Genomic DNA, 115,343 nt, shown 5'->3' with positions numbered 1-115,343 from the left:
CTTGCCTCCGCCCCCGGCATCGACGCGCTGGTGGCGCGGGGGGAGACTCTGCCGGATTTCGATTGCTGCCTGTCCCTGATGAGCCTCCCCTACCGTTGCAGCACCGGGGCGGACAGGATCCCCCGGGACATTCCCTATCTGCGGACCGATCCGGAGCGGGCGGTCTTCTGGCGTGAACTGGTCTATGGGCAGGCACGGCCGGGCGACCTCCGCGTCGGCATCCAGTGGCGTGCCGACGGTGGCAACCGGTCGATCCCGCTGGAGTGTTTCGAGGCCCTGTCGCAGGTTCCCGGGGCGCGGCTCTTCAGCCTGCAGCAAGCGACCGGGCTGGACGAGTTGGAGCGGCTGGGCGAGCGGTTCGGGATCATCGACCTGCCGGGCCGGCGGGCCGGGGCGGAGGGGTTCCTCGACACCGCCGCGCTTGCGGAGTGCATGGATCTCGTGGTTGCGTGCGATTCCGTGGTCGGGCATGTTGCCGGGGCTCTGGGCAAGCCGGTGTTCCTGGCGCTGCCCTGGCTGGGCGACTGGCGCTGGATGAACCATCCCGACCGCACGCCCTGGTATCCGGCGCACCGGCTGTTCCGCATGGCGCGCCGCAACGACTGGCACGGGGTCATGGCGCGGGTGGCAGAAGCCGTTGCGGAAAAGGTTCATCGTGCCCGATCTTGACCATGCCATCGCGCTCTATCAGGCCGGCCGCCCGGCGGAGGCCGCCGTCGCGTGCCTTGCCCTTCTGGAGGCGGGATCGCGCGACGCCGACATCCTCAACCTGCTGGGAGCGGCGCTCATCCCGACCGGCAACGGCGACGCGGCAGTGAGAGCGCTGGAGGAGGCGGTGCGGATCGCCCCCACCCATGTTGCGGCTCGGAGCAATCTGGCCCACCTGCAGCAGCAGCGGCGCGACTGGGCGGCGGCGGAAAGGCATCTCGGCGTGCTCGCCTTGCTGGACCCGGCCTTCCGGCCCGTCCAGGACCGGCTCGGCGCCTTGCGGCAGGAGCAGGGCGATCTGGACGGGGCGGTCCATGCCCTGACGCGGGCGGTCCGGATCGACCCACGCTCCGGGCTGGCATGGTTCAACCTCGCCTCCGTGCGCATGCTGGCCGGCCTGTTTGCAGACGCCGTCGCCGGGTTTCGCCACGCCATCGCCGAGGATCCCGCCGGTGCCCTCGCCCATGTCCAGCTCGGCGAGATGCTGTTGCGGCTGGGGGAGGTCGAGGCGGCGTCCGAGGTCTTCCGGCGGGGGCTGAGGCTCGATCCGGCCGCTTCGAACGCGGGGTACGGGCTGGCCCGTTGCGGACGCTACCGCGCCATGATGGCCGTCACAGGCACGCCGGCCGGCGGAGTGGCGATCCGCGGACCCTTCGAGAGCGCCACGGGGTACGGCTATTTCTGTCAGCGCCTCATCCGGACGTTGCGCGAAAGGCAGCGGGTGCCGTTGGAGGCCATCGGGATCAACGGTACGGAATCCTGGCCGGGCGGCGCGCTCGACCGGCCTGTTCCGGCGCGGGCGGTGGTGAACTGCCTCATCCCGCTGGCGGTGGAGCGGGTGCCGGGCCGGGCCACCGTGACCTTTTCGATGTTCGAGGGAACCCGCATACCGCCGGCTTGGCGGCGGATGAGCGAGTTCAGCGATCTGATAATCGTGCCGACCGAATCCTCGCGCCTCGCCTGGGCGGAGCGGGGCTTTTCCGAGGACCGTCTGCGCATCTGTCCGCTCGGCGTCGATCCGGTGGAGCCGGGAGGCGTGCCGGTCCTGGCCGCTCCCGGCGGACGGCTGGTGTCGAGCTACCGGCATCGCTTCCTCAACGTCTCGGACTTCAACCCGCGCAAGAACATCGACGGGCTGCTGCGGGTCTGGTTGCGCGCCACCGCATCCACCGACGATGCCGTGCTGATCCTGAAGCTCGGCCGCACTCTCGGCCCGGCCTTGCGGGCGGATCTCGGCGCGCTGGTGCAAGGGGCGGAGCGGGCGGTGGGCCGGCGGCTGGCGGAGGCCGCGCCGGTGGTGCTGGTCGACCGGCTGCTCACCGACGAGGAGATGACGGGGCTCCACCGCGCCGCAACCCATTATTGGAGCCTGTCGCATGGCGAGGGGTGGGACCTGCCCATGACCAAGGCCGGGGCCTTGGGGCTTGGGTTGATCGCGCCCGCCCACTCCGCCTATCTCGCCTATCTCGACGAAGGGAACGCACGGCTGATCCCCTCGTCCGTCGGCCCCGCCCGCGTGCCGGAGCGGGAGGGGTTCCACCCGCCCTTCCATGGGCTGGACTGGTGGGTGCCGGACGAGGAGGCCGCCGCCGCCATCCTGGTGGGCATCATCCGGGGCGGCGATCGCCTGCCGTCCGCCCGCGACCGTCTGGCCGGGCGCTTCACCTGGGAGCGCTCGGCCGATCGGCTGCTGGCCATCCTCGACGAGGCGGGGCTGCGCTGATGGGAACGGAGGAGGCCTTCGCCGCCGCGCTGGCCGAGCATGAGGGCGGCCGGTTCGCGGCGGCGGAGGCCGGCTACCGCGCCGTGCTGGCGCGGGAGCCCGGCCATCCGCAGGCCAACAACAACCTGGCCGTCCTGCTGCGCCGGGCGCGGCGCTGGGAGGAGGCCGCATTCTGCCTCCGCACAGCCGTGGCGGGCTGGCCGGAAGACGCGGGCGTGCGGTGCAATCTCGCCTGCACGCTCGGCGACCAGGGGCACGTCGCCGAGGCGATGGCCGCCATCCGCGTCGCGCTCGCGCTCAACCCGGAGGCTCCCGGGTCCTGGTTCAATGCCGGAAATCTCCTAAAATCGGCGCAGAACCGTGAAAGCGCCAAGGCAGCCTACCGGCGGGCGATCCGCCTGAACCCGGACATGGGCGAGGCGCTGAGCAACCTCGGCGACACTCAACGGGAAGACGGTGCGCTGACGCAGGCGGTGGACAGCTATCTGGCGGCGATCCGGGCACGGCCGGATCTGCCGCAGCCCTTCGTCAATCTGGGGGAGGCGCTGAAGGACCAGGGGCGCATCACCGAGGCGATCGGGATTCTCCAGAAAGGGCTGGAGCATCACCCGGATATGGCGCTGATGCGTTCTAACCTGCTGTTCGCCCTCCATTACTCCGCCTGGGTTCCGCCCGAAGTCATCGCCCGCGCGCATACGCACTGGAACGAGCGTCACGCGCGGCCGCTTTACGATGGCGCGAAGCGCTTCGCCAATGACCGCGATCCAGACCGGCGGTTGCGGGTCGGCTATGTGTCTCCGGATTTCTGCCACCATGCCTGCGCCAGTTTCATCGAGCCGCTGCTGCGCGAGCATGATCGTGGTGCGGTGGAGGTCCTCTGCTACGCCACCGCGCGGCGGCGGGACGACATGACCTTGCGGATGGAGACCCTCGCCGCCGGCTGGCGCTCGCTGGCCGATCTCGACGACGCGGCGGCGGCGGCGCTGGTGGAGCAGGACCGCGTGGACGTCCTGGTCGATCTGGCGGGCCACACGGCGGGCGGGCGGCCCCTGCTGTTCGCGCGGCGGCCGGCGCCGGTGCAGGTCACATGGCTCGGCTATCCGGACACGACCGGCATGCCGGTGGTCGACTGCCGGCTGACCGACGCCATCGCCGACCCGCCGGGCGAAACCGACGGCTGGCACGCCGAGCGACTGGTCCGGCTGCCGCGCTGCTTTCTCGCCTTCCAGCCGCCGGCCGGCGCCGGACCGGTCGGGGAACCGCCGGCGCTCGCCAACGGCTTCGTCACCTTCGGCTCCTTCAACGGCCGGGCCAAGGTCACTCCTGAGGTGGTGCGGGTCTGGTCCGCCCTGCTGACGCGGGTGCCGTCGGCCCGGTTGCTGCTGAAGAGCGTGGGCTTCGAGGACGCCGGGGTGCGGAGCGCTATCCGTCACGACTTCGCCCGCCGGGGCGTGCGGCCCGAGCGGATCGAGCTTCTGACGCCGACGGAGTCCGTGGCCGATCATCTGCGGGCCTATGACCGGCTGGACGTGGCGCTCGACCCTTTTCCCTACAACGGCACGACCACGACATGCGAGGCCCTGTGGATGGGAGTTCCGGTCGTCACGCTCGCCGGCCGCCATCATGTGGCGCGGGTGGGCGCCAGTCTGCTCGCCGGTTGCGGACTGGAAGAGCTGATTTGCCGGGATGAGGCCGGCTATGTCGAAGCTGCGGCGGCGTTGGCCGCTGACCTCGCAAGGCTCTCCCGGCTGCGGCGCGGCATGCGGGCTCGGCTGGAGGGCTCGGCGCTCCTCGATCACCGTGGCTTCGCGTGGTCGGTGGAGGAGGCTTACCGGGCCATGTGGCACGGTTGGACGTCGCGCACTCGCCCTTGATCCCGATGGCGCTCGATGGTGCGCCATCGAAGGCCAGCTCCTCGATCACCGGCGCAAATCCTTGCCGAGACATGCACCGGAGCGGCCGGCTTTTCTTGATGTGGACAGTATAGAGCCACATTTCGGGGTTGTGTGCTGTGAGCCGGGTCGCTTCCTGTATTGCTCGCTTTCCCTCTAACCGGACGATGTAGATCGGCCCTGTTGGCCAGCTTGGTGCAGACGTTACTCCCTCCTTGCTCCCATGTCCGCGCCTGCCCGCTTGAAAAAAAATATAGACTATACAATTCTTCAATCAAGAGGTCGCAATCTGATGGGAAGTTTTATTGTGTTCCGATCCATTGAATCCATTCTTTAATATTTGTTAATATGCATTAATGAATCGTTAATATAGTTTATTGTCACAAATCGACCGACTTTAAGCCTGGACTCCTTTGGGCGCCGCCTCTTAGGGTTGCTACGGTCCGTCCTTTGGGAAAAATTAAACGACTCCGGACTACGCCAAAGGACGGATCTTTTCGCGCGATGCATGTCTTGAAGTCGTGATCGTCAAGCTTCCTGCCGGGAAGCTTTCAAGTGGGGACTGTTATGCCTGCCGGTTCTACTCTGACCCTGAGCGCTGGTTCGGACTATATTTTCTCCAAAACGGAGTCCTGGTCCGGGATCAAGGGGTTCGGCACGCGTGGCGCGGTGTTGAATTCCCTGGGATACACCATTGCGGTCACCAACCTCGATCACATCACCGGTGGCAAAAACTCTCCCGGCAGCGTCATCAAGGACGTCATCATACTGGCGGGCGCGGGCGGCAACACCATCACCGTCTCGGGTTTGGAGACGCTGATCGGCAGTGGCGGCAACGACCGTGTCACCGGCACATCGACCGGCACGACCATGGCGGTGGAGTCGATCGAGACCTTCATCGGCGCCAGCAGCGGCACCAACCTGATCGTCCTGACGAGCAACGCCGGCAACACGATGTCGGTGGCCTATCTGAAATCGCTCGTCGGCAGCGCCGGCAAGGACGTCATCAATTTCGGCGCCGGCGGCCAGGTGGGAACCACCACCGTCGTGACGGCGGTCGAGACGCTGATCGGCACGTCAGGCGTGGATGCCATAGCGACCGTCTCTGGCGGCAACAACACCGTCTACGTCAAAGGCATCGAGGTCTTTCTCGGCAACGGCTCCAAGGCCGGGGATACCGTCCTGCTCGGCTCCACGGGCAGCACCATCGGCGCCAGCTTCATCGAGACGCTGATCGGCAGCAGCGCCACCGATGTCTTCACGATGGGCTATAAGACCGGCTCGATCGACTTGAGGTCGGGCGGCGGTACTGTCTCCGTGTCGATGATCGACACCATCGTCGGTGGAACCAGTTCCCGCAACACCGCCATCCTGATGGATGTCGGCACCACCGTCACGGTCGCGAGCCTCAACACGCTGATCGGCAGTGGCGGCAAGGACGTCGTCACCATGACGTTCCGGGATGGAACGCCGATCGTTGGCGATGGCCCCATCGCCTGGAACACCGTCGGCAACACCATGCAGGTGGAGGCGCTCGAGACGGTGATCGGCACCGCCGGCGAAGACGCGCTGATGGTGCTCGGGAATACAGGCGCCACGATGAGCGTCAGGGCGATCGAGACGATCATCGGGAAAACAGGCTCTGAAACGGTGCTGCTGGGCGCCGGCGGCAACACGGTCAAGGTCGCAGCGCTGGAAACGCTGGTCGGCAGCGCCGGTGTCGACGTCGTGACCGCGACCGGCGTTGCCGCCGTGAACGGCATGACCATGTCGGTGTCGGCGGTCGAAACGCTGATCGGCGGCTCCGGCAACGACGTGGTGTGGTTCGAGGAAGCCTCGGGCACCGTCTATGTGTCCGGGATCGATACCGTCTTCGTGGGCGGTCAAGCCATCGAGATCGGCAACACCGAGCGGGTTCTGGTGTTCCCGGTCGCGGTGACCGCGCCATCGGCCCCCACTCTCAGCCCCGGTTCGGACAGCGGCACGCCGGGCGATTTCAAGACGAACACGACGCTGCCGACCCTGACCGGGACGGCAGCGGCGGGCAGCGTCGTCAATCTCTATGGCAACGGCACCGCGCTGGGCAGCGGAACCGCCGACGGATCCGGCCAGTGGACGATCACGGCGACCACGGCGCTCGCCGACGGCACCTGGACGATGACGGCGAAAACCGTCTCCTCCGGCATGGAGAGCGAGGCGTCGGGCGGGCTGCTGCTGACCATCGACGCGACGGCGCCGACCGCGCCGACCCTGTCCTACACGCCGGGGTCGGACAGCGGCCGCTCGTCCTCTGACGGCATCACCAACATCACGGCGCCGACCGTGACGGGCACGGCGGAGGCCGGAAGCACGGTCACCCTCTATCTCGACGGTGCGAGCGTCGGAACGACGACCGCCAACGGCGTCGGCGCCTGGTCGATCTCCACGTCGGCGGTTTCCGAGGGCGGCCACACCCTGACCGCCCGCGCGGTGGACACCGCCGGCAACACGAGCGCGGCCTCTGCCGGCCTCACGCTCACGGTGGACACCGCGGTGGCGGCCCCCACCGGTGTGGCGCTGGCGACGGCGAGCGATACCGGGACGCTCGGCGACAACCTGACCAACGTCAACACCCCGGTCATCGTCGGCACGGCGGAGGCGAACTCCGTCGTAAGCCTGTACAAGGACTCCAGCAATCTTCTCGGCAGCGCGACCGCCGACGGGAGCGGCGTCTGGCAGCTGACGCTGGGCGCGCTGGGCGAAGGCGCACACACCCTCACCGCGCGCGCGGTCGATCTGGCGGGCAACAGCAGCACCGCCTCGAGCCCGTTCACCATCACCATCGACACCACGCCGCCGGTCGCCCCCTCCGCCCCGTCGCTGACGGCGGCGTCGGACAGCGGCAGTTCCTCCTCCGACCGGCTGACGAACGTCAAGACGCCGACCTTCACCGGCACGGCCGAGGCGAACAGCGTCATCGATCTTCTGGTTTCCGGCAGCGTGGTGGGAACGGGCACCGCCGACGGTACCGGCGCCTGGACCGTGACGGCCGGCACCGTCTTCGCGGATGGCGACTGGTCCTTCGCCACCCGCTCGCGCGATGCGGCAGGCAACACGCGGGACGGCGTGGGGACTCTGAACGTCACCATCGACAGCACGGCGGACGCGCCGGGCGGCCTGAGGCTGACCGCCGCCACCGACAGCGGCCGCAGCACGTCGGACGGCCTCACCAATCTCACCGCGCCCACCGTCACCGGCACCGCGGCGGCCGGCAGCAGCGTGACGCTCTACGACGGCGCCCTGGCGCTCGGCACGGTGACGGCCAACGGCCAGGGCAATTGGGAAATCGCGACCAGCGGCCTTGCCGCCGGTGCGCACACGCTGACGGCCCAGGCCGTCGACGCCGCAGGCAACACCAGCCTGTCCTCCGCAGCCTTCACGGTCACGGTAGACACGAGCGCCGCCGCTCCAACCGGCTTGGCTCTGGCGCTTGCGTCGGATACCGGCGTCACCGGCGACGCGAGGACGAACCTCGCGACGCCCTCGGTCACGGGCTCGGCCGAGGCCTCCAGCATCATCCTTCTCTATGAAGGCTCGACCCTGCTTGGCCAGGCCACGGCGGGGGCCGACGGCAACTGGACGGTCGCGTCCTCCGCGCTGACCGGCGACATCCATACCCTGACCGCCCGCGCCGTCGATCTGGCCGGCAACACCTCCGTCGCGAGCGGCGGCGTCACCGTCACCGTCGACCTGACGGCACCGAACGCGCCGGGTGCGCTCGCGCTGAATTCGGACAGCGGCACGCCGGGCGACAACCGGACCCAGGTGACGGCCCCGGTGATCGCGGGCACGGCCGAGGCCGGCAGCACCGTGCGGCTGTATGAGGGCGGCACCCTGCTCGGAACGGGCACGGCAGACCTTTCCGGCGCCTGGACGGTCATCTCCTCCAGCCTGGGGGAGGGGGCGCACACGCTGACCACGCGGGCGGTGGACACCGCCGGCAACACCGGCGCCGCCTCCGCCGCCTTCACCATCACGATCGACCAGACCTCCGCCACCCCTGGCGGTTTGGCGCTGAGCGGCGCCACGAACAGCGGCAGCCTGAGCGACGCCCTGACCAACGCGTCCGCCCCGACGATCACCGGCACGGCCGAGGCCGGCGCCACGATCACGCTGTATGGCGGCGGTTCGACCGCCAGCGCGACGGCCGACGGCTCCGGCAACTGGTCTGCCACGATCGCCGGCCTTACCGAGGGCGCCCACACCCTGACCGCCGATGCCGTGGACGTGGCCGGCAACACCAGCCAATTGTCCGCCGGCCTGGTCATCAGCATCGACCGCACCGGACCGGGATTGTCGGCGCCGACGGCGGATACGGCCGGGCCTTCGGGCCAGTTCACCCCGATCCTTTCGGGTACCGCCGAGGCCAACAGCGTCGTGACGCTGTATGACGGCTCCTCCCTCGGGGCGGCGGTGCTCGGGATCGCGACCGTCGGCGGTGACGGCCTGTGGACGATCACCACGCCGGAACTCGGCGGCGGAACCTATACGATGACCGCGCGCGCGCTGGACGCGGCCGGTAACGAAACCATCACATCCACATCGCTGTCCGTGACCGGCCGTATCGGTACGCCTGGCGGCCTGCAACTCGTCTCCGATTCCGGCGTGGCCAACGACCGGATCACCAACGTGGTGTCGCCGACCCTGACGGGAACCGCGCTCGCGGGCGCGACGGTCTCCCTCTACAGCGGCCTGACGCTGATGGGCACCGGCACGGCCGATGCCGGTACCGGTCTCTGGACCATCGCGTCGACCGGCACGCTGACGACCGACGGCACCCACACGCTCCAGGCCAGGATCGACGCCTATGGGACGGTCCTCACCTCCTCGGGGCTGACGGTCACCATCGACACGACGGCACCCGGTCAGCCGGGGGCGCTGGCGCTGCAAGCCGGATCGGACAGCGGTTCGGTCGGCAATGACCGCATCACCAATCTCGAGGCGGTCACCATCACCGGTACCGCCGAGGCGCGAAGCGTCGTCACGCTGTATCGCGACAACGGGGGCACGGCGCTCGGCACCGTGACCGTCTCCGACGGCGGGATATGGTCGCTCAGCACCGGTTCGCTGGCGGCCGGCGACCATACCCTCACCGCTCAGGCGGTCGACATCGCCGGCAACACCAGCGCCGCGTCCAGCGGCCTGACCGTCACCATCGACCGTACGGCCTCTGCCCCGACCGGCCTCGCCCTGGCGACCGGATCCGACACCGGCCTGACCGGCGACGCGATCACCAGCACCCTGGCTCCGACCATCACGGGGACGGCGGAGGCCGGCGGTGTCGTCTCGCTGTACAACGGTTCCAACATCGTCGGTTCGGCCACCGTGGCCGGCGACGGCACCTGGTCGGTGACCAGCTCCGCGCTCGGCAGCGGCACGCACAGCCTGACCGCGCGCCTCGTCGACATCGTCGGCAACACCAGCGACCCCTCCGCGGCCTTCGCGGTCACCATCGACGCCGCCGCGCCCGACGCTCCGGGCGGGCTTTCGATCGACCCGGCCGACGACAGCGGCGCCCGCGACAACGTCACCAACATCGGCACGCAGACCGTCACCGGAACGGCGGAAGCCGGCGCCACCGTCATCCTGTATGACGGCGCCACCGCGCTCGGCACGCAGGTGGCGACGGGCGGAGTCTGGACGATCGGGACAGGCACGCTCGGCGCAGGCGAGCACACGCTGACGGCGCGGGCCATCGACGCGGCCGGCAACACCGGGGCCGCCTCGGCGGCGCTGACCGTCACCATCGACCTGTCCACCCCGGCTCCGAGCGGCCTGGCACTGACCGCGGCGTCGGATACCGGCTACAGCAGCACGGACCGCATCACCAATTCCACGACCCTGTCGCTGACCGGCTCGGCCGAGGCGAACAGCACCGTCACCCTCTATGACGGCATGTCCGGCAGCCTGACGCCGCTGGCGACCCTGGTCGCTGATGGCGGCGGCGCCTGGTCCTACACCGGAACAGCCTTTGCCGAGGGCACGCACACCCTCACCGCCACCGCAGTCGATCCCAGTGGCAACACCTCCAGCGGTGCCGGCACCCTGGTGGTGACGGTCGACCTGACCGTCGACGCGCCCGGCGCGCCGGTCCTGGCCCTTGCGTCGGACACCGGAGTGACGGGCGACGGGCTGACCCGCCTGCTCGCGCCCACCTTCACCGGCACGGTGGAGGCCGGCGCCGTGGTGTCCCTCTACGACGGCGCCAATTTCGTCGGAATGGGCACGGCCAACGGCTCGGGCGTCTACTCCATCGAGACGCCGTTGAGCAACGGCGCACACACGGTGACGGCGCGCGTCGTCGACGCCGCCGGCAACGCCACGGCAGCCGCCTCGGCCCCGCTCATCATCACCATCGACGCCATTGCACCCGACGCGCCCTCCGCGCCGTTGCTGGATTCGGCATCCGACAGCAGCACGCAGGGCGATTTCATCACCTCCGACGCCACCCCGACCGTGACCGGCACGGCCGAGGCGCTCAGCATCGTCCATCTCTACAGCGGCGGCGCCAGCGTCGGCATGGCCACCGCCGACGGGACCGGCGCCTGGACGATCACCGCCGGCAGCCTGTCCGACGGGGCGAACACGCTGACCGTCCGGGCCGTGGATGCCGCGGGCAACACCAGCAGTGCATCGGGCCAGTTGCTGCTGACCATCGACACCACGCCGCCGACCCCCGGCGGTCTGGCATTGACGGCGGCGACGGACAGCGGCCGCGTCGGCAACGACGCCGTCACGTCGGTGACGGCACCGGTCATCACCGGCACAGCCCAGGCCGGCAGCATCATCACGCTCTATTACCCTGACGGAACCACCGTGCTGGGCGGTGCGACGGCGGACAGCCTCGGCCAATGGTCGGTCGCCAGCCCGACGCTGGGCGAGGGCCTGTACACGCTGTCGGCCCATGCGGTGGATCCGGCCGGCAACACGGCGCTCGTGTCGGCGGCCCTCATTGTCAACATCGACCTCACCGTGCTGCCGTCGTCGGCGCCGAGCCTGACCGCCGGCTCCGACACCGGCCTGACCGGCGATCTGCTGACCAGGGACACCACGCCCACGGTGAGCGGAAGCGCCGAGGCGCTCAGCGTCATCACGCTCTACGACGGTGCCACCCTCGTCGGCACCGGAACCGCCGACGGTTCGGGGAACTGGACGGTGACCACGGGGACGCTGATCAATGGCGACCACACGCTGGTTGCCCGCGTCACCGACCTGGCGGGCAACAACACCGCCGCGGCGTCCGGCCCGTTGATCGTCACCATCGACACCGAAAACGTCACGATGTCGAACCTGGCCCTCGCGGCCGGGGACGACACCGGCGAGTCCGCCAGCGACGGGCTGACCAAGCTCGCCACGCCGACGATCGTCGGCACGGCGGAGAGCTTCAGCGTCGTCACCCTGTATGAAGGCAACGTCAGCGTCGGCTCGGCGACGGCCGACGCGAACGGCGCCTTCTCGCTCACCACGAACGCCTTGTCCGAGGGCAGCCACTCCCTGACGGCGCTCAGCGTCGACCGGGCCGGCAACACGTCCACGGTGTCGAGCAACCTCGTCCTGTCGGTCGATCTGTCCACCCCGCAGCCCAGCCTGCTCATGGCCGTTGCGTCCGACAGCGGCGTCTCGAACAGCGATCGCATCACCAACATCTCCATCCTGCCGCTGAGCGGCACGGCCGAGGCGAACAGCACGATCGTCCTGTATGACGGCCCGACCGCGTTCGGCACCGTCCAGGCCGACAGCCTGGGCAACTGGTCGCTGCTGTCCCCCTCGCTGTCGGCGGGCAGCCACAGCCTGACCGCCCAGGCGACCGACCTCGCCGGGAACAGCTCGACCTCCACGGCTCTCGTCGTCACGATCGACACCGCCGCGGCCATGCCCTCGCTGGATCTGTCGGCCGCGAGCGACACCGGGGTCACCGGCGACCGCCTGACGAACGATTCCACGCCCGACATCACGGGCACGACGGAGGCCGGCGGGTTCGTCTCGCTCTATGAAGGCAGCACGCTGCGCGGGACGACGACCGCCGACGGCACGGGCCTCTGGACCATCACCAGCGGCCAGATGGGCAACGGCACGCACACGCTGACCGCACGCGGCATGGACGCGGCCGGCAACACCAGCGACCTGTCCTCGGCCGTGGTGATCACCATCGACACGGTCGTGCCGAATGCGCCGACCGGCGTGACGCTGGCGCCCAGTTCCGACAGCGGTGCGTCGAACACGGACCGCCTCACCAACATCGCCACTCCGACCCTGTCCGGCTCGGCCGAGGCCAACAGCACGGTCACGCTCTACAGCGGCGCCACGGCGGTCGGCACGGCGACCGCGGGCGGCAACGGGGGCTGGACCGTCACCACCGCGTCGCTGGCCGACGGCGTGAACACGCTGACGGTAACGGCGGCCGATGCCGCCGGCAACACCAGCGCCGCAAGTTCGCCGCTGACCGTCACCATCGACACCACCGCGGCCGCGCCCGGCACGCCGGTCCTCGATGCCGCCTACGACAGCGGAAGCTCCAGCGCGGACGGCGTCACCAATATCGTCAACCCGACGATCAGCGGCACCGGCGAGGCGGGCAGCGTCGTCACCCTGTACGACGGTGGCGTGAGCTACGGCTCGGCCACGGTGAACGGACTGGGCGTCTGGTCGATCGCCACCGGGACTCTCGTCCCGGGCACGCGGACCCTCACCGCCAGCGCGGTCGACCGCGCCGGCAACAGTTCGGTGGCCTCCGCCGGGCTGGTCATCACGATCGACACCTCGGCGGCCGCACCCGGCACTCCGACGCTCGCCGTCGACAGCGGGATCTCCAACACCGACCGGCTGATCAACACCGGTTCGCCGACCCTCACCGGCACCGCCGAGGCGAACGGCCTCGTCCGGCTCTATGACGGCTCCAGCCTCATCGGATCCGGGACGGCCGACGGGTCGGGCGCCTGGACCATCGCCGCCAGTGGGCTGGGCGCGGGTGCGCACACGCTGTCGGCCCGAATGGTCGATGCCGCCGGCAACACCAGCGACCCGTCCACGACACTGACGATCACGGTGGACACCACGGCGCCCGGCGCGCCGGGAACCCCGGTGCTCAGCGTCGGCTCGAACAGTGGATCGACGGCGGACCTCGTCACCTCGGCCTTCACGCCGACCATCACCGGCTCGGCCGAGGCGAACAGCATCGTCATGCTGTATGACGGCCTGACGGCTCTCGGCACCGTGACGGCCAACGGCAGCGGCGCCTGGTCGATCGCCACGCCGTCGCTGGCCGACGGCCTGCACACGCTGTCCGCGGTCGCGCTCGATCCGGCCGGCAACACCAGCGCCGCCTCCGCGGCGCTGACGGTCACGATCGACACCACGGCGGCGGCCCCGACGGCTCTTGCCCTGGCCGCCGCCTCCGACACCGGTCTCGCGGGCGACAACCTGACCTCCGCCACCACCCCGACCATCACCGGCCGGGCGGAGGCGGGGAGCGTCGTCACCCTGCTGGAAGGATCGACGCCGCTTGGCACCGCCACCGCCGACAGCAAGGGCGCCTGGTCGATCACCACCACCGCTCTGGCAGGTGGCACCGGAACGGCGCATTCGCTGTTCGCCACCATCGTCGACGTGGCGGGAAACACCAGCACCGCGTCCGTTGCACTGAACTTCACCATCGATACCGTACCGGATGCGGTTTCGATCGAGCTTGCCCAGCTTTCGGACACCGGATCGTCCAACAGCGACCGGATCACCTCCGACACCATGCCGACGCTCAGCGGCATCGTGGGGACGGACAATGCCGGCACGCTCGGCCCGGGCCGGACCGTCATCATCACGAGCGCGTTCGACGGGGGAAGCGCCCAAGCCATCGGAACGGTGGTCGCGAACGCCACCACCGGCGCCTGGAGCTTCACGCCGTCGGGTTCCCTCGCCGCCGGTGTCTATAATTTCGGGGTTTCCTCCTTCGACAACGCCGGCAACCCCGGCGTCAACGGCGTCACGGTCACCATCGATCTCACTGCCGACAAGCCCGGCGGGCTCGCTCTCGCCACCGGATCGGACAGCGGCCGGGACACGACCGACAACAAGACGAACGTCACGACCCCGACCATCGCCGGCACCGCCGAAGCGGGCAGCATCGTCACGCTCTATGACAATGGCGCCTCGGTCGGGACGGTCACGGCAAGCGGGCTCGGCACCTGGTCCTTCACCACGCCGACGCGGGCCGACGGCACCCACACCTTCACGGCCAGGGCCGTGGACGTCACCAACAACACCAGCGATCTCTCCGATGAACTGATCGTCACCATCAGCACGCAGGCCGCCGCGCCGGGCGGGCTGGACCTGACGACGGATTCCGGCAGCAGTGCGACCGACGACCGGACCAACGTCGCATCGCCGACGATCCGCGGCACGGCCGAAGCCTCCAACATCGTCATGCTGTATGACGGCGGGGCGATGGTCGGCATGTCGACGGCGGGTGTCGACGGCAACTGGACGGTCCAGGCCATCGGCCTCGGAGACGGCACGCACACCCTGACGGCGACGACCGTCGATCAGTTCGGCACCACCAGCGTCGCCTCGGCCGCCCTGCTCGTCACCATCGACACCGCCGCGCCCCAGCCTTCGTCGCTCGTCCTGACGGCAGGCTCGAACAGCGGCTCGACCGCCGACCTGGTGACCAACAGCGCGACGCCGGTGCTGAGCGGGACGGCGGAGCCGGGCAGCGTGGTGACGCTGTACGACGGTGCGACCCTCCTGAACACGACGACCTCGGACGGCGCCGGCGCCTGGACGATGAGTTCGACGTCGCTCAGCGCTGGCACGCACAGCCTGACCGTCATTTCCCAGGATGTGGCAGGCAACACCGGCGCGGCCTCGGCCCCGCTCGTCATCACCATCGATCTTGCCTCGACCACGCCCTCCGGGCTGGGCTTGGGCACCGGATCCGACAGCGGCGCGGCGACGAACGACCGAATCACGAACGTCGCCACGCCCACCGTTCTGGGCATGGCGGAGGCGAACAGCGTCGTCACGCTGCACGACGACGTCAGCGGCCAGGATGTCGGCACGGCCACGGCCGACGGATCCGGCATCTGGTCCATCGCCGTCGCCTCGACACTCGCCGACGGCACGCATTCGCTGACGGCGACCGCCGTCGATGTCGCGGGCAACACCAGCGCCGCCGGTGTGATCGTCGTCACGATCGATACGACGGCGGCCGTTCCGACCACGCCGGTGCTGACGGCGGGTTCCGACCTCGGAAGCTCGAACAGCGACCGGCTGACCGCCGACAGCACGCCGACGGTGAGCGGAAGCGCCGAGGCCAACAGCATCATCACATTGTATGATGGCGGCGTCTTCGTCGGGCTTGGAACCGCCGGCAGTGACGGCCAATGGTCGGTTACGGCCGGCGCGCTGACGGAGGGCGAGCACACGCTCACCGTGAGGGCGACGGACGTGGCCGGGAACACCAGCGACGCCTCGGGCGGGCTGGTCGTGACCATCGACGTGACCACGGCCGTCCGCTCGATCATGCAGGCGAGCGGAAGCGCCGAGGCCAACAGCGTCGTTACCCTCTACGAGGGTGTGAATCTCGCCGGCGAGGGCATCACCCTCTTCGGAACGGTTACGGCCGATGGCAACGGCCACTGGACCCTGACGGCAAGCGACCTGGGCGTGGCCGACCGCACGTTGACGGCGGTGGCGCCCGGTGCCAACAGCGGCACCGCCAGCCCGTCCGCTTCGCCGCTTGTCACCATCGACCTCGTCACGCCCGTCCGCTCGATGCTGCTGACCCAGGCATCCGATACCGGCGCCGAGCGCAACGACCTGCTCACCACCGACACCACGCCGACGCTGATCGGCATGGTCGAGGCGGACAGCGTGGTGACGCTGTACGACGGCAACAGCGTGGTGGGCACGACGACGGCCGACGGCTCCGGCGCCTGGACGATCACGTCGGCGACGCTGGGTTCCGGCCTGCGTCAGCTCTCGGTCACAGCGGTCGACAAGGCGGGGAACACGGCGACCTCCGCCTCGGGGCTGGCGGTGACGATCGACACCACCGCACCGTCGGCGCCCGGCCTTCCGGTCCTGAGTTCCGACAGCAACAGCGGCTATCTCAACAACCTCGTGACGAATGTCCGGCAACCGGTGCTGACCGGCAACGCCGAGGCGAACGCGCATATCCTGCTGTTCGCCAACGGCACGCTGGTTGGAGAGACCGATGCGGATGCGTCCGGGAACTGGTCCGGAAGCACCTCGACGCTGACTGTCGGCTCCCAGGCCATGACCGTCATGGCGGTGGACGCGGCGGGCAACACCTCGTCCGCGAGCAGCGCGCTGACGCTGACCATCACACCGGAAAGCACCGCTCCGACAAGTATGGACCTGGCTCCGGCGTCCGACAGCGGCGTCTCCGCGGACCGGCTGACCAACGACCGGACCCCGACCATCATTGGATCGGCGGTGGCGAACAGCGTGGTGACGCTGTACGACTACATCACCGTCGTCGGGACCGGCACAGCGGACGGCAGCGGCCTCTGGTCGATCACCGCCGGAAGCCTGACCGGGTCGAGCTACACCTTCACCGCAACGGCGCTTGATCCCGACGGGGTCGAATCGCCGCTGTCGGCACCCTTCGTCTTCAGCATCGACACCACGGCGCCTACGGCACCGACCGGCCTCGACCTGGCCGACGACAGCGACACCCTGACGAACGACGCCACGCCGCCGATCACCGGCACCGCGGAGGCCGGCAGCACGGTGCTGCTGTATGACGGCAGCACCCTTGTCGGCTCGGCCACGGCCGGCGGCGGGGGCGTGTGGACGGTAAGCCCGTCCTCGGCACTGTCCGACGCGGCGCACAGCCTTACCGTCAGGGCGGTCGACGCGGCCGGCAACACATCGGCGGCATCCAGCGTGCTGGTCGTGACCGTCGACACCGTCGCGGCGGCTCCCGGTGCCCTCGACCTGACGACCGACAGCGGCGCCAGCAGCACCGACAACCTGACCAACGTCGCCACCCCGACCATCGTCGGCACGGCGGAGGCCGGGAACAGGGTCGTGCTGTACGATGGCGACACCGCCTTGGGGACGGCTGTCGCCGGCGGCGGCGGGCTCTGGACGGTCGCGGCGGCGTCCTTGTCCGACGCGATGCGCACGCTCACCGCCAAGGCTTTCGATGATGCGGGAAACACCTCGGCGGCCTCCGGCGGGCTGATCGTCACCATAGACACGGCGGCGGCGGCTCCGACCGGCCTTCACCTGGCCGATGACCCCGACACGCTGACCAACGACCCCACGCCGGCGATTGCCGGCACCGCGGAGGCGGGCAGCACCATCGTCCTGTACGAGGGCGCCCTCGCTCTCGGTACGGTCACGGCCGACTCGTCGACCGGCGCCTGGAGCCTCTCGCCGGCCTCGCTGGGCGAGGGGGCGCATACGCTGACCGCGACGGCCGTCGATCTCGCCGGCAACAGCTCTTCCGCATCCAGCGCGCTCATCGTGACCGTCGATACGGTGGCGCCTACGCTCCTGGCGGCGCTCTCCGTCAACAGCGCCGTGCTGACCCTGACCTTCGCCGAGGCGGTGAGCCTCGCGGCCGCCCCCCATCAGACCACGGGCATGAGCGTCCTGGTCGACGGCACAGCCCGAGCCATCCTCGCCGCCGCCGGCACGGGCAGCAACACGGTGACGCTGACGCTCGAATCCGCCGTGTCGCACGGACAGACCGTGACCTTCAGCTACGATCCCGCGCTGACCGGCAGCGCCCTGTCCGACGAGGCGGGCAACGAAATGGCCAGCCTCGTCGGGCAGGCGATCGTCAATGCCACCCCGTCGCCCCCGCCGCCGCCGCCCCCGCCGCCCCCGGCACCGACGACGGTGGTTGACGGCGTGCCGCTGACGACGACGACCGGCACCGACACCATGGGCCGAACCACGGAATCCGTGGTGATCGCATCGGTCACGGAGAACCGGACCGAGACGGACACCAAGACCAGCCTGGCGGATGTGCCGCTGGCTGGAACCGCGGCCGATCCGGTGCTGCAGGCCAGCCTGCCCGTCGGCGTGGGCATGACCTCCACCGGCGTGACCTCCGGCATGACGCTGGGCGAGTTGAGCGCCGCCTTCTCCAGCCAGCTCGGCACGCTGGGCATCGACGCGCCGTCGAGTTCGACCGTGCCCAACGCCGGCCTCACCCAGTTGCTGCCGTCCACCACCACGGTGACGCTGCGCAGCGTCACGCCCACGGTGGCTTCGGGTGTGTCGCCGACCGCGCCGATCACCATCACCGGCACGGCCCCGGCTGGCCAGGCCTCGGCCGTGCTGTTGGACGCGCGCAGTCTTCCGGCGGGCATGGTGGTGAACCTTCAGAACGTGGACTATGCCGTCATCACCGGCGCGGTCACGGTGGGCGGCGGCGCCGGCTCCAACGTGGCGATCGGCGACAGCGCCAACCAGACCATCATCCTGGGCGTCGACGACGACACGCTGCGCGGCGGAGGTGGAGACGATACGATCGGCAGCCGGGAAGGCCGCGACCTGCTGTACGGCGACGCCGGCAACGACCTCGTGTTCGGCGGGCTGGGGTATGACCGGCTCCAGGGTGGCACGGGCAACGACACGCTGCGTGGCGATGAGGGCGTCGACGCCGTCCGCATCGAGGCCAACTTCGCCGACGTGGTCCTTGCCCGCGGGGCCTATGCCGAGCTGACCATGACCAGCGGCGTACTCGGTATCGACAGCCTGCAGGGGGTGGAGCTGCTGCGCTTCGACGACCGGGTGGAACTGGTCGACGCGCCGGATGCCCCGATCACGAAATTCGGCATGGGGTTGTTCAGCGAAGTCTCCTACCTCGCCGCCAACCCCGACGTGGCGCAGGCCGTCGCCCGGGGAGATTTCGCCAGCGGCCTGCAACACTACCAGACCCACGGCTTCGCCGAGCCGCGGCTGGGGGTCGTGTCCCTGGACGAGCGGTTTTATCTCGCCCAGAACCCGGACGTGGCCGCAGCGGTGGCGCGTGGCGAGTTGGCCAGCGGGCTGCAGCACTACATGGCCTTCGGCGCCAAGGAGGGCCGCGACCCGAACGCGCTGTTCGACGAGGCCTGGTATCTCGAGCGCAACCCCGACGTCGCGGCGGCCTTGCAGGCCGGTGTCTTCGACAACGGCTACGAGCACTACGAGATCTACGGCTGGAAGGAGGGCCGCACGCCGTCCGCCTGGATGGACACCTCCGCTTATCTGAGGGACAACCCGGACGTTGCGATCGCCGGAATCGATCCGCTGTCGCACTTCCTGGATTTCGGCTACCGCGAAGGCCGCACCATCAGGGCGGTCGACACCGGCCTCTGGTTGAGCTGACGCCGGCCAGGACAGGAAAGGGGAAGGGGCCGGCCCGGCGACGGGCCGGCTTCCGGCCACCGTACCGGCCAAATCCGTCCAGCAAGCCGGCCTCCCCCTCCGGAGTTCGCGCCCGAGCGTTTCCCGGCGCGCAGGGACGCCACCTGCCCGCAGCCGTCACCCGGCTGTCGGCAGGGACGGCTGCACATAATCAAGATCCAGGGTCAGGGTGCCGAGATGCACCAGCGGCATCGTCTGCCGTGTCAGATCCGACATGATCCTCAGGTCGAAAGCGAGCCGGCCATCGGTGCCGGACGGCAGGTTGGTGGCGAACCACAGGGATATGGCGCCCGCCCAGGCCTCGATCATGGCGTCCAGCGTGCCCTCGCCGGTGCCGGAGATCGTGACCGACAACGGTGCCTGCATGAACACCGGCAGATCGACAGTGGCGAAGCTGGTCTTGGCATAGCTGTAGACGGTCCGGACCTGGATGGACAGGGTCGGCAGGGTGACGCCGGTCAGCAGGGCGGTGAACAGATTGGCGAGCTGACCGCTCAGCGTCCGGCTGACCGGGCCGGTGCTGCTGCCGATGGCCGCGATGTCGATCGCCTGGGCCCAGTCGACGCTCGGCAGCACCGGGTTGGCGAAGGTCACGTCCGGCGTGGTGTACACGAAGCTGGACGCCGAGGGCCGCCCGGCCACCAGCTCCTCGTTGCGGGTCAGATAGACGCTGGTCTGGGCGTCCTGGCGCTGGAGGATGTTCATGCCGGGCAGTTCGATCGTCCGGTCGGCGATGGACTGGCCGTCGCTGGCCGGCAGGTAGTCGTTGCCGGTGCCGAGCCGGCGGTAGACGTAGCTGTAGGTGTCCGCAGCCGTGCCGTCGACCCGGACCGCCTCATAGCTGTCCGGTGCGACCAGGATCGCCGGCACGCCGATGCCGTCCGGCGGCGCTCCGATGATGCTGACCAGCAGGGCATCCCGCGTCTGCCCGTAATCGACCGACGATTCCGCCACCGTGAAGGAATAGCTGAGCGACGGGTCGCCGACACCGGTCGCCGGCGCGGAGCTGGCGACGCGGAACGAGCCTCCTCCTCCCGATGCCTCGACGATGCCGCCGACCATCTGCAACATGCTGTCGAGCGCCGTCGCGGCGTTGTCGATCTGCAGCTTGCCCTCCGCATCGGCGGCATCGATCGACGCGTCGATGCCAGCCAGCCAGCTGTCGAGGTCGGCCTGGACCGAGGGGAACACCGTCACGAACTGGGCCAGGGCGTTGAAGGCGTCCAGGAACGAGGCGAAGGCCATCATCGGTGAGGCGATGTTGAACTCAACCGTGGCGTGGACGCGGTCCTGGGGATAGTGGTAGGGCAACGAATAGGTGGCTTCCAGCGTCCAGACCAGGATTTCGGACAGCTCGTCGGCATCGGCCTGCGGGGTGCCCGTCGCCGTCTGTGCCGGCAGGTCGGGGGTGGTGGGGAAGCTGCGCAGGACCATCGGGACCGGGAACCGGCCGAGATCGACGGTCAGCGGGCCGGAAGGCTGGGAGATGACGAAGCTCAGCCAGCTCGACGCCTCGTAATTCTCGATGCCCGACAGGCTGCCGATCTGGTGTTCGATGCTGCTGCCGTAATAGCGCAGGTTCAGCTCGATCTCGGAGACGACGGCCCCGCTGTCGTCGTGGAGGATGCCCGGTGCCGACACCATGACGGTCAGCGGCTGGGCCGCCGCTGTTTCCAGCGACAGCTTCGGCGCCGACAGCGACAGGGTCGAGGCCAGCGGCGTCGAGACGCCGGAGGTCACCGTCATCGTCAGCGGCGGCTGGATCGGCCAGCCCAGGGTGTCGGTCACTGCGTCGTCGACGGTGACCGTGGTCGTTCCGGCTTCGGCATCCCCGTTCAGGGTCAGTGTCACGCTCTGCCCATCGGAGGCGATGACCGCCCCGACGACCACCAGCCCGCCCGACAGCGTGTAGGAGCCGGGCGCTCCGGCCTTGTCGGCGGCCATGGCGGTGCTGAACCAGACCGTGACCGAGCGGGCCGATTCCTCGGCGACGGTGGCGGCGGTCATCTGGGGATTGACCGCCGTCGCGCCGTAGAGGCGGGGCGGAACCTCGTCCCCGGTGACGGCGCCGGAGACAGCGGCGGTGAAGCCGAGCGCGGCCTTGACCGTATAGGCGTTGGAGAGCTGGGCGAGCAGTTCCTGATAGAAGGCTTCACGCACGTTCGCGGGGTCGGCGCCGGCCTGATCGGCATAGACCGGCTCCATCAGCTCGCTGGTGATGGCGGCCAGATCGTCCTTGTAGTCCAGCAGTGTCTCCAGCCGGTCGCCGGGGGAGAGCTTGTCGAGGATCTGGATGGCGGGCAGGAATTTCGGGGTCAGCACCGCATCCACCGCCGCGAACAGCTGGCCGGTCCAGCTGTCCATGTCGACGTTGGTGAAGTCGGTGGGAACACCGGTCTGCGACAGGCCCTGGCCGGTGGAATAGCGGTGGATCGGGACGCCCGCCCGGCTCTCCAGCCGGTTCGACACCGGCCTGGGAGCGAAGATCGCCGGATCGTCCGGCGGCGACGACAGGGCATAGGAGATCGCCTGTCCCGCCGTCTCGCCCACACGCACCGCCCAGACGCTGTTGTCGGCGGTGCTCACCGACGCGGTCCGGTCGGCGCCGGTGGCCACGCGGATCAGGAAGCTGCCCGGCTGGGACAGCGCCTCTTCCATCGCGGCGGCAAAGGCCGACAGGGCGAGGCTGCTGCTGGTGTCGCCCTTGGTCAGGGGCGGGACGATGGTGGAGGCGCTGCGGATGCCCGCCACGCTCTGGAGGTCGCCCCAGACGCTGCCGCCGGTGCGGGTGACGGTGAAGGTCAGCTGCAGCTTGACGATCTGCGCCTGGGTGACGCTGGACGCCGTGACCGGCAGGGCGATTTCCCGGGCGGGCGGCGGCGCTGCGACGCTGGTCCCGAAGGCTGCGCGGTCGGTGACAAAGGCCAGGATGCTGGTGGTGCCGCCGGTGCCTCCAGTGCCATTGAACAGCCAGGTCTTCAGCGCCGTCACCTCGTCCGCGGACAGCGGCGTGACCAGCGGGCTGCCGTCCTCATCCACCAGCAGCGACATCGACACCCCGAGGCTGATGCCGTTGGGGTCATTCAACTGGCTGCGCAGGCTGCTGTAGGTCCGCTGGGCCTGGGCGGCGCTGGACTGCACGCCCGATCCCCGCGCCTCCACCGCATCGGGATAGGAGAAGCCGGCCCAGCCGGACACCCCGTCCCCGGCGGCGGTGGTCAGGCCGTTGACGGTCAGCGTCGCGACGTCGCCATCGGCGAAGGCCGAGGCAAGGGTCAGCAGCACCGACAGGCCGCCGGGCTGAAGCACCGCGGACGTCAGCTCCAGGCTGACCGAACCGTCGGCGACCGTCAGGCTGTAGTTGGCGGCGCTGGCCGCACTGGCGGGGTCCAGGGTTTGGGTGAAGGTGGCCAGCACCGTCGTCGCCGTCTGCGGCACCGCCATCAGCAGGCCGTCGTAGCTGGCCTGCGCGAAGGACAGCGTCAGGGTGATCCGGGCGCCGCCGTCTTCGGCGCTTTCCACCAGCCAGTTCGACGACAGGGTCGGCCATTGGCCGAGGCCGAGCAGGGCGTCGGTGTAGCCGACGATGACCGGCGGCTGGTTGAACGGTCCCGGGCTGCCGGCGGATGCCTCCGACAGGGTGGTGTCGATCTGGTTGCCGTAGAGATCCTGCCAGGAGAAGGTGACCTGGAGGATGCCGCCGACGCCGTCATAGGGGCTGTCGCCGCTGCCGGTGCAGGCGTAGGAGGAATAGGGGATGTTCTGCCGGAACTCCCAATCCGGCTCTCCGGCGGTCGCCACCTCCGGTGCCGCGACCTTGCCGAAGGCGGCGGTGGTCATGCTGCCGTCCTCCTCTCCGCCGGTGTCGTCGTCCGGCGAGGTCGGGCCGAAGGGCAGGCTGACGGGGCTTTCCGTGAAATCGGCGTTGCCGTAGATCCGGCAGCCGAGCAGGGAGACGTCGTTCAGCAGATAGGCCGTCGCCCAGGCGGTGTCGGTCCCGTTGGCCGGGGTGGCCGCTTCTTCGGGCGGCACCTCGCGCAGGGCCAGCAGGGCGGCGGTGCCGACATCCACGGTGCCGGTCACCGTGACCGGACCTTCGGGCAGGACCACCGTCCGGCCGGTCCACAGGCCCGCCACCGAACGGTTGTGGCTGGCGAGCGCCACCACATCCATGCCGTACCACCCGGCGATGCCCTCCAGGCTGCCGCTGTGCGTCGAGCTTCCGGCCGTCAGCGACAGGGTCGGCAGCCGGATCGCCAGCGGGAAGGCGGCCGGATCGGGCAGGGTGCCGCCGTTGGCCGCCTGGAGGGCGGCGACGCTGGTGCCGAACCGCGTGGCGATGCTGGCCAGCGACTGGGGGGTGCCCGGCGGCGGCTGGTAGAGCCCCTCGCTCACCGTCAGCACCGTGCCCGCGGTCAGCGCCAGCCCGGCGTTGGTCTCCGCCAGGTCGCCGAGATTGGCGAAATAGCCGTAGGCCAGTTCCGCCAGTGTGTCGGCGGCGGTGGCGGTCACGGTGAGCGGCGGGTCGGTCTGGGGATCGGCCTTGGCGTTGACCGAGGCGCTGCCGATGTCGAAGCCGCCGCCGGTCACCACGGCGTTCATGTAATCGGTCAGCCGGTTCTGCTGCGCCGCTTGCACCGGGGCAGCATAGAGCACCATCGCCGTCAGCGACGCCTCGCCCTTGTCGTTGAAGGCGTCGTCGGGCAGGCCGCGGGCGTCGGTCTGGTCGTAATAATAGAGATAGAAGCCGCCCGACCGCGTGATGCTCGCCTCCCACAGCAGGCGCAGGAAATCGAGCTTGGTGTTCAAGAGCCCGAGCCCGGTGGTGGCGGTCGCGGTCAGGGCGCGCGCCGTCATGCTTGCCGGCGGGTTGGTCTGGGTCGACAGGTTGGCCTGGGAAATCCCCATGGTCACCGCCGCGTCCGCATCGCTCTGCAACCCGCCGCCCATGACGAACGCCACCCGCAGGCTGGCGATGGCGCCATTGTCGCTCTGCAACTGGTCGAGCAGGCGTTCCAGGATGACGATGCCCTCGTCGTCGGCGCCGATCACCTCGTAGGTGGTGGCGGAGGCGGGGCTGCCCTCGATGGCCGGCACCTTGCGCACCGTGAAGGCGATGGCCGAGGCCCAGCCATAGGCGCCCACCGGCCCGTCCACCGTCGATCCCGACGCCTCGTCGTAGCGGCTGAGGATGATCGCGAAGCGGGGGTCGATCCGACGGGTCGACGGGTCGGGCAGGGCGGTCAGGCTGTCGGGCAGCGTCCACAGCCGCAGCGTCTGATTGCCGTCGCCCGGGGTGCCGTTCGGCAGGTCGACCAGATCGGCGCTGAGCCATGCCGTCATGCTGGACAGCGGGTAGGTGGCGGCGGTGCTCTGCGCCACCGCTCCGGTGCCCAGCGCCAGCAGCGGGATGTCGAGCGGGGCGGTGAGGCAGGCGGCGATGCTGGTGATCCGGTCGGCATCGGCGGAACCGGCGGCCACCGTGATCGACAGGGTGTCGACCATGGTGCCGGCGGCATCGGCGAAATGCAGCCAGGCCGGTCCGGCGGCGCGGGTCAGCTCGACCGTGAAGGGCGTCGCGGTGATCGCGGCCGGCAGCGGAATCTGCTGGCCGGTCAGGGCGAACAGGCCGGCGAAGGGCGGCAGGGTGAGGGTGCCGGCGATGTCGCGCACCCACATGCCGGCGGTGTTCGGCGTGATGCCGTCGGTCGGCAGCCGCAGCCCCTGCAGGTAGTAGCGCGAGGCCATGCCGGACAGATTGGCGATGGCCTGCGACCGCTGCGCCTCGTCGATCAGGGCGGCGACCTGATATTGGGGCAGGTGCGGCAGGTCGAGCGTCCCGATGTCGGTGCCCGAGGTGTCGATGACGGCGAACAGGCCGGCAATGGTCTGGTTGGCGGGCAAGGTGCCCAGCGCCGCCGCCGTCGTGCCGTAGCGGGCGGCGATGTCGGTCAGCGTGTCGCCGTCGGCGGTGGCGATGGCCACGACCGGCAGTGCCAGCACCGCCACGGTCGCCAGCAGGTCCGGCTGTGTCAGCACTCCGCTTTTGGTCAGCAGGTCGTCCAGGCTGACGCCCAGGCTGTGGGCGACGTCGCCCAGCCCCTGGCGCGGCTCGACCGTGACCGGCGCCTTGTCGGGATAGGCGACCTGGGCGCCCGTCCGCAGGATCTGGCTGCCGGCATTGGCCAGCGCGAGGGCGGCCGGGGTCAAGCCGCCGGCGGCGAACGGCTCGCGCTGCGCGATGGTGGTGAAGCTGTCCCCCGACAGGGCCGAGGCGGTGATCAGCGGCACCAGCAGCGCCGCGCCGGAGGCCGGCAGCCCCGGCTGGTCCAGCACATCGGCCTCGCTCAGCAGATCGGCGAGCAGGGCATCGAAGGCGTCGGCGACGTCGTAGAGCGTGTCGCCTGCGGCGACGGTGCAGGAGGCCGGCTCGTGACCGGGCCAGGAGATGACGGCCCCGGCGGTGAGGATGCCGGCCGCCGCCGCGTTGGCGGTGGCGAGGCTGCTGCCGGTCACGCCGTCGGCGGCATAGTCCAGGGCCAGATCGTTGAAGCTGGGCGACGGGACGGGGGCCGTCAGGATGGTGCCGATGCCGAGCGTCTTTCCGGCGGCCAGCGCGTGGGAGGGGTTGGCCGTGAACAGGTCGGCGACGCTGACCGCCGCATCCCCGAACAGCTGGCCGGTGGTATTCACGGACTCGACCAGCGCCTGGGGCGTGGTGGCGGCGTCGATGGGGTGGGTGAAGTCGCGCAGACCGTCGCGCATCGCCTGGATCATCTGGCGGGCGATCAGCAGCATGTAGTCGCTGCGGATCCACTCGGCCATGGAGGTGCTGTCGTCGGCGCCGCTGTTGCGGGCCGCCATCGCGGCCGTGTCACCGCTTTCCTCGCTCTGGACGGCCAGCGCGTTGAAATAGGCGCGCAGCTCCGCCAGCCCCGCCGAGGAGATCGCGTTGTAGTCGCCGAAGGCGTAGGAGACGCCGGCATAGTCGGCGCCATAGGCGGGCACCGTCATCGTCACCGCGCCCGGCATCGGGAAATAGGTCGCGGTGGCGGATCCGTCCTCGTCCGGCGGCAGCGCCACCGTCATGACGAACTGGCCGTCGAAGAACGGGTCGATGGCGTCGATGGGAATCGGGGTCGGGTTGTCGTCGGTGCTGACCAGGGTGGTGTCGAGCAGCGCGTCGAGGTCGGCCTCGGCGATCACCAGGGCATCGACCTGATCGCTGGTCAGCGGCGCCGGCTGGATTGCGGCGATCACCCAGCGCGCCACCGCCTTGGCGAGCGCCTCGAACGAGGTGTCGCCCGTATCCGTGCTGGTGGTGGTGCCGTCGGATGGGGCGACGCTGTCGATGAACAGCATGGCGACCCAGCAGGGCGTCTGCGTGGAATCGTCCGGCCATTCGCTCCTGGCCCCGGTCAGCCCCATGGCGGTGTAGCCGGACAGCGGGGCCTTGCGGTCGGCCGGCTGCAGGTTGGTCCAGGCCGGGCCGCTTTCCGCGGTCGCCAGCAGCATCCTTTCCGCCGATTGGGCCGCCGGCCGGGTCGCCTTCCGGAGTGCGGAGGTGCGCAGCGCCGCCGGTCGGCTCAGCAGCGACGCCTGTGCCGTCGATGTGGCGGCCACCTGCCAGGGCGGCGTGCCGGTATTGGCGACGGTGAAGGATTCCTTCACCCGCATCGAGAAGCTGAAATGCAGGGTGATCTTGAACAGGCCGAGATTGATGCGCACGCTGGCCTTGACCTTAACCGAGGCCAGGACGGTGAAGGTCATCGACACGAAGCTCTCGTAGGAGAGCTGGACCATCACCGCGATCTCGACCGAGACCGAGGCCTTGATGATGCCGAAATCGACGCTGCCGTCGAGCTTGCCGAGGATGCCAAGCGTGCCGGACAGCTTGAAATAATAGGCCCCCTGCAACTGCCCGGCGGGAAGCGTCGAGCCGGCGCCGTCATAGGGGTTCCAGGTCGCCAACACGCCTTCGAGGATGCCGAACACCGTCAGGCTGAAGGAGGCGCTGAGGATGCCGTACTCCACCGACTTGCCGAGGCCGAGCTGGAGGCCGAAGCCGAAGACCAGGACCGGATTGAAGGTGCCGTTGGTCGCCACGGGTACCAGCGAGGTGGTTGCGCTGGACAGCTTGCCGAAATAGAAGCCGCCGGACCCCAGCATCGGGATCCCCGGCGGGATGATGGCCTCGACGGTGAAGGAGCGGCTGAAGTCGTTGTTCCAGGGGAAGCCGACATCGATCTGGAAATCGCCGTTGGTGTAGACCGAGATGGCGAATTCCGGCAGCGTGATGGTGTAGGCGCCGACATCGATGCGGCGCATGATCGTCGGCAGGGCGATCTGGGCGGAATAGACCCCGACCGTGTCGCTGATCTGGCGGTAGATGATCTGGAAATCCAGCCCCTTGAACACCTTGGCCATCGAGCCGTTGAGCGCCAGCCGCAGGGCGTAGAAGTTGGGGTCGTTGAAGACGGTCTGGAGCGTCAGGAAATAGCCGGTGCCGGTGTCCCCGGCCCCGTCCTTATCGTCCAGCTTCAGCACGCCGAAATCGAGCCCGACCATCCAGTCGGACGCGGCGTCGAACACCAGGGGCGGCAGGGTGCCGGGGCTGGGGTCCGGCAGGGTCGTCATCAGCGCGATGGCGTCCTGCACCGTGGTGGCGTCGGTCAGCCCCTTGACCGTCACCCGCTGTCCCAGCGCCATCATGCGCAGGTCGAGATATTTGTTGCCCTGGCCCGGCGGGGCCGGCGCCGCCCCCGGCTCGCTGGCGTCCCAGGGGCCGAGCGTGCCGGTGTCCCCTTGCGCCCCGTCACCGATGTTCCAGGTGAACAGCCCCTTGAGCGAGACATTGACGCCGCGGTCCTCGCCCTTCGACAGGTAGGAGGCGGAGATGCTGTCGATGCGGGCGAACCCGAGGTCGAGCGGTCCGATGGACAGGTCGAAACTGACGCGGTTGCGGCTGCTGTCCTTGGGGTTGAAGACATAGACCAGCGACACGCCGCTCAGGCTGATCTGGTTCACCACGTCCCACGGCGCTTCCAGGGTGAAGGACGAGCCGGTCAGCCATTCGATCATGGTCGCAATCAGCGACCCGACGGTCACATTGTCGGTGAAACCCAGCTTGGAGGTGTATTCCCCGGTCTTGGCGTCGTAGGAGACCATCCCCGACAGCATGCCCCAGGTGATGCCGAACGAGGTGGCGCCGGGCTGGTAATCGTACCAGACGGTCAGCGCGATGCCGTTCCACAGCCAGTCCAGATCGATGCGGCCATAGGATTCCAGTTTCCCGCCGGTTTCCTCCGGTACGCGGCTTCCGCAGTTGAACCGCCCGGCGACCTTGATGTCGGGGATGAAGGGCACGCTCCACGGTCCGTCGGTGCCGCCCTCGAACGACCACGCCCCGGTGCCGGTGTCGAAGGACAGCGCCAGCCCGGCGATGCCGTAGGGATCGGTGCTGCCGGTATCCCAGCCCAGGTAATAATCGAGCAGCGCCGTCAGCGACACCGAGGTGCCGTCGGTCTGCTGGCCCACGAAGGTCCAGGCGCCGGGGAGCTCGAAGGTGGCGCTGAGGCTCAACGAGAATTCCGCCGCCGTCTCCGGCAGGATGACGGTGGTGCCGCGCAGCGTCACCACATAGCGCCCGTCGCCGCCGCTGGTGTCCACCCCCAGCGTCTCCAGCTCGAACAGCGTGATGTCGCCGATCGTCACCGGTGCCTGGAGCAGGGCGTCGGCGGTCACGCCGAAGAAGCCGGTGGTTGGGTAGACGTAGAAATTGAATCCGGTGACGGCGGCATCCACGTCCAGCACGGCGCCGAGCAGCTTGACCAGATCGGCGATCATGATCTCGCCGTCGGTCAGCGCGCCGGATACCTGGAACTCCGGATATTGGGTGCTGATGGTCACCGTGCCGGCGCCGATGGTGAAGTCGCCGGTCGCGTTGATCGTCCAGCTCCGGTTCGCCAGATCGCCGGGTGCGGTGATGGTGTAGACGACGGTGGGGGTGAGCGCGATGGCCGGATCCTTCAACAGAATCCACGGCGAGTCCGTCGAGAAGGTGAATGTCAGATAATCGATGGCGACATCGGTCTGGTTGTAGACGAGCTGGGCTTCCCGCAGACCGAAACCGGACAGGGCGTTGAGCGGGGACGGCAGGCTCTGCACGAGGTTGAGGCCGCCGGCCATCTGGAAGAAGCTGCCGATCGAGGGGTAGGGCGCCTCGAACACGCCGGTGACGACCCAGCGGTTCTCCTCGACCGGATAGCGGATCTCCATCGCGAGCGTGGCGCCGCCCACCACCGTGCCGACCAGGCCGCCCTGCACCGGCGTCAGCGCTTCCGTCACCGTCAGGTCGAAGCCGGGGTCGGCGAACTGGATCCACGGCGCGCCGTCGATCGACCAGACCTGTGTGGCCCGGCAACTCAGCCTGGACAGGATGGGCCCTTTGTTGGGGGCGGTGAACATAAGACCCAGCGAGAAGGGGGTGCCGAAGGCCAGGGTGGAGGCGTCGGCGACGGACACCTCCGTCACCTCGCCGTCATCGTCCTTGGTCTCGGTGATGTCCTCCAGCGCAACCGTCACCAGGAAGGTCGATCCCACGACGGGCCGCCAGAAATCGGCGAATTCCGAGCCTGCCATGGCGGCTAGCAGATCCAAGCTCCCGTCGGACCATGCGGCGGTCAGGCTGTCGTGGATGCCGGCCAGCGTCGTCGTCGAATCCGCTTGGGCGGACAGGCGGTGCGGTGACATCGCCAGCAAGGCGGCGGCGTTCTGCTCTTGCTGAACCGCGGTCTGGGAATTGTAGGCGATCAGCCCCAGCGTCAGTTTGTCGTGAATATCCTGGGAATAATATGCAAGGAGGTCCTGAAAATATGCACGGAGATCGCTGTCGTTTATCGTGAGTTCCATCATGAATTCAATAATCGAATTGATGCTGTCTCCAAATTTTTGAATTGGAGGATAGGTCAAGTATTTATTGTAACCGAGGCGGATCAGGGCGGCCGTATCGTTGCAGATCTTTGGTATTCCTGCCGGTTCATCCACCGGTGGAGCACTCGGGTAATTGTTGCCGTTCTTTCCCTGCTTCGGCATCTGGAAATAGGGGGTGCCGAGGGAAATGACCAGACTCGATGTGCCCTGTCCTTCGAAGAGCGGCGGCAGGGGGGATGTGAACAGACAATTATAGACGTCCTGCGGGACGCTGCCGATGACGACCATCAGGACATTGCCGTTGGCCAGATTGGCTATCCGTTGAGAAAGGTCCGCACTCGTGAACTCTCCCTTGAGTATGTCTACGCGCTGTGGTGCTTGGTTTTCTGTTTTATATTCAGTGATCTGGGCGCAGAATGCATCGAAATTGTTCTTGTTCTTTTGGGTTTTCCCATAATCTGTTGCGATTGTTTCGCTGAAAACCGTTGTTGAATCAGGAGCGTCCGATTTGTACAGATTCACATAGCTGTATTTTTCGTCATCGAATTTGTTCAACAGGGGAATGACGATCGGCGGTCCCTGGAAATTGAGAGTTTTCTGATAGCAGCCGGCGATGATGGCGATGTTCAGCAACATTTCCGATGCATCGAACTGGTGCAGCCCATAGGCGGGCCAGATCGAGGCGCCCCGATCCGTGCTGGCGGTCAGCAGGCTCCGGGCATAGCCGGTGCTGGTGGCCAGGGTTGGATTCCAGTCCTGCCCGCAATACCAGTCCCAAACCGCCGGGGGCACGGTGGTGACCGCGGCCGCGTCGAACTTGTAGGGCAGGAGGTTGATCGTGTTCGACAGATCGCCGATCCGGACCGTGGCGCGCCCGTCGTCGGGATGGAATTCGATCTGGCTGGGAACGAAGCTCCCGTTTTCCAGCCTCCAGGCGAAGGGCTGCATGCGCAGGAACGCCGTGACATTGGTGGTTTGGGCGTAATTCGCCGTCAGGTCGTCAGCCCCTCCGGTCACTCCGAATGCGACACGCTCGTTCAGCTTGTCGCCCGGCGCGCTCGCTTTGATGAACTGGATGTCCTGGCAGCTTCCATAGGCGATCGTGGCATCATCGATGACGCGCGGATCGAGGCCTGTCAGCAGCAGCCCGAGCTTGCGGGCGGTGTCGTTGATCCCGCCTTGCTCATTGGCCGCCAGCGCCCAGACGATCCGCACCTGGCCGGTGTAATGGTACAGGTCGATCAGGCGCTTCAGCAGATGGATGGTCGTGGCCTGATGCCCCATGTTGGGGGTGTTGTCCACATAGACCCGGATCTGCGGCTGGGTGTTGAGGAAGGTGCCGAAGGCCGCGGCGCCTTCGGTGGCCTGCTGCTCGCTTTCGGGGGCGCCCAGCATCAGTTGGGCGAGAAGTTCGGTGAAGGACATGGCGTTTCTCCCCGGTCCGCGGCAGGTCAGGAATTGTCGGGCTCGTTGTTGTAGAGGGCGTACCAGCCCAGTCCCGACGGCTTGCCCCCGGATTCGGGGTTTCCGAACAGGTAGAAGAGGGTGGAGCCGCTCGGCGGGATCTTGAGCAGCCCGAGAAAGCGCAGGGCGATGTCGGTCAGCATCAGCAGGAACGACGACTGGTCCGGGTCATAGGCCAGCCAGATCTGGTTGACCGACAGCTTCAGCACATTCTGCAGGCTGATCAGCTTGGCTCCGCCGCCGGTGCCCGGCAGCTGGATGCCGACCATGGCGTTGTAGGAGTCCGTCCCGCTGCCGTCGGTGGACCATGCGGTCAGCAGTTGGGAGGTCAGCTTGGCCTTGCCGGCCAGCGCGCCCGGCGTTCCCATGTCCAGCCGGTAGCTCAGCCCGTACCAATCCGCGCCGCCGACACCCCTGAACACCGCATCGGGGATGATGGTCAGCCAGTTCGACGCTTCCGGCGCGGCGTCGGCGCTGCCGGAGGTCAGCCCGTTCAGGGTCAGGGCGAAGTTGGTGTAGAGGCATCCCGGCCGGGGTGTGCTGGTCACGATGTCGAAGGTGATCTGGTCGGTGACGAAGCGGAAATCGGTCATGGTCGGCGTCGCCGCCGGCGAGGTCAGCTGCAGGCCCAGATTCGCGTAGTGCAGCCCCTGGCGCAGACTGTCCTGGCCGTCCGGGCTGCCGAAGGAGAACACGTCGAAGGGCACGCCCTCCGCCGTCCGCACCAGCTTGAAATCGAGGTAGCCGCTGAAGCTGAACAGGCTTTCGAGGATGCCGGTCTGTGTTCCGTCATCGACCGTGCTCATCTGCGCGGAGTCGATCTCGACCTTGTTGAAGACGTTGTTGTCGAAATAATAGGTGGTGGTGTGGAGCGCCCCCATGCTGTAGATGGGCGTGCCGTTGTTGTTGACGTAGGTTCCCTTCAGGATGACGGCGTTGGCATCGTTGCCGCCATCCGCGCCCATCCGTTCGACCGGCATGCCGAACAGGGAATTGAGCGTCACCTGGGCATAGCTCTGGAACAGCTTGACCGCTGTGTTCTCGAACAGGACCCGCAGCGTCAGCACCCGGAAATCGTAATCCGCCCCCTCGGCGACCGGCACCGGGGTGACGGTCTGCCCTGCCGCGGGCGCGATATAGTCCGGATCCTGGTAATAGATCAGCCCGAACATCGAGCTGGACGACGACAGGGCGATGCTGGTGGCCGCGGGGTCGTTCGCGACCGGGCTGACCTCGATGCCCAGATGGTGCGCCATGAACGCGCCGGGGTCGGTGATCCCCGCCGCCAGACCGGCAAGGTCGGACGGCAGGCCGCAATCCATCGCCAGGATCAGGATGCCGGTCCAGTCGGGATTGCGCGCGATCGCATTGAAGGTGCCGAAATATTCCGTGTCGGCCTGTTCGCTGGCGGCCTGGAAATAGGAGCGCAGCCAGGTCGACAGCACCGGCAGTTCGGCCGGATCCGGCGGGCCGGGCGGCAGCGAGCCGTCGGCCGGGTCGAGATCGCTCGGTGCGGCGAAATCGGTGGCCATCGTCCATTTGTCCTGTGAGGACACCAGGCTCGCCGATTTGGTCGCATCGGAGGAGGGATCGTAGAGCGCGCCCTTGCAGCCCTTGACGATGATCACGTTGCTGTAGTCGTTATAGGAATTGTAGCCGACATTGGCGGTCAGCAGCCAATCGCCGATGGTCATGCCGTTCAGGAACCGCGGGCCGGAGGCTTCGGGATCCGTGCTGCCCAGCCGGGTGGCGTTGGCGATCACCAGGAACAGATCCCCGGTGGAGAAGGCCTGCTGCAGGTCGGTCCCGGGCTGTTGGAAGGCCAGCGTGCCGTTGCTTGCCGCCGCCAGATTGCTGCCGAGAAGGATTTCCTCCCAGCTGCCATCCGCCGCCAGCGTCACCAGCTGCCCGGACGGGGTGGTGACCACATCCTGCCCGGTCCCGGCCGCCAGTGCGGCTATCCTGCCGCCGCGGGACAGGGAAGCCGATTTGAAGAAGGACGGTTTGACGGCGGTGGCCTTCAGGCCGGTGCCGCCGCCGGCATCGCCGATCACCGACCGCCGCGTCGCGGCCAGCACCTGGCTTTCGAAGCTGGCGATCTGGCTGGCGTCGAAGCCGACGATACCGTCGCCGGCCTTGGCCAGGGCGTAGGGGGCGAGCGGAAACGGGCTGGTAGCGGCGGGAAGCGCCACCGCCGGATCCATGGCGCCGAACAGGCTGGGGTAGGAGGCGTAGATCACCGGATCGCGGCCCAGCAGCGGCGAACCCTTGGGCTGGGCGACATAGGGCACCAGCCCGTCGCCCAGCACCGCAACCACCGTCGCCCAGGAGGTGACGAAGCCGCTTTCCAGCAGCGGCGCCGACGGGTCGGTCGGTGCCGACACCGGCGAGGCGGCCGGGAACGGGAAGCGGGGTGCCAGGGCCGCCTTTCCGGTTTCGAACCACAGCCGGTCGCCGGCCTGGCTGTCGCTGCGTATCTGGAAATCGATGTATTCGGTTCCCAGCAACCCGCCGATCATGCCCAGCGTCCGGCTGTCCGGCGGGGCGTCGGGAACCGCGAGTTCATAGGCACCGGCCGGCGCCGCCTGGAAGCTGGTGGGGCCGACACGGTCCGGCTGGCATCCCGGATTGAACACCAGATAGGCGGTGTCGGGATTTTCGTCGACCTGCCCCGGAACGGGATAGAGCCAGACCGGCAGGCCGGTGGTGGTGGCGAAGCCCGACGCCAGGGCCACCGGGACCGAGGGCTGATTCAGGATCTCGCCGGAAAAGGCCACCGTGGTGCGTGCCGGAAGAAAGGCGTTCGTGGGATCGCTGGGATCGATGGCGATGTGGAAGCCGATCATGTCGCCCGAACTGGGCAGATTGCCGACGGCCAACGGCAGCCACAGGGCGGTCACCGCCAAAACATCGGTGTCGCTGGAAGGAAAGGCGTATTGGAAGCCCCAGTTCCAGGCATCGTACAGCGATTGGCGCTGGATGAAGCTGTCGAACCGCAAGGTGCCGCGCAGTGTTCCGTCGCAGGGCAGGAGTGCGTTCGGACTCCGGGTGCTGTTCGGCTGGGCGGACCCCTGGAACGCGGCGTTGGCATTGGTCAGGGACAGCGTCGTCCCGTCCAGGCTCACCGTCATGCCGCCGGTCAGGGTCAGGGACAGCGACGGCACGATCCGGGCGGCAAGCGGCCCCCCCACATCCCCCGCCGGGCTGAGACTCATGATGGCGCAGGTCGATGGGCTGATGGTGGTCGGGTCGGTCAGCCAGAGGAAGCCGCGGGAATCCTGGGACTGGGCGAGGGCGGCGGTGATCGCCGCCACGAAGCTCTCGGCGGTGGCGGCTGTGATGTTCGGATCGCCGGCGGAATAGACGAAGCTTCCCTGAAGTGCCGCGGATGTCAGCGCATCCTGCAGGCCGATGTCGTCGGGGAAGGTGGTGCAGCCGGCCGGCAGCACGTAATAGAAGAAGCCGGCTCCCGGTTGGGCGGCGTAGAGCCGGGCGGTATAGAGCTTGGTGAAGAAATCCATGGGCGCCCTCCGGTCGTGGCGGGGTCGAGGAAACGCCGGCGGGCCGCCTCCCGGGGAGGAGGAGGCCTGCCGGACCGATCCCGTGTACGGTAGTACCTGCGTCCGCCGGAGAACCGGACAGGATCAGATCTGGAAGGTCACGGTCGCCGCCATGCTGGTCAGCAGGCTCGCCGCGGGAGTGGAGGCATTCCAGCCGGAGGGGAACAGGGCTGCGGTGTAGGTGGCGCCACGGCCGAGGCTGATGCCGTTGATGAAGGCGATGCCGCTGGACGAGGTCGAGGTGATGGCGGCGGCGCCGGCCGTCGGCGCGGAGGTGTAGGACGCCAGCGTACCGTTCCACAGACCGACCCAGGCGCCGTTGGTGCTGGGCATGTCGCCCATCGGCAGGGCGTAGCTGAGGTTGAGGTTGTTGGTGCCGTTGGAGTAGTAGGTCAGTGATCCCGGGGCATAGGTGACGGGGCCGGAACCGGGGGGCAGGAACGCGGTCGAGCAGGCGTTGCCGTAGGTCTGAGCCGGCGTCGTCAACTGCTTGCCGACCGCGAAGCAGACGACATAGCCGTTGGTGTTCAGCGAGGTGACGGGGAAGGTGGTCGAGCCGGCCTGGGTGTTCCCGCTGACGGGCGTCGTGTTCTGGGCGGTCTGATTGTAGGGGATGACGCCCTGGTTGTCCTGCCAGATTGCCAGGTAGTTGCCATAGGTCTGCGGCATATTGCCCGACAGGGTGTTGTAATCGACCTGAAGGAGGGTATCGTTCAAAAGAGTCAGGACCAGAGTGTTCTGGGCGCTCGAAATAATCGTTGCCATGTGGCCATCCTCAATTGTGGCGCAGGATTTCCCTGCTGGTTTCCGGCAGGGAAATCCTGCCTGGGACTGCGCCCGTACTATTCGGGTGGGCGCAGATTGCTGTGTGTCGTTACGGTGTGTTGGCGCGGCTGGCGGCCTGGAAGACCAGCATTGCCGCGGCCAGGGTGGTGTCGGGTGCCGGAGTGCCGCCGGCGCTCCAGGCTTCGGCGCAGCCCGGCGCGGCTTGGCCGGCTGGTGCCGGGACCGCCGGTCCGGTGAAATAGACCAGCGTGTAGATCTCTCCCGCCCCCAGCGACAGGCCGTTCATGGCGACCGTGCCGAGATTGGCGTCGGAGGCCACATCGGCGCAGGCCAGCGGCTTGAAGGGGTTGTAGGGCGACATCTGTCCCGGCCAGATGCCGATCCAGTTCCCATAGCTGGAGGGCAGGTATCCCGGCAGCGTCGCATAGCGCACGGCAACCGCCTCCGCGGTCAGGCTGGCGAGCGACATGGTCACGGAATTTCCCGCCGGAGCCGGGGCGGCACTGGAATCGTTATCGGAACCGGTGTCGGGCGGGATCGGAACCGATGCCGCGATGGTGGACGTGTTCGGCCCGGTGCCGTATCCGATCACATAGTCGAGATTGGCCAGCGTGAAGCCGCTGAGCACCACCGAACCGGAATCCGTGTCCTGGGGGATCGTGATTCGCGACAGCGGCGGCGCCTGCCACGGGATCATGCGCCCTTGCCAGATTGCCAGGAAATTGCCGTAGGTCTTTGGCCGATTGGCCGGCAGGGACCGGTATCCGACGGTCGCCGTTTCGCTGGTTACGTTGAGAATCGATAATTTGATGACGGAACTCTCGGGTGTGACGGTCGTCCCGCCGCTGACACTGGCGTGGGCGACGCAGCCATAAACCGCAAATAATAGAATAGCGAGAAATGGTTTTGCCATTATTATCGCCCTTGGCTTATATGCGGAATATATAGCCACACAGACTTACAAAAAACAAGTAAATCTTATTGTTTTCAATAAATACAAGTGCATGTTATATGCCTTGTCTCTAAAGATAATTATTTTAAATTGATTTCCATTGTATGGGTATTTTTTAAATTCAGCGTTTTTTTTCGTTCAGATTCGAATCTGTGTTGCTTAGGATTTCGCCATAGCCGTCGCAGCATCCGGGGGTATTGGGGATGGCGGCGGCCCCGTTGTCGCTGTGGTTTCCGGCAGGCCGGCGCCTGCCGACGGGACAGGTCGCCGTCCATTGTGTGGGCGGAGTTCAGAAATACCGCTTGGGCCCGAATCGCTTCGGCCGGCCGGGAGGAGGCGGCCGGCCGATCCTGAGGGAGGAGCGCAGGGTCAGGTGCCCTGGCGGTCCAGCAACCGGTTCACCGCGTCGCGGTCGGGCAGCGAGGGGATGGCGCCGGGGGAGGTGGTGGTCAGGGCGCCGGCCGCGTTGGCGAAGCGGCAGATGGTGCGCAGGCGGTCGGGGGTGAAGGCGGTGCCGGTATCCTCCAGAATGCCGCTCAGCAGCGCCGCGACGAAGGAGTCGCCCGCGCCGGTGGTGTCGACTGTCGCCACCGCGATGCCCGGCACATGGCCGTTGGCCTCGTGTGTCAGGAAACTGCAGCCGTTGCGGCCGTGCGTCACCACCAGCAACCGCAGGCCGTCGTGCCACAGCGACCGGCCGCCCTCGGCCGGTTCCGCCGTGCCGGTCAGGAACTCCAACTCCTCGTCGCTGAGCTTGACGATGCCGGCGGCGGCGATGCCCTGGCGGATCATGTGGGCGGCTGTGTCGCGGTCCGGCCAGAGCGACAGGCGCAGGTTGGCGTCGAAGGAAACCAGCAGTCCATGGTTGCGGGCCGTCTCCACCGCCAGCAGGCTCGCATCCCGCGCCGCCGGGTCGATCAGCCCGATCGAGCCGGAATGCAGCAGCCGGGCCGCCGCGACGGCCTCCAGATCAAGGTCGGCGGAGGAAAAGCCGGCCATCGGCTCGCCATAGAACAGGAACTCACGCTCTCCCGCCTCGTCGAGCGAGACGAAGGCGACGGGCGTCCTGGCGTCGGACGCGAGGCGCAGGCGGCCGACATCGACGCCGGCGTCGGCCAGCGACCGGGCCAGGAACCGGCCGAACCCATCCGCCGCCGTCCGGCCGAGGAAGGCACTGTTCACACCCAGCCGGGCCAGCCCGACCGCGACATTGGCCGGCGCCCCGCCCGGCGCCGGCTCGAAGGCGCCGATGACACCGGGGCGCAGGCCGGGGCCGGCGGGCATGAAGTCGATCAGGACCTCGCCCATGCAGATCGCATCGGGTCGGGCAGGGCGCGGGGTATCGGGCACGCCGTCGCCTTGCGGCAAAGCGGTCATGGCTGGCTGTCCTTTGCGATGTGTTCCGTCAACGGAGGCGTCGGCCGTCACGGCGTTCCGCCGGCATAGCGAGCGAGGACCGTCCGGGTGCCGTCCGCCCACAGGGAGCGCAGCGCCGCGGCGAAGGCGTCGCGGAACGGTTGCGCCCGCCCGACGTCACCATAGATTTCCTCCATGTCGAGCCAGGCCGCCGGTTCGCTGCGGGCTTGGCGGGCGACTGCGGTCAGGCGGTCCCAGTTGGGATCGTTGGGCTCGATCGCCTCGCCACCCTCGGTCTCGCCGTAGCAGTAGCGGCACCACAGGGCCGATTCCAGCGCCAGCCCTTCGATGCCGGCACCGGCCTTCAGCCGGTCGGCGATGGACGGCACGATGAATTTCGGCTGGCGGTTGGAACCGTCGAGGCAGAGGCGGCGGATGGTGTCCTTGATCTTGGGATTGGCGAAGCGCCGCTCGATGATGCCGAAATAGGAGTCCAGGTCGGTGCCGGGCACCGGCGGAACGGTGGGGATGATCTCCTCCCGCTCGATTTTTTGCAGGAAGGAGCGGATCAGCGGCGTTTCCATCGCCTCATGGGCGAAGGTGATGCCAAGCAGCCCGGCCGGGTAGGCGATCACCGCATGGCCGCCGTTCAGGATGCGGATCTTCATCGTCTCGAAGGGCGTGACGTCGGGGACGAACTGCACGCCGACCGCCTCCAGCGCCGGGCGGCCGGATGAGAAGCGGTCCTCCAGCACCCATTGGGTGAAGTCCTCGCAGAACACCGGCCAGGCGTCGTCGATCCCGAAATCATGGGCCAGGCTGCCGCGCTCCTGCTCGCCGGTGGCCGGCGTGATGCGGTCGACCATGCCGTTGGGGAAAGCCACGGCCTCGGCGATCCAGGCGGCAAGCTCCGCATCGACGGCCCGGGCGATGCCGAGCACGGCGTTGCGGGTGACGACGCCGTTGTGAGGGATGTTGTCGCAGGACATGACGGTGAAGGGCGCCGTGCCGGCGCTACGGCGGCGGGCCAGCCCGGCGACGATCAGGCCGAAGACGGTGGTGGGCTTGCCGGGAGCCGCGATGTCGGCGCGGATGGCGGGATGGCCGGCATCGAAGGCGCCGGAGGCGTCGATGTAGTATCCCCCCTCCGTCACCGTCAGCGAGACGATGCGGATCGCCGGATCGGCGAGCCGGGCGACAATGGCGTCGGCATCTCCGACCGGCAGCATTCCGACCATCGCGCCGGTGACGCGGGCGAGGCTCTGCGCGCCCGATTGCTCGACGACGGTGGTCAGCCAGTCCTGCCCTTCCAGGGCGTCGCGCATCCGCTGGTCCGACGGCATCACGCCGGCGCCGAGGATCGCCCAGTCATGGTCGCGGCCCTGGCCGAACAGGCTGTCGAGATAGACCGCCTGATGGGCGCGGTGGAAGTTGCCGATGCCGAAATGCAGGATGCCGGCGGACAGCGCGGAACGGTCGTAGGCAGGCACCGTGGCGCGGGCGGCGATGGCCGGAAGGGTGGCGGCGGAGAGGGGGATGGTCATGGCGGTGTTCCTGCGAGTGTCGGGAGAACCTCCCTCTCCCCCCCGGGGAGAAGGGCGGGGTGAGGGGGATGCATGGCGTGGATCGGTTGGAGAGCGTGAGGTGCGCGATTTTTGTGAATCCTCGCTTTGCCACCCCCTCACCCTAACCCTCTCCCCGGGGGGGGGAGAGGGGATGGAACCCGGCACGTCAGCTCATCCAGTTGCCGCCGTCGACATTGTAGGTCTGGGCGACGATGTAGTCGGCCTCGGCGCTGGCGAGGAAGATCGCCATGCCGGTCAGATCCTCCGCCCGGCCCATGCGGCCGAAGGGCACCGCCTCGCCGACCATCCGCTTCTTCTCGCCCGGCTTCAGCCCTTCATGCCTGGCGAAGAGGGCGTCGACGCCGTCCCAATGCTCGCCGTCCACCACGCCGGGGGCGATGGCGTTGACGTTGATGCGGTGCTTGATCAGGTCCAGACCCGCCGACTGGGTCAGGCTGATGACCGCCGCCTTGGTCGCGCAATAGACGCCGACCAGCGGTTCGCCGCGGCGGCCGGCCTGGGAGGCCATGTTGATGATCTTGCCGCCGCGCCCCTGCGCGATCATCCGCCGTGCCACGGACTGCAGCGTGAACAGCGTGCCGGCGACGTTGATCGAGAACAGCCGGTCGTAGCTGTCGCGGGTGATCTCGACGATGGGCGCCAGATCGAAGAGGGCGGCGTTGTTGACCAGGATGTCGATGCCGCCGGCCCGCTCCACCACCCGGGCGACCGCGGCGTCGATGGAGGATTGGTCGGTGACGTCCAGTTCCACCGCATAGGCGCCGGGGCCGATCTCCGCCGCCGCCTGTTCGGCCGCCGCCAAGTTGATGTCGGCGATGGCGACGGTTGCGCCCTCGGCGGCATAGGCGGCGGCGAAGGCGCGGCCGATGCCGCGGGCGGAACCGGTGATCATGGCCGATTTGCCGTCGAGACGTTTCATGGGAGTCTCCTGGGGGTTCGGGCCGTTCATGCCACTTTCACGCCGTGAACCGGTGACGCCTGGGCATTCCCCTGGGCATCGAAGCGATGCAGCTTTTCGGTCTGCGGCGTCAGCCAGACGCGGTCGCCGTGGCGGACCGGGAATTCGCCGCCGGCCCGCGCGACCATCGTTCCGATGCCGTCGACCTGCACATAGACGAAGGTGTCGGAGCCCAGATGTTCCGATACGGTGACGGTGCCGGACCAGCGGCCGGACTCCGTGGACAGGAGGAGATGTTCGGGACGGATGCCGACGCAGTCGGCGCCGTCGCCGCGGGCGGCCTCGCCCTCGATGAAGTTCATGCGGGGGGAGCCGATGAAGCCGGCGACGAAGCGGTTGCGCGGCCGGCTGTAGAGGTCGATGGGCGAGCCCACCTGTTCGATCCGGCCGGCGTTCAGCACCACGATCTTGTCGGCCATGGTCATGGCCTCCACCTGATCGTGGGTCACATAGATCATGGTGGTGCCGAGGCTGGCGTGCAGCTCGGAGATTTCCAGGCGCATGTTGACGCGCAGCGCCGCGTCCAGGTTCGACAGCGGCTCGTCGAACAGGAAGGCGGTCGGCTCGCGCACGATGGCGCGGCCGATGGCGACGCGCTGGCGCTGGCCGCCCGACAGCTGGCCGGGGCGGCGGTCGAGATAGTTGGTGAGGTTCAGCACGTTGGCCGCCGCCTCGACCTTGCGGTCGATGGCGGCCTTGTCCAGCCGGGCCATCTTCAGCGGGAAGGCGATGTTGTTGCGCACGGTCATGTGCGGGTAGAGGGCGTAGGACTGGAACACCATCGCCAGCCCGCGCTGGGCGGGCGGCAGGGCGGTGGCGTCCTTGCCGTCGATGCGGATGGTGCCGGACGATACGTCCTCCAGCCCGGCGATCAGGCGCAGGAGCGTGGACTTGCCGCAGCCCGACGGGCCGACGAACACCACGAACTCGCCGTTGCCGATGGTCAGGTCGAGCGGCGGGATGACGGAGACGTCGCCGAAGCTCTTGGTGACGCGGTCGAGCGTGATCTGTCCCATGGAAGGTCCTCCTACTTCACGGCGCCGAAGGTCAGGCCGCGCACCAGCTGCTTCTGGCTGAACCAGCCGAGAACCAGGATCGGCGCGACCGCCATGGTCGAGGCGGCCGACAGTTTGGCGTAGAACAGCCCCTCCGGGCTGGAGTAGCTGGCGATGAAGGCGGTCAGCGGCGCCGACTGCGAGGCGGACAGGTTCAGCGTCCAGAAGGCCTCGTTCCACGCCAGGATGACGTTGAGCAGCAGGGTGGAGGCGATGCCGGGCACCGCCATCGGCAGCAGCACATAGATGAGTTCCTGCCGGAGGCCGGCGCCGTCCATCCTTGCGGCCTCCAGGATCTCGCCCGGGATTTCACGGAAATAGGTGAACAGCATCCAGACGATGATCGGCAGGTTGATCAGCGTCAGCACGATCACCAGACCGATCCGGGTGTCGAGCAGCCCGAAATCGCGGAACAGCAGGTAGATCGGAATCAGCACGCCGACCGGCGGCAGCATCTTGGTCGACAGCATCCACATCAGCACGTCGCGCGTCCGCTTGCCCGGCACGAAGGCCATCGACCAGGCGGCGGGAACGGCGATCAGCAGACCGATCAGCGTGGACCCCACCGAGATGACGACCGAGTTCCAGAAATGCAGGAAATAGTCGGAGCGCGACTGCACCTCGGCATAATTCTCCAGCGTCCAGTCGAAGGCGAGGAAGGAGGGCGACGAGGCCACGGCCTCCGCCTCGGTCTTGAAGCTGGTCAGGGCGGTCCACAGGATGGGGAAGAAGATCACGATCCCGATGGACCAGGCGAGCAGGGTCAGGCCCAGCTTGCGGCGGTTGGTTGCGGCGCGCGCCATGGCTCAGATGTCCAGATTGCGGCCGATCATCCTCATCAGGAAGACGGCGACGAGGTTGGCGAGGACGACGGCGACGATGCCGCCAGCGGAGCCGCCGCCGACATCGAACTGCAGCAGCGACTGGGCATAGACGAGGTAGGTGATGTTGGTGGTGGCGGTGCCCGGCCCGCCGTTCGTCGTCACCAGGATCTCGGCGAAGACCGACAGCAGGAAGATGGTCTGGATCAGCGTCACCACCGTCATCGCACGGGCGAGATGGGGCATGATGATGTGGATGAAACGGTCGACCGCGCCGGCGCCATCCATCTCGGCCGCCTCCAGCCGCTCGCGGTCCAGCGACTGCAGGGCGGTCAGCAGGATCAGCGTCGCGAAGGGCAGCCACTGCCACGTCACGATCAGGATGATCGAGGACAGCGGCGCTTCCGCCAGGAAGTCGAAGGGTTGCAGCCCGAGCCCTTTGGCGATGGCGGCGAACAGGCCGCTCACCGGGTTCATCAGCATGTTCTTCCACACCAGCGCCGACACGGTGGGCATGACGAAGAAGGGGGCGATGACCAGCAGGCGGACGATCCCCCGCCCCCAGAAGGGCTGGTCGAGCAGCAGCGCCAGCCCGATCCCGCCGGAGATGGTCAGCACCAGCACCCCGCCGACCAGCGCCAGCGTGTTGCCGAGCGCGGCGAAGAAGGCGGGATCGGTCAGGAAATACTGGTAGTTGAGCGTTCCGATCCACTCCTCCGTCCCCGGCATCAGCAGGTTGAAGCGCAGGAAGGAGAAATAGAGCGTCATCGCGAGCGGGATCAGCATCCAGCCGAGCAGCAGGACGACGGCCGGAGCCATCGTCAGGCGCGCGGCTGTACGCGAATGGGCGGTGGCCATGGCTCGACCCTTGGGTAGCGGCGTTGCGGGGCGCGGTCAGGCGTGACCGGCGATAGGCGGGACCGGCGAAACGGCCCGGCCGGCTACATCACGTAATCGGCCGGGCCGGCACCGGCTACTTGATGTAGCCGGCCTTGGTCATTTCGCGGGTGGCGATCGACTGCGCGCTCTGCAGGGCCTGGTCGGCCGTCATCTGGCCGGCCAGCGCCGCGGAGAAGGTTTGGCCGACGGCGGTGCCGATGCCCTGGAACTCGGGGATCGCGACGAACTGCACCCCGGTGTAGGGGACCGGCTGCACCGTCGGGTGCTGCGGGTCGGCCGCCTGGATCGACTTCAGGGTCAGGTCGGCGAAGGGCGCCGCCTTGCGGTACTCGGCATTGGCGTAGAGCGAGCTGCGGGTGCCGGGCGGGACGTTGGCCCAGCCCTCTTCCTTGGCGACGAGGTCGAGATAGTCCTTGGAGGTCGCCCAGGAGATGAAGGCCTGCGCCGCGTCGCCCTTCTTGCTGCTGGCCGGGATCGCCAGATTCCAGGCCCACAGCCAGTTGGACCGCTTGCCGAGACCGGTGTCGGGGGCCAGCGCATAGCCGACCTTGTCGGCGACCTTGCTCTGGGCCGGGTTGGAGACGAAGGACGCGGCGACGGTGGCGTCGATCCACATGGCGCATTTGCCGGTCTGGAACAGCGCCAGATTCTCGTTGAAGCCGTTGGAGGAGGCGCCCGGCGGGCCGGCGTCCTTCATCAGGCCGAGATATGTGGTCAGCGTCTTCTTCCACGCATCGGTGTTGAACTGCGGCTTCCACTGCATGTCGAACCAGCTGGCGCCGAAGGAGTTCGCCATGGCGCTGAGGAAGGCCATGTTCTCGCCCCAGCCGGCCTTGCCGCGCAGGCAGATGCCGTAGACTTCGTTCTTCTTGTCGGTCAGCTTGCGCGCGGCGTCGGAGACGAAGGCCCAGGTCGGCGCCTCCGGCATGTTGAGGCCGGCCTTCTCGAACAGATCCTTGCGGTACATGATCATCGAGCTTTCGCCGTAGAAGGGCGCGGCAAAGAGCGTGCCGTCGATGGTCAGGCCGCTGCGGATGGAGGGCAGCAGGTCGTCCACGTCATAGTTGGAGCCCAGCTTGTCGAGCGGCATCAGCCACTTCTGCTTGCTCCAGATCGGCACTTCGTAGGTGCCGATGGTGAGGATGTCGTACTGGCCGCCCTTGGTGGCGATGTCGGTGGTGATGCGCTGGCGCAGGACGTTCTCTTCCAGCGTCACCCAGTTCAGCGTGATGTCCGGATGGGCCTTGGTGAAATGCTCCGCCAGCTTCTGCATGCGGATCATGTCGCCGTTGTTCACCGTGGCGATGGAGATCGTTTCCGCCTGCACCGAGGTGCCGAGGAGGGCGGCGACCGCCGCACCGATCAGGGATAGCGCGCGTTTCATGGTATTTCCTCCCGATTGTCCTGCCCGGCCGCGCCTGTGACACGCGTCTGCGCGACAGGGTTGGCCGCCCCGCCGGTTCGCGGGTGGCGTCTCCCAGGTCCGAAGCCGATATCCGAAGCCTGTGACCGCAGTCGCGCACGGCATTGGTTTGTATGGCTCACGAACACTATGGCGCAGTTCGGGGGAGGGTTCAATATATAAATCACATTGATTTTGATATTGCTCTGCACCCTGATCGCGACAGCCATGGCGGCCTCCTGCCGTTTGGTTCCGGGAAGGGCACACCGGCCGCGAAAGCTCAGGACGTATCCCGCTCCCAGGCTCCGCGCACCCATTCGATCGGATAGCAGCCTTGCCCGGCCGGGGCGGCACTTGCTAGGCTGTCATGCCGGTCCGAAAGCCGCTCTCCTCCTATACCCCGCTCTCCCGCAGCCATTAAATAAATCACTTTGATTTTGTTACTATGGCTTGCTATACGGATTGTTGATCGAATTCGTGAGCGGGGGCGGCGAGAGCATGCGGGGCGGCGACACCACCGGGCTGCGTGCCTACAACGAGCGGCTGGTCATGCATGCGCTGTTGCAGACCGGCATGCTGTCCAAGGCGGAAATCGCGCGCGAAACCGGGCTCAGCGGCCAGGCGGCCTCGGTGATCGTCAACCGCCTGCTCGAAGACGGGCTCCTGGTCAAGCTGGACAAGGTGCGTGGCCAGGTCGGGCAGCCCTCCACCCCCATCGCCCCCAATCCGGACGGGGCCTATTCGCTGGGCGTGAAGATCGGCCGGCGGAGCGTCGAGGCGATCCTGATCAATCTGCTGGGGGAGGAGCTGGGGGCGAGCCGCGTGCGCTATGACGCACCCCTGCCGGAGCCGACGATCGCGACGGCGATTTCCCAGGCGGCCGGTCTGCTCCGCCATCTGTCACCGGCGGCACGGTCGCGCGTCGTCGGTCTCGGCGTCGCCATGCCGGACGAGATCCATGCCTGGTCGGCGGAGCTGGGGCTGGCGGCCGGTGCGCTGGACGGCTGGCGCGACGCCGACATCGCCGGTGCGTTCGCCCGGGAAACCGGGTTGCCGGTGACTCTCTACAACGATGCGGCGGCCGCCTGCGCGGCGGAGATGATCGCCGGCCATGCCATCACCCGGCGCAGCGCACTCTACATCTATCTCGGCACCTTCATCGGCGGCGGCGTGGTGATCGACGGACGCCTGTATCGCGGCGAACAGGGCAATGCCGGCGCCATCGGTTCGATGCCGACCGGCCCGGCCGGCCCGGGGGCGCCGCCGGGACAGCTGATCCACAGCGTGTCCATCTTCCTGCTGGAGCGCGAACTTGCGGCCGGCGGGATCGATCCGGCGGCGGCGCTCGCCGACGGCAGCGGGGAGACGGCGAATGCCATCTTCGACGCATGGACCGGTACGGCGGTCACCGACCTGTCGCGCGCCGTCGTCTCGGCGCTCAGCGTGATCGACTTCCAGGAGGTGGTGGTGGACGGTTTCCTGCCGCCGGCCTGGCGCGACCGCTTCACGCAGCGTCTGGCCATGGCGGTGGAGCATTACAACTGCTCGGGCCTGAAGACGGCCACCATCACCGCAGGGTCGATCGGGCCGATGGCCCGCGTCCTGGGGGCGGCGATGCTGCCGCTGAAAGGGCGCTTCTCGCCCGACACCGACCTGCTGGTCCGGTCGGGCATGGCACGGGATCTCATGTGATGCCGACGGCCCTCGATCCCAACGGGCTTCGATCCCGACCCGTCAGGATCGGGGGCTTCGGGGCATGGACCGCCGCTGCGTGACCGTAGGCAGGTTCTGGCGCTACAGCCCGATGAAGGGCTGCATCAGCCGGCCCATCAGCCCGGTGAAGCGCAGAGGGGCGTCGGTGGCGATCAGACAGACGCAATCGCGGTGGCTGTCGGCGATCGGCTGGTGGCGGGTATCGCCGTCGACCTCGGCGAGATCACCCGGGCCATAGCGGCCCAACTCGTCGGCGAAATGGCCGCTCAGCACCAATGTCAGTTCCACCCCGCCATGACCGTGGTGGGGCAGGGCGGTTCCCGGCGCGATGCGCAGCAATTGCGCCGCGCCGCCCGACGCGGTGCGCGGCAGCAGTTCAACCCGGCGCACGCCGGGAGCCAACCGCTGCCACGCAAGCCCGTCCAGCGACGGCACATAGAAGCGCAGCGGGGCCGGCAGCGCCGGGTCGCCTGTGGCCTGCGCCGCCGGGTGGGCAGGTTCGGCGGCGGTGTCCTCGCGGTCCAGGCGTGCCAATGTGCCGGCCAGTGTCAGGCCGTCGAGCGGGGCGGGCGGCAGGTCATCCAGCAGGACGCCTCCGACCGCCTCCACCTCGGCGAGCGCGGCACGGCAATCCGGGCAGTGGGCGAGGTGGAGCGCCACCGCCAGCGACAGCCCCTCGCCCAGGCTGCCGGAACCGTAGGCCACCAGCAGCGCGTCGCTCGGATGGTGGTTCGGCAGGGCGGCGTGACGGGCCGTGCGGCTGGCATCGTTCCGGCCGGCGTCGTTGGTGCGGGCGTTGCGGGTCGTCATCGGTCGTCGTCTCCCAGCGCCTTGCGGATCTTGGCCATGGCCAGACGCAGGCGCGATTTCACTGTGCCCAGCGGCACCTCCAGCCGTTCGGCGATGGCCGGATGAGCGAGGTCGGCGAAGAAGGACAGCCGGACCACCTCCGCCTGCTCCGGCGTCAGTGTCGCCAGCGCGCCGCGCAGGCGGCGGGCGCGGCGGTCGCCGTCCAGCAGGTCGTCGGCGCGCGGGCGGCCGTCCTCATGCTCCAGCAACTCGTCGTCCGACACCTCCGGGTGCCGTTCGCGGCGCAGCGCGTCGATGCGCAGGTTGCGGGCGATGGTGAACACCCAGCTTGCCGGCTCCGCCCGCGCCGGGTCGTAGAGCGACGCCTTGCGCCACACCGTCAGCATGGTGTCCTGCGCCAGATCCTCGGCCTTCTGCGCCGGCATGCCGAGCTTCAGCATGTAGGCCTTCACCCGTGGAGCGAAATGGGCGAACAGCCGGGCGAAGGCCGCCCGGTCGCGGGCCGCCGCCACCGCGGCCAGATCGGCTGCCATCTCGGCCGCCGGATCAGCAGCGAGCGTGTTCACGACCCTACCAGCCGGAGGCTGAGAGTCCCCCGGATCAGGACCGGCGGTCGGCGACAGCATGGAGGCAAGCGGGGCGATCATGGTCGCATTACGGCGAGGCCGGCGCTTCGGATCACTCCCCGCGGTGCTTTTCGCTCTCACCTTACCCGGGGGTTGCTCCGCGGCGCCGGCAAAATCGCAAAAGCGTGACCCTGACGTGATCCGATGGTGGTACTGCACCGTATTCCGATGCACAACCTGGACACTCGACCCAGGCAAGACAACCCAAGACCCGGATAGGGCCGCCCATGCCGCTTCCCGAAGGTTCAGCCACCGTCCACCAGCTCCGTTCGCCGGCCGGCGCGGCGCCGCTCGACATCGCCGTCATCGGCTCGGGCATTGCCGGACTGTCGGCGGCGTGGCTGCTGTCGAAGGCTCACCGCGTCACCCTGTACGAGAAGGAGGACCGGCCGGGCGGCCACGCCAACACCGTGGATATCAACACGGTTGACGCCGCCACCGTGGACTCCGGCGGCGCCGGGCCGGTCGATACCGGCTTCATCGTCTACAACGCGCCCTGCTACCCCAACCTCGTGGCGCTGTTCGACCATCTCGGCGTGGCGACCCGGCCGACAGACATGAGCTTCGCCGCCTCGCTCGACGGCGGGCGGGTGGAGTATGCCGGCAGCTCGCTCGGCACCCTGTTCGCGCAGAAGCGCAACCTGCTGCGCCCGCGCTTCTGGCGGATGCTGGCCGACCTGCTGCGCTTCTACCGCGAGGCGCCGGGGCTCCTGGCCGACCCGGACGCGGCGACGCTGACCCTGGGTGCCTTCCTGGAGCGTGGGGGCTATTCCGACGCCTTCGTGCGCGACCATCTGCTGCCGATGGCCGCCGCCATCTGGTCGACCCCGGCGGAGGCGATGCGCGACCATCCCGCCGCCGCCTTCGTCCGCTTCTGCGAGAACCACGGGCTGCTGAAGATAACCGGCCGCCCAGTCTGGCGCACAGTGGAGGGCGGCAGCCGCGCCTATGTCCGCCGCATCCTGGCGGACATGCCCGATGTCCTGCGCCTGAACTGTGCGGTGGAGGCGGTGACGCGGGAGGGCTTTCACGCTGACGGGATTGGGGGCGGGATTGGCGGCGGGACCGGCCAGCCGTCCGGCCGCATCCTGGTGCGCGACCGCCGCGGCGGCGTGCGTGCCCATGACCATGTGGTGTTCGCCACCCATGCCGATCAGGCGCTGGCCCTGCTGGAGGAACCGACGCCGTTGGAAAGCCGGCTGCTCGGCTCCATCGGTTACGAGCGCAACCTCGCCATCCTGCACAGCGACGCCGGCCTGATGCCGAGGCGGCGGGCGGTGTGGTCGAGCTGGAACTACCTGTCGCAGCGGGGCGATGCGGGCGCCGACGCGGTCTGCGTCACCTATTGGATGAACCGGCTGCAGGGTTTCCTGCCGCCCGAGCGCGACCTGTTCGTCACCCTGAACCCGATCCGCCCGCCGCGCGAGGGCACCATCCTGCGCAGCATCCTCTACGATCACCCGGTCTTCGGGATGGAGGCGCTGGCGGCGCAGAAGCGGCTGTGGAGCCTGCAAGGCTGCCGGAACAGCTGGTTTGCCGGTTCCTACTTCGGCGCCGGTTTCCACGAGGACGGGCTGCAATCGGGGCTGGCGGTGGCCGAGGCGCTGGGCGGGGTGCGGCGGCCCTGGACGGTCCCCGACGAATCCGGCCGCATCCATCTGGACCCGGCGCAGCCGAGCGCCGCGCGCGAGGCGGCGTGATGGACGGGGCGAATTTCGCGTCCGGCCTCTATCTCGGCACGGTGATGCACCACCGCGTCCGGCCGGTGCGCCACCGGCTGTCCTACCGGGTGTTCAGCCTGCTGGTCGATCTGGACGAACTCCCCCGGCTGGACCGCGAATTGCGGTTGTTCGCCCATGACCGCTTCGGGCTGATCGGCTTCCGCGACCGCGATTTCGGGCCGCTGGGGGAGGGTGCCGCGCCGTCGCTGAAAGGGTGGGCCGAAGGCCAGCTCGCCCGCGCCGGCATCGCCGGGGGCGGGGCAGTGCGGCTGCTGTGCTTTCCGCGGGTGTTGGGCTTCGCCTTCAACCCGCTCTGCGTCTGGTTCTGCCACCGGCCGGACGGCGGCCTGGCCGCCACCATCCATGAGGTGAGCAACACCTTCGGCCAGCGCCACGCCTATCTGATCCCGGCCGGGCCGGGGCCGGACGGGCTGGTGCGCCAGCGCTGCGACAAGCGGTTCTACGTCTCGCCCTTCATGGACATGGAGACCGCCTATCACTTCCGCATCCGCCCGCCCGCCTGCCTGCCCGGCGAGCCGCTGGCGCTCGCCATCCGCCAGACCGACGCGGCGGGGCCGCTGCTGCACGCGGCGCTGACCGCCCGGCGGGTCGAGCTGACCGATGGCGCCATCCTGCAGGCCTGGGCCCGTCACCCGCTGATGACCGCCAAGGTGGTCGCCGGCATCCATTGGGAGGCACTGGGCCTGTGGCGCAAGGGCATGACCGTCCGCCCGCGTCCGCCGGCCCCGGCTGAGCCGGTGACCATCGTCGGCGCCACCCCGATCCACAACTGACCCATCAAGAGCCAGGGGATTCTCCGCAATGACCGACCTCGCTGCGACCGCCTTCCGTCCACGCCCATGGTGGCTGCGGCTGATGACCGGCCGCGACCTGTGGACCGGCGCCCTGCTCGGGCTCGCCACCCGGCTGCGCCATGGCGAATTGAGCCTGCGCCTGCCCGACGGCCGCCTGCTGCGCTTCGGTGATCCGGCCGGGGGCGATCCGTCGGGGGGCGATCCGGCCGGGGGACTGCGCGCCGACCTGGCGCTGACCGATCCGGCGGCGGCCCGGCGCCTGCTGCTGGGCGGCGACATCGGACTGGCCGAGGCCTATGGCGACGGGCTGTGGCACAGCACCGACCTGCCGGCGCTGATCGAGCTGGCGATCCGCAACGAGGCCGAACTGCGGGGCGGGCTTGACGGCAGCGCGCTGGCGGCGGCCGCCAACCGGCTGTTCCATCGCAGCCGCGCCAACTCGCGCGGCGGCAGCCGGCGCAACATCGCCTTCCATTACGATCTGGGCAACGACTTCTACCGGCTGTGGCTCGACCCCGGCATGACCTATTCCTCGGCGCTCTACGAGCATGCCGACCAGAGCCTGGAGGATGCGCAGGAGGCCAAGATCCGCCGCGCCGCCGACCTGCTGGAGGTCCAGCCGGGCGACCGCGTGCTGGAGATCGGCTGCGGCTGGGGCGGCATGGCGGAACATCTGGCGGGCCGGCACGGCGCCTCGGTCGTCGGGCTGACCCTGTCGTCGGAACAGCTCGCATTCGCCCGCGGCCGGGTCGCCGCCGCCGGGCTGGCCGGCGCGGTGGATCTGCGGTTGCAGGACTACCGCGATGCCGGCGGCACCTTCGACCGCATCGTCTCCATCGAGATGATCGAGGCGGTGGGGGAGGCGCATTGGCCGCGCTACTTCGCCACGCTGCGCGACCGGCTGGCCCCCGGCGGGGCCGCGGTGGTACAGGCGATCACCATCGAGGACGCGCGCTTCCCCAGCTACCGCCGCAACTGCGACTTCATCCAGCGCCACATCTTCCCCGGCGGACTGCTGCCCTGCCCGTCGGCGCTGCGCGCGCAGGCGGAGCGGGCCGGGCTGGTGGTGGAGCATGCCGAGATGTTCGGCCCATCCTACGCCCGCACCTGCGCCGAATGGCGGCGGCGCTTCCTGGCGGCCGGGCCGAAGGTGGCGGCACAGGGCTTCGACGAACGGTTCCAGCGGCTGTGGGACTATTACCTCGCCTATTGCGAGGCGGGATTCCGCGCCGGGACCATCGATGTCGGGCTGTGGCGCTTCCGCCGGCCCTGAGCCGAGACGCAGAGCGGAGAAACACAGCCATGCCACGCGCCCGCCCCCTGATCGCCGCCACCGCCCTGGTGGCCGCCCTGGCCACCGCCCTGCTGAACGGATGCTCCGCCATGAAGGTCGAGGACTTCGCCGGCACGACGCCGGAATTGAGGATCGAACGCTATTTCGCCGGCCGCACCCATGCCTGGGGCGTGTTCGAGGACCGGTTCGGCACGCTGCGGCGCAGCTTCACCGTCACCATCGATGGCACATGGGACGAGCGGGAGCTGACGCTGGACGAGCATTTCCTCTATTCCGACGGCGAGACCGACCGGCGGGTCTGGCACATCGTGAAGAGCGGCGACGGCCGGTACGAGGGGCGGGCCGACGACGTGTACGGCACCGCGGTCGGCCGGTCGGCCGGCAACGCGCTGAACTGGAATTACGAACTTTCGATGAAGGTCGGCGACGACCGCTGGCGCGTGCGCTTCGACGACTGGATGTGGCTGCAACCGGGCGAAGCGCTGGTCAACCGCGCCAACGTCTATCGCTGGGGTGTGTGGATCGGCACGGTCAGCCTGTTCTTCCTGCCGGAAGGCAGATTGGCAGCCATACCCCAGGCCGCTACGCCCCCGGCCATTCCGGCGGTGCCGCCCCCAGCCGCCGCTGAATGAGGCGCAGCGGCGCTCCCAGCAGGGGCAGGCGTAGATAGATCTGCTCGCCGGAATCCCAATGGTCGATGTGCTCGCTCACCCGGCCGTCCGCCGCCTGCCGCACCTCGCTGGTGCCGATCACGTCGAGCCGGCCGATGGCGGGCAGCGTCGCCTCGAACCGCCAGCGCAGGATCGCCAGATCGGGGGCATACAGCCGGTGGGTGACGGTGAAACGCAGGTCGCGGCAGCCGTCCAGCGTGTGCGCCAGGACAGCGCGCACCGCGTCGCGCCCGTGGGCGTCGTTGAAGGGATCGCGAAAGCGAACCTCGGCCACCGTCAGCTCCGGCAGCCGGTCGAGCGTGGCGGGGCTCAGCGTCTCGAAGAAGGCCGCCCAGGCGTCGAGGCCACGGCTGCGGGCATCATCCGGCGTCATGTTCCGGTCACCTTTCGCACCAGGGGGAAATAGAGCCGGTAGGGCAGCAGCCGCGCCATCCTGACCTTGCGGGTGAAGCTCTTGGGGAAGCTGATCTCGAAGCGGTCGCCGTCCAACCCGGCCGCCAGCGCCTCCGCCGCGTCCTCCACCGGCATCAGGCCGGGCATCGGGAACGGGTTGCGCGCGGTCAGCGGCGTATCGACGAAGCCGGGGCAGACCAGCTGCAACCGGATGCCGGCGCGGTCGCAATCGGGCTTCAGCGATTCGCACAGGTTGATCAGCGCCGCCTTGGACGGGCCGTAGGCCGCCGCCGTCGGCAGCCCGCGATAGCCGGCGACCGAGGCCACCACCGCGACCTGCCCGCCGCCGCGTGCGCTGAGCCGCGGCAGCAGCGCCTCCAGCCCATGGACCACGCCCATGTAGTTGACCTCCATCAGCCGGCGTGCGGTGTCGGCTGAAAAATCCTCCAGCGACATCGGGGTATGGGTTCCGGCGTTCAGCACCGCGCGGCCGATGGGGCCGACCCGGTCCTCGATGGTGGCGACGGTCTCGGCGGTGGCGGCGCGGTCGGTCACGTCCAGCGGGAAGGGGACGATGCGGTCCGGTGCCGACAGCGCCACCGCCGTCAGGTCCGCGGCCGAGCGGGCGGACAGCGCCACCGTTGCCCCATTCCCGGTTCCGGTCCCGGCCCCTGCAAGCCGCAGCGCCAGCGCGCGGCCGAGGCCGCTGCTGCCGCCGGTGATCCAGGTGACGGGTAGGCGCTCTCGGCTGGCCATGATGCAACTCCGCGATGGTCAGGTCGATACGCGCGGACCGGCCGGCTGGATCACCCGGGGTCGTCAGCGCCGGTCCGGGCCGGCGGCGGCGGTTCCGCCTTCGACCGGGTGCTCGACCGACAGGACGGTGAGGGTTTTCGCCTCGCCCTGGCGGGTGTACCAGGTGATGGACTGTCCCTCCGCGACGCCGATGAGTGCGGCGCCGACGGGGGTCAGCACCGAGACCCGCCCGGCCTCGAGGTCGGCATCCTGCGGGTAGACGAGGGCGACGGTCCGCTCCTGCCCGGTTGCCTCATCCCGGTAGGCCACGCGCGCGCCCATGGTAACGACCATCGGAGGGATCTCGTCGGATTCCACCACGACGGCACGCTCCAACTCCGCCGTAAGGTAATCATAGACGTCCGGAACCAGTGCTGTGGCGGCCTCGGCCAGGCCGGAGAGGCGATCATGGTCGGTTGCGGTCAGGACGATCGGTGGGAACTGGTCTGCGGGACGCATCGGGGGCTTCCTTCCTTGCTGTCGGGCGTACGCGCCGCCGCCGCGATGCGCCTCCCGGTGGGTGCGTCGGCGGCTGTGGCGATTGTGTACGCGGAGCCCAGCGGCCGCGGGGATGCGGGCTGGAGCGCATGTCGTGATGAGTTCGGAAAATGGATTGGCCCCGGACGGTCCGGGAGCCTTGCCTCAGGCGACCAGATCCGGGGCGGGCGTGCCTGCGTGAACGCGGCCTGCACGCAGACGGTTGCGGATATGGCGGAAGGACGAAGTCATGATCCTTCAAACCATGGCGAGGTCGGAGGGGGAATTCAAGGGAAAGCGTGAGAAGCCGGGCCGATCATGCGCTAGCAGGCCGCGGGCAGGTCCGGTCCAACGACCTGTATGTTCCGGCAAGCCGCTGAAGTACTCTGTCCGCCGGCCGGCGCCCTGCCGGCGGGGCGGGCAGCGGAAGGCGCATCGGGCATGGCGGGCTCAATCAAACTCGACACCGGGACCGACCTGATCTGCGGCTATTTCCTGACCGCCGACGCGCCGCCGGTGCGCGTGTCCTTCGAGGAGATCGGGGCGGCGCGGCATCGTACCGGCGGGGTGCTGTGGCTGCATTTCAACCTCGCATCGGCGCGGGCGCGGGACTGGCTGGAAAAGGAAAGCGGGCTGGACGAGTTCGCGCGCGAGATCCTTCTCGACGCCAACGACGACCGGGCACGGCTGGAGCCGTTCGACGATGGCTTCGTCGCCGTGCTGAGCGACATGCAGTACGACTTCAACTTCGAACCGTCGGACATCGGCGCGCTGCGCCTGTTCATGGACGCCGGCCGGATCGTCAGCTGCCGGCGGCATCCGCTGAAGGCCATCGACCGGCTGCGCAAGGCGTTAGGCGACCATGGCCGCTACAGCAGCACCGCCGAGTTCATGGCGGATCTGATCGATTTTCTGGCCGACACACTGGGCGAGGTGGTCGCGCGGGCGGAAACCGACCTGGACAAGGTGGAGGACACCGTCCTGGCCGAGCGCTACCAGCTGGCCCGGCAGCGGCTGGGCCAGCTGCGCCAGTTGATCGTCAGGTTGCGGCGCCATGTGTCGCCGCAGCGGGCGGCGCTGGCGCGGCTCGCCTCCAACAAGGTGTCCTGGATCGGCGAGGACGACCGTGCCCGCCTGGGCCATGCGATCGAAAAATTCGCCGGTGTGCTCTACGACATCGAGGCATTGCAGGACCGCGCCAAGGTCCTGCAGGACGAGCTGCTGGCCAGGGTCGCGGACCAGCAGAACCATAGCCTGCATGTGCTGGCAGTCGTGACGGTCATCTTCACCCCGATGACGCTGATCTCGGGGATCTTCGGCATGAATGTGGCGGGATTGCCGGGCGTCGCCGGGGACCATGCATCGGACCATGCCTTCTGGTGGGTCATGCTGCTGATCCTGCTGTCCGGCGTCGCGATGCTGATCTTCCTGCGCCCCCGCCGGTGAAGCCCGGCGGGCCGGGCAAGGATGGTCTGCCCGGCGGGCCGGGCAGGGGGATCAATCCGCCTGGATTTGCGTGACGAAGCGGTCGACCTGCCCCTGGAGCGCCTGGACGGTCTGTTCGAGGTCGTGGATGCCCTCCCTCAGGCGGATCGCCGCCTGGCCGTTGCCATGGGCGGCGGTGGCGACATCCTGCACCCCGCCCCGCAGCCGCTCGGTTCCGTTGGCCGCCTGCTGGACCGCGCGGCCGATCTCCGCGGTGGCGGAATTCTGCTGTTCGACGGCGGCGGCGATGGAGGCGCTGATCGAGCTCAACCGGCCGATCACCGTCACGATCTCCCCGATGTGGGAGGCCGCCATGCCGGTGGAACTCTGGATTCCACCGATCAGCGTCGAGATTTCCTCCGTCGCCTTCGCGGTCTGCCCGGCCAGGTTCTTCACCTCGGTCGCGACCACCGCGAAGCCCTTGCCGGCCTCACCGGCGCGCGCCGCCTCGATGGTGGCGTTGAGCGCCAACAGGTTGGTCTGGCCGGCGATGCTGGAAATCAGGGTGACGACGTTGCCGATCTTGTCCGCCCGTCCGACCAGCTCGTCCATCAGCCCCACGGTGCCGCCGACCTGTCGACTGGCGTCTTCGGATTCGGTCTGGGCGCCCTGGGCCTGGGACGAGATTTCCCGGATCGACGCCTCCAGCTCCTCGACGGCCGCGGCCACCGTCTGGACATTGGCGCTGACCTCGTTGGCCGCCTCCGCCACCGTGCCGCTCATCGTCGCGTTGTCGCCGGCGCTCATGGCGATGTCGGTCACCGTCCCGCTCATGGTGCTGACCGTTCCGCTCACGCCGGCCAGCAGCCGGCCGACATCCTGGTCGAAGCGGCCGGCGATCGCTTCGAGCATCGCCCGACGCTGGCGCTCGGCCTCGGCCTGGATGCGGACCTGCTCCTCCTCCAGCCGGCGCTTTTCCAGCGCGTTGGCCCGGAACACCGCCAGCGTCGCCGCCATGTGGCCGACCTCGTCCTCGCGCCGGATTTCCGGCACCGTGATGTCGGTCTGGCCGTCCGCCAGCGCCCGCATCACATCGGTCATGCGGGAAATCGGCCGGGTCGCGCTGCGCACGATGATCAGCAATGTGCCGCAGACGGCCAGCAGAGCCGCCAGGGCTCCCGCCGCGATCGACAGGGCGCTGGTCACGGTCTGCTGCTCGATCCGCTGGGTGCTCAGGCGCAACTCGATCTCGCCGATCGTCGTGGCCTTGCCGTTCTCGTTGTGCCGGATCGGATGGGTCCGCCTCACCACGCTGCCGGCCCCTTCGCCGGAACCGCTCCCATCAATGGTGCCGTCCGTTGCAAATGCCTTTCCGCCGGTGTCGCGGATCGCACTGCCGACATAGTCGGGGTCGGCGGCAAGGGCGGCCAGCAGCGCCGTAGCGGCCGACGTGTCCATGTTCCACAGGGCTTCGCCGGCACCGCCGGCCAGAGCGGTCGCAGTCATCCGGGCGCGCTCCTCGAGTGCGGTGCGCGCGGCGGTCGTGGTCGTCCACATGGTTGCGGCGGCGGCGCACAGGGCGATGGCGAACAGCAATGCCGCGATCGGAACGATCACATGCGCGGTCAGGCTGCGACGATAGCTGCGTAGCATTCCATTCTCCAAGGCGTTGGCAATGCCGGTTTGGCGGCGGACGAACGGTTCGGAACGGCCGGGCGCGATCGGGACTCCCCGTTCAGCTCCCCAGGGCCTGCGACAGGATCGCCTTGGCGTCGATCTTCGCCAGCCCTTCGGCGAACAGGCGCGCCAGCGCCTTTCCATCCTCTCCCTTGTGGAAGGCGATGTGCAGCGTCTTGTCCTCCAGCGGCTTGGCGTTGAACCGCAGCCCGGAGGCCAGCCCCGTCAGGTCCGGGTTGGTGCGCAGGAGGTCGTTCATGACCGCAAGGTCGATCACCGCCAGATCGATGCGTCCTGCCGCTAGCTTCTTCAGGTTGGTCGCGTCGCTGTTCGCCTTGTCGGCGCGCAGGCGGCCGTCCGCGATGCGGGCATCGAGCTCCGCGGTGTTGACGTAGCCGTCGACGATTCCGATCCGCTTCGTCGCGAGATCGTCGAGGCTGTTCCACGTCACCGGCGCCTGGCTCCGTTCGGCGAAGCCCAGCGGACTGGTGCCGAGCGGGACCGAGAGGATGAAGTCGTTCTCGACCTCGGCACCCGCATATTCCGGGAAATAGCCCTGAACATCGCCGCCCTCCTTTGCGAGCGCCACGGTCCGGTTCCACGGATAGAAGCCCACCCGCAGCTCGTAGCCGACCGCCGCGAAAGCGGCCCGCACCACGGCCACGGCAGCGCCCTTGTCTTTCAGCGCGTCGCCGCTGAAGGGGGGCCAATCGAGCGAGGTCAGACGCACGACCTTGTCCTGTGCAAAACTTGGCGAGGGCACCGTCCCGGCAAGAAGCATACAGAGGAGAACAGCGGCGATCCGCGCAGCGGTACGGACGATCATCCTGGAGCTCCATTTGGGATTGTGGAGAGCGCGAGAGTCAAAAACTGTGATGATCATGTAACAAATAGTACACAAGAACTCCCTTTGCTTATGATTACTCGCGATTTGCGGCGGTGCAAAAGGTAATTTTGACTAAAAACATGTTAACCAATACTTGGATGCGTCCGGCGCGATGCGCGGGCCGGTTGGAGGGCTGGCCGTGCAGTGGCGGCTTGAGGTGAAGCCGAATGCGCGCTTTCATGCAGCCCCCCGACCCGCCCCCTCCCTTACGACCGGCCCTGCCCATGAACAGCACCGCGTTGCGTTATTTCCTGGAAGTCGCCCGGACCGGCTCCATCGCCGAGGCGTCCGCGCGCCTCAACGTCGCGTCGTCGGCCATCAGCCGGCAGATCGCGCATCTCGAGGCCGACCTCGGAGTCGAGCTGTTCGAGCGACGGCCGCGCGGCATGGTGCCCAGCCCGGCGGGGGAACTGCTGGCCCGCCATGCCCGGCGCGTCTTCCTGGAAGAGGAGGCCATCGTCAACGAGCTGAAACGGCTGCGCGGACTGGCGACCGGTGTCGTGCGGATCGCGGCGACGGAGGGGTTCGGGCTCAGCCTGATCCCGTCGGCGATCCATGATTTCCGCCGGGACCATCCAGGCATCCGGGTCGAACTGCACGTCGATGCGCCGGCCGAGGTGACGCGCATGGTCCGCGACGGCGACGTCGACATTGGCGCGACCTTCTCCTTCGCGCCGCAAGCCGGCGTGCGGGCGATCGGCGAGGGGCGGGCGCCGGTGCTGGCGGTGCTGGCGAAGGACCATCCGCTCGCCGGCCGTGTCGTGCTGTCGCTCGCCGAGCTTGCGGCCGAGCCGATGGCGCTGCCCAAAAAAGACACCACCGCGCGGCAGGTGTTCGACATCGCCTGCGGGCTGGCGGGGGTCTCGGTGCAGCCGGTGCTGGTGTCGAACTACATCGCCGCGCTGTGGGCCTTCGCCGCGGAAGGCGGCGGCATCACCATCGCCAGCTCCTTTTCCGTCCATTCCCGCAGCGTCGGCACCCAGGTGGCGCTGGTTCCCATCGATGCGCCGACGCTCGACCAGCGCCGCTACCAGATCCTGACCATGCTCGGCCGCCGCCTGCCGGATGCGGTTGATGCGTTCGCCAGCCATCTTCTCGGCGTCGTCCAGGGGCTTCAGCCTGCCGGCGGGCAAGGCAACCTGATCTGATGCCCTCCAAGCCCGGGGAGATCCGGGGTAGACGGCCCTGGAGTGCGATCATACAAAGTGGAGTCGGGTCGTTAGCGATAAGGTGTCTCGATGGGTTCACAGGCCGCTCCCCCTCAATCCGGCGATCCGGACGACGGGGCCGGTGCATGGACGTGGGGCGAGGACGGCGGCCGGGGCGGGCCGCTCGGCGCGCTGTTCGCCGGCAATGCCGCCCCCATCCTGCTGATCGATCCCGGTGCCGATGGCGCGATCGTCGACGCCAACCCCAAGGCCGCCGCCTTCTATGGCTACAGCCGGGAGCGGATGCGCAGCCTGCATGTCTGGGACATCAACGTTCTCGGCCACGCGGTCCTGCCGGCGATGCATGCCATCGCCTCGTGGGAGGGCGGCCATTTTCCCCAGCGTTTCCGTCATCGTCTGGCCGACGGTTCGGTGCGTGACGTGCAGGTCTATGCCGGACCGGTCGTGGTCGCCGGGCGCCGGCTCCTGCTTTGCATCATCCACGACATCACCGCGGTGATCGAGGCGGAGCATTTCAACCGCCTGCTGCTGGAGAGTGTCCAGGTCGGCGTCTGCGGCATCGACCGCGACGGCAACTTCACCTTCTTGAACCCGGTCGCCACGCGGACCTTCGGTTTCCAGCACGACAGCGAACTGATCCGCGGCCATATCGGCGCCTACCTGACGGGGGCAGGGGCGGAGGTGGAGGACTGGCGGACCCATCCGGTCGGCCGCGTCGCCGATGGCGGAGAGGGGGTCGAGGCCCTGGACTGTACCCTGCACCGCCATGACGGGTCGCCCTTCCCGGCACGGCTCACGGCCAGCCCGATCCACAACGATCAGGGCTTCGTGGGGGTGGTCGTCAGCTTCACCGACCGCAGCGGCGAGACCGAGCGGGACGCCCAGCTGAGCGACCTGACCAATGCCCTGCCGGGCGCGGTCTTCCAGGCGGAGCTGCTTCCCGACGGCCGCGTGCGCCCGACCTATTTCAGTGCAGCCGCGGCGGCGCTGTTCGGACTGCCGGCCGCGTCGACACCCACCGACTGGCCGTCGCTGTCGCCGATCATGAGCCGCAGGCGGTGGGCCGGGCTGCGGCGCGCGCTGCGCCGGGCCGGGCGGGACGGGACGGCGTGGGAACAGGAAGGGACGGTGGGGCTGGCGGAAAAGCGCTGGCTGCTGGGGCGTGCCCTTCCCCGCAGCCGTCCCGACGGCACCGTGACCTTCAACGGCGTCCTGCTCGACATCACCGAGCGCCGGCGGCTGGAGGCGGAGCTGGAGCAGGCGGCCCAGATCGATCCGCTGACAGGGCTGTGGAACCGCCGCCGTTTCCAGCAGGCGCTCGACGAGGCTGCAGCAGCCTTGCGCCGCAACGGGCGCCCCTATTCCCTGATGCTGATCGATATCGATCACTTCAAGCGCTACAACGACACGCACGGTCATCAGGCCGGCGACGAAGCCCTGCGCCGGGTCGCCGCGACGCTGGCCGGCCATTCCCGGCGCCTGGACGGGCTGGCCCGCTGGGGTGGCGAGGAGTTCGCCCTGCTGCTGCCGGAAGCCGAGCTGGACGCCGCCGCCGTGCTGGCCGAAAGGCTGCGCCGCGCGGTGGCCGCCCTGGCCGGCTCCGGGCTGCCGGCCACCATCAGCATCGGCATCGGGCAGGCCGGCATCGCCGAGGACGCCGATTCGCTGTTCCGGCGGGTCGATGCCGCGCTCTATCGCGCCAAGGCGGCCGGCCGGAACCGCGTCGAGCGGGCATAGAGCCGCACTGCCGGGAACCAGACGCCAGGAGCAGGATCGCATGCCCCGTTTCGCCGCCAACCTGACCATGATGTTCACGGAATGGCCGTTCCTCGACCGCTTCGACGCCGCTGCCGATGCCGGCTTCCGGGCCGTCGAGTATCTGTTCCCCTACGACCATGCGCCCGATGCCGTGGCTGCCCGGCTGCAGCGCAACGGCCTGACGCAGGCGCTGTTCAACATGCCGCCGGGCGACTGGGCGGCGGGGGAACGCGGACTGGCGGCGCTTCCCGGCCGCTTCGCCGAGCTGACGGCCGGCGTCGCGACCGCGCTGCGCTATGCCGAGGCCACCGGCTGCCGCCGGCTGCACCTGATGGCCGGGCTCGCCGACCCGGCCGATCCGGCGGCCCGTTCCCGCTACCGCGACGCCGTGCTCCACGCTGCCGATGCGCTGGGGGGACGCGGCATCGACCTGATGCTGGAGCCGATCAACGGCCGCGACATGCCCGGCTATTTCCTGAATGACTTCGCCGCCGCCGAACGCTGGATCGCCGGGATCGGCAGGCCCAATGTAAGGTTGCAGTTCGATCTCTACCACCGCCAGATCCTGCATGGCGATGTCTCCATGGCGCTGCGCCGGCTGATCCCGCTCACCGGCCATGTCCAAATCGCGTCGGTGCCCGCACGCGACGAGCCGGACGACGGAGAACTGAACTGGCCCTTCCTGTTCGCCGAGCTGGACCGGCTCGGCTATGACGGTTTCGTCGGCTGCGAATACCGTCCCCGCGGCGGCACCCTCGACGGGCTCGGCTGGTTCGCCGCCCATCGCGATCGGCAGGAACCCGCCGGATAAATCGGCCGGCGGCACCTCTGCACCGTCCCCATCCGCGGCGGATTGCCGCTACCATGTCGTGGATGCAGGACGGCGTCAGACGCACCGGTGGGAAAGGCCGCTTCATGGAATCCATCGCCGATTTTCCGGATACGGATTTTCCGGGCACCGACCTTCCGGGTCTCCTCCGCCTGACCGAGGCCGGGTCCGGCAACCACAGGCTGGACAGCGACGGGGAGACCCGGCTGCTGCGGGTGATGCGGCCGGGTCAGGCCTTTCCCATCCTGGTGCGGATGGCGGAGCCGGACGGCAGGACCGAAGCGGCTCTCGACCGGCTGCAACGGGAACATGCCCTGTCCCGCCGTCTGGATCCGGTGTGGGCGGCCAAGCCGCTCGACCTGCTGCGCCATGGCGAGATGCCGGTGCTGACCATGGCCGATCCGGGAGGGCAACCGCTGTCGACCCTGGCGGTATCGACGATGCCCTTCCGCGGGCGGCTGGCGCTGGCGGTCCGCCTGGCCGGGGCGTTGGCGCAGCTGCACCGGCGGGGGCTGCTGCATGGCGATCTCCGGCCGTTCAATTTGCTGGTCGGCGAGGACGGAGCGGTGCGGCTGACCGGTTTCGGGCGCTCCCGCCTGCTGTCCGGGGGCCTGCTGTCCGGTGGGCTGTCGTCCGGGGGCCTGCCGCTGCTGGCCGCTCCCCCGGCGGACCGGCCGGCGCTGCTCGCCTACATGGCTCCGGAGCAGTCGGGGCGGATGAACCGCCCGGTCGACCGGCGCAGCGACCTCTATTCCCTCGGCGTCACCCTCTACGAGCTGTTCACTGGGGAGCTGCCCTTCGCTGCGCGCGACGCGACGGAATGGATCCATGCCCATCTCGCCCGTGCGCCGATTCCGCCCGCCTTCCACGCTCCCGACCTGCCGCAGGCCGTCGCCGGCATCCTGCTGCGGCTGTTGGCCAAGACGGCGGAGGACCGTTACCAAAGTGCCGACGGCCTCGTCCGCGACCTGACCCACGCCTTGCAACTTTGGGAGGTCCAGGGGCGCATCCCGCCCTTTCCCGCCGGCCGGCGTGACCTGCCGGAAGGGCTCGCTTCCCCGCCGGCGCTCTATGGCCGTGACGGACCGGTGGCGGTTCTCCAGGCCGCCTTCGACCGCGTCGCCGGCCATGGCCGCATGGGAATCGTCCTGGTCGCCGGCGGGTCGGGCGAGGGCAAGTCGGCTGTCGTCGGCGCATTGGAGGAACAGGTGCCACCGCCGCGCGGCCTGTTTGCCGCCGGAAAGTTCGACCAGGGCAAGCGCGACCTTCCCTATGCCAGCCTGGCCGAGGCGTTCCATGGGCTGGTCAGCCGCCTGCTGGCGCTACCGGCTCCGCACCGCGAGCGCTGGCGGCGCGCGCTCCGCGAGGCGGTCGGCGGGAACGGTGCGGCGCTGACCGCGCTGATCCCCAACCTCGCCCTGCTGATCGGGGAGCAGGCGCCGGTGGCGCCGCTGCCGCCGCAGGAGGCGCAGAACCGCTTCGACCTGCTGGTCCACCGGGTCGTCAAGGTCTTCGCCCGTCCCGATCATCCGCTGGTCCTGTTCCTCGACGATCTGCAATGGCTGGATCGCGCCACGCTGGATCTGCTGGACCGGCTGGTGGCCGGCGGCGGCATCGGCAACCTGCTGCTGGTCGGCGCCTACCGCAGCGACGAGGTCGGGGCAGGGCATCCGCTGGCGGCGCTGCTGCAGCGGATGCGGGGCGCCGGGCCGGAGATCGACCGCGAGGAGATCGCGCTGTCCCCGCTGTCGCTCGACGACGTGCGGCGGATGACCGCCGACAGTCTCGACCGCCGGCCCGACGAGGTGGCGGCGCTCGCCGCCCTGCTGCATGAGCGGACCGGCGGCAACCCCTTCTTCACGGTGCAGTTGCTGACCGCGCTGGAACGCTCGGGCCACCTGTGGTTCGACCGCGCCGCCCGGCGCTGGGACTGGAACATGGCGGCGGTGGAGGCGGCACGGTCGGGCGGCGGCATCGCCACGCTGATGACCGAACGGCTGGCCCGCTTCCCGGCCGAGGCGCGCGACCTGCTGGCCCGGTTCGCCGCGCTCGGCGTCCGCGTCCGCCTGTCCACCTTGGCGCTCGCCGGCGGCCTGCCGGAGCCGGAGGCCGAGCGCATCCTCGAGCCGGTGGTGGCCGAAGGGCTGCTGCTGCGGACGGAGGACGGCTACCGCTTCCTTCACGACCGGGTCCAGGAGGGGGCCTACGCCCTGGAGCCGGCGGAGGCGCGCGGCGCGCTGCACCTCGACATCGCCCGCGCCCTGCATCGCGGCTTCGCCGCCGATCTCTCCGGCGAGCGGCTGTTCGAACTGGTGGGCCAGTACGACCGCTGCATCCCCCTGATCCCGGAGGAGCCGGAGCGGGCGCAGGTGGCGACACTCTATCTCGCCGCCGGCCACCGCGCCAAGGAGGCGAGCGCCCATGGCTCGGCGCTCGCCTATGCGCTCGGCGGCCTGCGCCTGCTCGAGGGCGGCCGGTGGGAGCGGCGGCACCGGCTGGCCTTCGCGCTGGAGCATCTCCAGGCGGAATGCGAGTTCCTGAGCGGCGACCTGCAACAGGCCGAACGGCGGCTTCTCCAGCTCATCGGGCGGGCGGAGTGCCCAGTCGACCGCGCCGCCATCACGGCGCTGCTGGTCACCGTCTACACCGCCATCGACCGCAGCGACCGTGCCATCGACTCCTGTCTGGCCTATCTGCGCGGCGTCGGCATCGATTGGCCGGCCCACCCGCCGGCCGCGCTGGCCCACGGCGAATACGCGCAGTTGCGCGCGGCCATCGGCGACCGGCCCATCGCGTCGCTGTCCGCCCTTCCCGCCATCGGCGATCCCGACGGCCGGGCGACGCTCGACGTGCTGGCCGCGGCCTTGCCGCCGGCCTTCTTCAGCGACCGCAACCTGGTCTGTCTGATCCTGTGCCGGATGGCGAACCTGTCGCTCCGGAACGGGCGCAGCGACGCCTCCGCCCTCGGCTTCGCCTATCTCGGCATGATGGCCGGCCCCTGTTTCGGCGATTACGCCGCCGGCTACGAGTTCGGCCGGCTCGGCTACGATCTGGCCGAGCGGCAGGGCCGGACGCGCTACCGGGCGCGGGTGCTGATGACCTTCGCCTACCATGTCGTGCCGTGGACCCGCGACATCCGCAGCGAGCGGCCCCTGCTGCTGCGGGCCTTCGAGGAGGCGCGGGAGGCCGGCGACGTCACCTATGGCGGCTTCACCAGCGTCACGCTGGTCACCAGCATGCTGGCGTCGGGCGACCCGCTGGCGACCGTCCAACGCACGGCGGAAACGCGGCTGGCCTATGTCCGGCAGGTGAAGTTCGGCCTGTGCACCGACATCCTGACCACCCAGCTGCAATTCGTCCGTGCGCTGCGCGGGCGGACCGACGCGCTTCACTCCTTCGACGGGCAGGGCTTCGACGATGCCGCCTTCGAGGCGCGTCTGCTCGCCAACCCCAGCCTTGACATCGCCACCTGCTGGCACTGGATCCGCACGCTTCAACTCCGCTGCATCGCCGGCGACATGGCCGGGGCGGTCGAGGCGGCCGAACGGGCCGAGGGGCTGCTGTGGACCACGTCGGGCCATTGGGAGATGGCGGAATTCCACCTGCATGCGGCACTCGCGCGGGCGGGGGTGATGGACGGTGCCGCTCCGGAGGAGCGCGCCCGCCACGCCGCGGCGCTGGCCCGGCACCGTGACCAGTTGCGCGACTGGGCAGGTCACAGCCCCGACAGCTTCGACGCCCGTTCCGCCCTGGCCGGGGCGGAGGTCGCGCGGGTCGAGGGGCGGACGGAGGACGCGATGCGCGGCTATGACCGCGCGGTGCGGGCGGCGCAGCGCAGCGCCCTGCCGCATGTCGAGGCGCTGGCCAACGAATGCGCCGCCGGCTTCTACCGCGGATTCGGCATGCCGACGCTGGAGCTGGCCTCCATCGGGGCTGCGGCGGACTGCTACGGCCGCTGGGGCGCGTCGGCCAAGGTCCGGCAGCTCGCCGGGCGTTATCCGGCCCTCGCCCTCGATGCGGAGGAGGTGGCGGTGCCGGCACCGCCGCGCGGCTTCGGCGGGGTCGATCCGGCATCGCTGCTGGAAACCCTGCGGACCATGTCCGACCAGGCGAGCGTCGAGCAGCTGACAGGCACCCTGCTGACCCTGGTGCTGGAGCATGCCGGGGCCAGCCGCGGCCTGCTGATCCTCGCCCGCGGCGAGCGGCTGCGGGTCGAGGCGGAGGCGACGACGGGGCTCTACGGCGTGTCCGTCCGCCTCGTGCAGGAGGATGCCGACCGCACCGCGCTGCCCCATGCCATCCTCCACGGCGCCATCCGCGACCAGGGGGCGGTGATCGTCGACGACACCCGCGCCGCCGGGCCGTTTTCCGCCGATCCCTATTTCCGCGATACCGAGGCGCGGTCCATCCTGTGCCTGCCGCTGGTCCGCCGCCGCCGCGTCGTCGGGCTGCTGCATCTGGAAAACGCGCTGGCGACCCACGCCTTCACCCCGGATCTGGTCAATGTGCTGACCCTGCTCGGCGCGCAGGCGGCGGCATCGCTGGAGACCGCGACGCTGGAGGAGAAGGAGGCACTGCTGAAGGAGGTCCATCACCGGGTCAAGAACAACCTGCAGCTGGTGACCAGCCTGCTCAACCTCCAGGCCCACCGGATCGAGGACAAGGCGGTGGCCGCCCTGTTCGCCGATAGCCGCGACCGCGTCCGGTCGATGGCGCTGGTGCACGAGAATCTCTACCGGCTCGGCAACTTCGCCCGCGTGCCGATGCGCGAGCATTTGGCATCGGTCTGCGCCCACCTGCTGCGCGCCTATTCCCGGCAGGCCGGGGCGGTCCGGCTGGAAACCGACCTGGACGACCTGTCGCTCGACCTCGACCGTGCGGTGCCCTGCGGCCTGATCGTCAACGAACTGGTCTCCAACGCGCTGAAGCACGCCTTTCCCGGCGGCCGGGGCGGGGTTCTGCGGGTCGCGCTGACCGCGGACGGACGGGACTGCCGCCTATCCGTTCGTGACGACGGCGTGGGCTTGCCCGGCGATTACGATCCCGATAGGATGGACACCGTGGGGTTTCAGCTCGTTACGGACTTGACCAGCCAACTGCACGGTGCCTTCAGCTACAGTTCCAAGTCGGGTGCAGAGTTCATCGTCACCTTTCCTGTGAAGGGACGAAATCGGGGAATTGAATGATCGCGGCACGGATTCTGATCGTCGAAGACGACCGCATCGTCGCACGCGATATTCAGCATCAACTTGCCCGGATGGGTCATGTCGTCGTCGGGATGTCCGCCAGCGGCGAGGATGCGATCCGGCTCGCCGGCTGCCATCGGCCCGATCTCGTGCTGATGGACATCCGGCTGGAAGGGGAGATGGACGGGATCGAGGCCGCCCGCCGGATCCGCGACGTCCACCGCATCCCCATCGTCTTCCTCACCGCCTACGCCAATGACGAGGTCGTGCAGCGTGCCAGCCTGACGGAGCCCTTCGGCTATCTGCTGAAGCCGTTCGAGGAGCCGCAGATGCGCACCGTCATCCAGATGGCGCTGTACAAGCATGCCAGCGACGCGAAGCTGCGGATGAGCGAGCGGCGCTATGCCGCCACGCTCGCCAGCATCCGCGACGGCGTCATCCTGTGCGACGGCCAGGGCCGGGTCGATTTCATGAACCGGGTGGCGGAGACGATGACCGGCTGGACCGCGGCGGATGCGGCCGGGCAGCCGCTGGCCTCCGTCTTCGTCGCCGTCGACGAGGAAACGCAGGAGCCGCTGGAGGATTTCTCCACCCTCGTCCTGCGCAGCCCGGACTTCGCCCCGCCGGAACGGCTGTCCCGGCTGCTGCCCCGCGGCGCGGTCGGGGACGATTCCACCACGAAGCCGGGCGTCGTTGCGACCGGCGCCGCGGCTCCCGGTATCGTGATCGAGGAGCGCTGCTCCGCCATCATCGACGACCGCGGCGAAGTGGTCGGCTCCATCCTGGTGTTCAGCGACCTGACCCAGCGCCGGCAGATCGCCGAGGCGCTGCGCAAGGCCCAGGCCGACCTCGCCCATATCGGGCGCCTGACCATGATGGGGGAGCTGGCCGCGGCGGTCGCGCACGAGGTCAACCAGCCGCTGATGGCCATTGTCACCAACGCCGGCACCTGCCTCCAGCACCTGTCGCAACCGCAGCCGGACCTTGCCCGGACCCGGATCGTGGTGGAGCGGATCGTGCGCGACGCCCAGCGGGCCGGCGACGTGGTCCGCAGCATCCATGCGCTGGCCCGCCGCACCCCGGCCGATCCGGGCTGGGTCGACCTGAGCGCACTGATCGCCGACACGCTGGCGCTGGTGCGGGCGGAACTGCGCCGCGCCCGCGTCCAGGTGGAGACCGACCTGCCGCAGGGGCCGCCCTGGGTCCATGGCGACAGGGTTCAGTTGCAGCAGCTCGTGCTGAATCTCGTGATGAACGCCATCGAGGCGATGACCGCGCCGGCGGTGACGGAGCGGCGGTTGCGGATCGCCACCAACTGCGGGGATGGCCGCATCCGGGTCCGGGTCGAGGATACCGGGGTCGGCATCGCCGAAACGGATGTCGACGCCATCTTCCGGGCGCTCTACACCACCAAGCCGGACGGGCTGGGCATGGGCCTGTCGATCAGCCGCTCCATCGTGGAACTGCATGGCGGCTGGCTGACCGCGGCTCCCGGACCCTCGGGCGGGAGCGTGTTCGAATTCGTGCTGCCGGTGTCGCCCGGAGGGGAGTGATGAGGAGCAAGCCGCAAGCCGCCGCCCCCGCCGCCCCCACCGTCATCGTCATCGATGACGACGAGGCGGTCCGCGAAGCGCTGGAAGACCTGCTGGATTCGGTGGGGTTGACGGTCAGGAGCTTCCCGTCGGTGCGGCAGTATGCCGAGCTGTGCCCGGCGGTCGATGTCGGCTGCATGGTGCTGGACGTGCGGCTACCGGGTCGCAGCGGCCTGGATTTCCAGGCGGAGCTGGCCCGGTCCGGCGACAGCCTGCCGGTGATCTTCATCAGCGGCCATGCCGACGTGCCGATGTGTGCCCGTGCGATGAAGGCGGGGGCGTTCGAGTTCCTGACCAAGCCGGTCCATCACCAGGAACTGCTGGACGCCATCCACGCCGCCATCGCCCGGCACCGCGAGCGCCGCGACCGGGAACGCGGCCTCGTCACCCAGCGCACCCGCTTCGGTACGCTGACGCCGCGGGAGCGCGAGATCACGCTGATGGTGGTGTCCGGCCTGCGCAACAAGCAGATCGCCGACGACCTTGGCCTCAGCGAGGCGACGGTGAAGCTGCATCGCGGCCAGGCCATGCGCAAGATGGCGGCACGGTCGGTGGTGGAACTGGTGCGCATCGTCGACGGCCTGGTGCCGCAAGCGGTGCCGCAGTCCGACCGCCGGGCGTGATGCCGGCGGCCGGCGGTGCCTGCCCGGCTTCCGCTTGCCCATACCGGCCCCGACCTGTTCCCGGCCCCGGTTTCGATGACGGCACATCCCTGCATGTTTCACATCTCATCGCATGGCGGCATCTCCTCCTGATTCCCGCACTGAATCCGTGGAACCTCAGAGCCGTTTTTATAATATATTAGTGGTATTGTATATTATTGATGACAAAATTAGGTGTGAAACTATATTGACCTCCACATATCCCATGGGCTTAATCGGGCGCCTTATCACATGTGCGCCGGAGAGCAGAATGGTTGGACGGGATCGGCAGGTCGGAGGCGGTATCCGGCGGCGGGTGGTGGTAGCAGCGGCGGCGGCGATGACGGCGGCGGCGGCTCTCGGCGTGCTTCCCGTTTCGGCCGGGAACGCCGTGGCGCAGGAAGCCCGCCAGGGCGGCACCCTCAGCATCATCCTCCAGCCGGAGCCGGTGACGCTCACCCCGTCCACCAACATGGCGCAGCCGACCCAGGTGGTCGCCGGCAACATCTTCGACGGTCTGGTCTCCTACGACTTCGACCTGAAGCCGAAGCCCGCCCTGGCCGACCGCTGGGAGGTCGCGCCCGACGGGCTGACCATCACCTTCCACCTGCGCAGCGGTGTGAAATGGCATGACGGCAAGCCCTTCTCGGCCGCCGACGTGAAATGGTCGCTGGAGAACATCTGGAAGACCATCCACCCGCGCAACAAGTCGCTTTTCGAGAACGTCACCCAGGTCGATACCCCGGACGATGCGACCGTCATCCTGCGCCTGTCGAAGCCGTCGCTGCCGATCCTGTCGGTGCTGAACGGCGTCGGCGCCCCGATCCTGCCCAAGCATCTCTACGAGGGCACGGACATCCTCAACAATCCCTACAACAACAAGCCGGTCGGCACCGGCCCCTTCATCTTCAAGGAGTGGAAGCGCGGCGAGTATGTCGAGCTGGCCCGCAATCCCGATTACTGGGAGGCCGGCAAGCCCCATCTCGACCGGCTGCTGTTCCGCATCATCCCCGACGCCGCCGCCCGCGCAGCCGCCATCGAGAAGGGCGAGATCCAGTATGCCCCCTACAACCCGGTGCCCTTCCGCGACGCCGAGCGTCTGGCCAAGCTGCCGCGTCTGAAGGTCGACACCCGCGGCTACGAATGGCTGTCGCCGCTGCTCTATCTCGATTTCAACGTCGAGAACCAGTATCTGAAGGATGTCCGGGTGCGCCGGGCCATCGCCCACGCCATCGACCGTGCCGCGCTGGCGAAGATCGTCTGGTTCGGCTACGCCAAGCCGGCGATCAGCCCGGTGCCGTCGTCGCTCGTCACCTTCCACAACACCAAGCTGCCGCAATACGGCTTCGACGTGAAGAAGGCCGAGGCGCTGCTGGACGAGGCCGGCTTCAAGCGCGACGCCAACGGCGTGCGCTTCACCCTGACCCATGATTTCCTGCCCTACGGCGACGATTACCGCCGCACCGGCGAGTTCCTGAAGCAGGCGCTGAAGCGTGTCGGCATCGAGGTCACCATCCGCTCGCAGGACAGCGCCGCCTTCATCAAGCGGGTCTATGTCGACCGCGATTTCGACTTCGCGATCTCCTACAACAACGCCTTCCCCGATCCGCAGATCGGCGTGGTGCGCGCCTTCTGGTCGGGCTGGCTCGGCACCGGCACGCCCTGGACCAACGGCTCGGGTTATCGCAACGCCAGGGCCGACGCGCTGATCCAGGACGCCGGCATCGAAGGCGATCCGGCCAGGCGCGTGGCCCAGTTCAACGAGTTCCAGGACATCGTGCTCGGCGACGTGCCCTCGCTGCCGCTGCTGGAACTGAACTTCTTCTCGGTCTATTCGGCCGACCTCCAGGGCATCGTCGAACAGGGCGATCAGGTCTATTCGTCGTTGAAGAACGCCCGCTTCGTCCAAACCCCGAAGGGGAACTGAGGCGTCGTGCTGACCTATCTCAGGCGCAGTGCCGCCCAGGTGGCCTTCGTGCTCCTGGGCATCGCGCTGATCAACTTCTTCCTGCTGCATCTGGCGCCCGGCGACGCGGCCCAGGTGCTGGCCGGGGAATCGGGAGCGGCGACGCCTGAATACATGGAGGCGCTGCGCCGCCAGTTCGGGCTGGACCAGCCGCTGTACGTCCAGTTCCTGCGCTATCTCGGCAATCTGGTGACCTTCGACCTCGGCTATTCCTTCCGCCAGTCGCTGCCGGTGTCGGAGCTGATCCTGCAACGGCTGCCGGCGACGCTGCTGCTGATGGGAACCTCCATCGGCTTCGCGCTGGTCGCCGGCTGTTCGCTGGGCTTTCTCGCCGCCCGGCGGGCGGGGAAGCTGACCGACACGGTGATCTCCGTCGTGGCGCTGCTGTTCTACGCCACGCCGGTCTTCTGGGTCGGCATCATGCTGATCGTCGTCTTTTCGGTCATGCTGGACTGGCTGCCGGTCGGCGGCATGACCAGCGTCGAGGCCAACCTGAGCGGTCTCGCCCTGGTCGGCGACGTGGCGCTGCATCTCATCCTGCCGGCGGTGACGCTGGGGCTGTTCTATCTCGCCATCTATGCCCGGCTGATGCGGGTGGCGATGCTGGAGGTCTATGGCCAGGATTTCGTCCGCACCGCGCGGGCCAAGGGGGTGCGGCCCCGCCGCATCGCCTGGCGCCATGTGCTGCGCAACGCCCTGCTGCCGATCGTCACCACGCTCGGCGTGCAGCTCGGCTCGATCCTCGGCGGGGCGGTGCTGGTCGAAACCGTCTTCTCCTGGCCGGGGCTCGGCCGGCTGGCCTTCGCGGCGCTGTTCCAGCGCGACCTCAACCTGCTGCTCGGCATCCTGTTCTGCTCGTCGGTGGTCGTGGTTCTCGTCAACATCGCGGTCGATCTGGTCTATACGCTGCTCGACCCGCGCATCGAACTCGACTGACCGATGACCTCTCCCGACACCGTTTCCCTTCCCGCCCCGCGGCGGGAGTTCCGTGACAGCGGCATCGGCCGCCTGCTGCGCCGCCCGTCGGCGCTGCTGGGCCTGATCCTGCTGGCCGGTATCCTCGGCATGGCCGGCTTCGCCGACCTCCTCTTCCCCGGCGACCCGCTGGACATGGCGGGTAGCCCGCTGCTGCGGCCGGGCGACGAGGCGGAGTTCCTGCTGGGCACCGACATGATGGGCCGGGATCTCGCCTCCGGCATCTTCCACGGCGCCCGCGTCTCGCTGCTGATCGGCGGGGTGGCGGCGCTGGTCTCGCTGGTGATCGGCATCGGCATCGGCGCGCTGTCCGGCTATTACGGCGGCAGGATCGACCGGGCGCTGATGCGGCTGACCGAGCTGTTCCAGACCATCCCGCCCTTCCTGTTCACGCTGGCCCTGGTCGCCATCCTGCAACCCTCCGTCGCCACCATCACCGCGGCGATCGGCATCACCTCCTGGTCGGGGCTGGCCCGGCTGGTGCGGGCGGAGGTGCTGCGCCTGCGCAACAGCGAACTGGCGCAGGCCTCGATCATCCTCGGCGCGTCGGATGCCCGGATCATCTTCCTGCACATCCTGCCCAATGCGCTGGCGCCGGTGATCGTCTCCGCCTCCATCCTGGTGGCGACCGCGATCCTCACCGAATCCTCGCTGTCCTTCCTCGGCCTCGGCGACCCCAACGTCGTCAGCTGGGGCGGCATGGTGGGCGCCGGCCGCGAGGTGGTGCGCACCGATCCGCATGTCGCGGCGCTCCCCGGCGTCGCCATCGTCATCGCCGTGCTGGCGCTGAACCTGCTGGGCGACGGCCTGAACGACGTGCTGAACAGCAAGGGGGAGCGGCGATGAGCGCGGCCGTGCCGGTGGAGGCCGTCCTCGCGGTCGACGGGCTGTCGATCGCCTTCCAGACCCGCCGCGGCCCGCTGCCGGCGGTGCGCGACCTGTCCTTTGCCGTCAAGCGCGGCGAGATGCTGGCCATCGTCGGCGAGAGCGGCTGCGGCAAGTCGCTGACCGCGCTGGCGCTGCTCGGCCTCGTGCCGCCCCCCGGCCGGGTGACCGGCGGGACGGTGCGGCTGGAGGGGCGCGACCTGCTGACGCTCGGCGAGGAGGAACTGCGCCTGGTGCGCGGCGCCCGCATCTCGATGATCTTCCAGGAGCCGATGACCGCACTCAACCCGGTGCTGACCGTGGGCGAGCAGATCATGGAGGCGATCCTCGAACATGAGCCGGTCAGCCGCAAGGCGGCGCGCGACCGGACGCTGGCGCTGCTGGAGCGGGTGCGCATCCCCGATCCGGTCCGCCGCTTCGCCGAATATCCGCACCGCCTGTCGGGCGGCATGCGCCAGCGGGTGATGATCGCCATGGCGCTGGCCGGCGCGCCCGCCGTGCTTGTCGCCGACGAGCCGACCACCGCGCTCGACGTCACCATCCAGGCGCAGATTCTCAACCTGATCGACGAGCTGCGGCGCGAACAGGGCACCGCCGTCGTCTTCATCACCCATGACCTCGGCGTGGTGTCCCGCTATGTCGACCGGGTGCTGGTGATGTATGCCGGCCGCAAGGTGGAGGAGCGCGACACTCGCGACCTCTTTGCCGATCCTGCCCACCCCTACACGCAGGGCCTGATCGCAGCGCAGCCGCGAGGGCTTGTCGCGGCGCAGCCGCATGCCGGTCCTATCGGAGTGGCGCGCGAGCGTCTGACCGAGATCCCCGGCACCGTGCCGGCGCTGGCGGCGATGCCGCCGGGCTGTGCCTTCGCCCCGCGCTGCCCGCTGGCCGACGACCGCTGCACCCGCGAGGTTCCGCCGCCGCGCCGGGCCGGCAGCGGCCTCGTCGCCTGCCATCATGCCGGAGAGAGCCATGCGATCTGACGCCGCCGCCCTCCCGTCCGCTCCGCCGGCCCCGCCGGTGCTATCGGTCCGCGGGCTTTCGGTGGAGTACCGGACGCCGCGCGGCGTGGTCCATGCGCTGGACGACGTGTCCTTCGACCTCGCCCAGGCAGAGACGCTGGGCATCGTCGGTGAGTCCGGCTGCGGGAAATCGACCCTGGCGCGGGCGGTCGTCCGGCTGACCGAGCCCAGCGCCGGGTCGATCCTGCTGGCGGGAGAGGACATCACCGGCGCCTCGCGGCGGCATCTGCGCGGGGTGCGGCGCGAGTTGCAGATGGTGCTCCAGGATCCGGCAGCCTCGCTCGATCCGCGCTGGACGGTCGGCGAGCTGCTGGCCGAGCCGCTGGTGATCCACCGGATCGGCAGCCGGGCCGAGCGGCGCGAGCGGGTCGCCGACCTGCTGCGCAAGGTCGGGCTGCCGCCCGAGGCGGCCGGCCGCCGGCCGCACGAGTTCTCCGGCGGCCAGCGCCAGCGCATCGGCATCGCCCGCGCGCTGGCGCTGGACCCGAAGCTGGTGGTGCTGGACGAGCCGGTCTCGGCGCTCGACGTCTCGGTCCAGGCCCAGATCCTGAACTTGCTGACCGACCTGCAGCGGACGCTGGGGGTCAGCTTCCTGTTCATCGGTCATGACCTGTCGGTGGTGGAGTACATCTCCGACCGGGTTGCGGTGATGTATCTAGGCCGGATCGTCGAGATGGGCGACCGCGACAGCCTGTGGCGCCGTCCCGCCCATCCCTACACCCGTGCCCTGCTCGACGCCGCGCCGCGGATCGACGCGCCAGGGACCGCGTCGTCGCCCGCAGGGCCGGGGCTGGCCGGTGATACGCCCAGCCCCTACGACCTGCCCACCGGCTGCCGGTTCCACACCCGCTGCCCCATCGCCACCGATCTCTGCCGGCATGAGGCACCAGCGCTGCGGGAACTGGCGCCGTGCCATCTCGTCGCCTGCCATTTCGCCGATGACGGGACGGAGCCGTCCAGCTCCGCCCGGTTCGGGGCCGGCATCTGAACTGGCGAGTACCGACCGTGCTGCCCCGTTCGCGCCGGACGGCCGCCGTCACAGCAGCCTGTCGAGCGTGATGGGGAAGTCCCGTACCCGCCGGCCGGTGGCGTTGTGGATGGCGTTGGCGACGGCGGCGCCCGTTCCGGTGATGCCGATCTCGCCGATGCCGCGGGCTCCCATCGGTGTATGCGGGTCGGGAATGTCGGTCCAGATCACGTCGATGTCCGGCACGTCCAGATGCACGGGCAGATGATAGTCGGCGAGGGTCCGGTTCATGATCCGTCCCTTGCGCGCGTCGAACTGGGTTTCTTCCATCAGCGCCAGTCCCAACCCCATGATGATGCCGCCGCGGAACTGGCTCGCCGCCATCTTCGGGTTGACGATGCGGCCACAGTCGAAGGATCCCAGGAAGCGGTTGACCCGCGTCTCGCTGGTGACGGCGTTGACGCGCACCTCGCAGAACATCGCGCCGTGCGAATGCATGGACCAGTGCATCGTCTCCAGCGGCATCGGTGCGCTGCCCTCCGCCACCAGCTCCGTGCGCCCGGACCGCGCCAGGATCGAGGCGTAGCTCTCGAAGCGTCCGGGCTCGTCCAGCTTGCGCAGGCCGGCGTCGGTGCCTTCGACCTCGTCGGCGCCGAGACCGGCGAGGGGAGAATCGTTGCCGGCGAGCTTCAGCAATTCGCCGACCAGCTCCCGGTGCGCCATCATCACCGACAGGCCGGCCGAGGCCGTCTGCTGGGAGCCGCCGGCGAGGATGACGCCGGGCAGCGAGCTGTCGCCGTAGCGGACCGTTACCGCCTCCAGCGACAGGCCGAGCCGGTCGGCGGCGATCTGCGCCTGGGCGGTCGCCGTGCCCATGCCCATCTCGTGCGCGGCGACGTCGATGCGCACATGGCCGGCGGCGTCCAGCGTGATGCGCGCGGCGCCGCCCGGCATCCGGTGATAGGGATAGGTCGCGGTGGCGCAGCCCATGCCGATCAGCCATTCGCCCTCCCGCCGCGACCGCGGCACCGGGCTGCGCCGGTCCCAGCCGAAGCGCTCGGCCCCGGCCCGGTAGGCCGCCACGATGTTGCGCGACGAGAAGGGGCGTCCCGAAATCGGATCCTTGTCCGGCTCGTTGCGGATCCGCAGCTCGATGGGATCGACGCCGAGCCGTTCGGCCAGCTCGTCCATCGCGCATTCCAGCGCAACGGTGCCGACCGCCTCGCCGGGCGCGCGCATGAAGGTGTTGGCGACCATGTCGAGATGATAGGTCTGCACCTCCAGCGCGATGGCTTCGGCCGCATAGGCGCTCTGGGTCGGCAGGATGAAAGGTTCCGGCATCGGGCTGTGGCGGGTCTTCGGCGTCACGCCGCGATGGATGATCGCCGTCAGCCGCCCGTCGGCATCGGCACCCAGCGCCACCCGCTGCTCGGTCGGGCTGCGGCCGCCGACGATGCGGTAGACGCCCTCCCGCGACAGGACGATGCGCACTGGCCGGCCGGACAGCCGCGCCGCCGCCGCGAGGATCTGGTGCTGCCACAGCCCCTTGCCGCCGAAGCCGCCGCCGACGAAGGGCGAGCTGACATGGATCTGGGCCTCCTCCAGGCCGAAGATCTGCGCCATCGACCAGGCGGTGTGCGCGACCGCCTGGGTGGCGTCATGGATGAACAGCTCGTCGCTGCGCCAGACCAGGGTCGCCGCATGCGGCTCCAGGGCATTGTGGTTGTGGCCCGGCGTGCGGTAGACCGCCTCGACCTTGTGGACGGCGGCGGCGAAGGCCGCGTCGGCGTCGCCGACCTTGACGCTCAGCGGCTCGCCCATGAAGGTCCCGACCTCGCATCCGTCGGACGAGGACAGGGTGGTCGCCGCCGGCTCCTCCTCGTAGGTGACCGTGATCAGCGAGCGGGCATGGTCGGCCTGCTCCTGCGTCCCGGCGAGCACCAGGGCGACCGGCTCGCCGTTCCAGCGCACCCGGTCGTCCTGCATCACCGGTGAGTCGTCGCCCGCCGCCGCCTTGTCCCCGCTCAGGAAGCGGGGCGGCGGGTTGAGACGCGGAGCGTTCCGGTGGGTCATCACCAGCACCACACCGGGTGCCGCCTCGGCCGCGGCGGTGTCGATCGCGGCGATGCGCCCCTTGGCGATGGTGCTGTGGGCGAGCGCCGCATAGACCATGCCGTCCAGCGCGATCTCCGCTGCGAAGGGCGCCGCGCCCCGCACCTTCAGCGGACCGTCGACGCGGCTGACCGGCTTGCCGATCTGGCCGTGCTGACGCCGGACCAGCGGGTCGGGCCGCCCGCCCGGCAGGAGGCTGCCGGGAACCAGCTCGACCGCCTTCTTGACCGCCGCCTGTGCGATGCCCCGGAGGGCGTCCTTGCCCTTGTCGGCGATGCTCATATCCTGTCCCCCGTCAACTTCTCTCCCGCCAGCTCGTTTCCCGCCAGTTCGGTGAGCATGGCGGCGATCAACCGCTGCGCCAGCTCGACCTTGAAGCCGTTGTCCCGCAGCGGTTCGGCCGCGGCGAGTTCGGCGGCTGCCGCCTCCCGGAAGGCGGCTGCCGTCGCCGGCCGGCCGCGCAACGCCTGCTCCGCGGTGAGGGCACGCCAGGGCTTGTGCGCGACGCCGCCGAGCGCCAGCCGCACATCCGTCACCGTCCCGTTCTCGACCGCCAGCACCGCCGCGACCGAGACCAGGGTGAAGGCGTAGCTCGACCGGTCGCGGACCTTCCGGTAGACCGAACGCGCGGCGAGCGGAAGCGCCCGCAGTTCCACCGCGGTGATCAGGTCGCCCGGTTGCAGCACCGTGTCCCGCTCGGGCTCGGTGCCGGGGAGCCGGTGCAGGTCGGCGAAGAGCAGGCGACGCTCTCCCCCGGCATTGCGCAGATGGACGGTCGCGTCGAGGGCGGCCAGCGCCACGCACATGTCCGAGGGATGGGTCGCGACGCAGGCCGGCGAGGCGCCGAGGATCGCATGCATGCGGTTGATGCCGTCGATTGCGTCGCAGCCCTGGCCCGGCTCCCGCTTGTTGCAGCGCGATCCGCCATGGTCGTAGAAATAGACGCAGCGCGTGCGTTGCAGGAGGTTGCCCGCCACCGTCGCCATGTTGCGGATCTGTGGCGAGGCGCCGGCGACGATGGCGCGCGACAGCATCGGATAGCGGCGGCGGACCAGCCCATGCTCGGCCAGGGCGGTGTTCCGCACGGCGCCGCCGATCAGCAGCCCGCCGCCGTCGGTCTCCGTGATCTCGTTCGACAGGCCGGTGACGTCCACCAGCGCTGTGGGGCGTTCGATCGTCTCGCGCATCAGGTCGACGAGGTTGGTGCCGCCGCCCAGATATTTGACGTCCGGATATGTGTCTCCGAGCGTGGCGAACCGGACCGCGTCGTCCGCGTCGGCCGCCCGGGCATAGCGGAAGGGGATCATTCGGCGGCCTCCGCACGAAGTGTTTCGGCGTAGGTTTCGGCGATTGCGTCAATGATGCCGTTGTGCGCGCCGCAGCGGCACAGGTTGCCGCTCATCCGCTCGCGCAGTTCGTCCCGACTGCACGGGATCGCAGCCGCCGCGAGGTCGGCGGTGACGTGGCTGGGCACCCCGCGCCGCAACTCCCCGATCATGCCGACGGCCGAGCAGATCTGGCCGGGTGTGCAATAACCGCACTGGAAGCCGTCATGCTCGATGAAGGCCCGTTGCAGAGGGTGCAGCGCGCCGCCCGTGCCCAGCCCTTCAGTCCCGAGCCCTTCGATGGTGGTGACCGACCGGCCCTCGTACTGCACCGCCAGCGCGAGGCAGGAGAGGATGCGCTCGCCGTCCACCAGCACCGTGCAGGCCCCGCAGGCCCCCTGGTCGCAGCCCTTCTTGGTGCCGGACAGCTGCAACCGTTCCCGGAGCAGGTCGAGCAGGGAAACGCGCGGATCGTCCGGCGGATCCACGTCGGTTCCATTCACAACGATACCCATCGGTTCCTCCTGGCCGGGCGCCACATGACGCGGGTCGACCTGCATAACAGGCGAACATGGATTTCGTGTCGGGGGCTGGATCCGGAATGCGGCCCGCTGTTCCTGCAGTTCGACCTGTCCCACGATGGCAGGCGGCCGGTGACGCCCGGCTCCTCTCCGGCTTTCGCCGAGGTCGCCGCCCTGGTCGCCAAGCCATGACCGGATGCTGGCTTCGGTCGCGCCGCCCGGCGTTCGAGGATCCGGAAAGGTCCGGCCACGAGGCGGATCTTTCCGGAAACGGCATCAGTCCACCGTGTCGGTGGCGGGCAGGTGATGCTCGTGCCAGACGGCGTTCAGGATGCCGCAGGCGCAGGCGAAGCCGACGCCGAGGACCCAGGTGAAATACCACATGTCGGGTGTTCTCCTCTGTAAAGGGTGGCTCAATAAAGGCTGGAGGGGTTGCGCTGGATGTCCGCCGGCCCGACCCGTCCGCGCAGGATGCGGAAGATGATGCTGGTGTAGACCAGGATCATCGGCAGGAAGATCAGCGTCGACACCAGCATCACCAGCAGCGTGCGGTGGCTGGACGACGCGTCCCATACCGTCAGGCTGACCGACGGGTCGAGGCTGGACGGCATCAGCATGGGGAACATGCTGACTCCGGCCGTGGCGACGATCCCGGCGATGCCGGTGGCGCTGGACACGAAGGCGGAGCCGGGCCGCTCCAGCCGCGTCGCCAGCCAGGCACCGGCCGGGCCGAGCACCCCCAGGACCGGCGCCGCGACCATCCAGGGATGGGCGGCATAGTTGGCGAGCCAGCCGCCCGGCCGCAGTTCGACCTGCTTGAACAGCGGGTTCGACGGTCCGTCGGTCACCACCTGTCCGACCAGGGCGTAGCCCGGAAGCCCCAGCGCCACCCACAGGCCGGCTGCCAGGAACAGGGCGATGGTGGCCGGAGCGCCGACGCCGATGAAGCCGGCCGCGCGCTCGCGCACCCGGCCCTCCGTCTTCAGCGCCAGATAGACGGCGCCATGGGTCGTCAGCATGGCGAGCGACACCAGCCCGGCCAGCAGGCCGAACGGGTTGAGCAGTTCCAGCAGCCCGCCGCCCTCGTAGAGGACGCGCAGGTCGCCGTCGATGCGGAAGGGAACGCCTTGCAGCAAATTGCCGAAGGCGACGCCGAACACCAGCGACGGCACGACCCCGCCCGCCACCAGCGCGGCGTCCCAGAAGCCGCGCCAGCGGGTGTCGGCGAATTTGTTGCGGAACTCGAACCCCACCGGGCGCAGGATCAGCGTGGCCAGCACCAGGAACAGCGCGATGTAGAAGCCGGAGAAGGCGGCGGCATAGATGGCCGGCCAGGCGGCGAAGATGGCCCCGGCGCCCAGGATCAACCAGACCTGGTTGCCGTCCCATACCGGCCCGATGCTGTTGATGGCGACCCGCCGCTCAAGGTCGGTGCGGGCGACCAGCGGCAGCAGGGCGGCGACTCCGAGGTCGAATCCGTCCATCACGGCGAAGCCGATCAGCAGGACGCCCAGGAACAGCCACCAGATCAGGCGGAGATGCTCGTAGTCGATCAGGGTTTCCATGGTCGGTTCCTCACGCGGCGGGGATGGGCTGTGCGGTGGCGGAGGATGGGGGACGCAGGGCGTCCGCCGGGCCGATACGGATGTATTTGCGCATCAGGATCACGTCGACCACCAGCAGCGACGAGTAGAACAGGACGAAGCCGGCCAGGGTGAACAGCACCTGCCCAGCCGACAGGGCGGAGGAGGCGAGGAAGGTCGGCAGAACCCCGTCGATGGCCCAGGGCTGCCGGCCATATTCGGCGACGACCCAGCCGAATTCCGCCGCCAGCCAGGGCAGGGGAAGCGACCACAGGCAAATCTTCAGGAACAGCGGATGGTCAAAGTCGCGGCGGCAGGAGCGCCAGAAGGCGACCGCGAACAGGCCGATGAAGAAGAAGCCCAGCGCCACCATCACGCGGAAGCTCCAGAACAGCGGGGGAACGGCCGGGATCACGTCCTGGGCCGCCCGCGCGATGGTGGCGTCGTCCGCCGTCCGCGGATCGGCCACATAGCGCTTCAGCAACAGGGCGTGTCCCAGATCGCCGGACCTTGCGGCCAGCGTGGCGCGGGCCTCGATGTCGCCGCGGTTGGCGCGCAGCCGCTCCAGCGCGTCATAGGCGACCAGCCCGTTGCGGATGCGGGCTTCCGCCCGCCTGACCAGATCGTCAATGCCGGGCAGTACGGTGTTGGCGGAGCGGGTGGCGATCAGCCCCAGCGCCCAGGGGACCGTCACCGCGGCGTGGTTCTCCCGCTTTTCCTGGTCGGGGATGGCGAACAGGGTGAAGCCGGCCGGGGCCGGTTCGGTCTCCCACATCGCCTCGATGGCGGCCAGCTTGACCTTCTGGTGCTCGCTGACCGTATAGCCGCTCTCGTCGCCCAGAACGGCGACCGACAAGGCGGCAGCCAGACCGAAAGCGGAGGCGACGATCATCGAACGGGTCGCGAAGGCCCGGTGCCGCCCGCGCAGCAGATACCAGGCGCTGACCGACAGCACGAAGACCGAGCCGGTGACATAGCCGGCGCTGACGGTGTGCACGAACTTGGCCTGGGCCACCGGGTTGAACAGCAGCTCCCAGAAGGAGGCCAGTTCCATCCGCATGGTGTCGGGGTTGAACACCGCGCCGACCGGATTCTGCATCCAGCCGTTGGCGATCAGGATCCATAGCGCCGACAGGTTGGAGCCGATGGCGACCAGCCAGGTCACCGTCAGGTGGCCGAGTTTCGACAGCCGGTTCCATCCGAAGAAGAACAGGCCGACGAAGCTCGATTCGAGGAAGAAGGCCATCAGCCCTTCGATCGCCAGCGGGGCGCCGAAGATGTCGCCGACATAATGGCTGTAATAGGCCCAGTTGGTGCCGAACTGGAATTCCATGGTGATGCCGGTGGCCACCCCCATGGCGAAGTTGATGCCGAACAGCTTGCCCCAGAACCGGGTCATGTCGCGCCAGATGGTGCGACCGGTCATCACATAGACGCTTTCCATGATGGCCAGCAGGAAGGACAGCCCCAGCGTCAGGGGCACGAACAGGAAATGGTAGAGCGCCGTCATGCCGAATTGCAGGCGTGACAGGCTCATCGGATCGAGATCGAACATAATGCGTCTTGAATCCTCAACGCGGCGGGGCCGAGGCGGTCAGGCGGCTGTCCATGGCGGACGCGTCGATGACCGGGCGGTGCGCACCGTCGAACAGGAACACCCGCATCGTCACCACCACGCACAGCTTGATCAACAAGGTGGCGGTGATGGCGCGGGCGAGCGGGGATGAAAGGGTCCATGACCGGGCCGGTGCACGGCGCGGCCCGACGGGCAATGGTGACGCCTTGCCCTGGTCTTGCGTGCTCATGTCGGGTCCTTTCGGACAAAAGGGGAGCGTTCGGCCGGCAAAGCCGGCACGTCGCGCAGGAACGGCGGTCATCTCAGAGCGGCAGGGGCGTCGGCGGGCCGCGCGGCCAGGCGCTGCCGGCGGGCCGGCCCGCCGGCAGGGTGGCCGGGGCGGCCGGTGTTTCGCAACGGACGGCGCGGGCACCCGGAACAGGAAGCTCCACGGGTGCCGGCATGTCGGTGCCGCCATGCAGGATCGGCAGGCAGAACAGGCAGAAGGCACCCGCGTGTTCGCCGTCATGTCCGTCGTCGGAGCGCCCGTCACCAGGCAGTCCGGCTGCGACGGGTTCGCCGGTCCGGCGGTCGATGACGACGAGGCCGGCGGCGGTACAGATGACGATGCGGTCGTCGAGCAGGCCTTCCGCGAACAGCGGGGTCCGGGCGGCGGGCGGCGGCAGCAGGGCGGCGGTCAGCGCTTGTCCGGTCAGCAGGGCCAGACAGCACAGCGCGCCGATGCGCAGGCGCAGGAAGTCCGGAAGGGCGGTCAATACCGCCCCCGACCGCACGCTGGCCGATAAGCCGGCCGACAAGCCGGCCGATAGTCCAGCCGGCCTCCGCCCATGCGGTGCGTATGGCCGGCGCGCGCGTCGGCGGCGCCCGGCAGGCTTGGGGGCAGGCAGAGGAACGGGGTGGATGCGCGAGGCATGGCGGACGGGCGTCGATGGAACGGGAGAAATGCGAGCGGGAAAGAAGCGGCCACGCCATCCTTTCCGTTTGTATTGAATCCGCGATCAGGCGGATCCCCGGCACGGAGGAGGCTTGGTTTGCTCGGACGGGCCGCAGGCGACCGCGGGAGAGATGCCGGGGTTTTCGATCCGTCGGGCACGGACTCCGGCCATGCGCACAATCATGGCGTTACGGGCCACGCGGCGGAGAGGCGTCGGTCAGGGTGCGGACGGGAAGGGAATGGAACGCCGGCTCAGCCAGCGGCCGGCGGTGCACGCGCCTGGAGGCTGGACAGGAACCAGCCGGCCGCGACGACATCGCCGGGCAGGGTGCGGGAATCGGCAAGCACCATGGCTTGGGCGGGGGTGGCCAGCGGCGGCTGGGGCGGAAGCCCGGCGCCGGCCATGATCGGGCAGAGCGGGCAATGCCCCTTCGCGGCGCCAGTCGAGCCGGAGCCGCCGTCATCCGGGACCGGCTGCCCGTCGGCATCGACGGTGATCGTCCTGATGCCGTCGACGGAGCAGATGGAGATCGTCTCCAATCCGCCGGAACCGCTATCCAATGCCATGGCCGGCATCGTCACGCTCCACACCATCATCTGGACGACAAACGCCAGAATTCCGGCCAGAAGGCCGGCGCTGCGGATGCGGTCGGTGAAGGTGCGAGGAAGGGTCAAGGTCCCGGTCGCTCGTCGGTTGTACCGCCGGAAGGAACAGGCGGCCAAATCATTGTGCGGGACTCATGGCATGGAACCGGAGCCCCGGCAAGACATTACTCCGCCCATGGACATCCATGGACATCGCGCGGCGCCGTCCGGCCGGGAACCCGTCCCCGGCAGGCCGGCGGGCGCGATCCGCTCAGGCGCCCTGATGGAGGCGTGCGTTGAACAGCGGGCCCTGGCTGTAGCGGTGCAGCGCCTTGGCGACGGCCAGAACGGCGAGGTCGGCCAGCGGCTCGATGATGATGACGCTCATATAGGCGGCGCCGAAGCTGGCGACCTCCGCGACATTCTCGGCGGTGAAGCCGTGGCCGTAGAAGGCCCAGAACGCCACCCAGGCGACGATGCCGCCCTGATAGGCGGTGGAGAGGGCCAGCGCCTGCGAGTATTTCAGTTCCACATAGGGGGTCGATGCCGGAACGATCCGCTTCGCCAGCAGGCCGATGCCCCACAGCGGAACCAGCAGGGTCGTGACGTTCATCCCATATTGCGGCAGGTCGAAGGGGGCGAAGAGCACGCCCTGGATCAGCAGGCCGGCGGCAAGGCCGATGGCCGTCGCCCCGGCACCGAACAGCAGCAGCAGGGTCGATCCGAGGATGAGATGCACCTCCGACACGCCGACCGGGTGATGCGGCAGGATCTCGAAGAAGGAGAAGACGAGGGCGGTGGCGATCAGGCTGCGCAGAGCCAGCGGCACGACGCCGCCGTCGTTGCGGATTCCATCCAGCGCCATTTTCCCGGCAAGGGCGAAGGCGCCGGCCGCCGTTGCGTAACTGAGGACGATCTTGGCGCCGTCGACGACGCCGGGTTCGATGTGCATGCTGTGTGCCCTTTCCAGATCAGCCATGGTCGAAAAGGGGCGCTGTCGCGGACCGGTGCCGGCATCGCATTCCCCCAATCGCAGGAGCGCTGTCCCTGGGCATGGGGCCGGACGGACGGCTTGCGGGGGTGCGGGCGGCCGGGAACTCCGGGAACCCATCGCATCGGCAAGCGGTCGCCGGGGCACCCCGCCCGAGGACGTTCGATCGGTCAGGCAGGTCTCCTGGCTTGCGGGTCCAGGCTGCTTCGTCGGGCCTTCCCGGCGCTGCCCGCGGCGAAGCGGGCAAACGCGCCAGTGACGCTGAAAGGACGAAGCGGCTCGCCGCTCACAGTTGCGGGGGCAGCGCCGGTCTTGCCTCCTTCCCCGGTCGGGGGGCGGCGCACCGGCTTCCCTCTTAGCCTTGCACGTCCGGGGATGCCCGCGGACGTGCAAGGAACCATAACCATCCTCACGGTAAGGTCAGGATGCGTCCGCCGTCAATAGGCTCCCCCGCGGCTGGCCGGACGGCCGGGGGCACGTCTTCCGGCCCTGTCCGGCCCTGTCCGGATCGGTGCCGGAACGGGTCATTGGTAGAAGAATGACCTCGTCTTGCGCGGGCGGCCCGGGCTATGGTGCGACGACGCCGTGCATCCGCGACAGTTTCGGGACACGGCAGGGCGGGTGGTCGGCGGATTGGTCGGCGGAGTGGAATGATCCTGGACCGGAACGGAAGGCGACGGGCGTGGCGGATCGGCGGTTTGGCCGGTGCGGTCGCGCTGCTGTTGCAGATCGTTTCCTGGGCCTGGATGCCCGCTGTGATCCAGGCAGCCAATGCCGCCGATACCAGCCGGATCGTGATCTGCGCGCCGGACGGCTTCAAGACGGTGCTGCTCGATGATCGCGGGATGCCGGTCGATCCGGACGCCGCGGACAGCGGCGCGCCCGAACACGCCATGTCCGGCGGTTCCTGCCCGTTGTGCCCCCTGATCGGCGGCTTGGCCATGCCGCCGCTCGCCGTGTTCGCGATGTCCGTCGATTTCGAACGGCATGGTCCCGAGCAACTGCCCGGCAGCCGCATCGCTGCCGGCTGGTTCCTGTCCACCCTCCAGGCGCGCGCACCGCCAGTCACCGGTTGATCGCCCCGCGGCGCAAGCGGGCTTCATGCTTGCCGCCGCCCTGCCATGATCGATCGACCGGAGTTTCCGCATGCCCGATCTCCTCTTCGGGGAGGCGGCCGGCACGACCGCGTTCGCCCCCGTCGTCCAGCCTCTTCCCGGGGCGACGACGGATGAACCGCTGTTCGATGCCGTCGCCACCCCGAACGACAGCGGCACCCGTCACGGCCGCGTCCTGTTCGCCGGTGTCCTCGCCGCCTATTTCGCCATCACCCTGTACGCCTGGCTGCGGCTCGGCGCCTGGCCGATGGCCGTCTATTCCCTGCTCGTCCTCGCCTTTGCCCTCTGGTCCGTGTACGCCGACGCCCGGCGCCGGCGGCAGGCCGAGCGCATCCGCATCTGGCCGGACCACACCCTTCTGGAGCGCATCGACGGCTCCGGACGGCGGTCGGCCAGCGAATGGCAGACCGCTTGGCTGCGGCTGGCGGTCGTTCCCGGCGGGGCCGGCGGCCCTGAACTGCGCCTGACCAGCCATGGCCGGTCGGAAACCGTCGGCACCTTCCTGACCGGGCCCGAGCGGCTCGATCTGGCGAAGGCGCTGGCCCGTCACATCGGCCGCGCGCCTGCAGCGCGCTGAGCCGCAACGTCATCTCCCTCCGCGTCATTCCCGGCGCGCTCCGCTTTCAAAGACCCGGCCCGCACCGGCACCGCATGGCGGAGCCGGCGGCGGCCCGGCCTGATCCAGGAAAGACCCGATGCCCAGCCACTCTCTGAGAACCATGACCCGCCCGGCCTTGCTGGCCGCGCTGATGGCAAGCGCGGCGTCGGTGGCGTTCGCCCAGGATGCCGCTCCTCCCACCCTGCTGCCGCCGGTCACCGTGACCGGCAATGCCGGCTCGTCGCTCACCGTGCCGGCGACGGACGAGGCGGCACAGCTGATCCGGCGCACGCCGGGCGGCGTCGAACTCGTGCCCGACACGGCTTTCAAGAACGGCGCCGCGAACACGATCAGGGACGTGCTCGGCTGGGTGCCGGGCGTCGTGACGCAGCCCAAATCGAACGTCGACAACCGGGTGTCGATCCGCGGCTCCGGCCTGACGCGCAACTACGGCAATCGCGGCGTCAATCTTTACATGGACGGCATCCCGATCAACACCTCCGACGGCCTGTTCGACGTCTTCGAGATCGATCCCAGCGCCTACCGCTATGTCGAGGTCTACAAGGGGGCCAACTCGCTGCGCTACGGCGGCAATGCGCTGGGCGGCGCGGTCAATTTCGTCACGCCGACCGGCCGCGACGCCTCCCGCTTCGACGGACGCTTCGATGTGGGGAGCTTCGGATATGTGAGGGGGCAGGCGAGCACGGGGGGAGCCTCCGGAGCGTTCGACTATTTCGCCAACATGTCCATGCAGCGCGAGGACGGCTATCGCGACCACAGCGACGGCCATATCGGGCGTGGCAGCGTCAACATGGGCTATCGCATCTCTCCGGACGCCGAAACGCGATTCTATGTGAACGCCAATTCCTGGCGCCAGCGCCTGCCCGGCGAACTGACCAAGAGCGCGGCGCTGGACACGCCGAAATCGGCGGATTCCGAGTTCGTGCGCCAGGACCAGCAGCGCAACATCGATTCGATCCGGATCGCCAACAAGACCACGCTGCGCTTCGACGGCACCGAGGTCGAGTTCGGCGTCTTCAACCACCGCCGCCATGTCGACCACCCGATCTACCGCTATCTCGACTATACCGTGAACGATTATGGCGGCTTCGTCGGCGCCACCGACGACCGGACAGTCGCCGGTTTCCGCAACCGGCTCTCCGTCGGGGCGAACGTGCTCAACGGCACGCTGGACTACGAGGAGTTCGCCAATGTCGGCAATGCCGTGAAAGGCGCGCTGGCCTTCTCGACGCGGGACAGGTCCGAAAACTATTCGGTCCATGCGGAGAACGCCTTCCACGTCCGGCCGGACGTCGCCCTGGTCGCCGGTGTCCAGTACCTGCACGCGGTCCGCGACCGGACCGACCGTTTCCTCGGTGACGGCGACCAGTCCGGCCGCCGGACCTACGACCTGTGGAGCCCCAAGGTCGGGGCGATGTGGGACGTCGACCCGAACTGGCAGCTGTTCGCCAACGTTTCGCGCAGCGCGGAGGTGCCGACCTTCGACTCGAACAGCTTCGCGTCTCCGGCGTCTTCCAACGTCAAGGCCCAGACCGCGACCACCTACGAGATCGGCACGCGGGGCCGCCGGACCGACGTCACCTGGGATCTCGCGCTCTACCGGTCGCAGATCCGCAACGAACTGCAATGCGTCACCACCTCGCCCTACAGCACCTGTTCGGTGCGGAATGCCGACAAGACCGTGCATCAGGGCGTCGAACTGGGCCTCGGGCTGGCCGTCCTCAAGGATCTCGCCGCCCGCGAGGACCGCACCTGGCTGAACCTCACCTACACCTACAACGACTTCTTCTTCGATGGAGCGTCCTATCACGGTAACAGCCTGCCCGGCGTCCCGCCGCATTCCATCCGCGCCGAACTGCTCTACAAGCACCCCAGCGGCTTCCATGCCGGGCCGAGCGTCGACTGGATGCCGAAATCCTTCTATGCCGACAATGCCAACACCCTTGCGGTCGATCCGTACGAGCTGCTGAACCTCAAAATCGGCTTCGACCAGGGGGCCGGCTGGTCGGGCTATCTCGAGGGACGGAACCTGCTGGACAAGCGCTACATCTCATCCACCATCACCGCCGAAACCGCGACGGCCGCATCGGCCCTGTTCAATCCGGGCTATGGCCGCGCTGTCTATGCCGGGCTGCGGCTGGTCTGGTAGGCAGGGCGGCTGCGAAGGCGGAGAGGTTTCCCCGGGAACGGGGCCTGTCCGCCTCCTCAACGCCCCCTCAATGCCCCTTCAATGAAGGATCTGGTGCAGGAAGGAGCGCGTCCGTTCGTGGCGGGGGGCATCGAAGAACGCGTCGGGAGCGGCGCATTCGACGATCCGGCCGCCGTCCATGAAGACCACGCGGTCGGCCACCCGGCGGGCGAAGCCCATCTCATGGGTCACCACGATCATGGTCATCCCGTCTTCGGCCAGGGACACCATGGTCTCCAGCACCTCCTTCACCATCTCCGGATCGAGCGCCGAGGTCGGCTCGTCGAACAGCATCACCCGCGGCTCCATGCACAGGGCGCGGGCGATGGCCACCCGCTGCTGCTGCCCGCCGGAGAGCTGGCCCGGGAATTTCGCCGCCTGCTCGGCGATGCGGACGCGCCGCAGCAGCTGCATCGCCCGGTCTTCGGCGTCCCGCCGCGATGTCCCGCGCGCCAGCATCTGCGGCAGGGCGCAGTTGTCGAGAATCGACAGATGGGGAAACAGGTTGAAGTGTTGGAACACCATGCCGACCTCGCGGCGGACGGCGTCGATGTTGCGCACGCTGTCGGTCAGCTCCACCCCATTGACGGCGATGCGGCCGGCCTGGTGCTCCTCCAGCCGGTTGATGCAGCGGATCAGCGTCGATTTGCCGGACCCCGACGGGCCGCAGACGACGATGCGCTCGCCCGCGGCCACCGTCAGGCTGACCTGGTCGAGGACCTGGAAGGTGCCGTACCATTTGTCGACCGCTTCGATCTGGATGGCGGGCAGGATGACGGGGCTTGCGGCGGCGGTTGCGGGTGCGGTCATCAGCGGTTGTCCTTTTCCTGGACGCGGCCTTCCAGCCAGCGGGCGTAGAGCGAGATGGCGAAGCAGATGAGGAAATAGACGGCCCCGACGAACAGGTAGCCTTCCGCGTAGGGAGCCGGCCAGACCGGGTCGGAGGCGGCGGTGCGCCCGGCGCTCAGCATGTCGAACACGCCGACGATCAGCACCAGGCTGGTGTTCTTGACCATGACGATGGCGGTGTTGGTCAGCGGCGGGATGACCTTCTGGATCGCCTGGGGCAGCACGACGTGCCACACCGACTTCCACACCGGGATGCCCAGCGCGCGCGCCGCCTCCATCTGCCCGCCGGGGACGCCCTGCAGGCCGCCGCGGATCACCTCCGCCAGATAGGCGGCGGCGAAGATGGTGAGCGCGGCCAGGGTGCGGCCCAGCTTGTCGACCGTCCAGCCCGCCGGCAGCAGCAGCGGCATCATGATCGAGGAGATGAACAGCAGCCCGACCAGCGGCATGCCGCGGATGATCTCGATCACCAGCACCGACAGGAAACGCGGGACCGGTATCCTGGACCGGCGGCCGAGCGCCAGTGTGACGGCGACCGGAAAGCCCAGCCCCAGCGACAGGATCGCCAGCAGCAGCGTGACCGGCAGGCCGCCCCAGTTGGCGGTGGAGACGAAGGGCAGGCCGGCGAAACCGCCCCACATCAGCGCCAGCATGGCGCCGACCGTCACGCCCCATGCCATCAGCAGGCGGCGCCCCCAGAGCCTTGGCGGCAACGATACCAGCACCATGGCAAGCACCAGCCCGATCACGGTCAGCGGGCGCCATTGTTCGTCCGCGGGATAGACACCGAACAGGATGAAGCGGATCTTGGCGGCGACGAAGGCCCAGCAGGCACCGCCGCCGCCGCAGCGGCCGGGATCGGCCGTGCTCCACACGGCGTCCAGCACGCCCCAGCGCAGCGCCGGCAGCAGCGACAGCAGCAGGGCGGCGGTCAGCACGGTCAGCCCCGCCGCGATCAGGTCGCCGAACAGGACCTGCAGGATGGGGGTGCGGCGGCGCGGCGGCGGTCCGCCGGACGGCGCGGCTGGAGCGGCGGCGGGAACGTCTGTGGTCATGGTCATGGTCGGGAACTTTCCCATCGGCAGGCTCATCGCTCGGCTCATCGCGTGGCCAGGGCGGTTCTGGCGTTGCACCAGTTCATCAGCAGCGAGACCGTGCTGCCGATCGTCAGATAGACGGCGAGAAGGATGGCGATGCTTTCCAGTGCCTGGCCGGTCTGGTTGATGACGGTGCCGATCACCAGCCCCAGCTCCGGAAAGCCGACGGCGAGTGCCAGGGTGGAGTTCTTGACCGTCGAGAGATACTGCGTGGTCAGCGGCGGGATGATGACCCGCAGCGCCTGCGGCATGACGATCCGCATGAGCGTTTGCCGCTCGCTGAGGCCGAGCGCCCGCCCGGCCTCCCACTGGCCGCGGCCGACGGCGTCGATGCCGCCGCGGATGATCTCGCCGATGAAGGCGGCGGTGTAGAGCACGAGTCCGACCATCAGCGCCGCGAATTCCGGCGACAGCCGCATCCCGCCGGTGAAGTTGAAGCCGCGCAGTTCGGGCAGGCTCGCCCTGGCGCCGATGCCGGTCGCCCAGGCGAGGAGCAGGGCAGCGATCACCGCCCCGGCCACGGGCAGGATGCGGACCATCCCGCCTTGCCGGTCTTGCGGGCTCCGCCGGCGCAGCTGGCGCGCCAGCTGCGCCGCGGCGATCAGAATGGCCGTGGTCCCGGCCGCGAAGCCCCAGCCGTTGCCGCTCCACTCGATGCCCGGCAGATAGAGGCCGCGCTGGGAAAGATAGACGGAGGGCAGGGGGTGCAGCGCGTTGCGCGGCGCCGGCAGCGCCGTGGTGGCGAGCGCGTACCAGAACAGCAGTTGCACGATCAGCGGCGTGTTGCGGACCACCGTGACGAAGACGCCTGCCGCTCCGGACAGCATCGGGTGTGCCGACCGCCGGGCAAGCCCGACGAACAGCCCGAGCAGGGTGGCGAACAGGATCGCCAGGACCGAGATCATCAGGGTGTTGCCGACGCCCACGACATAGGCCCAGGCGAAGCTGTCGGTCGGGCTGTAGGGGATCACGCTTTCCGAAATCGGGAAGTTGGCCGGCCGAGTGAGGAAGTCGAAACCGACGCGGATGCTGCGGACGGCCAGATTTTCGACCGTGTTGCCGGCGAGCCAGACCAGCGTCCCGACGAAGAGAAGGAGAAGAAGTGCCTGACCGGCCCAGGCCCGGAGGCGCGGGCTGTCCCAGAGGGCGGCGAGCATGGGCCGATCTCCCGGATGCTGTGCGGATGCGGGGTGGGCTTACTGGAAGGCGAGCGGGAACATCAGCCCGCCGTCGCGGAACAGGCGGTTGTAGCCGCGATCGATCTTCAGCGGGCTGCCCGCGCCGAGGTTGCGGTCGAAGATCTCGCCATAATTCCCGAGCTGCTTGACGATGTTGTAGGCGAACTTGTCGTCCAGCCCGATCGCCGTGCCGTTGCCGGGCTCGACGCCCAGGAAGCGGCGGACGCGGGGATCGCCGGAGGTCAGCGTCTGGTCGATGTTGGCTTGGGTGATGCCGAACATCTCCGCCGCCGTCAGCGCCTGGAACGACCAGGTGACGATGTCCATCCACTGGTCGTCGCCGTGCCGCACCGCCGGGGTCAGCGCGTCCATGTAGGGTGTGGCCGGGAAGATGACGTAGTCGGCCGGATTCTTCGCCTGGGTGGCGCGGATGGAGGCCAATGCCGCCGCATCGGTGATCAGCGCGTCGCAGCGGCCGGAGAAGAAGGCCTGGCGCAGCGCCGACACGCTGTCGAAGACCACGGTAGTCAGTTGGAGCTGATGCTCGCGCGACACGTCGTTCACCACGACCTCGGTGGTCGAGCCGGTCTGCACGCACACCGACGCGCCCTTCATGTCCTGAACCTTGGTGACGCCGAGGCTCTTCGGCATCAGGAAGCCGGTGAACTCGTAATAGTTGGGGGTGGTGAAGTTGATGCCGTTGCCGTCGCGCTGGATCGTCCAGGTGAGGGTGCGGGGCAGGATGTCGATCTCGCCGCTCTGCAGGGCCGGGATGCGCTGCTGGCCGCTGAGCGGCACGAATTCGGCCTTGTCCTTGTCGTTGAAGATTGCGACCGCCACGGCGCGGCAGGTCTCGACGTCAAGCCCGCGCCAATAGCCCTTGTCGTCCGGCGCGCTGAAGCCGATGGTGCCGGAACTGGCGGCGCAGATCACCTTGCCGCGCGCCTTCACGGCGTCCAGCGTGGTGCCGGCCAGGGCCGGAAACGTGGCCGCCGAGCCGATCGCCAGCAGTGCGGCGGTCGTCGCGGCGGTGAGGGCGGCGGCACGCCGCCAGCCGGAAGCTGTTGTGGTCATGTGGAAAACCCCTGTTCGTCGCCTTGCTTGTTGTCCGCCTGCCGTTGTCGGCAGTGCGTGTGCGTGTGCGTGTGTGGGCCCGCCGCCGTCAGGCGGCGTGCGCCTTGGCCGTCCGTGCGGCGATGTCGTCGAGGAAGGCGGTGAGGTCGTCCTGCAGGTCGGACGGATCCTCCAGCCCGACGCTGATGCGCAAAATCAGATCCTCGCCGTGCCATGGGCGGGCGGTCCGGTTGCGCCGGACCGGCATCGGGGCCATCAGGCTGCGGGTCCCGCCCCAGGAGGCGCCGATGGCGAAGGTGCGCAGCACGTCGAGGGCCGGCGAGACGTGGGGCGTCGCTGCCGGCGTGAACACCACGCTGAAGACGCCGCTGGCTCCCAGGAAGTCACGCTTCCACACCGCATGGCCGGGAGAGCCGGCGAGCGCCGGATACAGCACCTCCTCGACCATCGGGTGGCCGGCCAGCCGCTCGACCAGGGCCATCGCCCCGTCTGACGCCTGCCGCATCCGCACGCCCAGCGTTTCCATCCCCCGCAGCACCAGCGAGGCGTCGTCGGGCGATACGCCGATTCCATAGCGGCCGAGAGCACTGCGGATCGGCGTGATCAGCGCCTCGTCCCGCACGGTGAGGGATCCCATCAGCAGGTCGGAATGGCCGCCGACATATTTCGTCAGCGCTTCGGTCACCAGATCGGCGCCATGGTCGAGCGGCTTGAAGTTCAGCGGGGTGGCCCAGGTGTTGTCGCAGCCGACCAGGGCGCCATGGCGGTGCGCCACCGCCGCGATGGCGGGCAGGTCCTGGACTTCCATCGTCGTGGAGCCGGGGGATTCGCACCACACGATCCGGGTGCGTCCATCGATCCGCCGCTCCAGGTCGGCGACGGAGGTCGGATCGTAATAGTCGACCTCGACGCCGAACCTGGCCAGATCGCGGTTGGCGAAGTCGCGCACCGGCGGATAGGAGGTGTCGGCGATCAGGATCCTGTCGCCCGCCTGCAGGAAGGGCAGCACGGCGAAACTGTTGGCGGCCTGGCCCGAAGGCAAAAGAAATGTCCAGGCACCGTTTTCAAGCGCCGTCAGCTTTGCTTCGAGCGTCCTGGTGGTGGGCGTGCCGTAGAGGCCGTAGGTATAGCCGGTGTGTCCGCGTTCGCCGCGTGTCGCGTAACCTTCGGCATTGGCGAACACGATCGTCGATCCACGATGGACGGGCACGCTGAGGCTGTTGAATCCTTCGGTGGCGACCGAAGGATTCACCACGCATTGGGTGAGATCTTTCATGGGAGGCGTCCTTTGACTGACGGCCCCGATTTGACGCCACCAGCCCTATTTCGTCCAATATCGATTTCCGGGCAGTCTATTCCTGTAAGTTATAGAAGCGTCGTCATGACCCTGCGGCGGGTCGAGGTGTTCCATGCGGTCATCGAGGCCCCTTCGGGAAACGGGGCATGGCCCGCAATCGGTCGCCGTGCTCCGGCAGCGCGCTCACGCCCGGCCTGCGATGCGGCTTCCTGCCGGGCGGGATGAGGCGTCAGGCCGGTGCCATGGCGACGGTGAAGTTGCGATCCTCGTGCCTCAATTCGTCAAGCAGACCGTCGATGATGTGCAACGCCTGGGCCGTGGCGGCGTTCGGTTCGCTTGCGGTCGGGCGGATGAGGAACAGCGTGCGTGTCAGCGCCGGTTCGCTGATCGGCCGGATGACCAGGACGCCGGCCTGGAGGTCTTCCGCGACAGCACTGTGCGGCAGGATCGCACAGGCCAGTCCGCGCCGGACCATGTCCTTGATGGCCTGCATGGATTCCAGCGAGAAGGCGACATTCGGCACCAGCCCGCGCGCGGTCATCGTGTCGGTGATCAGCCGCCGGACCAGATCGCCCTCGTTGGGCATCGCCAGTTCGGCATCGGCGATGCCCGCCAGCGTCACCGGCCCCGCCCCGTCGAAGCGCGAGCCCGGATGGGTGATCAGGCACAACGCCTCGTTCAGCCGTGGCTCGCTGTGCAGCATGCGGCTGTGCGGCACCGTGTAGGCCAGTGCGAGATCCAGCTTGCCCGACGAGACATGGCCGATCAGCGCATGGCTCAACTCCTCGAACAGCTTCAGCTCGACCCCCGGCAGGGCGCTGCGCAGCCGCTCCATCAGCCGGCCGGCCAGCAGCCCCGACAGGCTGGGGGTCAGTCCCACCGCCAGCGTCCTTGGAACCTGCCCGGCACCCTCGCGCAGCGACCGTTTCAAATCCTGCAGGCGCCGGACGATCAGCCTCGCCTCCTCCAGGAAGAGGAGGCCCGCCGGAGTGGGATGGGTTCCGGTGACGGTGCGGACCAGCAGCGTGACCCCGAATTCCCGTTCCAGCGCCTTGATCTGCACCCCCAGCGCCGGCTGGGCGATGTTCAGCGCCAGCGCCGCCTTGCTGATGCTGCCCAGTTCGCAGACCAGGATGAAGCTCTCCAACTGGCGGCTGCGCATCGGTGGTGTCCATCCTTCCGGCGGTTCGCGGCGCCTGCGCGCGGTCCGAAGCGTCGCATCGGAAAAGGGGGAGGGCAAACAATTTTTATATGGGGGTGGTCCAAAGCTGTCCTGGACAGGACCGGCAGGCTGCATTTGTATGCTTACAAAACAAACAGAAACAAGGCGGAACGCCGAACGCCAGTCACCGGGAGGGAGACACAACCCATGCGTGGCCTATCGTCAGAACGAACGCCGGTCCCCGATGAGCCGGCAGGCGCACCCCATCCGGCGCAACCGATTCCCCTAGGTCGCACCCCGGGGGCCAACGGTTCGGCGGCTGGAAGCCATGCCGTGATGACCGGCGTCACCCGCATCTTCGGGTCAGTCGTCCATGCGCTGGGGCCGGTCGATCTGGACCTGCGGCGGGGAGAGTTCTTTTCCATCGTCGGGCCGTCCGGCTGCGGCAAATCCACCCTGCTCGACGTGCTGGCCGGGCTGAGCGCGCCGACCGACGGCACCATCACCTTCGAGGGCAAGCGCGTGCGCGGCACGGTTCCCGATGGTGTCGGCGTGGTGTTCCAGGAGGATGCGTCCTTTCCCTGGCTGACGGTGCGCGACAACATCGGCTTCGGCCTGCGGCGAGCCGGCTTTCGCGGCGCCGAGGCGGACGACCGCGTGCGCCATGCCATCGATTTCATGGGGTTGAACGATTTCGCCGACGCCTATCCCAACCAGCTGTCCGGCGGCATGCGCCAGCGCGTCTGCATCGCCCGCACGCTGGTGATGCGCCCGCGCCTGGTGCTGCTCGACGAGCCGTTCGGCGCGCTCGACCAGCAGACGCGCCTGCTGATGGGGGATGAACTGCTGCGGCTGTGGCGGGCGAGCGGGGCGACCGTCCTGCTGATCACCCATGCGCTGGACGAGGCGGCGATGCTGTCCGACCGCATCGGCGTGATGTCGTCCCGCCCGGGCCGTTTCATCGAGATCGTCGAGACCGGTTGGCCGCGCGACCGCACCAGCGCCATCGCCGCCGAGCCTGCCTTCGGCGCCGTCACCACGCGCCTGTGGAACACGCTGCGGGAGGAATCGCTGAAGGCGATGGCCAGCCAGCGGAGGATCGCCGGATGACGCGGGCCGGCATCCAGCGCCTTCTGATCACCGCCTCGGCCGTCCTGACGCTGGAGGCGGCCTGCCGCCTGGGCCATATCGGGCGCGGCACCATGGTCCCGCCGTCGGAGATGCTGACCGAACTGGTCCGGCTGATGGGGACCGACGGCTTCTGGTCCCAGATCGGCTTCACCCTGCGCAACATCCTCGCCGCCGCCGTCGCCGCGATGGTGGCGGGCTTTGCGGGCGGCGTCGCGCTCCATGCCCTGCCGCGGGTCCGCCGGGCGGTCGAGCCGTTGATCGCCAGCTACTACGCCCTGCCGTTCTTCGTGCTGTACCCGCTGTTCATCGTGCTGCTCGGCATGAACGCCTTGCCGATCATCGCCATGGGCTTTCTCTATGCGGTGATGGCGATGGTCACGGCGACGCTGTCCGGGCTGGACCGCATTCCGCCGGTGCTGCGCAAGGTCGGCCGCACCTATCGCCTCGGCCGGCTCCAGGACGCGTTGCTGATCCAGCTTCCGGCGGCCGGGCCGCACATCTTCACCGGCGTCAAGCTGGCGCTGAGCTATTCGGTGACCGGCGTCATCGGGGCGGAGTTCATCCTGGCCGGCAGCGGGCTCGGCTACTCCATCGCCTTCGCGTACAACAATCTCCAGGACCGGACGATGTACGCGCTGCTGCTGTTCGTGGTGGTCTTCGTGTCCAGCCTGACCGTCCTGCTGCATTGGGCGGAACAGCGGGTGCGCCACCGCTCCGGCGCCGGCCGCGTCGGTGCCGCCCGCGACATTGCCGGAACGGGGGAGAAGCTGGTGGCGGCCGCCGTCATCGTCCTGCTGATCCTCGGCGGCTGGCAGCTGTTCCACGGCATGGCGGGGGACGAGGCGCTTGCCTCGCCGCTCGTCACCCTGAACAGGCTGGTCGTCCTGTTCGGCAACCCGTCCTTCTGGGAGAATGTGGCGGAGACGGCCAAGGCGCTGGGCCTGTCGCTGCTGATCTCCTGCATCGGCGGCGGGCTGGCGGGCGTGCTGATCGGCGCGAACCGGTCGCTGTCGGACGTGCTGGAGCCGCTGTTCGTCACCCTCTACGCCATCCCCAAGGTCACGCTCTATCCGCTGATCCTGCTGCTGTTCGGGCTGGGCATGCCGGCGAAGGTGGCCTTCGGCACGCTGCACGGCTTCATTCCGATGATGCTGGTCACCATGGGCGCCATCCGCGCCATGAACCCGGTGCTGCGGCGCTCGGCCCGTGCCATGCGGCTGTCGCGGATGCAGACCCTGACTGCGATCCTGGTGCCGGCGACGGTTCCCGAAATCGTGACCGGCCTGCGCATCAGCTTCTCCATCACCCTTCTCGGCGTGATGGTCGGCGAGATGTTCGCGTCCAAGCGCGGACTGGGCTTCATGATCATGAACGGCATCAGCGTCAACGACACCGCGACGATGATGAGCGTCACCGTGCTGATCGGCCTGTTCGCCCTGGCGGTCAACAGTGCGCTGCTGGCGCTGGACAACCGGATGCACCGGGCCTCCTGACCCGCCCGGCCATCCGTTCGGCCATTCTTCGGCCTTCATCCGGCACTTCCGTCCACCTTCTTCCCGGCCGACGGCCCGTCCGGCGGAAAGGACCCTGCCATGCCCATCGAAACCGCCAAGCTGATCGACGTCCACGCCCATGTCCGGCTGGAGGCGACCAACGGCGCCGCCGGCGTCCATGGACCTGAGCATGGCGTCGACGAGAATGGCCAGCCCTGGTACCGCGTCGGCAACTACCGGCTGAGCGGCGTGCGCCACCTCAACAGTCCCTTCACTGATCCCGAGCTGCGGCTTCGCCGCATGGACCGGGCCGGCATCGATTTCCAGGTGCTGTCGGCCAGCCCGCTGAACTATTTCCACCACATCGACGTGCCCTCGGCCGTCTCCTTCTGCCGCCGTCACAACGACGCTCTGGCGGAACTGGTCGGGCGCCATCCCGACAGGCTGGGCGGGCTGGCCGCCCTGCCGATGCAGGATCCCTGCGCCGCGACGGAGGAGCTTGAGCGGTCCGTCACCGAGCTGGGCCTGTGGGGGGCGGCGACCGGCACCGAATTCGCGGGCGAGCCGCTGCACAGCCCGGAGTTCGACAGGCTTTACGACGCGTTCGTGAGGCTGGACGTGCCGCTGTTCCTGCATCCGGCGCCCGCCGGCATCGACGGGCCGCCCGGCGACCCGGCGCTGAAGCGCTTCGACCTCGACGTCATCATCGGATTCGCCGCGCAGGAAACCATCGCCGTCGCCACCCTGATCTTCGGCGGTGTGCTGGAGCGGCACCCCAAGCTGGACGTCTGGATCAGCCATGGCGGCGGTGCCGCCGTCTTCACCGCCGGACGGCTGGCGCAGGCCGGCATGAAGCGCCCCTGGGCCAGCCAGTCGATGAAGAAGGATGGCGCCTTCGAGGAGATGCTGTCGCGCCTGTGGTTCGACACGCATCTGAACGACGACCGCGCGCTGGCTCTGCTGACCCGGGTGGTGGGGCCGGACCGGCTGGTCTTCGGCACCAACTTCGCTGGCTGGGACCAGCCGGAGGACGGACACCACGGCGCCGTGTCGCCGGCCCTGGCCGGCAACGCCCGCCGCCTGCTGAGAAAAGACAAAGCCCATAAAGGAGGAACGCCATGACCATCACCCGTTTCCTGACCCGTGCGCTGGCGGCGGTGCCGCTGATCGGCGGCCTGCTGGCAGCGCCGCAGGCCCATGCGCTGGAGATCATGGCGTCCCATTACGGCGCCCTGCTGAACACCGCCCCGATCGCCGTGGCGCTGGAGCGGGGCGACTACAAGAAGAACGGCGTCGACGTCACCGACGTCATGAGTTCGGTCGGCGGTGGCACCGGCATCCGCAACATGGTGGGCGGCGGCCTCGGCTACGGCATCGTCAGCACATCCACCGCGCTGGCCGGCATCAGGCAGGGGATGGACATCCGCATCGTCCACACCGCGATCCGCCGGGTGGACGACCTGCTGTGGGTGACGCGGCCGGACAGCGGCGTTTCCTCGGTCAAGGATCTGGTGGGCCGGAAGGTCGGCATCACCGCACCGAAATCGTCGAGTGAGCTGATGGTCGTCATGGCCTTCGAGGCGGCGGGCTTCCCCGGCAAGGCCGACATCGTGGCGCTGGGATCCGTCGGCTCCGGACTGTCGGCGCTGGAGCAGGGCGGGGTGGACGCGGCGCTGATCCTGGAGCCTCTCTACAGCGCCCGCAAGGACCGCTATAAGGTCGCCTTCTCGCTGGAGAACCTGCCGTCGATGACGCCGACCGTCGGCGTCGCCACCGGCGATTTCATGCGCAAGAGCCCGGACCAGCTGCGCGGGCTGCTCGCCGCCTGGCGCTCGGCGGTGAACTTCATCTACGAGAATCCGGAGGAGGCCGCGAAGATGGTCGCCAAGCGTTACGGCGACACGCTGCCGGTGGAGGTCGCCACCACCTCGATGAAGCGCATGGCCGCGATCAAGTACTGGAGCCAGGGCGACTTCGACATGGACGGGCTGAACATCTGGGTCAAGGGCATGGAGCGCATGGGCGAATGGTCCGGCCCGGTGGATTGGTCGAAGGTGCTGGACAACTCCTTCCTCGCCGCCGACCTGCGCAAGTGACGGGGTATTCCGCCATGACCCAGAAAATCCCGGCCGCGGACGGCGCGCTGGCCGTCGTCATCGGCGGTGGCAACGGCATCGGCGAGGAGACCGCCCGCCTGATGGCGTCGCGCGGCTGGCGGCTGGCGGTCGCCGATCTCGACCCGGATGCAGCGGAGCGGGTGGCCGGGGAACTCGGCGGCGCCGCGCTGGCGCTCGACATCGCCGACGCTGTTGCGGTCGACCGGGCCGCTGCCGCCATCGAGGCGGCGCACGGTCCGGTCGGCGCGCTGGTCGTCGCCGCCGCGGTCTTCCAGCCGGTGCTGCCGCCGGCCGAGCTGCCGCTGGAGGTGTGGGAGCGCACGGTCCAGGTCAACCTGACCGGCACCTATTACGCCAACCGCGCCTTCGGCACCCGCATGGCGCGGCAGGGGCGGGGCAGCATCGTCAACATCGCATCGATCGCCGCCATCGGTTCGGTGCCGGTCCATGCCTATGCGTCGAGCAAGGCGGGCGTGGTCAGCCTGACGCTGAACCTTGCCGGGGAATGGGGGCGCGCCGGGGTGCGGGTCAACTGCGTCTCCCCCGGCTCCACCCTGGTGCCGCGGGTGGTGGAGCGGATCAGGTCGGGCCGCTATGCCGCCGACCCGGCCGAATTCACGGCGCTCGGCCGGATCGTCCAGCCGCGCGAGGTGGCGGAGAGCATCGAGTTCCTGGCCTCCGACCGCGCGTCGGCGATCACCGGAGTCAACCTGGTGGTGGACGCCGGATGGCACGTCGCCGGCACATGGGCGCAGTATGGCGGGGTCCGTCCGGCCCCGACCCCTGCTCCGGCGGCAGGGGGGGCGGCATGAACCCGCTGTCGCTCTCCTACTACACGGTGCCGGAACTGTCGCCGCCCGACATGGTGACGGTGGCGGCGGACCAGGGTTGCACCCATGTCGGGCTGCGCCTGCTGGGCGGCCAGCCCGACGGCGATCCGATGCCGCTGCTGGCGGCCCCCACCCTGCGGCGGGAGATGGTGCGGCGCATGGTCGACCGGGGCGTCACCGCGCTCGACGCCAACACCGCCCGCATCCTGCCGCATACCGACCTGGACGCCTTCCGTCCCTTCCTGGAGGCCGCGGCCGAACTGGGTGCCCTCCATGTGCTGGCCACCGGCGACGACCCCGACGAGGGACGGCTGGCCGCGCGACTGGGACGGCTGTGCGACGATGCGGCCGGCTTCGGCCTGACCGTGCAGTTCGAGTTCGTGTCCTGGATGAGCGTTCCGAGCGTCACCGCCGCCGCCCGCCTGGTGGGACGGGTGGCGCGGCCGAACATGGGCATCGCGCTCGATGCACTGCATTACGACCGGTCGGGCGGAACCCCGGCCGAGGTCGCGGCCGTCCCGCCCGGCCTGTTCGCCTACATGCATCTCTGCGACGCCCCCCGCGACCATGCATCCGACCGCGACTCCCTGCTGCACACCGCGGTGAAGGAGCGGCTGTTCCCGGGCGAGGGCGGCATCGACCTGATCGGCCTGCTGCGCACCCTTCCGCCCGGCCTGCCGCTCGCCCTGGAAATCCCGACCGCCACCCTTGCGCGGACGATGGACGCGCCGGCCCGCGTGGCCCGCGCGGTCGCCGCCGCCCGCCGCCTGCTGGCGGCGCTTTGACACCAGCCTTTCGCTCCCGCCGTTCGACGGCCTTCCGGAGGAGTCATCATGGTCGCCAGTCCTGAAACCGGTTCCGCAATCCGCGCCTGCGCCCAGGCGGCGATCCAGGCGATCGAGGTTCACGGTCACGACACCGCCCGCCTGACGGCGGCGCTACGCGAGCCGCTTGCCGTACTGACCGCCCGGCCCGATCTCTGCGCGGCCGGCGTGCCGCGCATCGGCAACCATGTCGCGAATTCGCAGTATCTCTACTACGACGGCGACCTGTCGATCCTGCTGTTCGAGCTGCCCGGCGGCCAACCGATCGCGGTCCACGACCACGGCAATTGGGAAAGCATGGCGATCTACCGGGGGCGGGTGCGGCACACCGTCTATGAGCGGCGCGACGACGGTTCGGTTCCCGGCAAGGCCGATCTGGCGGTGGTCGAGGATCGCGTGCTGGAGCCGGGCGACAGCGTGGTGATCGCCCCGCCGGCCGACATCCACGGCTTCATGGCGCTGGAGGACGGGAGCTGGGGCATCACCGTGGCGAGCGGCGCCTACAAGCCCGAACGCTGCTATTTCCAGCCCGAGGCCGGAACCGTCGTCAGCAAACGTCCGCGCGGCTGAATGCCCGCCGTCGTATCCGGAAAAGGAAGAACACACCGATGGATTTGGGACTGAAGGGCAGGGTCGCGCTGGTGCTGGGCGGCAGCCAGGGCATCGGAAGGGCGGCGGCGCTGGGGTTCGCGCGCGAAGGCTGTGCCGTCGCCATCTGCGGCCGTGATCCCGGACGGCTGGAGGATACCCGGGCGCTTCTGGAAGAGACAGGCGCGCGGGTGCTGGCGATCCGCGCCGACGTCGGCGATGCGGATGCCGTGGAGCGGCTGGCCGGGAAGGTCGCCGAGGCATTCGGCACGGTCCACATCCTGGTCAACAACGCTGCCGGTCCGAAGCCCGGTTCCTTCGACGGGCTGAGCGATGCCGATTGGGAGGATGCCTTCCGCCTCACGTTGATGTCGGCGGTCAATGCCACCCGCGCCGTGCTGCCCCACATGCGGCGGCAGCGCTGGGGACGGATCGTCAACATCAGTTCCTATTCCATCAAGCAGCCGATCGGCGAATTGATGCTGTCCAACAGCCTCCGGCTCGGGGCGCTTGGCTGGGCGAAGACCATGGCGACGCAGCTTGCGCCGGACGGCATTCTCGTCAACACCGTCTGTCCCGGCTGGACGGCGACCGACCGGATGACCCAGGTGGTCGGCGCCCGCGCCGCAGCGCAGGGCCGCAAGGCAGAGGAGACGGCCGCCGGCATCGCCGCCGCCATTCCGCTCGGCCGTTTCGCCCGGCCGGAGGAGATCGCCGACCTTATCGTCTTCCTGGGCTCCGAGCGCGCCAGCTATCTGACCGGCACCGCCATCCCGGTGGACGGCGGCATCGTGCAGAGCACGCTGTGATGAATGCAGAGCACGCTGTGATGGGTGCGGAGCGCACCGTGCCGTCGGCCCCCTTCACGTCCAACACCCCCTTTCCCGGGAGGATCACATGACCAAGACTGCTCTGGTGACCGGAGCCGGCGGCGGGCTGGGCGCGGCCATCGCGCGCCGTCTGGCCGGCGAGGGCTATCGCGTGGCGCTGCTCGACCTCGATGCCGCCGGGTTGGAAACCGAGGCTGCGCGCATTCCCGGCGCATTGGCCTTCACTGCCGATGTAACCGACGAGGCGCAGGTCGAGGCGGTGGTGGCCGCGATGGCGGAAGCCTTCGGCGATGGTCCCGACGTGCTGGTCAACAATGCCGGCATCGTCCGCTTCGGCGACATACTGGACCACAGCGTCGCCGATTTCCGGCGTGTGGTGGACGTTAACCTGACCGGCACCTTCATCGTCACCCGCGCCGTGGCGCGGCGGATGGCGGAGCGCGGGTCGGGGGCGATCGTCAACATCACCTCGTTGAACGCGGTCGCCCCCAGCCCCGATGCCGGGGCCTATCCGGCCACCAAGGCGGCCGTCGCGCTGCTGACCGAGCATCTGGCGCTGGCGCTGGCACCGCGCGGCGTGCGGGTCAACGCGGTGGCCCCCGGCTTCATCGATGCCGGCATGTCGGCGCCGATCTATGCCGATGCGGAGGTGCGCGCGGTGCGCGGCCGCGCCGTGCCGGCCCGGTCGCTCGGCACCGCCGACGACGTCGCCGACGCGGTGCTGTTCCTGGTCTCCGACCGGGCGCGCTACATCCACGGCCAGCATCTGATGGTCGACGGCGGCGTGTCCTTCAGCCTGAAGATGCACCTGCCCCGTCGCGCGCCGGCGGCCAAGCCGTCGGCGGGCGGTCGATGAGCGGGGCGATCCGCAACCTGATCCTGACCGGAGGCATCGGCCACCCCTTCGCCGACGCAACCCCGGCGCTGGAGGGCGTGCTGGCCGAAGCGGGGGTCGTCTCCACCGTCACCGACGACATCGAGGGTGGGCTCCAGGCGCTGGGGCAGGGCGGTTTCGACCTGCTCACCGTCTACGCGCTGCGCTGGCGGATGCTGGGCAGCGAGAAATACGCCCCGCACCGCGAGCGCTGGGCCTTCTCGCCGTCACAGGACGGCCGGGAGCGGCTGTCGCGCTTCGTCACCGGTGGCGGCGGGCTGTTGGGCCTGCACACCGCCCTGATCTGCTTCGACGATTGGCCGGAGTGGAAGGATTTGCTCGGTGGTGCCTGGGTCTGGGGCCGATCCGCCCATCCGCCGCGTGGGTCCGTGACCCTGGTCCCCACGGCCCAACGGCATCCCCTCACCGCCGGCCTGTCGCCCTTCGCCCTGACCGACGAAGCCTATGGCGACTTCGATCTCGCCGCCGATGTCGAGCCCCTGGCGACTGTGGCGCCGGAAGGCGGGAAGGCCTGGCCCGCCTTGTGGGCGCGCGAGGTCGGCCGGGGCCGTGCGGTCGCCGACACGCTGGGCCACGACCGCGCGGCCCTGGAACACCCGCAGCACCGCCAAATCCTGACGCGCGCCGCCCTCTGGGCCTGCCGCCGCCCGTTCTGAAACCCAGTCCGATCCGCAAGGAACCGATCCCATGACCAGCCTCCATGCGCAAGCCTCCGCCTCCTCCGCCGTCTCCTCCGCAATATTCCGGCCGTTGGACGGCATAATCGGGGCGGAGACCGATATGCTCGACCTTTCCCGGCCGCTCGACGATGCGGCGGCCGACGCGGTGCGCGCGGCCTTCCGTGACCATCACCTGCTGGTGATCCGCAACCAGTCGCTGGACAAGGAGCGCATGTACCGGTTCGCGGAGCTGTTCGGCCCGATCGAGAGCCACATGATCCGGCTGGCCGACGGGTCGAAATGGGACGCGGTCCACACCATCACCAACCTGGACGCCGTCGGCAACCCGGTGGCCAAGCCCTTCATCAGCTCCAACTATTTCTGGCACACCGACAAGTCCTTCCTGAGGGAGCCGTCGCTGCTGACGATGCTTCAGGCGGTGGAGCTGCCGCCGAACGGCGGCGACACGCAATTCGCCGACATGACCGCGGCGTACGACGCCTTGCCGGAGGCGACCCGTCGGCGGATCGAAGGACTGAAGTCGGTGCAGAGCCTGGAGTTCATGCGCCGCTACACCGGCAGCGCCCCGCCGACCGAAGAGGACATCGCCGCAGCTCCGCCCATTGCCCATCCGTTGGTCCGCATCCATCCGGAGACCGGCCGCAAGAGCTTGTATATCGGCATGTACAGCTCCCACATCGAGGGCCTGCCGGAGGAGGAGGGGCGCGCCCTGCTGGAGGAGTTGCTGGAGCACGCGACCCAGGACCGGTTCGTCTATACCCACCGCTGGAAGCATGGCGATCTGGTGTTCTGGGACAACCGGTGCCTGCTGCACCGCGCCACGGCCAACTACGAGATGGGCAAGCACCGCCGTGTGTTGATGCGCGTGGTGGTGAAGGGCACCGTGCCGGAGTGACAGGCGGCGGCGGTTGGTCCATGGCCAGTTGCCGCACCCGCGGTCCGGCGCCCGTCGGACCGCATGAGCGAGCGTGGGCGGATCGGCTCGCAGCGGGCCGTGCGGTACGGCCGCCGGTGGACTCTGTCCTGAAAGCAAATTGTATGCCAAAATCTGGCTTACCCCTTCATCCCGCTGGGGTGCGTAGCGATGGCTCCTGTTGCAGAAGGTCACTTCCCTTTTCGGTGAAGAACAGGTGGATCTCTTCGGCAACGAGGTCCGGCAACTCCTCGGCAAGGTAATGGCCCCCCGGCAAGCTGCGGCCTGAGACGTCCACGGCGCGCTTGCGCCATTCGGCCAGCGCATCGAAGCATCGCTCGATCACCCCATGCTCGCCCCACAGCACACGTAGCGGGCATTCGACCCTTGCGCCACCGTCCTCCTCGTCATGTCGAAGGTCGATGGTCGCAGCCGCCCGGTAATCTTCGCAGGACGCGTGGATGGTCTCCGGTGTCCAGGCGGCCAGATATTCCGCAAGGGCCTCCGGCGTGAAGGGCGACAGACCGGCGCTGCCGGAGCCGCATTTCTTCAACCAATAGAATCGTGGATCGCCACCGATCATGCGCTCCGGAAACGGGGCGGCCTGGCACAGGAAGAACCAGTGCCAATAGGCCTGCGCGAAGGCATCGGTGGTGTCCGCGTACATCTCCCGCGTTGGCGCGATGTCCAGCAGGACGGCGGCGGCGACCCGGCCGGGATGGTCGAGCATCAGCCGGTGCGCCACCCGCGCGCCGCGGTCGTGGGCGGCGATCAAGAACCGATCGTACCCCAACGCTGCCATCACCTGCACCATGTCGGAGGCCATGGCCCGCTTGGAATAGGGCGCATGATCGGGCGCGGTCGCCGGTTTGGCGGATTGGCCGTAGCCGCGCAGATCCGCCACCACCAGCGTGTGACGGTCGCGCAGCCGCTCCGCCACCTTGTGCCACATGGCGCCGGTCTGCGGGTAGCCGTGAAGCAGCAGCAGCGGCGTACCCTGGCCGCTGCGGCGGACCCGGATGCGGGCGCCTTCGGTCGGCATCTCGAAATCGTCGAAACCGTCGAACATCATGACGGAGCCCCTTGATCGGTTTGGAATGCCCGATCCTGGACCGGTAACAGGCCGAGCGGCGACGCGGTTTCATTGAACAATCAAACCCGTTCAATCTGTCCGCCGTCGGGCGGGTAGGATGACGGCACGCTTCAGCCGCGCTTCCAACCGAAACAGAGGCCGTCCATGCCATTGCCAGCGCTCCTTCCGCCATACGCTCCCGACCGCCCGGGGCCGCGCACGCTCTATGACAAGCTGCTCGACGCGCACACCGTCTGTTCCCTGGGCGAGGGGGAGCGGCTGCTCTACGTCGACCTGCACGTCATGAACGAATACACCAGCCCACAGGCCTTCACCGGCCTGCGCGAGGCCGGGCGCCGGCCATGGCGGCCGTCGATCACGTCAACCCGACGACGCCGCAGCGGACGGAGGAGGTGGCGGACGAGGGGGCTGCCGGTCAGATCCGTTATCTGCGGCGCAACTGTGCCGACTTCGGGATCGAACTGATCGATCTCATGGACCCGCGGCAGGGCATCGAGCATGTGGTGGTGCCCGACCTCGGCCTCGCCCAGCCGGGAATGACCATTCTGTGCGGCGACAGCCACACCACGACCTACGGAGCCTTCGGCGCGCTCGGCTACGGCATCGGCACGTCGGAGGTGGAGCATGTGCTGGCGACGCAGACGGTGGTCCACCGGCGATTGGCTCCGATGCGGGTGATCCTGGACGGCATGCCGGAGAAAGGGGTCGGCGCCAAGGATCTGGTCATGGCGGTGATCGCCTCCCTCGGCGCCGACGGGGCGGCCGGCCACGCCGTGGAATTCGCCGGTGAGGCCATCCGTGCGCTGGGCATGGAAGGGCGGATGACCATCTGCAACATGGCGGTGGAGTGCGGTGCGCGGGTGGCGCTGATCGCTCCGGATGCCGTCACCGCCGACTATGTCCGCGGCCGCCCGCGGGCACCGTCCGATACCGACTGGGAGCGGGCGGTGTCGCTGTGGGCCGGGTTCCACAGCGACGAGGGCGCTCCCTTCCTGCGGGAAGTCCGCTTCGACGCGGCGGCCTTGCGGCCGCTCGTGACCTGGGGGACCAGCCCGGACCAGGCCGTGGCGGTCGACGGTGCCGTTCCGGATCCCGGCAGCGAAGCCGACCCCACCCGCCGCCGCGCCATGGAGCGCGCGCTGGAGTACATGGGGCTGGCCCCCGGCACGCCGGTGGGGGACATCGCCATCGACCACGCCTTCATCGGCTCCTGCACCAACGCCCGCATCGAGGATTTGCGCGCTGTGGCGAGCGTGGCGAAGGGACGGCGGGTGGCTCCGGCGGTCCGCGCCATGGTCGTGCCGGGATCGGGGGCCGTGCGGCGGCAGGCGGAAGCCGAGGGCATCGACCGCGTGCTGATCGCAGCCGGCTTCGAATGGCGCCAGCCGGGCTGCTCGATGTGCCTCGCCATGAACGACGACGTGCTTCCGGACGGGGCGCGCTGCGCCTCCAGCACCAACCGCAACTTCGAGGGCAGGCAGGGCCGTGGCGCCCGCACCCATCTGATGAGCCCCGCCCTCGTCGCCGCCTCGGCGATCGCCGGCCGCCTGTGCCACCCGCGAGATCTTCCCTGACCAGACTGGCCTGACCCGACCGGAGACCATGCCCATGGAGCCTTTCACCACCGTCACCGGAACCGCCGCCGCCATTCCGCTGCCCAACATCGACACCGATGTGATCATGCCCAAGCAGTTCCTGAAGGGAATCGATCGCAGCGGCCTCGGTGAGGGCGCCTTCCATGACCTGCGTTTCGACGCCGCGGGGCGGGAGCGTCCCGAGTTCGTCCTCAACCGGCCGGGTTGGCGCGACGCCGCCTTCCTGGTGGTCGGACCCAACTTCGGCTGCGGCTCCAGCCGTGAGCACGCGGTGTGGGGGCTCAAGCAGCGTGGCGTGCGTGCCCTGCTGGGCACCAGCTTCGCCGGCATCTTCTTCGACAATTGCGCCCGCAACGGCCTGCTGGCGCTGACGCTCGATCCCACCACGGTCACCATGCTGATGGAGGTGGCGGCGCAGCCCGAGCCGGCAGGGTTGACCGTCGATCTGGCCGGCGGCACCATCGCGACATCCGATGGCCGCTGCTGGAGCTTCGCCATCGATGCCGGCCGCCGTGAGGCGCTGCTGCACGGCCGCGACCACATCGCGACCACCTTGACCCGTACCGAATCCATCACCGACTTCGAGGCCGGGCACCGCATGCGGGTCCCTTGGCTGCCATAGCGGCCTGACGGCCCCCCGCTACCTTCCACAGAGGTCGCCGACCGAGTTCGCCGCCGTGTTTGGGTTTCATGCGTTCAATATGAAACGCATGAAACCCTAACCCTTGTTTGGCGATCGGATTCACGCTTCAAATCGATCCCGATCTTACGCGATCCGATCTAAACTCGGCGCCCGTCGCCTCGCCTCCAGCCGGAAGAGCCGCCCCTTGGAACTGCGTCAGGTCCGTTGCTTCGTCGCAGTCGCTGAGGAACTGCATTTCCGCCGCGCCGCCGAGCGGGTGGCCATGGCACAGGCGGCGCTGTCGCATCAGGTCCGCCTGCTGGAGGCGGAGCTGGGCTGTCCATTGCTGTTCCGCACCACGCGGCAGGTCAGCCTGACCGCTGCCGGGGTGGCCTTCCTGACCGAGGCGCGGTTGCTGCTGGAGCAGGCGGAGCGTACCGTCCGGGTGGCGCGGGCGGCGGCGGAGGGCGGTGGCATCCTGCGTATCGGCGGTATCGACGAAGCGCTGGTGGCGGTTCTGCCACCGGTGCTCGCCCGCCTGCGCGCCGAGCATCCGACGCTGCGCATCACCCTGACCGAGGGCAGTTCTGCCGAGCAGGAGGCGGACCTGATCCGCCAGCGGATTGATCTGGCGTTGCTTCGGCCCCCGGTGACCGACCCCGACATTGCCTGCGTCCGCCTGTTCGACGAGCCGTTCATCGCCGCGTTGCCGGAGGCGCTGACGGCCGAGGCCGGCGACGCCCTGTCCTGGGCATGGCTGGCCGCACAGCCCTTCATCGGTTACCCGAAGCACAGCCGCCCATTGCTGCACGACCTGACCGCCCGGCAGTTCGAGGCGCAGGGCTACCGCCCGCAGGCGGTGCAGGAGGTGACGGAGAAGCTGACCATGCTGCAGCTGGTTGGGCAAGGGCTCGGCATCGCTCTTGTGCCACATTGGGTTTCGCGCTTCGTCCTGCCCGGCGTGGTTTACCGGCCGTTACCCGATGCCGCCCCGGTACTGGCCTTTGGCATGGCATGGCGCAAGCGCGATCCGTCACCGGCGCTGGCCACTGTGCGCGCGGCCATTCATGCGGACATCGGGCACGGTTGAGTGCCTGTTCCTGGCAGACGTTTCCCTGCCGGGGCCGGTGCCGGAAAAATTGGCGGTGCCCCCGTGAGGAGAGCGACGTGCCCGGCCTTGCCGCTTCGGGCCAGTGTGCAGACCGGAGCGGCCGGCCGGCTGCCGGTCAGGTGTTCGACCAGCCGCCGTCGATGGCGACCGCCTGCCCGGTCATGAAGGAGGACTCATCGGAGGCTAGGTAGACGGCGAGTTTCGCCACCTCCTCCGCGGTTCCCAGCCGGCCCATCGGCTGACGGGCGATGAAGGCGGCGCGCGCGGTGTCGTAGTCGCCCAGAGCCCGCATGCGGTCATGCAGCGACGGGCTGTCCACCGTACCCGGACAGATGGCGTTCACGCGGATGCCGCGGGTGACGTAATCGGCGGCGACCGACTTGGTCAGGCCGATCACCGCGGCCTTGGTGGTGCCGTAGATGAAGCGGTTCGGCGCCCCGATGATGGAAGAGGCGACCGACGACATGTTGACGATGGAGCCGCCGCCCGCCTCCAGCATCCCCGGCAGGAAGGCGCGGATCATGCGGTACATCGACCGGACATTCAGCGTGACGGCGAAGTCGAAATCATCCTCGCTGCAATCCAGCACCGTTCCGGCATGGACATAGCCGGCGCAGTTGAACAGCACCGACGGGGCCGGAATCTCCGCCGCGAATGCCCGGATCGCCGCCGGGTCACAGACGTCGAGGCGGCGGGTGGCGATGCCGGCCACACCGTCCAGCTCCGCCAGCAGGCCTTCGTTGATGTCGGTCGCCACCACGCTGGCGCCCTCTTCCGCGAAGGCCAGGGCGGCGGCCCGTCCCATTCCCTGCGCCGCCGCGGTGACGACGGCGGTCTTCCCCTGCAATCTGGCGGTCATGGCTGCGTACTCCCCCCTCGATGTCCGGCCCGGTCGAGGGGCTGCCGGCCGCGTCGGGGTTTCCCACGTTGAAACGACGTCGGTCCCGCTCACGCTGGCCCCCTCTCCTGTGCGGGCGTCGTTCTATTCTACAAATGATTCTCCGGTTTCACTCGAAAAACAATGCCGGTTCGTCAAGGACAGGCGTCGGCGAAGGCCGCCAGATCGGCGTCGAAGCGGTCGGATGCCTCCCAGAAGGGCATGTGGCCGACTTCCGGGTAGAGGCGCAGCCCGGCGTTCCGGGCCTGCCGCACGGTGTGCTGCGCCATCGCCGGGCAGATCACCGCATCGTCCTCGCCATGTATCGCGAGCACTGGAATGCCGAGCCCGCGCAAGGTGCCGTCGTAGTCCGCCGGCCGGCCAGCCAGCGCGCGCCGCACCGCCGGAGATGTCAGGGCGGTGGAGGCCCGCATCGCCGTCGCGTCCTCGTCCGGCAATGGCAAGTGGGTGCAGCGGGCGACGAACTCCGCGGCGGCGGCATCCGCAGTCGCCGGGTCCTCGTGTCCCATCGCCGCCATCAGTGCGGCGGCCGGCCCGACGCAGGCGGGCGCGAGCGTGCTGGTGGCGCCGACCATGACGAGACCGCCGACCGCCCCATCGCCATGGCGTGTCAGATAGTCCAGCGCGATCCGCCCGGCATAGGACCAGGCGACCAGGATGGGGCGGTGGAGGCCGAGCCCGTCGATCACCGTCCGCACCTCGTCGGCCCACAGCGCCGGATCGCGGTAGGCGGTTGCTTCCGCCGGCTTGCCGGAACGGCCGTGGCCGCGGTTGTCGTAGGTCACCAGCCGCAGCCGCTCCGCCATCGTCCCGCCGGTCTGTCGCCGCCAGCATCGATGCGATTGCGAGAAGCCGTGGATCAGCAGCACGTCCCGCCCGCTCGACGGGCGGCGCCAGTCCTGCACCGCCAGCCCGACCCCGTCGGGGGTGGTCAGGGCGACGGAGTGGCCCTCCGGGGGGCGGCCCGGCCCGTCAGGCGGCGACATAGCGCTCGACCGGCCCGACGATCCGGCCGCCCAGGATGGGGACGCAATCGGGCGGAAATTCCTGGACCACACTCATGTCCCGCTGCGCCAGTTCGCCCAGGAAGCGGTCGAGGGACTCCATCGCCCCGGTGTCGAGGTCGTGCAGCACGACCAGTGGCCAGCTTTGCCGCCCGCACATGTCGAGTGCGCGGTCGACCCAGCCCTTGGGATCGTCCCAGTCGCGGGGAACCACGTTCCACAGCACGCAGGTGAAGCCGCCGGCCACCAGATAATCGAGCGCCCGGCGGCTGAACAGCGTGTCGTTCAGGGCGCCCAGCGCGCCGGACGGACGGAACAGCGGCGCCGGCTCGGAGAGCGGGCCGATCAGATCCTGTGCCTTGCCGATTTCCCAGGCCGGCAGGTCGGGGTTCGTGCTCATGCCCAGCGGCATGATGTGGCTGTAGGTGTGGTTGCCGATGGCGTGTCCCTCCGCACGCGCCCGTTCGCACAGCGCGCGGCGGCCGGGATCGCGCAGCCGCTCGCCGACCACGAAGAAGGTGGTGGCGATGCCATGGCGGGCCAGCACGTCAAGCACCTGCGGCGTGGCGTCCGGATCGGGGCCGTTGTCGAAGCTCAAGGTGACTTTCTTCATCCTGGCGACCTCCGTTTCCTCAAGACGCATCCGCCGGCCCGTGCGCCGGCCCGCGCGTCGCCTTGTCCCGGCCGCGCCCTGCGATCCATCGCTTCTCGATGGCCTGCACCGCGAGGTCGAACCCGATCGCCAGCGCCAGGATCAGGATGATGGCGGCGAAGACGCCGGGACTGTTCAACTGTGTTCGATACTTGGACAGCAGGAAGCCGATGCCGGCGCTGGACATCATCATCTCGGCGACCACCACCCCGACGATCACCAGCGCGCCCCCCAGCCGGAACGAGGCCAGCACGGTGGGGACGGATGCCGGCAAAGTCACCCACAGGATCTGCTGGAGGCGGGTCGCGCCCATGCTGCGGGCGGCCTGGGTGAGCTGGCGGTCGATGGTCTGCGCGCCGGCGGCCGTCCCCAGCACCGTCGGCAGCAGTCCGTAGACGCTGGCGAACACCACCTTGGACGTCGACCCGATGCCGAACCATGCGGTGAACAGCGGGTAGAGCACCACCAGCGGCACCGCGAACAGCGCCGACACCACCGGCAGAAGTGCCTTGCGCACCGCCAGGGTGCTGCCGACCCACAGGCCGAACAGGATGCCGAAGCCGCAGGCGAAGACCAGCGCCATGCCGACCTCCTGCAGCGTCACCAGCATCTGGAGCGCGAAGTCGTCGGCCTGGGCCACCAGCACCGTCAGCGTGCTGCTGAGCGACGGCAGGAAGAGGCGCGGCACCAGCCCGAGCCGCGGCACGATCTCCCAGGCGGCGATGACCCCGGCGATGATGGCGTAGCGGCAGATCCGCGCCTTGGCCTCCAGGCTCATCCCGGCGGCCGCGCCGCGGTCGCGCGGGATGTGGGTCACACTTTGATCATATGCCATATCGCCTCACGCAGCTCTGCGAACCGTGGTTGCGCCATCATGTCGAGCGACCGCGGGCGCGGCAGGTCGATGACGACGCGGTCGAGGATGCGGCCGGGACGCCCCGACAGGACCAGCACCTCGTCGGACAGGTAGATCGCCTCGCTCAGCCCGTGGGTCACGAAGACGATGGTCTTGCGCGCCTTCTCCCAGATGCGCAGAAGCTCGTCGCCCATGGTGATGCGGGTTTGCTCGTCCAGCGCGGCGAAGGGCTCGTCCATCAGCAGGATCGGCGGATCCTGGACGAGGCCGCGTGCGATGGACACGCGCTGCTTCATGCCGCCGGACAGCTCGTGCGGCAGGCTGTCGGCGAAGCGGTCGAGCCCGACCAGCGCCAGCGCCTCCTCCGCCTTCTCGCGCCGGACCGCCTTGTCGACGCCGCGCAGGAACAGCGGGAACTCGACGTTGCGGCGGGCGGTCAGCCAGGGGAACAGGCTGGCGTCCTGGAAGACGACGCCGACGCGGGTGGGATCCGGCCTGTTAAGGGGCCGGCCGCCGACGGCGATCGTGCCCTCGCTCGGCGTCAGCAGCCCGGCCAGCATCATCAGCAGCGAGGACTTGCCGCAGCCGCTCGGCCCGACGATGGAGAGGAATCGGCCGGCGGAGACGCCGAAGGCGATGTCCTTCAGCGCCTGCGTCGTCTTGCCGTTGACGCTGTAGCTGTGGTTGAGGTCGCGGACCTCCAGCGTCTTGCCGGCGTCGGCTGCCGGATGGTCGGGCCCGACCAGCGACATGGTGGAGCCGTGCCGTTTCCGGATGGACGCCGCGGCTTGGGTCATGCGGGGCATCACAGTCAGTTCCTCCAGTGTTCGCACTTGGCTTCGACGTAGCGGATCGCCTCGTTGAAGCCGATGGCCAGGACCGAGACGAAGAGCACCATCGCCAGCAGCTCCTTGATCTGGAAGCCCAGGCCCCAGACACCGATGGCGTTGCCGATTCCCTCGCGGGACGCGTACATCTCGGCCAGAAGGATGCCGGTGAAGTTGAAGATCATCGCCACGCGCACCGCTTCCAGCAGGACCGGCGTCATGCTCGGAAGATAGACGAAGAGGATCTTCTGCATCGTCGACGCATCCAGGGAGCGGGCGACGCGCAGCTGGTCCTCGCGCACCGATTCCACTGCCGAAAAGGTCGTCATCATCACGATGAAGACGGTGGAGAAGACGCCGAAGGCGA

General features: G+C 69.0%; 79 protein-coding genes, 1 pseudogene and 1 riboswitch (2 of these 81 only partly in view). Of the genes and pseudogenes, 39 read left to right on the top strand and 41 right to left on the bottom strand.

Translation table 11 applies throughout. The features are described from left to right. The 4 genes from AL072_RS19240 to AL072_RS19225 form a co-directional block, all read left to right on the top strand. Positions 1-669: the 3' end of a tetratricopeptide repeat protein gene (locus AL072_RS19240; protein ID WP_045582732.1), read on the top strand. The gene continues 732 nt to the left of window position 1, outside the view; only the last 669 of its 1,401 coding nucleotides appear in the window; the start codon falls outside the window, past its left edge; the stop codon is at positions 667-669. Then, entirely contained in the window at positions 656-2,431 is a 1,776-nt protein-coding gene (locus AL072_RS19235; protein WP_045582733.1) for a tetratricopeptide repeat protein, read from the top strand. Before AL072_RS19240 ends, AL072_RS19235 begins: the two co-directional genes overlap by 14 nt. Next, positions 2,431-4,305, top strand: a complete 1,875-nt coding sequence (locus AL072_RS19230; RefSeq protein ID WP_045582734.1) for an O-linked N-acetylglucosamine transferase, SPINDLY family protein — start codon at positions 2,431-2,433, stop codon at positions 4,303-4,305. The genes AL072_RS19235 and AL072_RS19230 overlap by 1 nt, the downstream gene beginning before the upstream one ends. A gap of 690 nt (positions 4,306-4,995) precedes the next feature. Next, a complete protein-coding gene (locus tag AL072_RS19225) occupies positions 4,996-19,707 on the top strand; it encodes an Ig-like domain repeat protein (protein WP_045582735.1) in 14,712 nt (4,903 codons plus the stop codon). Positions 19,708-19,863: 156 nt separating this feature from the next. Here AL072_RS19225 and AL072_RS19220 read toward each other — a convergent pair whose 3' ends face one another. The 11 genes from AL072_RS19220 to AL072_RS19170 form a co-directional block, all read right to left on the bottom strand. Beyond that, the gene (locus tag AL072_RS19220; protein ID WP_052710049.1) at positions 19,864-32,103 is read right to left on the bottom strand and encodes a LysM peptidoglycan-binding domain-containing protein; all 12,240 of its coding nucleotides are present in this window, start codon (positions 32,101-32,103) and stop codon (positions 19,864-19,866) included. A gap of 26 nt (positions 32,104-32,129) precedes the next feature. Then, complete coding sequence (locus AL072_RS19215; protein WP_045582736.1) at positions 32,130-35,663, bottom strand: hypothetical protein; 3,534 nt, start codon at positions 35,661-35,663, stop codon at positions 32,130-32,132. A gap of 123 nt (positions 35,664-35,786) precedes the next feature. Then, positions 35,787-36,467, bottom strand: a complete 681-nt coding sequence (locus AL072_RS19210; RefSeq protein WP_045582737.1) for a hypothetical protein — start codon at positions 36,465-36,467, stop codon at positions 35,787-35,789. 109 nt (positions 36,468-36,576) lie between these two features. After that, the gene (locus tag AL072_RS19205) at positions 36,577-37,185 is read right to left on the bottom strand and encodes a hypothetical protein (RefSeq protein ID WP_060721731.1); all 609 of its coding nucleotides are present in this window, start codon (positions 37,183-37,185) and stop codon (positions 36,577-36,579) included. Between the two features lie 624 nt (positions 37,186-37,809). Then, a complete protein-coding gene (locus AL072_RS19200) occupies positions 37,810-38,817 on the bottom strand; it encodes a PfkB family carbohydrate kinase (RefSeq protein WP_082108989.1) in 1,008 nt (335 codons plus the stop codon). A gap of 47 nt (positions 38,818-38,864) precedes the next feature. After that, the gene (locus AL072_RS19195) at positions 38,865-40,340 is read right to left on the bottom strand and encodes a mannitol dehydrogenase family protein (RefSeq protein WP_045582739.1); all 1,476 of its coding nucleotides are present in this window, start codon (positions 40,338-40,340) and stop codon (positions 38,865-38,867) included. Between the two features lie 187 nt (positions 40,341-40,527). Further along, positions 40,528-41,301 carry an L-iditol 2-dehydrogenase gene (locus tag AL072_RS19190; RefSeq protein ID WP_045582740.1) on the bottom strand — a complete coding sequence of 258 codons (774 nt, stop codon included), beginning with the start codon at positions 41,299-41,301 and terminating at the stop codon, positions 40,528-40,530. Between the two features lie 26 nt (positions 41,302-41,327). Continuing rightward, positions 41,328-42,356: an ABC transporter ATP-binding protein gene (locus tag AL072_RS19185; protein WP_045582741.1), complete on the bottom strand. Its 1,029-nt coding sequence runs from the start codon at positions 42,354-42,356 to the stop codon at positions 41,328-41,330. An 11-nt stretch (positions 42,357-42,367) separates the two neighbouring features. After that, positions 42,368-43,198 (bottom strand): carbohydrate ABC transporter permease, encoded by an 831-nt coding sequence (locus AL072_RS19180; protein ID WP_045582742.1) that lies wholly within the window; start codon positions 43,196-43,198, stop codon positions 42,368-42,370. A 3-nt stretch (positions 43,199-43,201) separates the two neighbouring features. Next, positions 43,202-44,074 (bottom strand): carbohydrate ABC transporter permease, encoded by an 873-nt coding sequence (locus AL072_RS19175; protein WP_045582743.1) that lies wholly within the window; start codon positions 44,072-44,074, stop codon positions 43,202-43,204. A gap of 115 nt (positions 44,075-44,189) precedes the next feature. Further along, positions 44,190-45,500, bottom strand: coding sequence for an ABC transporter substrate-binding protein (locus AL072_RS19170; RefSeq protein ID WP_045582744.1), 1,311 nt, complete (start codon positions 45,498-45,500; stop codon positions 44,190-44,192). A gap of 495 nt (positions 45,501-45,995) precedes the next feature. Between AL072_RS19170 and AL072_RS19165 the strand changes: the two genes are divergently transcribed. Further along, a complete protein-coding gene (locus AL072_RS19165) occupies positions 45,996-47,210 on the top strand; it encodes an ROK family transcriptional regulator (RefSeq protein ID WP_245636857.1) in 1,215 nt (404 codons plus the stop codon). Positions 47,211-47,312: 102 nt separating this feature from the next. Here AL072_RS19165 and AL072_RS19160 read toward each other — a convergent pair whose 3' ends face one another. Both AL072_RS19160 and AL072_RS19155 read right to left on the bottom strand, forming a co-directional pair. Continuing rightward, complete coding sequence (locus AL072_RS19160) at positions 47,313-48,041, bottom strand: ChrR family anti-sigma-E factor (RefSeq protein ID WP_082108990.1); 729 nt, start codon at positions 48,039-48,041, stop codon at positions 47,313-47,315. Further along, positions 48,038-48,688, bottom strand: coding sequence for a sigma-70 family RNA polymerase sigma factor (locus AL072_RS19155; protein ID WP_052710050.1), 651 nt, complete (start codon positions 48,686-48,688; stop codon positions 48,038-48,040). The genes AL072_RS19160 and AL072_RS19155 overlap by 4 nt, the downstream gene beginning before the upstream one ends. Positions 48,689-48,894: 206 nt before the next feature. On the opposite strand from AL072_RS19155, the gene AL072_RS19150 reads away from it, so the two are divergent. Genes AL072_RS19150 through AL072_RS19135 form a run of 4 tightly spaced genes read left to right on the top strand, consistent with a single transcriptional unit; the run spans position 48,895 to position 53,129 of the window. Further along, positions 48,895-50,367, top strand: a complete 1,473-nt coding sequence (locus tag AL072_RS19150) for an NAD(P)/FAD-dependent oxidoreductase (protein ID WP_045582745.1) — start codon at positions 48,895-48,897, stop codon at positions 50,365-50,367. Continuing rightward, positions 50,367-51,182, top strand: coding sequence for a DUF1365 domain-containing protein (locus AL072_RS19145; RefSeq protein ID WP_045582746.1), 816 nt, complete (start codon positions 50,367-50,369; stop codon positions 51,180-51,182). The genes AL072_RS19150 and AL072_RS19145 overlap by 1 nt, the downstream gene beginning before the upstream one ends. Before the next feature lie 28 nt (positions 51,183-51,210). Then, on the top strand, positions 51,211-52,476 hold the full coding sequence (locus tag AL072_RS19140; RefSeq protein ID WP_052710051.1) for an SAM-dependent methyltransferase: 1,266 nt from the start codon (positions 51,211-51,213) through the stop codon (positions 52,474-52,476). Positions 52,477-52,505: 29 nt separating this feature from the next. Continuing rightward, complete coding sequence (locus tag AL072_RS19135) at positions 52,506-53,129, top strand: DUF3833 domain-containing protein (protein WP_082108991.1); 624 nt, start codon at positions 52,506-52,508, stop codon at positions 53,127-53,129. Here AL072_RS19135 and AL072_RS19130 read toward each other — a convergent pair. The 3 genes from AL072_RS19130 to rnk form a co-directional block, all read right to left on the bottom strand. Next, positions 53,080-53,541, bottom strand: coding sequence for a nuclear transport factor 2 family protein (locus tag AL072_RS19130; RefSeq protein ID WP_045582747.1), 462 nt, complete (start codon positions 53,539-53,541; stop codon positions 53,080-53,082). The genes AL072_RS19135 and AL072_RS19130 overlap by 50 nt on opposite strands. Beyond that, entirely contained in the window at positions 53,538-54,317 is a 780-nt protein-coding gene (locus AL072_RS19125) for an SDR family NAD(P)-dependent oxidoreductase (RefSeq protein ID WP_045582748.1), read from the bottom strand. Before AL072_RS19125 ends, AL072_RS19130 begins: the two co-directional genes overlap by 4 nt. A gap of 63 nt (positions 54,318-54,380) precedes the next feature. After that, positions 54,381-54,815: a nucleoside diphosphate kinase regulator gene (rnk, locus tag AL072_RS19120; RefSeq protein WP_045582749.1), complete on the bottom strand. Its 435-nt coding sequence runs from the start codon at positions 54,813-54,815 to the stop codon at positions 54,381-54,383. A 459-nt stretch (positions 54,816-55,274) separates the two neighbouring features. On the opposite strand from rnk, the gene AL072_RS19115 reads away from it, so the two are divergent. After that, positions 55,275-56,279, top strand: a complete 1,005-nt coding sequence (locus AL072_RS19115) for a CorA family divalent cation transporter (protein WP_052710052.1) — start codon at positions 55,275-55,277, stop codon at positions 56,277-56,279. Between the two features lie 51 nt (positions 56,280-56,330). Here AL072_RS19115 and AL072_RS19110 read toward each other — a convergent pair whose 3' ends face one another. Together AL072_RS19110 and AL072_RS19105 are read right to left on the bottom strand one after the other, a co-directional pair. Beyond that, positions 56,331-57,911 (bottom strand): methyl-accepting chemotaxis protein, encoded by a 1,581-nt coding sequence (locus AL072_RS19110; RefSeq protein WP_045582750.1) that lies wholly within the window; start codon positions 57,909-57,911, stop codon positions 56,331-56,333. 82 nt (positions 57,912-57,993) lie between these two features. Next, entirely contained in the window at positions 57,994-58,761 is a 768-nt protein-coding gene (locus AL072_RS19105; protein WP_052710053.1) for a substrate-binding periplasmic protein, read from the bottom strand. Positions 58,762-59,000: 239 nt separating this feature from the next. Here AL072_RS19105 and AL072_RS19100 point away from each other — a divergent pair, with 239 nt between their 5' ends. The 11 genes from AL072_RS19100 (at position 59,001) to AL072_RS19050 (ending at position 75,832) form a co-directional block, all read left to right on the top strand. Then, on the top strand, positions 59,001-59,969 hold the full coding sequence (locus AL072_RS19100) for a LysR family transcriptional regulator (protein ID WP_245636856.1): 969 nt from the start codon (positions 59,001-59,003) through the stop codon (positions 59,967-59,969). A gap of 90 nt (positions 59,970-60,059) precedes the next feature. Continuing rightward, the gene (locus AL072_RS19095; protein WP_082108992.1) at positions 60,060-61,727 is read left to right on the top strand and encodes a sensor domain-containing diguanylate cyclase; all 1,668 of its coding nucleotides are present in this window, start codon (positions 60,060-60,062) and stop codon (positions 61,725-61,727) included. A gap of 40 nt (positions 61,728-61,767) precedes the next feature. Then, positions 61,768-62,559 (top strand): 2-oxo-tetronate isomerase, encoded by a 792-nt coding sequence (gene otnI / locus AL072_RS19090; RefSeq protein ID WP_045582753.1) that lies wholly within the window; start codon positions 61,768-61,770, stop codon positions 62,557-62,559. 104 nt (positions 62,560-62,663) lie between these two features. After that, positions 62,664-67,763 carry an AAA family ATPase gene (locus AL072_RS19085; RefSeq protein WP_144428288.1) on the top strand — a complete coding sequence of 1,700 codons (5,100 nt, stop codon included), beginning with the start codon at positions 62,664-62,666 and terminating at the stop codon, positions 67,761-67,763. Beyond that, complete coding sequence (locus AL072_RS19080; RefSeq protein WP_045582755.1) at positions 67,760-69,316, top strand: ATP-binding protein; 1,557 nt, start codon at positions 67,760-67,762, stop codon at positions 69,314-69,316. Before AL072_RS19085 ends, AL072_RS19080 begins: the two co-directional genes overlap by 4 nt. Next, positions 69,316-69,978: a response regulator transcription factor gene (locus AL072_RS19075; RefSeq protein WP_045582756.1), complete on the top strand. Its 663-nt coding sequence runs from the start codon at positions 69,316-69,318 to the stop codon at positions 69,976-69,978. Before AL072_RS19080 ends, AL072_RS19075 begins: the two co-directional genes overlap by 1 nt. Before the next feature lie 289 nt (positions 69,979-70,267). Continuing rightward, positions 70,268-71,923: an ABC transporter substrate-binding protein gene (locus AL072_RS19070; protein WP_245636855.1), complete on the top strand. Its 1,656-nt coding sequence runs from the start codon at positions 70,268-70,270 to the stop codon at positions 71,921-71,923. A gap of 6 nt (positions 71,924-71,929) precedes the next feature. Beyond that, positions 71,930-72,898 (top strand): ABC transporter permease, encoded by a 969-nt coding sequence (locus AL072_RS19065; protein WP_045582758.1) that lies wholly within the window; start codon positions 71,930-71,932, stop codon positions 72,896-72,898. 3 nt (positions 72,899-72,901) lie between these two features. Further along, entirely contained in the window at positions 72,902-73,783 is an 882-nt protein-coding gene (locus tag AL072_RS19060; protein ID WP_045582759.1) for an ABC transporter permease, read from the top strand. Then, on the top strand, positions 73,780-74,805 hold the full coding sequence (locus AL072_RS19055) for an ABC transporter ATP-binding protein (RefSeq protein ID WP_052710054.1): 1,026 nt from the start codon (positions 73,780-73,782) through the stop codon (positions 74,803-74,805). The genes AL072_RS19060 and AL072_RS19055 overlap by 4 nt, the downstream gene beginning before the upstream one ends. Continuing rightward, positions 74,795-75,832, top strand: coding sequence for an ABC transporter ATP-binding protein (locus AL072_RS19050; protein WP_045582760.1), 1,038 nt, complete (start codon positions 74,795-74,797; stop codon positions 75,830-75,832). Before AL072_RS19055 ends, AL072_RS19050 begins: the two co-directional genes overlap by 11 nt. Before the next feature lie 48 nt (positions 75,833-75,880). Here the strand turns inward: AL072_RS19050 and AL072_RS19045 are convergent, their stop codons facing one another. The 3 genes from AL072_RS19045 to AL072_RS19035 are packed head-to-tail and all read right to left on the bottom strand — an operon-like array spanning position 75,881 to position 79,763. Continuing rightward, entirely contained in the window at positions 75,881-78,205 is a 2,325-nt protein-coding gene (locus tag AL072_RS19045) for a xanthine dehydrogenase family protein molybdopterin-binding subunit (protein ID WP_060721730.1), read from the bottom strand. After that, on the bottom strand, positions 78,202-79,230 hold the full coding sequence (locus tag AL072_RS19040; protein WP_045582762.1) for an FAD binding domain-containing protein: 1,029 nt from the start codon (positions 79,228-79,230) through the stop codon (positions 78,202-78,204). Before AL072_RS19040 ends, AL072_RS19045 begins: the two co-directional genes overlap by 4 nt. Beyond that, the gene (locus AL072_RS19035) at positions 79,227-79,763 is read right to left on the bottom strand and encodes a 2Fe-2S iron-sulfur cluster-binding protein (protein WP_082109062.1); all 537 of its coding nucleotides are present in this window, start codon (positions 79,761-79,763) and stop codon (positions 79,227-79,229) included. Before AL072_RS19035 ends, AL072_RS19040 begins: the two co-directional genes overlap by 4 nt. 24 nt (positions 79,764-79,787) lie before the next feature. On the opposite strand from AL072_RS19035, the gene AL072_RS34955 reads away from it, so the two are divergent. Continuing rightward, a complete protein-coding gene (locus AL072_RS34955; protein ID WP_158511081.1) occupies positions 79,788-79,961 on the top strand; it encodes a hypothetical protein in 174 nt (57 codons plus the stop codon). An 84-nt stretch (positions 79,962-80,045) separates the two neighbouring features. Here the strand turns inward: AL072_RS34955 and cydX are convergent, their stop codons facing one another. The 7 genes from cydX to AL072_RS19000 all read right to left on the bottom strand — a co-directional run bounded on the left by cydX (position 80,046) and on the right by AL072_RS19000 (position 85,399). After that, the gene (cydX, locus tag AL072_RS19030) at positions 80,046-80,153 is read right to left on the bottom strand and encodes a cytochrome bd-I oxidase subunit CydX (protein WP_052710056.1); all 108 of its coding nucleotides are present in this window, start codon (positions 80,151-80,153) and stop codon (positions 80,046-80,048) included. A 29-nt stretch (positions 80,154-80,182) separates the two neighbouring features. Beyond that, a complete protein-coding gene (cydB, locus tag AL072_RS19025; RefSeq protein WP_045582763.1) occupies positions 80,183-81,334 on the bottom strand; it encodes a cytochrome d ubiquinol oxidase subunit II in 1,152 nt (383 codons plus the stop codon). A 10-nt stretch (positions 81,335-81,344) separates the two neighbouring features. Continuing rightward, positions 81,345-82,907 (bottom strand): cytochrome ubiquinol oxidase subunit I, encoded by a 1,563-nt coding sequence (locus AL072_RS19020; RefSeq protein WP_045582764.1) that lies wholly within the window; start codon positions 82,905-82,907, stop codon positions 81,345-81,347. 16 nt (positions 82,908-82,923) lie between these two features. Further along, positions 82,924-83,157, bottom strand: coding sequence for a hypothetical protein (locus AL072_RS19015; RefSeq protein ID WP_045582765.1), 234 nt, complete (start codon positions 83,155-83,157; stop codon positions 82,924-82,926). A 73-nt stretch (positions 83,158-83,230) separates the two neighbouring features. Continuing rightward, positions 83,231-83,683: a DUF2946 family protein gene (locus AL072_RS19010; protein WP_045582766.1), complete on the bottom strand. Its 453-nt coding sequence runs from the start codon at positions 83,681-83,683 to the stop codon at positions 83,231-83,233. 431 nt (positions 83,684-84,114) lie between these two features. Next, positions 84,115-84,537, bottom strand: coding sequence for a DUF2946 family protein (locus AL072_RS19005; protein WP_052710057.1), 423 nt, complete (start codon positions 84,535-84,537; stop codon positions 84,115-84,117). Between the two features lie 181 nt (positions 84,538-84,718). After that, entirely contained in the window at positions 84,719-85,399 is a 681-nt protein-coding gene (locus AL072_RS19000; RefSeq protein WP_045582768.1) for an energy-coupling factor ABC transporter permease, read from the bottom strand. Between the two features lie 195 nt (positions 85,400-85,594). After that, a riboswitch (cobalamin riboswitch) is annotated at positions 85,595-85,855 on the bottom strand. Between the two features lie 233 nt (positions 85,856-86,088). On the opposite strand from AL072_RS19000, the gene AL072_RS18995 reads away from it, so the two are divergent. The 3 genes from AL072_RS18995 (at position 86,089) to AL072_RS18985 (ending at position 89,321) form a co-directional block, all read left to right on the top strand. Beyond that, entirely contained in the window at positions 86,089-86,514 is a 426-nt protein-coding gene (locus AL072_RS18995) for a DUF2946 family protein (RefSeq protein ID WP_052710058.1), read from the top strand. Positions 86,515-86,584: 70 nt separating this feature from the next. Then, on the top strand, positions 86,585-87,130 hold the full coding sequence (locus tag AL072_RS18990; RefSeq protein WP_045582770.1) for a DUF2244 domain-containing protein: 546 nt from the start codon (positions 86,585-86,587) through the stop codon (positions 87,128-87,130). A 118-nt stretch (positions 87,131-87,248) separates the two neighbouring features. Then, positions 87,249-89,321, top strand: coding sequence for a TonB-dependent receptor family protein (locus tag AL072_RS18985; RefSeq protein ID WP_200909849.1), 2,073 nt, complete (start codon positions 87,249-87,251; stop codon positions 89,319-89,321). A 78-nt stretch (positions 89,322-89,399) separates the two neighbouring features. Here AL072_RS18985 and AL072_RS18980 read toward each other — a convergent pair whose 3' ends face one another. The 6 genes from AL072_RS18980 to AL072_RS18955 all read right to left on the bottom strand — a co-directional run bounded on the left by AL072_RS18980 (position 89,400) and on the right by AL072_RS18955 (position 96,017). Then, positions 89,400-90,170 (bottom strand): amino acid ABC transporter ATP-binding protein, encoded by a 771-nt coding sequence (locus AL072_RS18980; RefSeq protein WP_045582772.1) that lies wholly within the window; start codon positions 90,168-90,170, stop codon positions 89,400-89,402. Further along, positions 90,170-91,270 (bottom strand): amino acid ABC transporter permease, encoded by a 1,101-nt coding sequence (locus AL072_RS18975; RefSeq protein ID WP_082109064.1) that lies wholly within the window; start codon positions 91,268-91,270, stop codon positions 90,170-90,172. Before AL072_RS18975 ends, AL072_RS18980 begins: the two co-directional genes overlap by 1 nt. Before the next feature lie 38 nt (positions 91,271-91,308). Continuing rightward, positions 91,309-92,463 carry an amino acid ABC transporter permease gene (locus AL072_RS18970; RefSeq protein ID WP_045582773.1) on the bottom strand — a complete coding sequence of 385 codons (1,155 nt, stop codon included), beginning with the start codon at positions 92,461-92,463 and terminating at the stop codon, positions 91,309-91,311. A 39-nt stretch (positions 92,464-92,502) separates the two neighbouring features. After that, positions 92,503-93,558, bottom strand: coding sequence for an amino acid ABC transporter substrate-binding protein (locus AL072_RS18965; protein WP_045582774.1), 1,056 nt, complete (start codon positions 93,556-93,558; stop codon positions 92,503-92,505). 88 nt (positions 93,559-93,646) lie between these two features. Next, the gene (locus AL072_RS18960; protein ID WP_045582775.1) at positions 93,647-94,834 is read right to left on the bottom strand and encodes a trans-sulfuration enzyme family protein; all 1,188 of its coding nucleotides are present in this window, start codon (positions 94,832-94,834) and stop codon (positions 93,647-93,649) included. 250 nt (positions 94,835-95,084) lie between these two features. Next, positions 95,085-96,017: a LysR family transcriptional regulator gene (locus AL072_RS18955; protein WP_045582776.1), complete on the bottom strand. Its 933-nt coding sequence runs from the start codon at positions 96,015-96,017 to the stop codon at positions 95,085-95,087. Between the two features lie 336 nt (positions 96,018-96,353). Here AL072_RS18955 and AL072_RS18950 point away from each other — a divergent pair, with 336 nt between their 5' ends. From AL072_RS18950 to AL072_RS18895, 11 genes are all read left to right on the top strand, one after another. Beyond that, on the top strand, positions 96,354-97,127 hold the full coding sequence (locus AL072_RS18950) for an ABC transporter ATP-binding protein (protein ID WP_167543388.1): 774 nt from the start codon (positions 96,354-96,356) through the stop codon (positions 97,125-97,127). Beyond that, positions 97,124-98,641 (top strand): ABC transporter permease, encoded by a 1,518-nt coding sequence (locus AL072_RS35665; protein WP_245636854.1) that lies wholly within the window; start codon positions 97,124-97,126, stop codon positions 98,639-98,641. The genes AL072_RS18950 and AL072_RS35665 overlap by 4 nt, the downstream gene beginning before the upstream one ends. Positions 98,642-98,740: 99 nt before the next feature. Beyond that, positions 98,741-99,763 (top strand): amidohydrolase family protein, encoded by a 1,023-nt coding sequence (locus tag AL072_RS18935; protein ID WP_045582777.1) that lies wholly within the window; start codon positions 98,741-98,743, stop codon positions 99,761-99,763. Then, on the top strand, positions 99,760-100,737 hold the full coding sequence (locus AL072_RS18930; protein WP_045582778.1) for an ABC transporter substrate-binding protein: 978 nt from the start codon (positions 99,760-99,762) through the stop codon (positions 100,735-100,737). Before AL072_RS18935 ends, AL072_RS18930 begins: the two co-directional genes overlap by 4 nt. Before the next feature lie 14 nt (positions 100,738-100,751). Further along, positions 100,752-101,570, top strand: coding sequence for an SDR family NAD(P)-dependent oxidoreductase (locus AL072_RS18925; protein ID WP_045582779.1), 819 nt, complete (start codon positions 100,752-100,754; stop codon positions 101,568-101,570). Continuing rightward, positions 101,567-102,373: a sugar phosphate isomerase/epimerase family protein gene (locus tag AL072_RS18920; RefSeq protein ID WP_045582780.1), complete on the top strand. Its 807-nt coding sequence runs from the start codon at positions 101,567-101,569 to the stop codon at positions 102,371-102,373. Before AL072_RS18925 ends, AL072_RS18920 begins: the two co-directional genes overlap by 4 nt. A gap of 48 nt (positions 102,374-102,421) precedes the next feature. Continuing rightward, positions 102,422-102,982: a cupin domain-containing protein gene (locus AL072_RS18915; RefSeq protein ID WP_052710059.1), complete on the top strand. Its 561-nt coding sequence runs from the start codon at positions 102,422-102,424 to the stop codon at positions 102,980-102,982. A gap of 38 nt (positions 102,983-103,020) precedes the next feature. Then, positions 103,021-103,809 carry an SDR family oxidoreductase gene (locus AL072_RS18910; RefSeq protein ID WP_045582781.1) on the top strand — a complete coding sequence of 263 codons (789 nt, stop codon included), beginning with the start codon at positions 103,021-103,023 and terminating at the stop codon, positions 103,807-103,809. Between the two features lie 88 nt (positions 103,810-103,897). Then, positions 103,898-104,686 (top strand): SDR family NAD(P)-dependent oxidoreductase, encoded by a 789-nt coding sequence (locus tag AL072_RS18905; RefSeq protein WP_045582782.1) that lies wholly within the window; start codon positions 103,898-103,900, stop codon positions 104,684-104,686. Continuing rightward, entirely contained in the window at positions 104,683-105,381 is a 699-nt protein-coding gene (locus tag AL072_RS18900) for a ThuA domain-containing protein (RefSeq protein ID WP_052710060.1), read from the top strand. Before AL072_RS18905 ends, AL072_RS18900 begins: the two co-directional genes overlap by 4 nt. A 124-nt stretch (positions 105,382-105,505) precedes the next feature. Next, the gene (locus tag AL072_RS18895) at positions 105,506-106,300 is read left to right on the top strand and encodes a TauD/TfdA dioxygenase family protein (protein WP_052710061.1); all 795 of its coding nucleotides are present in this window, start codon (positions 105,506-105,508) and stop codon (positions 106,298-106,300) included. A gap of 166 nt (positions 106,301-106,466) precedes the next feature. On the opposite strand, the gene AL072_RS18890 is transcribed toward AL072_RS18895, so the two are convergent. Next, positions 106,467-107,390 (bottom strand): alpha/beta fold hydrolase, encoded by a 924-nt coding sequence (locus AL072_RS18890; RefSeq protein WP_245636853.1) that lies wholly within the window; start codon positions 107,388-107,390, stop codon positions 106,467-106,469. A gap of 165 nt (positions 107,391-107,555) precedes the next feature. Between AL072_RS18890 and leuC the strand changes: the two are divergent. The 3 genes and pseudogenes from leuC (at position 107,556) to AL072_RS18875 (ending at position 110,718) form a co-directional block, all read left to right on the top strand. Further along, positions 107,556-108,985, top strand: a pseudogene (leuC, locus tag AL072_RS18885) (3-isopropylmalate dehydratase large subunit). A 34-nt stretch (positions 108,986-109,019) separates the two neighbouring features. Further along, positions 109,020-109,628, top strand: a complete 609-nt coding sequence (gene leuD / locus AL072_RS18880; RefSeq protein WP_200909847.1) for a 3-isopropylmalate dehydratase small subunit — start codon at positions 109,020-109,022, stop codon at positions 109,626-109,628. 205 nt (positions 109,629-109,833) lie between these two features. Beyond that, complete coding sequence (locus AL072_RS18875) at positions 109,834-110,718, top strand: LysR substrate-binding domain-containing protein (protein WP_052710062.1); 885 nt, start codon at positions 109,834-109,836, stop codon at positions 110,716-110,718. A gap of 136 nt (positions 110,719-110,854) precedes the next feature. On the opposite strand, the gene AL072_RS18870 is transcribed toward AL072_RS18875, so the two are convergent. From AL072_RS18870 to AL072_RS18845, 6 genes are all read right to left on the bottom strand, one after another. Further along, positions 110,855-111,598 carry an SDR family oxidoreductase gene (locus tag AL072_RS18870; RefSeq protein ID WP_045582785.1) on the bottom strand — a complete coding sequence of 248 codons (744 nt, stop codon included), beginning with the start codon at positions 111,596-111,598 and terminating at the stop codon, positions 110,855-110,857. A gap of 173 nt (positions 111,599-111,771) precedes the next feature. Further along, positions 111,772-112,623 carry an alpha/beta fold hydrolase gene (locus tag AL072_RS18865; protein WP_052710063.1) on the bottom strand — a complete coding sequence of 284 codons (852 nt, stop codon included), beginning with the start codon at positions 112,621-112,623 and terminating at the stop codon, positions 111,772-111,774. Next, positions 112,610-113,254, bottom strand: coding sequence for a polysaccharide deacetylase family protein (locus AL072_RS18860; protein WP_045582786.1), 645 nt, complete (start codon positions 113,252-113,254; stop codon positions 112,610-112,612). The genes AL072_RS18865 and AL072_RS18860 overlap by 14 nt, the downstream gene beginning before the upstream one ends. 19 nt (positions 113,255-113,273) lie before the next feature. Continuing rightward, the gene (locus tag AL072_RS18855; RefSeq protein WP_052710064.1) at positions 113,274-114,110 is read right to left on the bottom strand and encodes an ABC transporter permease; all 837 of its coding nucleotides are present in this window, start codon (positions 114,108-114,110) and stop codon (positions 113,274-113,276) included. Next, positions 114,107-114,955 carry an ABC transporter ATP-binding protein gene (locus tag AL072_RS18850; protein WP_245636852.1) on the bottom strand — a complete coding sequence of 283 codons (849 nt, stop codon included), beginning with the start codon at positions 114,953-114,955 and terminating at the stop codon, positions 114,107-114,109. The genes AL072_RS18855 and AL072_RS18850 overlap by 4 nt, the downstream gene beginning before the upstream one ends. Positions 114,956-114,960: 5 nt before the next feature. Further along, positions 114,961-115,343 carry the 3' portion of an ABC transporter permease gene (locus AL072_RS18845; protein WP_045582787.1) on the bottom strand. 370 nt of this gene lie beyond the right edge of the window, so the window shows 383 of its 753 coding nt (coding positions 371-753); its start codon lies off the right edge, out of view; it ends in the stop codon at positions 114,961-114,963.

The sequence above is a fragment of the Azospirillum thiophilum genome (assembly GCF_001305595.1).
Lineage (GTDB): Bacteria > Pseudomonadota > Alphaproteobacteria > Azospirillales > Azospirillaceae > Azospirillum > Azospirillum thiophilum.
Note: the sequence above shows the minus strand (reverse complement) of the source record. Positions and strands in the feature narration are given on the sequence as shown.

What these genes read in the sequence shown, in the direction of transcription:
- AL072_RS19110 (WP_045582750.1), bottom strand. Translation starts at nt 57,911, where the DNA reads ATGCTACGCAGCTATCGTCGCAGCCTGACCGCGCATGTGATCGTTCCG.
- AL072_RS18960 (WP_045582775.1), bottom strand. Translation starts at nt 94,834, where the DNA reads ATGAAAGATCTCACCCAATGCGTGGTGAATCCTTCGGTCGCCACCGAA.
- AL072_RS18920 (WP_045582780.1), top strand. Translation starts at nt 101,567, where the DNA reads ATGAACCCGCTGTCGCTCTCCTACTACACGGTGCCGGAACTGTCGCCG.
- AL072_RS18965 (WP_045582774.1), bottom strand. Translation starts at nt 93,558, where the DNA reads ATGACCACAACAGCTTCCGGCTGGCGGCGTGCCGCCGCCCTCACCGCC.
- AL072_RS18905 (WP_045582782.1), top strand. Translation starts at nt 103,898, where the DNA reads ATGACCAAGACTGCTCTGGTGACCGGAGCCGGCGGCGGGCTGGGCGCG.
- AL072_RS19085 (WP_144428288.1), top strand. Translation starts at nt 62,664, where the DNA reads ATGGAATCCATCGCCGATTTTCCGGATACGGATTTTCCGGGCACCGAC.
- AL072_RS19140 (WP_052710051.1), top strand. Translation starts at nt 51,211, where the DNA reads ATGACCGACCTCGCTGCGACCGCCTTCCGTCCACGCCCATGGTGGCTG.
- AL072_RS18900 (WP_052710060.1), top strand. Translation starts at nt 104,683, where the DNA reads ATGAGCGGGGCGATCCGCAACCTGATCCTGACCGGAGGCATCGGCCAC.
- AL072_RS19150 (WP_045582745.1), top strand. Translation starts at nt 48,895, where the DNA reads ATGCCGCTTCCCGAAGGTTCAGCCACCGTCCACCAGCTCCGTTCGCCG.
- AL072_RS18950 (WP_167543388.1), top strand. Translation starts at nt 96,354, where the DNA reads ATGACCGGCGTCACCCGCATCTTCGGGTCAGTCGTCCATGCGCTGGGG.
- AL072_RS18995 (WP_052710058.1), top strand. Translation starts at nt 86,089, where the DNA reads ATGATCCTGGACCGGAACGGAAGGCGACGGGCGTGGCGGATCGGCGGT.
- AL072_RS19205 (WP_060721731.1), bottom strand. Translation starts at nt 37,185, where the DNA reads ATGATCCCGTGGCAGGCGCCGCCGCTGTCGCGAATCACGATCCCCCAG.
- AL072_RS19230 (WP_045582734.1), top strand. Translation starts at nt 2,431, where the DNA reads ATGGGAACGGAGGAGGCCTTCGCCGCCGCGCTGGCCGAGCATGAGGGC.
- AL072_RS18930 (WP_045582778.1), top strand. Translation starts at nt 99,760, where the DNA reads ATGACCATCACCCGTTTCCTGACCCGTGCGCTGGCGGCGGTGCCGCTG.
- AL072_RS19095 (WP_082108992.1), top strand. Translation starts at nt 60,060, where the DNA reads ATGGGTTCACAGGCCGCTCCCCCTCAATCCGGCGATCCGGACGACGGG.
- AL072_RS18935 (WP_045582777.1), top strand. Translation starts at nt 98,741, where the DNA reads ATGCCCATCGAAACCGCCAAGCTGATCGACGTCCACGCCCATGTCCGG.
- leuD (WP_200909847.1), top strand. Translation starts at nt 109,020, where the DNA reads ATGGAGCCTTTCACCACCGTCACCGGAACCGCCGCCGCCATTCCGCTG.
- AL072_RS18860 (WP_045582786.1), bottom strand. Translation starts at nt 113,254, where the DNA reads ATGAAGAAAGTCACCTTGAGCTTCGACAACGGCCCCGATCCGGACGCC.
- AL072_RS19130 (WP_045582747.1), bottom strand. Translation starts at nt 53,541, where the DNA reads ATGACGCCGGATGATGCCCGCAGCCGTGGCCTCGACGCCTGGGCGGCC.
- AL072_RS19080 (WP_045582755.1), top strand. Translation starts at nt 67,760, where the DNA reads ATGATCGCGGCACGGATTCTGATCGTCGAAGACGACCGCATCGTCGCA.
- AL072_RS19200 (WP_082108989.1), bottom strand. Translation starts at nt 38,817, where the DNA reads ATGACCGCTTTGCCGCAAGGCGACGGCGTGCCCGATACCCCGCGCCCT.
- AL072_RS19155 (WP_052710050.1), bottom strand. Translation starts at nt 48,688, where the DNA reads ATGATCGCCCCGCTTGCCTCCATGCTGTCGCCGACCGCCGGTCCTGAT.
- AL072_RS19055 (WP_052710054.1), top strand. Translation starts at nt 73,780, where the DNA reads ATGAGCGCGGCCGTGCCGGTGGAGGCCGTCCTCGCGGTCGACGGGCTG.
- AL072_RS19075 (WP_045582756.1), top strand. Translation starts at nt 69,316, where the DNA reads ATGAGGAGCAAGCCGCAAGCCGCCGCCCCCGCCGCCCCCACCGTCATC.
- AL072_RS18895 (WP_052710061.1), top strand. Translation starts at nt 105,506, where the DNA reads ATGCTCGACCTTTCCCGGCCGCTCGACGATGCGGCGGCCGACGCGGTG.
- AL072_RS19020 (WP_045582764.1), bottom strand. Translation starts at nt 82,907, where the DNA reads ATGTTCGATCTCGATCCGATGAGCCTGTCACGCCTGCAATTCGGCATG.
- AL072_RS18870 (WP_045582785.1), bottom strand. Translation starts at nt 111,598, where the DNA reads ATGACCGCCAGATTGCAGGGGAAGACCGCCGTCGTCACCGCGGCGGCG.
- AL072_RS18915 (WP_052710059.1), top strand. Translation starts at nt 102,422, where the DNA reads ATGGTCGCCAGTCCTGAAACCGGTTCCGCAATCCGCGCCTGCGCCCAG.
- AL072_RS18985 (WP_200909849.1), top strand. Translation starts at nt 87,249, where the DNA reads ATGCCCAGCCACTCTCTGAGAACCATGACCCGCCCGGCCTTGCTGGCC.
- AL072_RS19170 (WP_045582744.1), bottom strand. Translation starts at nt 45,500, where the DNA reads ATGAAACGCGCGCTATCCCTGATCGGTGCGGCGGTCGCCGCCCTCCTC.
- AL072_RS19045 (WP_060721730.1), bottom strand. Translation starts at nt 78,205, where the DNA reads ATGAGCATCGCCGACAAGGGCAAGGACGCCCTCCGGGGCATCGCACAG.
- AL072_RS19050 (WP_045582760.1), top strand. Translation starts at nt 74,795, where the DNA reads ATGCGATCTGACGCCGCCGCCCTCCCGTCCGCTCCGCCGGCCCCGCCG.
- AL072_RS19125 (WP_045582748.1), bottom strand. Translation starts at nt 54,317, where the DNA reads ATGGCCAGCCGAGAGCGCCTACCCGTCACCTGGATCACCGGCGGCAGC.
- AL072_RS19000 (WP_045582768.1), bottom strand. Translation starts at nt 85,399, where the DNA reads ATGCACATCGAACCCGGCGTCGTCGACGGCGCCAAGATCGTCCTCAGT.
- AL072_RS19100 (WP_245636856.1), top strand. Translation starts at nt 59,001, where the DNA reads ATGCAGCCCCCCGACCCGCCCCCTCCCTTACGACCGGCCCTGCCCATG.
- AL072_RS19070 (WP_245636855.1), top strand. Translation starts at nt 70,268, where the DNA reads ATGGTTGGACGGGATCGGCAGGTCGGAGGCGGTATCCGGCGGCGGGTG.
- cydX (WP_052710056.1), bottom strand. Translation starts at nt 80,153, where the DNA reads ATGTGGTATTTCACCTGGGTCCTCGGCGTCGGCTTCGCCTGCGCCTGC.
- AL072_RS19040 (WP_045582762.1), bottom strand. Translation starts at nt 79,230, where the DNA reads ATGATCCCCTTCCGCTATGCCCGGGCGGCCGACGCGGACGACGCGGTC.
- AL072_RS18890 (WP_245636853.1), bottom strand. Translation starts at nt 107,390, where the DNA reads ATGATGTTCGACGGTTTCGACGATTTCGAGATGCCGACCGAAGGCGCC.
- AL072_RS18955 (WP_045582776.1), bottom strand. Translation starts at nt 96,017, where the DNA reads ATGCGCAGCCGCCAGTTGGAGAGCTTCATCCTGGTCTGCGAACTGGGC.
- otnI (WP_045582753.1), top strand. Translation starts at nt 61,768, where the DNA reads ATGCCCCGTTTCGCCGCCAACCTGACCATGATGTTCACGGAATGGCCG.
- AL072_RS19185 (WP_045582741.1), bottom strand. Translation starts at nt 42,356, where the DNA reads ATGGGACAGATCACGCTCGACCGCGTCACCAAGAGCTTCGGCGACGTC.
- AL072_RS19015 (WP_045582765.1), bottom strand. Translation starts at nt 83,157, where the DNA reads ATGAGCACGCAAGACCAGGGCAAGGCGTCACCATTGCCCGTCGGGCCG.
- AL072_RS19105 (WP_052710053.1), bottom strand. Translation starts at nt 58,761, where the DNA reads ATGATCGTCCGTACCGCTGCGCGGATCGCCGCTGTTCTCCTCTGTATG.
- AL072_RS19210 (WP_045582737.1), bottom strand. Translation starts at nt 36,467, where the DNA reads ATGGCAACGATTATTTCGAGCGCCCAGAACACTCTGGTCCTGACTCTT.
- AL072_RS18865 (WP_052710063.1), bottom strand. Translation starts at nt 112,623, where the DNA reads ATGTCGCCGCCTGACGGGCCGGGCCGCCCCCCGGAGGGCCACTCCGTC.
- AL072_RS19115 (WP_052710052.1), top strand. Translation starts at nt 55,275, where the DNA reads ATGGCGGGCTCAATCAAACTCGACACCGGGACCGACCTGATCTGCGGC.
- AL072_RS19175 (WP_045582743.1), bottom strand. Translation starts at nt 44,074, where the DNA reads ATGGCCACCGCCCATTCGCGTACAGCCGCGCGCCTGACGATGGCTCCG.
- AL072_RS19035 (WP_082109062.1), bottom strand. Translation starts at nt 79,763, where the DNA reads ATGGGTATCGTTGTGAATGGAACCGACGTGGATCCGCCGGACGATCCG.
- AL072_RS18990 (WP_045582770.1), top strand. Translation starts at nt 86,585, where the DNA reads ATGCCCGATCTCCTCTTCGGGGAGGCGGCCGGCACGACCGCGTTCGCC.
- AL072_RS19195 (WP_045582739.1), bottom strand. Translation starts at nt 40,340, where the DNA reads ATGACCATCCCCCTCTCCGCCGCCACCCTTCCGGCCATCGCCGCCCGC.
- cydB (WP_045582763.1), bottom strand. Translation starts at nt 81,334, where the DNA reads ATGGAAACCCTGATCGACTACGAGCATCTCCGCCTGATCTGGTGGCTG.
- AL072_RS18970 (WP_045582773.1), bottom strand. Translation starts at nt 92,463, where the DNA reads ATGCTCGCCGCCCTCTGGGACAGCCCGCGCCTCCGGGCCTGGGCCGGT.
- AL072_RS18975 (WP_082109064.1), bottom strand. Translation starts at nt 91,270, where the DNA reads ATGACCATGACCACAGACGTTCCCGCCGCCGCTCCAGCCGCGCCGTCC.
- AL072_RS19215 (WP_045582736.1), bottom strand. Translation starts at nt 35,663, where the DNA reads ATGGATTTCTTCACCAAGCTCTATACCGCCCGGCTCTACGCCGCCCAA.
- AL072_RS18925 (WP_045582779.1), top strand. Translation starts at nt 100,752, where the DNA reads ATGACCCAGAAAATCCCGGCCGCGGACGGCGCGCTGGCCGTCGTCATC.
- AL072_RS18980 (WP_045582772.1), bottom strand. Translation starts at nt 90,170, where the DNA reads ATGACCGCACCCGCAACCGCCGCCGCAAGCCCCGTCATCCTGCCCGCC.
- rnk (WP_045582749.1), bottom strand. Translation starts at nt 54,815, where the DNA reads ATGCGTCCCGCAGACCAGTTCCCACCGATCGTCCTGACCGCAACCGAC.
- AL072_RS19135 (WP_082108991.1), top strand. Translation starts at nt 52,506, where the DNA reads ATGCCACGCGCCCGCCCCCTGATCGCCGCCACCGCCCTGGTGGCCGCC.
- AL072_RS19180 (WP_045582742.1), bottom strand. Translation starts at nt 43,198, where the DNA reads ATGGCGCGCGCCGCAACCAACCGCCGCAAGCTGGGCCTGACCCTGCTC.
- AL072_RS18910 (WP_045582781.1), top strand. Translation starts at nt 103,021, where the DNA reads ATGGATTTGGGACTGAAGGGCAGGGTCGCGCTGGTGCTGGGCGGCAGC.
- AL072_RS18850 (WP_245636852.1), bottom strand. Translation starts at nt 114,955, where the DNA reads ATGCCCCGCATGACCCAAGCCGCGGCGTCCATCCGGAAACGGCACGGC.
- AL072_RS19220 (WP_052710049.1), bottom strand. Translation starts at nt 32,103, where the DNA reads ATGTCCTTCACCGAACTTCTCGCCCAACTGATGCTGGGCGCCCCCGAA.
- AL072_RS19060 (WP_045582759.1), top strand. Translation starts at nt 72,902, where the DNA reads ATGACCTCTCCCGACACCGTTTCCCTTCCCGCCCCGCGGCGGGAGTTC.
- AL072_RS19160 (WP_082108990.1), bottom strand. Translation starts at nt 48,041, where the DNA reads ATGACGACCCGCAACGCCCGCACCAACGACGCCGGCCGGAACGATGCC.
- AL072_RS34955 (WP_158511081.1), top strand. Translation starts at nt 79,788, where the DNA reads ATGACGCGGGTCGACCTGCATAACAGGCGAACATGGATTTCGTGTCGG.
- AL072_RS35665 (WP_245636854.1), top strand. Translation starts at nt 97,124, where the DNA reads ATGACGCGGGCCGGCATCCAGCGCCTTCTGATCACCGCCTCGGCCGTC.
- AL072_RS19190 (WP_045582740.1), bottom strand. Translation starts at nt 41,301, where the DNA reads ATGAAACGTCTCGACGGCAAATCGGCCATGATCACCGGTTCCGCCCGC.
- AL072_RS19145 (WP_045582746.1), top strand. Translation starts at nt 50,367, where the DNA reads ATGGACGGGGCGAATTTCGCGTCCGGCCTCTATCTCGGCACGGTGATG.